Annotated in this window: 100 protein-coding genes and 6 pseudogenes (1 of these 106 cut by a window edge); 61 read left to right on the top strand and 45 right to left on the bottom strand. The window is 70.3% G+C overall.

What is annotated here, in order from left to right; all coding sequences use genetic code 11:
• A protein-coding gene (locus ACFY9I_RS18780) for a cation diffusion facilitator family transporter (RefSeq protein WP_391002911.1) crosses the window boundary here: on the bottom strand, positions 1-944 show its 5' portion. The gene continues 82 nt to the left of window position 1, outside the view; only the first 944 of its 1,026 coding nucleotides appear in the window; it begins with the start codon at positions 942-944; its stop codon lies off the left edge, out of view.
• 133 nt (positions 945-1,077) lie between these two features.
• Here ACFY9I_RS18780 and ACFY9I_RS18775 point away from each other — a divergent pair, with 133 nt between their 5' ends.
• Positions 1,078-2,094, top strand: a complete 1,017-nt coding sequence (locus ACFY9I_RS18775) for a glutathione S-transferase C-terminal domain-containing protein (RefSeq protein WP_391002909.1) — start codon at positions 1,078-1,080, stop codon at positions 2,092-2,094.
• Between the two features lie 65 nt (positions 2,095-2,159).
• Positions 2,160-2,456 (top strand): DUF4235 domain-containing protein, encoded by a 297-nt coding sequence (locus tag ACFY9I_RS18770; protein ID WP_391003190.1) that lies wholly within the window; start codon positions 2,160-2,162, stop codon positions 2,454-2,456.
• Between the two features lie 86 nt (positions 2,457-2,542).
• Here the strand turns inward: ACFY9I_RS18770 and ACFY9I_RS18765 are convergent, their stop codons facing one another.
• Both ACFY9I_RS18765 and ACFY9I_RS18760 read right to left on the bottom strand, forming a co-directional pair.
• On the bottom strand, positions 2,543-2,935 hold the full coding sequence (locus ACFY9I_RS18765) for a VOC family protein (protein WP_391002907.1): 393 nt from the start codon (positions 2,933-2,935) through the stop codon (positions 2,543-2,545).
• A 73-nt stretch (positions 2,936-3,008) separates the two neighbouring features.
• Entirely contained in the window at positions 3,009-3,485 is a 477-nt protein-coding gene (locus ACFY9I_RS18760; protein ID WP_391002905.1) for a GNAT family N-acetyltransferase, read from the bottom strand.
• Between the two features lie 155 nt (positions 3,486-3,640).
• On the opposite strand from ACFY9I_RS18760, the gene ACFY9I_RS18755 reads away from it, so the two are divergent.
• Positions 3,641-4,003, top strand: coding sequence for a DUF1304 family protein (locus ACFY9I_RS18755; RefSeq protein ID WP_391002903.1), 363 nt, complete (start codon positions 3,641-3,643; stop codon positions 4,001-4,003).
• Positions 4,000-4,608: a TetR family transcriptional regulator gene (locus ACFY9I_RS18750; RefSeq protein ID WP_391002901.1), complete on the top strand. Its 609-nt coding sequence runs from the start codon at positions 4,000-4,002 to the stop codon at positions 4,606-4,608. The genes ACFY9I_RS18755 and ACFY9I_RS18750 overlap by 4 nt, the downstream gene beginning before the upstream one ends.
• A gap of 179 nt (positions 4,609-4,787) precedes the next feature.
• Here the strand turns inward: ACFY9I_RS18750 and ACFY9I_RS18745 are convergent, their stop codons facing one another.
• The gene (locus tag ACFY9I_RS18745) at positions 4,788-5,897 is read right to left on the bottom strand and encodes a zinc-binding dehydrogenase (RefSeq protein ID WP_391002899.1); all 1,110 of its coding nucleotides are present in this window, start codon (positions 5,895-5,897) and stop codon (positions 4,788-4,790) included.
• Between the two features lie 75 nt (positions 5,898-5,972).
• The gene (locus ACFY9I_RS18740; protein ID WP_391002897.1) at positions 5,973-7,430 is read right to left on the bottom strand and encodes an aldehyde dehydrogenase family protein; all 1,458 of its coding nucleotides are present in this window, start codon (positions 7,428-7,430) and stop codon (positions 5,973-5,975) included.
• 116 nt (positions 7,431-7,546) lie between these two features.
• On the opposite strand from ACFY9I_RS18740, the gene ACFY9I_RS18735 reads away from it, so the two are divergent.
• From ACFY9I_RS18735 to ACFY9I_RS18720, 4 genes are all read left to right on the top strand, one after another.
• Positions 7,547-7,975: a MarR family transcriptional regulator gene (locus ACFY9I_RS18735; protein WP_391002895.1), complete on the top strand. Its 429-nt coding sequence runs from the start codon at positions 7,547-7,549 to the stop codon at positions 7,973-7,975.
• A 171-nt stretch (positions 7,976-8,146) separates the two neighbouring features.
• A complete protein-coding gene (locus ACFY9I_RS18730) occupies positions 8,147-8,530 on the top strand; it encodes an anti-sigma factor antagonist (RefSeq protein WP_391002893.1) in 384 nt (127 codons plus the stop codon).
• Positions 8,531-8,819: 289 nt separating this feature from the next.
• On the top strand, positions 8,820-9,476 hold the full coding sequence (locus ACFY9I_RS18725; protein WP_391002891.1) for a DUF4230 domain-containing protein: 657 nt from the start codon (positions 8,820-8,822) through the stop codon (positions 9,474-9,476).
• A gap of 294 nt (positions 9,477-9,770) precedes the next feature.
• Positions 9,771-10,412 (top strand): VanZ family protein, encoded by a 642-nt coding sequence (locus ACFY9I_RS18720; RefSeq protein WP_391002889.1) that lies wholly within the window; start codon positions 9,771-9,773, stop codon positions 10,410-10,412.
• On the opposite strand, the gene ACFY9I_RS18715 is transcribed toward ACFY9I_RS18720, so the two are convergent.
• Positions 10,393-10,629: a hypothetical protein gene (locus ACFY9I_RS18715; protein ID WP_391002888.1), complete on the bottom strand. Its 237-nt coding sequence runs from the start codon at positions 10,627-10,629 to the stop codon at positions 10,393-10,395. The two genes, ACFY9I_RS18720 and ACFY9I_RS18715, sit on opposite strands and share 20 nt — an antisense overlap.
• A gap of 157 nt (positions 10,630-10,786) precedes the next feature.
• Here ACFY9I_RS18715 and ACFY9I_RS18710 point away from each other — a divergent pair, with 157 nt between their 5' ends.
• The 3 genes from ACFY9I_RS18710 (at position 10,787) to ACFY9I_RS18700 (ending at position 14,030) form a co-directional block, all read left to right on the top strand.
• Positions 10,787-11,824: a PHP domain-containing protein gene (locus ACFY9I_RS18710; RefSeq protein WP_391002886.1), complete on the top strand. Its 1,038-nt coding sequence runs from the start codon at positions 10,787-10,789 to the stop codon at positions 11,822-11,824.
• 125 nt (positions 11,825-11,949) lie between these two features.
• Entirely contained in the window at positions 11,950-12,615 is a 666-nt protein-coding gene (locus ACFY9I_RS18705; protein ID WP_391002884.1) for an HAD-IA family hydrolase, read from the top strand.
• Positions 12,616-13,001: 386 nt separating this feature from the next.
• Positions 13,002-14,030, top strand: coding sequence for an NAD-dependent epimerase/dehydratase family protein (locus tag ACFY9I_RS18700; RefSeq protein ID WP_391002882.1), 1,029 nt, complete (start codon positions 13,002-13,004; stop codon positions 14,028-14,030).
• A gap of 175 nt (positions 14,031-14,205) precedes the next feature.
• On the opposite strand, the gene ACFY9I_RS18695 is transcribed toward ACFY9I_RS18700, so the two are convergent.
• Complete coding sequence (locus tag ACFY9I_RS18695) at positions 14,206-14,475, bottom strand: hypothetical protein (RefSeq protein WP_391002880.1); 270 nt, start codon at positions 14,473-14,475, stop codon at positions 14,206-14,208.
• 142 nt (positions 14,476-14,617) lie between these two features.
• Positions 14,618-15,592, bottom strand: a complete 975-nt coding sequence (locus tag ACFY9I_RS18690; RefSeq protein ID WP_391002878.1) for a phosphotransferase — start codon at positions 15,590-15,592, stop codon at positions 14,618-14,620.
• Positions 15,593-15,976: 384 nt separating this feature from the next.
• Between ACFY9I_RS18690 and ACFY9I_RS18685 the strand changes: the two genes are divergently transcribed.
• On the top strand, positions 15,977-16,471 hold the full coding sequence (locus ACFY9I_RS18685) for an FBP domain-containing protein (protein WP_391002877.1): 495 nt from the start codon (positions 15,977-15,979) through the stop codon (positions 16,469-16,471).
• Here the strand turns inward: ACFY9I_RS18685 and ACFY9I_RS18680 are convergent.
• The gene (locus ACFY9I_RS18680) at positions 16,462-17,862 is read right to left on the bottom strand and encodes an erythromycin esterase family protein (RefSeq protein WP_391002875.1); all 1,401 of its coding nucleotides are present in this window, start codon (positions 17,860-17,862) and stop codon (positions 16,462-16,464) included. The two genes, ACFY9I_RS18685 and ACFY9I_RS18680, sit on opposite strands and share 10 nt — an antisense overlap.
• A 194-nt stretch (positions 17,863-18,056) precedes the next feature.
• On the opposite strand from ACFY9I_RS18680, the gene ACFY9I_RS18675 reads away from it, so the two are divergent.
• From ACFY9I_RS18675 to ACFY9I_RS18665, 3 genes are all read left to right on the top strand, one after another.
• Positions 18,057-19,313: an aromatic acid exporter family protein gene (locus ACFY9I_RS18675; RefSeq protein WP_391002873.1), complete on the top strand. Its 1,257-nt coding sequence runs from the start codon at positions 18,057-18,059 to the stop codon at positions 19,311-19,313.
• A gap of 35 nt (positions 19,314-19,348) precedes the next feature.
• Positions 19,349-20,503, top strand: a complete 1,155-nt coding sequence (locus ACFY9I_RS18670; protein WP_391002872.1) for a hypothetical protein — start codon at positions 19,349-19,351, stop codon at positions 20,501-20,503.
• Positions 20,504-20,702: 199 nt separating this feature from the next.
• The gene (locus ACFY9I_RS18665) at positions 20,703-21,962 is read left to right on the top strand and encodes a beta-propeller fold lactonase family protein (RefSeq protein WP_391002870.1); all 1,260 of its coding nucleotides are present in this window, start codon (positions 20,703-20,705) and stop codon (positions 21,960-21,962) included.
• Here ACFY9I_RS18665 and ACFY9I_RS18660 read toward each other — a convergent pair.
• Both ACFY9I_RS18660 and ACFY9I_RS18655 read right to left on the bottom strand, forming a co-directional pair.
• On the bottom strand, positions 21,930-22,655 hold the full coding sequence (locus ACFY9I_RS18660; RefSeq protein ID WP_391002868.1) for a DUF2470 domain-containing protein: 726 nt from the start codon (positions 22,653-22,655) through the stop codon (positions 21,930-21,932). The two genes, ACFY9I_RS18665 and ACFY9I_RS18660, sit on opposite strands and share 33 nt — an antisense overlap.
• An 82-nt stretch (positions 22,656-22,737) precedes the next feature.
• Positions 22,738-23,346 carry a TetR family transcriptional regulator gene (locus ACFY9I_RS18655; RefSeq protein WP_391002867.1) on the bottom strand — a complete coding sequence of 203 codons (609 nt, stop codon included), beginning with the start codon at positions 23,344-23,346 and terminating at the stop codon, positions 22,738-22,740.
• 108 nt (positions 23,347-23,454) lie between these two features.
• On the opposite strand from ACFY9I_RS18655, the gene ACFY9I_RS18650 reads away from it, so the two are divergent.
• A complete protein-coding gene (locus tag ACFY9I_RS18650; RefSeq protein ID WP_391002865.1) occupies positions 23,455-25,014 on the top strand; it encodes a cytochrome P450 in 1,560 nt (519 codons plus the stop codon).
• On the opposite strand, the gene ACFY9I_RS18645 is transcribed toward ACFY9I_RS18650, so the two are convergent.
• The 10 genes from ACFY9I_RS18645 to ACFY9I_RS18600 all read right to left on the bottom strand — a co-directional run bounded on the left by ACFY9I_RS18645 (position 24,982) and on the right by ACFY9I_RS18600 (position 35,951).
• Entirely contained in the window at positions 24,982-25,812 is an 831-nt protein-coding gene (locus tag ACFY9I_RS18645; protein ID WP_391002863.1) for a pentapeptide repeat-containing protein, read from the bottom strand. The two genes, ACFY9I_RS18650 and ACFY9I_RS18645, sit on opposite strands and share 33 nt — an antisense overlap.
• Positions 25,813-25,865: 53 nt before the next feature.
• Positions 25,866-26,621 (bottom strand): PIG-L family deacetylase, encoded by a 756-nt coding sequence (locus ACFY9I_RS18640; RefSeq protein ID WP_391002861.1) that lies wholly within the window; start codon positions 26,619-26,621, stop codon positions 25,866-25,868.
• A 54-nt stretch (positions 26,622-26,675) separates the two neighbouring features.
• On the bottom strand, positions 26,676-27,977 hold the full coding sequence (locus ACFY9I_RS18635) for an alpha/beta fold hydrolase (protein WP_391002859.1): 1,302 nt from the start codon (positions 27,975-27,977) through the stop codon (positions 26,676-26,678).
• Between the two features lie 236 nt (positions 27,978-28,213).
• Entirely contained in the window at positions 28,214-29,239 is a 1,026-nt protein-coding gene (locus ACFY9I_RS18630; RefSeq protein ID WP_391002857.1) for a substrate-binding domain-containing protein, read from the bottom strand.
• A gap of 110 nt (positions 29,240-29,349) precedes the next feature.
• A complete protein-coding gene (locus ACFY9I_RS18625) occupies positions 29,350-30,774 on the bottom strand; it encodes a BNR-4 repeat-containing protein (protein WP_391002855.1) in 1,425 nt (474 codons plus the stop codon).
• 84 nt (positions 30,775-30,858) lie between these two features.
• The gene (locus ACFY9I_RS18620; RefSeq protein WP_391002853.1) at positions 30,859-31,179 is read right to left on the bottom strand and encodes an L-rhamnose mutarotase; all 321 of its coding nucleotides are present in this window, start codon (positions 31,177-31,179) and stop codon (positions 30,859-30,861) included.
• 60 nt (positions 31,180-31,239) lie between these two features.
• A complete protein-coding gene (rhaS, locus tag ACFY9I_RS18615) occupies positions 31,240-32,322 on the bottom strand; it encodes a rhamnose ABC transporter substrate-binding protein (protein WP_391002851.1) in 1,083 nt (360 codons plus the stop codon).
• 68 nt (positions 32,323-32,390) lie between these two features.
• Positions 32,391-33,404, bottom strand: a complete 1,014-nt coding sequence (locus ACFY9I_RS18610) for an ABC transporter permease (RefSeq protein WP_391002849.1) — start codon at positions 33,402-33,404, stop codon at positions 32,391-32,393.
• The gene (locus ACFY9I_RS18605) at positions 33,397-34,437 is read right to left on the bottom strand and encodes an ABC transporter permease (RefSeq protein ID WP_391002847.1); all 1,041 of its coding nucleotides are present in this window, start codon (positions 34,435-34,437) and stop codon (positions 33,397-33,399) included. Before ACFY9I_RS18605 ends, ACFY9I_RS18610 begins: the two co-directional genes overlap by 8 nt.
• Positions 34,434-35,951 (bottom strand): ATP-binding cassette domain-containing protein, encoded by a 1,518-nt coding sequence (locus ACFY9I_RS18600; protein WP_391002845.1) that lies wholly within the window; start codon positions 35,949-35,951, stop codon positions 34,434-34,436. The genes ACFY9I_RS18605 and ACFY9I_RS18600 overlap by 4 nt, the downstream gene beginning before the upstream one ends.
• 257 nt (positions 35,952-36,208) lie before the next feature.
• Here ACFY9I_RS18600 and rhaI point away from each other — a divergent pair, with 257 nt between their 5' ends.
• The 7 genes from rhaI to ACFY9I_RS18565 all read left to right on the top strand — a co-directional run bounded on the left by rhaI (position 36,209) and on the right by ACFY9I_RS18565 (position 45,562).
• Positions 36,209-37,369 (top strand): L-rhamnose isomerase, encoded by a 1,161-nt coding sequence (gene rhaI / locus ACFY9I_RS18595; RefSeq protein ID WP_391002843.1) that lies wholly within the window; start codon positions 36,209-36,211, stop codon positions 37,367-37,369.
• 213 nt (positions 37,370-37,582) lie between these two features.
• The gene (locus ACFY9I_RS18590; RefSeq protein ID WP_391002841.1) at positions 37,583-39,622 is read left to right on the top strand and encodes a bifunctional aldolase/short-chain dehydrogenase; all 2,040 of its coding nucleotides are present in this window, start codon (positions 37,583-37,585) and stop codon (positions 39,620-39,622) included.
• Positions 39,619-41,079, top strand: coding sequence for an FGGY-family carbohydrate kinase (locus ACFY9I_RS18585; RefSeq protein WP_391002839.1), 1,461 nt, complete (start codon positions 39,619-39,621; stop codon positions 41,077-41,079). Before ACFY9I_RS18590 ends, ACFY9I_RS18585 begins: the two co-directional genes overlap by 4 nt.
• A gap of 290 nt (positions 41,080-41,369) precedes the next feature.
• A complete protein-coding gene (locus ACFY9I_RS18580; RefSeq protein WP_391002837.1) occupies positions 41,370-42,125 on the top strand; it encodes a heterodisulfide reductase-related iron-sulfur binding cluster in 756 nt (251 codons plus the stop codon).
• Between the two features lie 43 nt (positions 42,126-42,168).
• A complete protein-coding gene (locus tag ACFY9I_RS18575) occupies positions 42,169-43,707 on the top strand; it encodes a LutB/LldF family L-lactate oxidation iron-sulfur protein (RefSeq protein WP_391002835.1) in 1,539 nt (512 codons plus the stop codon).
• Positions 43,704-44,360 (top strand): LUD domain-containing protein, encoded by a 657-nt coding sequence (locus ACFY9I_RS18570; RefSeq protein WP_391002833.1) that lies wholly within the window; start codon positions 43,704-43,706, stop codon positions 44,358-44,360. Before ACFY9I_RS18575 ends, ACFY9I_RS18570 begins: the two co-directional genes overlap by 4 nt.
• Before the next feature lie 407 nt (positions 44,361-44,767).
• Positions 44,768-45,562 (top strand): SAM-dependent methyltransferase, encoded by a 795-nt coding sequence (locus ACFY9I_RS18565; RefSeq protein WP_391002832.1) that lies wholly within the window; start codon positions 44,768-44,770, stop codon positions 45,560-45,562.
• Positions 45,563-45,624: 62 nt separating this feature from the next.
• Here the strand turns inward: ACFY9I_RS18565 and ACFY9I_RS18560 are convergent, their stop codons facing one another.
• Entirely contained in the window at positions 45,625-46,410 is a 786-nt protein-coding gene (locus tag ACFY9I_RS18560; protein ID WP_391002830.1) for a UdgX family uracil-DNA binding protein, read from the bottom strand.
• A gap of 373 nt (positions 46,411-46,783) precedes the next feature.
• On the opposite strand from ACFY9I_RS18560, the gene ACFY9I_RS18555 reads away from it, so the two are divergent.
• Positions 46,784-47,227, top strand: coding sequence for a transcriptional repressor (locus tag ACFY9I_RS18555; protein WP_391002828.1), 444 nt, complete (start codon positions 46,784-46,786; stop codon positions 47,225-47,227).
• A 21-nt stretch (positions 47,228-47,248) separates the two neighbouring features.
• Positions 47,249-49,465, top strand: coding sequence for a catalase/peroxidase HPI (katG, locus tag ACFY9I_RS18550; protein WP_391002826.1), 2,217 nt, complete (start codon positions 47,249-47,251; stop codon positions 49,463-49,465).
• A gap of 294 nt (positions 49,466-49,759) precedes the next feature.
• Here katG (ACFY9I_RS18550) and ACFY9I_RS18545 read toward each other — a convergent pair whose 3' ends face one another.
• A complete protein-coding gene (locus ACFY9I_RS18545; RefSeq protein ID WP_391002824.1) occupies positions 49,760-50,557 on the bottom strand; it encodes an SDR family NAD(P)-dependent oxidoreductase in 798 nt (265 codons plus the stop codon).
• Positions 50,558-50,624: 67 nt separating this feature from the next.
• Positions 50,625-51,392 carry an IclR family transcriptional regulator C-terminal domain-containing protein gene (locus ACFY9I_RS18540; RefSeq protein ID WP_391002822.1) on the bottom strand — a complete coding sequence of 256 codons (768 nt, stop codon included), beginning with the start codon at positions 51,390-51,392 and terminating at the stop codon, positions 50,625-50,627.
• Between the two features lie 121 nt (positions 51,393-51,513).
• Here ACFY9I_RS18540 and ACFY9I_RS18535 point away from each other — a divergent pair, with 121 nt between their 5' ends.
• The 3 genes from ACFY9I_RS18535 to ACFY9I_RS18525 all read left to right on the top strand — a co-directional run bounded on the left by ACFY9I_RS18535 (position 51,514) and on the right by ACFY9I_RS18525 (position 54,271).
• A complete protein-coding gene (locus ACFY9I_RS18535; protein ID WP_391002820.1) occupies positions 51,514-52,287 on the top strand; it encodes an SDR family oxidoreductase in 774 nt (257 codons plus the stop codon).
• A gap of 56 nt (positions 52,288-52,343) precedes the next feature.
• The gene (locus tag ACFY9I_RS18530) at positions 52,344-53,381 is read left to right on the top strand and encodes an alcohol dehydrogenase catalytic domain-containing protein (protein WP_391002818.1); all 1,038 of its coding nucleotides are present in this window, start codon (positions 52,344-52,346) and stop codon (positions 53,379-53,381) included.
• A gap of 191 nt (positions 53,382-53,572) precedes the next feature.
• Entirely contained in the window at positions 53,573-54,271 is a 699-nt protein-coding gene (locus ACFY9I_RS18525; RefSeq protein WP_391002816.1) for a DUF6215 domain-containing protein, read from the top strand.
• A gap of 278 nt (positions 54,272-54,549) precedes the next feature.
• Here ACFY9I_RS18525 and ACFY9I_RS18520 read toward each other — a convergent pair whose 3' ends face one another.
• The 3 genes from ACFY9I_RS18520 to ACFY9I_RS18510 form a co-directional block, all read right to left on the bottom strand.
• Positions 54,550-54,750 carry a DUF1737 domain-containing protein gene (locus tag ACFY9I_RS18520; RefSeq protein ID WP_391002814.1) on the bottom strand — a complete coding sequence of 67 codons (201 nt, stop codon included), beginning with the start codon at positions 54,748-54,750 and terminating at the stop codon, positions 54,550-54,552.
• A gap of 90 nt (positions 54,751-54,840) precedes the next feature.
• The gene (locus ACFY9I_RS18515) at positions 54,841-56,016 is read right to left on the bottom strand and encodes an FAD-dependent monooxygenase (RefSeq protein WP_391002812.1); all 1,176 of its coding nucleotides are present in this window, start codon (positions 56,014-56,016) and stop codon (positions 54,841-54,843) included.
• A 121-nt stretch (positions 56,017-56,137) separates the two neighbouring features.
• Positions 56,138-57,004 (bottom strand): GyrI-like domain-containing protein, encoded by an 867-nt coding sequence (locus tag ACFY9I_RS18510; protein ID WP_391003188.1) that lies wholly within the window; start codon positions 57,002-57,004, stop codon positions 56,138-56,140.
• A gap of 101 nt (positions 57,005-57,105) precedes the next feature.
• On the opposite strand from ACFY9I_RS18510, the pseudogene ACFY9I_RS18505 reads away from it, so the two are divergent.
• A pseudogene (locus ACFY9I_RS18505) lies at positions 57,106-57,210 on the top strand (sugar phosphate isomerase/epimerase); the annotation flags it as partial.
• Between the two features lie 53 nt (positions 57,211-57,263).
• Here ACFY9I_RS18505 and ACFY9I_RS18500 read toward each other — a convergent pair.
• Positions 57,264-58,562: a cytochrome P450 gene (locus ACFY9I_RS18500; protein ID WP_391002810.1), complete on the bottom strand. Its 1,299-nt coding sequence runs from the start codon at positions 58,560-58,562 to the stop codon at positions 57,264-57,266.
• 20 nt (positions 58,563-58,582) lie between these two features.
• Entirely contained in the window at positions 58,583-59,938 is a 1,356-nt protein-coding gene (locus ACFY9I_RS18495; RefSeq protein WP_391002808.1) for a glutamine synthetase family protein, read from the bottom strand.
• 252 nt (positions 59,939-60,190) lie between these two features.
• Here ACFY9I_RS18495 and ACFY9I_RS18490 point away from each other — a divergent pair, with 252 nt between their 5' ends.
• The 10 genes from ACFY9I_RS18490 (at position 60,191) to ACFY9I_RS18445 (ending at position 70,669) form a co-directional block, all read left to right on the top strand.
• The gene (locus ACFY9I_RS18490) at positions 60,191-60,379 is read left to right on the top strand and encodes a ferredoxin (protein ID WP_005484148.1); all 189 of its coding nucleotides are present in this window, start codon (positions 60,191-60,193) and stop codon (positions 60,377-60,379) included.
• A gap of 4 nt (positions 60,380-60,383) precedes the next feature.
• Positions 60,384-61,574: an FAD-dependent oxidoreductase gene (locus ACFY9I_RS18485; protein ID WP_391002806.1), complete on the top strand. Its 1,191-nt coding sequence runs from the start codon at positions 60,384-60,386 to the stop codon at positions 61,572-61,574.
• Between the two features lie 14 nt (positions 61,575-61,588).
• Positions 61,589-62,401: an acetoacetate decarboxylase family protein gene (locus tag ACFY9I_RS18480; RefSeq protein WP_391002804.1), complete on the top strand. Its 813-nt coding sequence runs from the start codon at positions 61,589-61,591 to the stop codon at positions 62,399-62,401.
• 98 nt (positions 62,402-62,499) lie between these two features.
• Positions 62,500-63,960, top strand: coding sequence for an aldehyde dehydrogenase family protein (locus tag ACFY9I_RS18475; RefSeq protein WP_391002802.1), 1,461 nt, complete (start codon positions 62,500-62,502; stop codon positions 63,958-63,960).
• Entirely contained in the window at positions 63,953-64,906 is a 954-nt protein-coding gene (locus ACFY9I_RS18470) for a 3,4-dihydroxyphenylacetate 2,3-dioxygenase (protein WP_391002800.1), read from the top strand. Before ACFY9I_RS18475 ends, ACFY9I_RS18470 begins: the two co-directional genes overlap by 8 nt.
• A gap of 10 nt (positions 64,907-64,916) precedes the next feature.
• The gene (locus ACFY9I_RS18465) at positions 64,917-65,762 is read left to right on the top strand and encodes a fumarylacetoacetate hydrolase family protein (RefSeq protein ID WP_391002798.1); all 846 of its coding nucleotides are present in this window, start codon (positions 64,917-64,919) and stop codon (positions 65,760-65,762) included.
• Positions 65,763-65,799: 37 nt separating this feature from the next.
• Positions 65,800-66,417 (top strand): TetR family transcriptional regulator, encoded by a 618-nt coding sequence (locus tag ACFY9I_RS18460; RefSeq protein WP_391002796.1) that lies wholly within the window; start codon positions 65,800-65,802, stop codon positions 66,415-66,417.
• 318 nt (positions 66,418-66,735) lie between these two features.
• Complete coding sequence (locus tag ACFY9I_RS18455; protein WP_391002794.1) at positions 66,736-68,190, top strand: amino acid permease; 1,455 nt, start codon at positions 66,736-66,738, stop codon at positions 68,188-68,190.
• Positions 68,191-68,456: 266 nt separating this feature from the next.
• Positions 68,457-69,947: an aldehyde dehydrogenase family protein gene (locus ACFY9I_RS18450; RefSeq protein ID WP_391002790.1), complete on the top strand. Its 1,491-nt coding sequence runs from the start codon at positions 68,457-68,459 to the stop codon at positions 69,945-69,947.
• A complete protein-coding gene (locus tag ACFY9I_RS18445) occupies positions 69,944-70,669 on the top strand; it encodes a gamma-glutamyl-gamma-aminobutyrate hydrolase family protein (RefSeq protein WP_391002788.1) in 726 nt (241 codons plus the stop codon). Before ACFY9I_RS18450 ends, ACFY9I_RS18445 begins: the two co-directional genes overlap by 4 nt.
• 445 nt (positions 70,670-71,114) lie before the next feature.
• Here the strand turns inward: ACFY9I_RS18445 and ACFY9I_RS18440 are convergent, their stop codons facing one another.
• Entirely contained in the window at positions 71,115-72,674 is a 1,560-nt protein-coding gene (locus ACFY9I_RS18440; protein WP_391002786.1) for an MFS transporter, read from the bottom strand.
• A 250-nt stretch (positions 72,675-72,924) separates the two neighbouring features.
• Here ACFY9I_RS18440 and ACFY9I_RS18435 point away from each other — a divergent pair, with 250 nt between their 5' ends.
• Positions 72,925-74,925 (top strand): SMI1/KNR4 family protein, encoded by a 2,001-nt coding sequence (locus tag ACFY9I_RS18435; protein ID WP_391002784.1) that lies wholly within the window; start codon positions 72,925-72,927, stop codon positions 74,923-74,925.
• A gap of 340 nt (positions 74,926-75,265) precedes the next feature.
• Here ACFY9I_RS18435 and ACFY9I_RS18430 read toward each other — a convergent pair whose 3' ends face one another.
• Positions 75,266-76,027, bottom strand: a complete 762-nt coding sequence (locus ACFY9I_RS18430) for a ZIP family metal transporter (protein ID WP_391002782.1) — start codon at positions 76,025-76,027, stop codon at positions 75,266-75,268.
• Between the two features lie 245 nt (positions 76,028-76,272).
• Between ACFY9I_RS18430 and katG (ACFY9I_RS18425) the strand changes: the two genes are divergently transcribed.
• Positions 76,273-78,462, top strand: a complete 2,190-nt coding sequence (gene katG / locus ACFY9I_RS18425) for a catalase/peroxidase HPI (protein WP_391002780.1) — start codon at positions 76,273-76,275, stop codon at positions 78,460-78,462.
• Between the two features lie 157 nt (positions 78,463-78,619).
• Here the strand turns inward: katG (ACFY9I_RS18425) and ACFY9I_RS18420 are convergent, their stop codons facing one another.
• Complete coding sequence (locus ACFY9I_RS18420; RefSeq protein ID WP_391002778.1) at positions 78,620-79,012, bottom strand: VOC family protein; 393 nt, start codon at positions 79,010-79,012, stop codon at positions 78,620-78,622.
• 462 nt (positions 79,013-79,474) lie between these two features.
• On the opposite strand from ACFY9I_RS18420, the gene ACFY9I_RS18415 reads away from it, so the two are divergent.
• Entirely contained in the window at positions 79,475-80,347 is an 873-nt protein-coding gene (locus ACFY9I_RS18415) for a hypothetical protein (RefSeq protein WP_391002776.1), read from the top strand.
• An 89-nt stretch (positions 80,348-80,436) separates the two neighbouring features.
• Positions 80,437-80,682 (top strand): annotated as a pseudogene (locus ACFY9I_RS18410) (transposase family protein); the annotation flags it as partial.
• Between the two features lie 185 nt (positions 80,683-80,867).
• Here the strand turns inward: ACFY9I_RS18410 and ACFY9I_RS18405 are convergent.
• The gene (locus ACFY9I_RS18405; protein ID WP_391002774.1) at positions 80,868-83,567 is read right to left on the bottom strand and encodes an RICIN domain-containing protein; all 2,700 of its coding nucleotides are present in this window, start codon (positions 83,565-83,567) and stop codon (positions 80,868-80,870) included.
• A gap of 731 nt (positions 83,568-84,298) precedes the next feature.
• Positions 84,299-85,333, bottom strand: coding sequence for a substrate-binding domain-containing protein (locus tag ACFY9I_RS18400; protein ID WP_391002772.1), 1,035 nt, complete (start codon positions 85,331-85,333; stop codon positions 84,299-84,301).
• A gap of 618 nt (positions 85,334-85,951) precedes the next feature.
• Between ACFY9I_RS18400 and ACFY9I_RS18395 the strand changes: the two genes are divergently transcribed.
• On the top strand, positions 85,952-86,971 hold the full coding sequence (locus tag ACFY9I_RS18395; protein ID WP_391003186.1) for a substrate-binding domain-containing protein: 1,020 nt from the start codon (positions 85,952-85,954) through the stop codon (positions 86,969-86,971).
• 68 nt (positions 86,972-87,039) lie between these two features.
• A complete protein-coding gene (locus ACFY9I_RS18390; RefSeq protein WP_391002770.1) occupies positions 87,040-87,414 on the top strand; it encodes a DUF317 domain-containing protein in 375 nt (124 codons plus the stop codon).
• Positions 87,415-87,599: 185 nt separating this feature from the next.
• Here the strand turns inward: ACFY9I_RS18390 and ACFY9I_RS18385 are convergent, their stop codons facing one another.
• On the bottom strand, positions 87,600-88,526 hold the full coding sequence (locus ACFY9I_RS18385; protein WP_391002768.1) for a DUF1295 domain-containing protein: 927 nt from the start codon (positions 88,524-88,526) through the stop codon (positions 87,600-87,602).
• Positions 88,527-88,597: 71 nt separating this feature from the next.
• On the opposite strand from ACFY9I_RS18385, the gene ACFY9I_RS18380 reads away from it, so the two are divergent.
• Entirely contained in the window at positions 88,598-89,161 is a 564-nt protein-coding gene (locus tag ACFY9I_RS18380) for a QsdR family transcriptional regulator (protein WP_391002766.1), read from the top strand.
• Positions 89,162-89,549: 388 nt separating this feature from the next.
• On the opposite strand, the gene ACFY9I_RS18375 is transcribed toward ACFY9I_RS18380, so the two are convergent.
• A complete protein-coding gene (locus ACFY9I_RS18375; RefSeq protein ID WP_391002764.1) occupies positions 89,550-90,485 on the bottom strand; it encodes a LysR family transcriptional regulator in 936 nt (311 codons plus the stop codon).
• A gap of 145 nt (positions 90,486-90,630) precedes the next feature.
• On the opposite strand from ACFY9I_RS18375, the gene ACFY9I_RS18370 reads away from it, so the two are divergent.
• The 9 genes from ACFY9I_RS18370 to glpK all read left to right on the top strand — a co-directional run bounded on the left by ACFY9I_RS18370 (position 90,631) and on the right by glpK (position 100,761).
• On the top strand, positions 90,631-91,620 hold the full coding sequence (locus tag ACFY9I_RS18370; RefSeq protein ID WP_391003184.1) for a fumarylacetoacetate hydrolase family protein: 990 nt from the start codon (positions 90,631-90,633) through the stop codon (positions 91,618-91,620).
• On the top strand, positions 91,617-92,597 hold the full coding sequence (locus ACFY9I_RS18365) for a cyclase family protein (protein WP_391002762.1): 981 nt from the start codon (positions 91,617-91,619) through the stop codon (positions 92,595-92,597). Before ACFY9I_RS18370 ends, ACFY9I_RS18365 begins: the two co-directional genes overlap by 4 nt.
• 111 nt (positions 92,598-92,708) lie before the next feature.
• Complete coding sequence (locus tag ACFY9I_RS18360; RefSeq protein ID WP_391002760.1) at positions 92,709-93,848, top strand: FAD-dependent monooxygenase; 1,140 nt, start codon at positions 92,709-92,711, stop codon at positions 93,846-93,848.
• The gene (locus tag ACFY9I_RS18355) at positions 93,845-94,891 is read left to right on the top strand and encodes an amidohydrolase family protein (protein WP_391002758.1); all 1,047 of its coding nucleotides are present in this window, start codon (positions 93,845-93,847) and stop codon (positions 94,889-94,891) included. The genes ACFY9I_RS18360 and ACFY9I_RS18355 overlap by 4 nt, the downstream gene beginning before the upstream one ends.
• Before the next feature lie 10 nt (positions 94,892-94,901).
• Positions 94,902-95,840, top strand: coding sequence for a VOC family protein (locus ACFY9I_RS18350; protein ID WP_391002756.1), 939 nt, complete (start codon positions 94,902-94,904; stop codon positions 95,838-95,840).
• Positions 95,841-95,933: 93 nt separating this feature from the next.
• The gene (locus tag ACFY9I_RS18345) at positions 95,934-96,899 is read left to right on the top strand and encodes a fumarylacetoacetate hydrolase family protein (RefSeq protein ID WP_391002755.1); all 966 of its coding nucleotides are present in this window, start codon (positions 95,934-95,936) and stop codon (positions 96,897-96,899) included.
• Between the two features lie 108 nt (positions 96,900-97,007).
• Positions 97,008-97,787, top strand: a complete 780-nt coding sequence (locus ACFY9I_RS18340; RefSeq protein WP_391003182.1) for a hypothetical protein — start codon at positions 97,008-97,010, stop codon at positions 97,785-97,787.
• A gap of 351 nt (positions 97,788-98,138) precedes the next feature.
• Complete coding sequence (locus ACFY9I_RS18335) at positions 98,139-99,029, top strand: MIP family channel protein (protein ID WP_391002753.1); 891 nt, start codon at positions 98,139-98,141, stop codon at positions 99,027-99,029.
• Between the two features lie 214 nt (positions 99,030-99,243).
• Positions 99,244-100,761: a glycerol kinase GlpK gene (glpK, locus tag ACFY9I_RS18330; RefSeq protein WP_391002751.1), complete on the top strand. Its 1,518-nt coding sequence runs from the start codon at positions 99,244-99,246 to the stop codon at positions 100,759-100,761.
• A gap of 191 nt (positions 100,762-100,952) precedes the next feature.
• On the opposite strand, the gene ACFY9I_RS18325 is transcribed toward glpK, so the two are convergent.
• Positions 100,953-101,144, bottom strand: a complete 192-nt coding sequence (locus tag ACFY9I_RS18325) for a hypothetical protein (protein WP_391002749.1) — start codon at positions 101,142-101,144, stop codon at positions 100,953-100,955.
• A gap of 158 nt (positions 101,145-101,302) precedes the next feature.
• Here ACFY9I_RS18325 and ACFY9I_RS18320 point away from each other — a divergent pair, with 158 nt between their 5' ends.
• A complete protein-coding gene (locus ACFY9I_RS18320) occupies positions 101,303-102,436 on the top strand; it encodes an alcohol dehydrogenase catalytic domain-containing protein (RefSeq protein ID WP_391002747.1) in 1,134 nt (377 codons plus the stop codon).
• A 175-nt stretch (positions 102,437-102,611) separates the two neighbouring features.
• Here ACFY9I_RS18320 and ACFY9I_RS18315 read toward each other — a convergent pair.
• The 3 genes and pseudogenes from ACFY9I_RS18315 to ACFY9I_RS18305 all read right to left on the bottom strand — a co-directional run.
• Positions 102,612-102,938 (bottom strand): annotated as a pseudogene (locus tag ACFY9I_RS18315) (DUF488 family protein); the annotation flags it as partial.
• 201 nt (positions 102,939-103,139) lie between these two features.
• A pseudogene (locus ACFY9I_RS18310) lies at positions 103,140-103,268 on the bottom strand (universal stress protein); the annotation flags it as partial.
• 196 nt (positions 103,269-103,464) lie between these two features.
• Positions 103,465-104,499, bottom strand: a complete 1,035-nt coding sequence (locus ACFY9I_RS18305; RefSeq protein WP_391002745.1) for a substrate-binding domain-containing protein — start codon at positions 104,497-104,499, stop codon at positions 103,465-103,467.
• 180 nt (positions 104,500-104,679) lie between these two features.
• Between ACFY9I_RS18305 and ACFY9I_RS18300 the strand changes: the two genes are divergently transcribed.
• From ACFY9I_RS18300 to ACFY9I_RS18285, 4 genes and pseudogenes are all read left to right on the top strand, one after another.
• A complete protein-coding gene (locus ACFY9I_RS18300) occupies positions 104,680-105,462 on the top strand; it encodes a TIM barrel protein (protein WP_391002743.1) in 783 nt (260 codons plus the stop codon).
• A 120-nt stretch (positions 105,463-105,582) separates the two neighbouring features.
• Positions 105,583-106,601: pseudogene (locus ACFY9I_RS18295) on the top strand (sugar ABC transporter substrate-binding protein).
• A gap of 95 nt (positions 106,602-106,696) precedes the next feature.
• Positions 106,697-107,716, top strand: a complete 1,020-nt coding sequence (locus ACFY9I_RS18290; protein ID WP_391002741.1) for a Gfo/Idh/MocA family oxidoreductase — start codon at positions 106,697-106,699, stop codon at positions 107,714-107,716.
• Between the two features lie 74 nt (positions 107,717-107,790).
• Entirely contained in the window at positions 107,791-108,753 is a 963-nt protein-coding gene (locus ACFY9I_RS18285) for a TIM barrel protein (protein ID WP_391002739.1), read from the top strand.
• Positions 108,754-108,866: 113 nt separating this feature from the next.
• On the opposite strand, the pseudogene ACFY9I_RS18280 reads toward ACFY9I_RS18285, so the two are convergent.
• The 5 genes and pseudogenes from ACFY9I_RS18280 to ACFY9I_RS18260 form a co-directional block, all read right to left on the bottom strand.
• A pseudogene (locus ACFY9I_RS18280) lies at positions 108,867-109,318 on the bottom strand (dihydrofolate reductase family protein); the annotation flags it as partial.
• 256 nt (positions 109,319-109,574) lie between these two features.
• Positions 109,575-110,519 carry a formyltetrahydrofolate deformylase gene (purU, locus tag ACFY9I_RS18275; protein ID WP_391002737.1) on the bottom strand — a complete coding sequence of 315 codons (945 nt, stop codon included), beginning with the start codon at positions 110,517-110,519 and terminating at the stop codon, positions 109,575-109,577.
• 62 nt (positions 110,520-110,581) lie between these two features.
• Positions 110,582-110,815 carry a hypothetical protein gene (locus ACFY9I_RS18270; protein ID WP_391002735.1) on the bottom strand — a complete coding sequence of 78 codons (234 nt, stop codon included), beginning with the start codon at positions 110,813-110,815 and terminating at the stop codon, positions 110,582-110,584.
• A gap of 336 nt (positions 110,816-111,151) precedes the next feature.
• Entirely contained in the window at positions 111,152-111,382 is a 231-nt protein-coding gene (locus tag ACFY9I_RS18265) for a hypothetical protein (RefSeq protein WP_391002733.1), read from the bottom strand.
• Between the two features lie 826 nt (positions 111,383-112,208).
• The gene (locus ACFY9I_RS18260) at positions 112,209-113,177 is read right to left on the bottom strand and encodes an alpha/beta hydrolase fold domain-containing protein (protein ID WP_391002731.1); all 969 of its coding nucleotides are present in this window, start codon (positions 113,175-113,177) and stop codon (positions 112,209-112,211) included.
• 465 nt (positions 113,178-113,642) lie between these two features.
• On the opposite strand from ACFY9I_RS18260, the gene ACFY9I_RS18255 reads away from it, so the two are divergent.
• Positions 113,643-113,794: HTH domain-containing protein (locus ACFY9I_RS18255; RefSeq protein WP_391003180.1), on the top strand; the 152-nt coding region annotated here is incomplete at its 3' end.

The raw sequence follows: 113,794 nt of genomic DNA, 5'->3' as shown, positions 1-113,794 counted from the left end.
ACGTCGAGGAAGATCTGGTCGGCCTCGGGGACGACATGGGCGATGGACCGCTTGATGCGTACGGCGACCTCCTCGACGCGTTCGCTGTCGAGGCCGGGGACCAGATCGACGCGGGCCGCCACCAGGGTGGAGTCCAGGCCCAGTTGCATGGTGAGCAGGGCCTCGACGCTGTCGATCTCGGGCTGGGCCTCCAGCAGGGCACGTATCCTCCGGCTGGGTTCGGGGTCGGCCGCCACCCCGATGAGCTGCTCTCGGGCGTCCCGGCCGAGCCGGTAGGCGACGTACACGAGCAGCGCCCCGATGGCGAACGACGCGGAGGCCTCCCAGATCACCTGGCCGGTCACCATGTGCAGGGCCATTCCGCCGATCGCGAGGGTCACACCGAGCACGGCCGTGCCGTCCTCGGCGACGACCGTGCGCAGGGCCGGGTCCCGCAGACCCCCGACGCGGCCGCCCTGCCCGCGCACCTGGTGCAGGGCACGCAGCAGTGACGCCCCCTCGGAGAGGAGGGCGACTCCGAGGACGGCGATACCGGCCACATAGCCGTCGTAGGACTCCTCGCTCGGTGTCGTCAGCGCGTGCATCGCCTGGTAGAACGAGAAGCAGCCGCCCATCACGAAGATGCCGACGGCGGCCAGCAGGGACCAGAAGAAGCGCTCCTTGCCGTAGCCGAAGGGATGCCGGCTGTCGGCGGGGCGGCGGCTGCGGCGCAGCGCGGCGAGGAGGAAGACCTCGTTCATGCTGTCGGCGACCGAGTGTGCTGCCTCCGACAGGAGGGCGGGCGATCCGGCGACGAGTCCGCCGACCGCCTTGGCCACGGCGATCACGAGGTTGGCGCCGAGGGCGACGAGGACGGTGATCCGGGTCCTGCGGTCCGTCCGGGCCTTGCCCTCCTCATCGGTCCCCGGCCCTTCGAGGACCGCCCCGCCCCGGTCGTCCGTCATCTCCGTGTCCTCCCCTGTCCGCGTCACGTTCGCCGACTGCCCCGACCGGTCGCGCTCACACCGTGGGGGTCGCGGAAATCGGGGAACTCACATCAGGGCACGGGTATCCGGACAGACCGGAAGGACGGACGGCATGAGTGTCGGCGAAGGCAACGAGTCGTACGGGAGGAAGCCGTTCAAGCGGTCCGCGAGCCACTTCTCGGACCGGATCACGGCCGACGGCCGGGACGGCTGGCCCGTGGAGGCGGGCCGCTACCGGCTCGTCGTCAGCCGGGCCTGTCCCTGGGCGAGCCGGGCGGTGATCTCACGGCGGCTGCTGGGCCTTGAGGACGCCCTGCCGATGGCGATCGCCGACCCGATCCAGGACGACCGCAGCTGGCGGTTCACCCTGGACCCGGACGGCCGGGACCCCGTGCTGGGCATCCGGTTCCTGAAGGAGGCGTACGAGGCACGGGAGAGCGAGTTCCCCGGCGGGGTCAGCGTCCCGGCGATCGTGGACGTGCCGAGCGGCGAGCTGGTCACCAACGACTACCAGCGGATCACCCTCGATCTCGCCACCGAGTGGACGGACCTGCACCGCCAGGACGCGCCCGACCTGTATCCGGCGGCCCTCCGCGACGAGATCGACACGGTGATGGAGGAGGTCTATCAGGACGTCAACAACGGGGTCTACCGGGCGGGCTTCGCCACGGGGCAGGAGGAGTACGAGGAGGCCTGCGCCGGGGTGTTCCGGCGGCTGGAGGCGCTGTCGGAGCGGCTGGCGCGGCAGCGTTATCTCGTCGGGGAGACGATCACCGAGGCGGACATCCGGCTCTTCACCACGTTGGTGCGTTTCGACCCCGTCTACCACGGTCACTTCAAGTGCAACCGCTGGAAGCTGGCGGAGGACCCGGTGCTGTGGGCGTACGCCCGTGACCTGTTCCAGACTCCTGGATTCGGTGACACCGTCGACTTCGACCACATCAAGCGGCACTACTACCAGGTGCACTCGGGCATCAACCCGACCGGTGTGGTGCCGCTCGGGCCCGATCTGGCCGGATGGCTCACGCCGCACGGCCGTGAGGATCTGGGCGGCAGCCCGTTCGGCGACGGTACGGCGCCGGGGCCGGTACCCGCCGCCGAGCGAGTAGCCCCGCGGGGCCGCCCCTGAGCGGCGCCACCCGGTTGACGACAGCGGGTCGACGACAGCACGACATGAAGAACGAGGAGAACCAGATGTCCAAGAAGAAGAAGCTGCCCCTCGCCTACCAGCCGCTCGGATTCGCCCTGGGCTGGGCGGGCGGTGCGCTGGCCTCACTCGCGTTCCGCAAGACCTGGAAGATGATCACTCATGAGGACGACGCGCCCGACGCGCTGGACCGGGACCGCGGCTGGGGCGAGGTCCTGCTCGCGGCGGCCGTCCAGGGCGCGATCTTCGCGGTGGTACGCAGCGCGGTGGACCGCACCGGCGCGAAGGCCATCGAGCGGTCCACCGGGGTGTGGCCGGCCGCGGAGAAGGGAGGCCGGGACTGATGTACGGGGCCTGTCCGCCGGCTCCGGTCGGAGCGGGCGGACAGGCCCCGGCCGTCGCCCCGGCCGTCGCTCGTACCGGGGGTGCCTCACCCCTGTTTGGGCGCCGTCGGGTGTTCACGACGCAGGGTGAAGGAGTGGCCGGCCGGATCGGAGTAGCCACGCTCCTCGAACGGGCCCGACGGCTCCTTGGTGTCCAGCGGGCGCCCGCCGAGGGAGACTATGCGGCGCTCGGCCTCGTCCAGGTCGTCGACGTAGAAGTCCAGGTGGGCCTGGAGGGAGTTCTCGGGGCGGGGCCAGCTCGGCGGGGTGGCGTTGACGTCCCGGCGGAACGCCATACGGGCGCCGCAGGCACCCTCGATCTCGACGCGGTTGGCCGTGGCGTCCGTCTCCTCCGCGTCGAGCAGTTCCTTGTAGAACACCGCGAGTTTCTCCGGCTCGGCGCAGTCCAGCACCACGAGGCCCGCCTGTACCAGTGCCATGTCTCCTCCGTACGGGGTACCGGGCGCGGAGGACGGTCCGCCGCCACCCATACGCTCCCCGGGTACCCCACGGTCACAGGTTCAGCCGCAGCGTGAGGGCCTGTGGCCGGAAGGACTCCCGCTCGTAGAACCGGATGCCTTCCGTGTTGGCCGCCGAGGCGGTCACCTCCGCGTGCGCCGCGCCCTGCTCCCTCGCCCACTCCAGGAACGTGTCGACCAGTCGGGCGCCGACCCGGGCGCGGCGGAGCCGTGGTTGGACGTACAGCGCCAGGAGGGTGGCCGACGCCACGGGCCGCATGGCGGAGGGGCCGGACATCGATCCCGACAGATGCCCCACCACCTCGTCCTCGCACAGCGCGGCGAGCAGCAGCCGGCCGGGGTCGAGGAGGGCCGCCGCGAACGCCTCGGGTCCGTGCAGGCGCGGCCAGTCCACGTTCAGACTCGCGTCGCGGGGGCCGCCGTCCTCGGCGAACAGCCGGGCGCTGGAGTCGACGATGCCGGGCACGTCCTCGGCACGGGCACGCCGCACGATCACCTCTTGCTCACTCATGGACGGGAACCTAGCGGCAGGGTCCGACAGCGCGGCGGAAACGACCCAGGAGCCCAGGAGGGGGCCGATAGCTTCCTGGACAATCGTCCAGATATAGTGGACACCTGTCCAAGAAATCCTTGGCCGCATCGAGTGTGTGACGGAGACTGCAGACGATGGGGATACTGGCGAACGTGCTGGTGGCGCTGGTGGCGGCGCTGCACTTCTACATCCTGGTGATGGAGATGTTCCTGTGGCAGAAGAAGCAGGGAATGGGCTTCCACGGGTTCGACACGGAGATGGCGCGGCGCACGGCCCCGATGGCCGCCAACCAGGGGCTGTACAACGGTTTCCTCGCGGCCGGGCTGGTGTGGGGCCTGATCGCGGGCGACCCGACCGGATACCGCGTGCAGATCTTCTTCCTCGGCTGCGTGATCGTCGCGGGTGTGTACGGCGCGGCCACCGCCAACCGCCGCATCCTCGTCGCCCAGGCGCTCCCCGGTGCCCTCGCCCTGGCCGCCGTCCTCGTCGCCGGATGAACCCGGAGGCCCCCCGGCCCACCGAGGATTCCCGGACCGGGGCAGACCTCCGAGTCACCGAGGACCCCCGAGCCGCCCGCACCAGGGCCAAGCTGCGGAAGGCCCTGCTGGAGGAGTGCGCCGGGCATCCGCTGCACGAGGTCAGCGTGGCCGCGCTGGTCCGGCGGGCCGGGGTCGGCCGGGCCACGTTCTACGTGCACTACCCGGACCTGGAAGCGCTGGCCGTCGACGCCTGCGCCGATGTCGTACGAGAGGCCGTGGAGGCACTGCACGCCTGGCGGGGCCGCCCTGACCCGGTGCGGGCGCCGGCGGCGCTGCCGGAGTTCTTCGCCGGTCTCGCCCCGCACGCGGGTCTGTACCGCACCCTGCTGGCGCCTGGTGGCGGTGGACCGCTGGGCCGGGTCCTGCACCGGGACCTGCGCGCCTACAGCCTGCGCGAACGCGAGCTGGCGGGGGCCGCGGACGCCCCGTTGGTGGCCTCCGCCGTGGCGGCCACCTTCGCGGGGGTCCTGGCGGACTGGCTGCACGGCCTCCTCGACGGCACCCCGCAGGAGATCGCCGACCAGGCATGGCAGCTACTGGTGGCGCTCCACCGCAGCCGGTGAGCACGCCCGAGCGCCGACCGCCCCGGCCCGGGCCGCCGCCGGCCGGGGCTTCCTCTGATGGCGCCATGACGGACCGACGGCCCTGTGGGTGACCTGGTGTCCAGGTCACCCACAGGGCCGGGGTCACGCGGGGAGGACGTGACCCGGCGGGAGATGGCTCCTCGGGACGTCGGCCGCGGTCAGAAGGTGAGCACGGGCTTGATGCTCCTGCCGCCGCTCATGTCGGCGACCGCCTGGTCGATGTCCTCGAACTTGTAGCGGCTGATCAGCCGGTCGAGCGGCAGCTTGCCCTCTTTGACCAGTTGCACGAGGACGGGGATGGCGGTCTGGATCTCGTTGTCGCCGAGGGTGAGACCGACGACGCGCTTGCCGCCGAGCATGCCGTTGACGTCGAGGGAGACCTCGGTGCCGAACGGTGGGGCGCCGACGATGACGAGGGTGCCGCGGGCGGCGAGGGCGTCGACGCCCTTGCGGAGCACGAAGACGCTGCCCGTGGTCTCGACCGCACCGTTGGCACCTCGGCCGCCGGTGATCTCCATGATCGCCTCGGTGATGTCGGCGGCCTCGCTCGCGTTCACCGTGTGCGTGGCGCCCAGTTCCTTGGCCAGTTCCAGACGCTCACCGACCTTGTCCACCGCGATGACCGTGGTCGCCGGGGTGAGGGCCGCCGCCATCACGGCGGAGAGGCCGACTGCTCCGGCGCCGAGCACGACGAGGCTGCTGCCGGCTCGCGGCTCCAGTACGTTCCACACCGCGCCGACACCGGTCTGGACGCCACAGCCGAGCGGGGCGATGGAGTCCAGCGGTACGTCCGGGTCGACCTTGACGAGTCCGCGCTCGTCGACCAGGGCGCGCTCGGCGAAGGAGGACTGGCCGAAGAAGTGGCCGCCGAGGTCCTGGCCGTCGCGGCTGATGGTGCTGGTGCCGTCGGCGCGGCGTCCGCCGAGCAGGTTCAGCGGGAGCCAGGTGGCGCAGTACGCCGGGTGTCCGTCTCGGCAGTTGGGGCAGGCGCCGCAGGAGGTGAAGGACAGGACGACGTGGTCGCCCGGCGCGACGGAGGTGACCCCGGGGCCGACGGCCTCGACGACACCGGCGCCCTCGTGGCCCAGGACGCCGGGCAGGGGGAAGGGCAGCCCGCCGCTCGCGACCCCCAGGTCGGTGTGGCACAGCCCGGCCGCGACCATACGGACCAGGGCCTCGCCCTGCCCCGGCTCGTCGAGGACGACCTCGGAGAGGGTGAAGGGCGCGCCCCCGGACTCGACCACTGCGGCACGTGTGGTGGTGGACATGGTCATGCACTCCTTGTTCTGTCCGTGAGCCGGCGGAGCGGTCCGGCGGCTCACCGAGTGATTCCGGGCAGGCGCTCAGTCGAGCGAGACGACGACGGACTTGACCTTGGTGTAGGACTCCAGGGCCTCGGGGCCGTACTCGCGGCCGAAGCCGGAGGCCTTGACTCCGCCGAAGGGCACGGCGGGGTCGAGCATCGGCCAGTCGTTGACCCAGACGATGCCGGCCTGGAGCCTGTCGGCGACGCGGTGGGCGCGGGTGAGGTTGGTGGTCTGGATGCCGGAGGCCAGGCCGTAGGGCGTGGAGTTGGCCAGCTCGACGGCCTCGTCCTCGGAGTCGAAGGGCTGCACGGTGAGGACCGGCCCGAAGACCTCCTCCTGGACGACGCGGGAGTCGTTGGTGAGGTCGGCGATGACGGTGGGCTTGTAGTAATAGCCGCCGTTCAGGTCGAGGCGCTCGCCGCCGCAGACGATGCGACCTCCCTCCTTGCGGGCCAGCTCGACGTACTCCTCGACCTTTTTGAGGTGGCGCTCACCGGCCATCGGGCCGATGACGGTCTCGGGCTGCCGGGGGTCGCCGAGGGGCACCCCGGGTACGGCGTCGGCGAGGATGCCGACCACGGTCTCGTACACCGGGCGGGCGACCAGGAGGCGGGGGCCGCCCATGCAGAACTGGCCGGTGTTGAAGACGAAGCCCTTGATGATGGCGCCGATGGCCTTCTCGATGTCGGCGTCCTCGAAGACGAGGTGCGCCGCATTGCCGCCGAGCTCCATCGTGACCTGCTTCAGGCCCTCACCGGCGACGCTCGCCGCGTGGCGGCCGGTGGCGGTGGAACCGGTGAAGGCGATCTTGTCGACGCCGGGGTTGCGCAGCAGCGCCTCGCCCGCGACCGGGCCTGTGCCGGTGACGACGTTGTAGACGCCGTCGGGGACTCCGGCCTCCTTGAGGAGGTTCGCCATGTAGAGGGCGCTGAGCGGGGTCTCCTCGGCGGGCTTGTGCACGACCGTGTTGCCGGCGGCGAGCGCGGGGGCGATCTTGGAACCGGCCAGGATCAGCGGGAAGTTGAACGGGGTGATCGCACCGACCACACCGATCGGGCCGCGCTTGGTGTAGGCGAGGCGGTTGTTCGGGACGTCGCGCGAGGAGCCGTCCAGGGACCAGGCGAGGGAGGCGTAGTACTCGTAGTCGTTGGCCGCGTTCGTCACGTCGACGGCGTGGGCCAGGGTGATGGGTTTGCCGACGTCGCGGCTCTCCAGGGCCGCTATGTCGTCGGCGTTCTCCCGGATCAGCTCGGCCACGCGGTGCAGGATCCGGCCGCGCTCACGGCCGCTCAGTCCGGACCAGGCACCGCTGTCGAACGCCTCGCGCGCGGCGCGGACGGCGGCGTCGACGTCGGCGGCGCCCGCTTCCGCGACGGTCGTGACCACCTGACCCGTGGACGGGTCGATCACGTCGGCGCGTGCCCCGTCAGTCGCCTCGAGCCACTGCCCACCGATGAACAGCCGCCCGGGCCCGCTCTCGAAGGTGGTCGTCATTGCCCACTCCTCAGCCTTGATCGCCAAGTTCTCACACCAGTCTGAACCGACAGGATTCCTGTTGGTCCGCAGTTTCATCACAGACAGGTTTCCTGTCAATGCCTTACGCTGACCCCATGGTCGGCACCAAGGCACCCCCCTCCCTCCTCTACATGATCAAGCAGGTCGAGCTCGTTGTCCGTGCGCGCCTCGACGAGCTGGTGAAGCCGGCCGGGATCACGGCCCTGCAGTACACCTCCCTCACCGTGCTGGAGCGGCACGACGGACTGTCGGCCGCCCAGCTCGCCCGCGACTCGTTCGTCACAGCCCAGTCCATCGCGGATCTCGTACGAAGTCTCGAGAACCGTGGACTCGTACGCCGGGAGCGCAATCCGCGCAACCGGCGCGAGCTGCTGATCCTGCTGACCGACGAGGGGCGCGAGCTGCTCGCACGCCATGCGGAGCCGGTGCGTGACCTCGAGGAACGCATGATCCGGGACCTCACCGCGCACCAGGCGGACCAGTTCCGGCAGGCGCTGTCGAAGGCCTGGCACGCGCTGTCGTAGAAGGTGCGGCGAGGAGGTGCCGTGCGACTGCTCGGTAAAACTCCGGACGGATTGCCGGAGAAATCGAAGACATATGTCAATCGAACATGCTGAAATTCACTCTGACGGGGGTAACTTGCAGCGCGGGGACGGGAGTTGCCCCGACGGAGTCCGGTTGGAGGCGATGCCGTCGTGTCGAACGACCCCACACCGCCCGCGACCGGGTACCTGCGCGTCCGCACGGACCGTGGTCGCACCGTGCTCGAACTGCACGGCGAGATCGACATCGCGGCGGCGGTCGAGATCATTCCGCACCTCGACGCGGCGACGGGCCGCCCCGGCGCCCGGATCGTGATCGACCTGCGCCACGTCGAGTTCTTCGACTGCTCCGGCCTGCGCCTGCTCTACCGGGCCCGGCAGCGCGTCCTCGACCACGACGGCGAACTCCGCCTCGTCTGCACCCACCCGCTCACCCTGCGCGTCCTCAAGGTCACGGGCCTGGCCCGGCTCCTGCCACCGGCCCCGACCCTGGACGCGGCCCTGGCCCGCCCCGAGGCCACGTCCGGGACGTCTTGACCCCGCCTCAGCCACGCATGCCGTCCTCGCTCGGGTATTGCAGGACGGCCCCGGACGACCACGCGCAGCTCGGCGGCGACGAGGCACTGGACGGGCTCACGCCCTCCGTCCCGGGCGACAACGTCGCCGCGCGGCTTCATGCCCCTGGTCACTCGGCGTACGTCTATTCGATACGGCGCCCGGGACGGCCCGCGCCCCTGACCTACGGCGAAGTGTGGACAAACTCCAACTCGGCGTTCCGCCAACGTGTTTGGGGGCATTCGTTGAAATAGGAAGGAGGTCCGTCGACATGACGACGTCCATCAAGCGTACGCGCGTGCCCGGCTGGGCCAAGCTGCTCACCGCCGTGGTCATCCTCATCGTGGTGCTGCTGGCCGCGCTGCGGCTGCTGGTCTTCGGGGGGCTGGACGACGTGTTCGGCACCGAGGAGCACGACCGCTCGGGGCCCACACTCCTGAAGTCCATCCAGGACATGAGCCGTTACGACGCCGCATCGGGCAACTTCCAGGTGGTCGTCGACCTGGAGAAGGACGCCAAGTACCTGCCGGACGCGATCCGCGGCACCCGCACGCTGTACGTCGGCGCGGGCACCGTCGACGCCTATGTCGACCTCGGCAAGGTCGGCGAGAAAGACGTGAAGGTCGACGAGGACCGCACCTCGGCCACCATCAACCTCCCGCACGCCCGGCTCGGCACGCCCGCCCTCGACACCGAGCACTCCTACGCCGTCTCCAAGCAGCGCGGTCTCCTCGACCGCCTCGGTGACCTCTTCTCCGACAACCCCAACGGCGAACAGGCCGTGCAACGCCTCGCCGTGAAGCACATCGGCGACGCCGCCGAGGAGAGCAAGCTCACCGACCGCGCCGAGGCGAACACCACCGACATGCTCGAAGGGCTGCTGCACTCCCTCGGCTTCAAGGAGGTGAAGGTGACGTACGGGCCCTGACCGGACTCCGGTGCCCTCCCCGGCCCGGGGAGGGCACGTCGATTCGGGGAGGGCGCGTCGTACGTCGGCTCCGCCGCCTCCGTATGTCCGCGCCCTCCCGCGCCCTCCTGCTCCCGAGCGCCTGCCCGGCGCCCCTCGAACGGGAGCGGACCCTGTCGGTCCCCACCGGAGTGCCCAGCGAGGGCGGCGGGAAACCCGTCGCACGCCGTGACCGAGTCCGCACGAGCGGGCATCGAAGGCAGCTTCGGGGGTAACCACCTTGTGGCGATAGGAAGTTGAAACCGGGAGGGTTGCATGGCCCGCACCACGTCGCGTTCCCGCACCACGTCGCGTTTCCGTTCCACGAGCTCCGGTCGCCCCTCACCGGCGGCCTCGCGCGACCGGCGGCCGCTCGCGTGGCCCCTGCGGCTGCTGGTGATGGCGCTGGCCTTCGTGGCCATGGTGGCGTTCGGCGCGGTGCTGGCCGGGCTCACCCTCCAGCCGTCCCCCGCGTCGGAGACCCTCACCCACAGCAACCTCCGCCCCGGCAGCTCGCTGGAGCTCTACTGGCACCACCCCGACCCGCGCGACGCGCTCAAACAGGTCGGGGGAAACGTCCTGCTGGGCGTGCCCTTCGGCATCCTGCTGCCGGTGCTGGCGCCCGGCGCGCGCAGACTGCTGCGCGTGCCCGCCCTGACCGCGTTGGTGATGCTGCTGGTCGAGCTGGTGCAGGGCGCGGTCGTCACCGGACGCGCCTTCGACATCGACGACGTCATCCTGAACACGGCGGGCGCGCTGCTGGGCTATCTGCTCCTGGGCCGCAGGCTCGGGCGGGCGGTGCACGCCCGAGCCCCGCGCAGGCCCGACAAGGCACCGGCCCAGCCGAAGGCGCCGCGCGGCGGCTGGACCCGCCGCCTGCGCGGAACCCGCAAGAGGGCTAGCGCAACGTCCAGGTGAGCTTGTCGCCACCCACCCAGCGGACCTGGTCGGGGTCGTCGAGGTCATGGACGACGACCCCGTACGCCGCAGCGGCCTGCAGCACGTCCGTCAGCGTCTTGGCCTCGCCGACCACCTGTCCGTCGATCTCCACGATCCGGAACGGCGGCGTACCCGGCTGCACCCCGAGCACCATGACCCGGGGATGGGAAATGTAGGGGCTCGCGATTTCGGTCATGCCTCGAGCGTAGAGCGGGTTGCGGCGGTCGGTGACCGGGTGAGGTCCGGCGAGGTTGTGCCGGGCGGGTCGGTGCGTCCCGCGCGCCCGTGATCGTGAAGCCGCCGTGCGGGTACCCGCGTGCTGGGTGAGGCTGGAGGCAGGAGCTGGAGGTGCCATGGATCCCGTCGAGGCCCTGGACCGGATCGCTTTCCTGCTGGAGCGGGACCGGGCCCCCACCTATCGCGTACGCGCGTTCCGTACGGCCGCCGCCGTGCTCGGCGCGCTGCCCGCGGACGAGGTGGCCGAGCGGGCCGACGGCGGCTCCCTGGAGTCGTTGCAGGGGGTCGGGCCGAAGACCGCGCAGGTGGTGCGGGAGGCGCTGGCCGGACAGGTGCCGGGCTATCTGCGGAAGCTGGAGCAGGAGGGCGAGGCACCGCTCCCGGATGGTGGCGAACGGCTGATGGAGCTGATCAAGGGCGACTGCCATGTGCATTCGGACTGGTCGGACGGGGGCAGTCCGATCGAGGAGATGGGCCGGACCGCCGCGCGCCTCGGTCACGAGTGGACGGCGCTGACCGACCACTCGCCCCGGCTGACGGTCGCCCGCGGGCTGTCCCCCGAGCGGCTGCGGGAGCAGCTCGACGTGGTGGCCGCGCTGAACGAGACATGGGCGCCGTTCCGGCTGCTCACCGGGATCGAGTGCGACATCCTCGACGACGGTTCGCTGGACCAGGAGCCCGAACTGCTGGACCGGCTCGATGTCGTGGTCGTGTCCGTGCACTCCAAGCTGCGCATGGACGCTCGCGCGATGACCCGTCGGATGGTCGCCGCCGTGCGCGACCCGCACTCGGATGTGCTGGGGCACTGCACGGGGCGGCTGGTCACCGGGAGGGGGCGGCCGGAGTCGGAGTTCGACGCGGACGCGGTGTTCGCGGCGTGCGCGGAGACCGGGACGGCAGTGGAGATCAACTCCCGGCCGGAACGCCTCGATCCGCCTCGGCGGTTGCTGCGGCGGGCGGTGGAGGCCGGGGTGCTGTTCTCGGTCGACACGGACGCGCACGCGCCGGGGCAGCTCACATGGCAGGTGCACGGGTGTGCTCGGGCGGAGGAGTGCGGGGTGCCGGCCGAGCGGGTGGTGACCACGTGGAGGGTGGAGGAGGTGTTGGGGTGGGCTCGGGACCGGGAGATTCCACAGGGCGTGCCGAGTGCCTAGGAGCTCGTCGGGTCCCGTCGGTTCGGCGGGTGCCGGCCCGTCGTGCCCACGCGGCGGAGCCGCGCATCGATGGCGTGCCGTGGTCCCCGGGCCGCGGTTGTCGAAGTTTCCAGGAAGGGTGAGCCATGGGTAGGGCGGCTGTTTTCGATGTCGACGGGACGCTTGTCGATACCAACCATCTGCATGTGGTCACCTGGTGGGAGGCGTTCCGGCAGGCCGGGCATCGGGTGGCCATGCATGACATCCACCGGGCGGTGGGGTTGCCGTCCGGTGATCTGGTCACGCACCTGCTGGGCGGGAAGCGGGATCCGGAGGAGAAGGACGCGCTCAGCGCGGCGCACAAGGCGCTCTACGGGACGTACTTCGACCGGCTCCCCGCCCTGCCGGAGGCGGGACGGCTGTTGCGGCGGCTCGACGGGCAGGGGTGGAACGTGGTGCTGGCGACCTCGGCGGGCGGCGCGGAGCTGACGGCGTTGCGGCGGGCGATCGGGGCCGATGACGCGATCATGGCGACGACGAGCGCCGACGACGTGGCCGCGGGGAAGCCTGCGCCGGATCCGGTCGAACAGGCCTTGGAGCTGGCGGGGGCACCGGCCGAGCGGTCGGTGTTCGTCGGGGACACGGTGTGGGACATGCGGGCGGGTGCCCGTGCGGGGGTGCGCTGCGTGGCGGTGCTCTGCGGCGGCATTCCCCGGCTCGAACTGGAGGCGGCCGGCGCGGAGGCGGTGTTCCGGAATCCGGCCCATCTACTGGCCGCGCTGGAGGAGAGCCCGCTGGGCCGGGAGGAATGACCTGGTGACGACCCCTGTGGGCGACCTCTGACGACGTGACGCAGATCACCGGCTATGTCGGGATACGGAAGGAACACACGTCGATAGCTTCCCGTTGAGTCAGGCGTGGGTGCGGATGGGACAGTGTCCCCGGGCCTCACTTTTTGCCCGCAGGGACGATCGTTCGGCTGAAGCCCTGTGGAGCCTTTCGCCGAGAGGCGACCGCCATCCGCGCCCACCCACAGACCGCCCCGACCGTGATTCCCCCGTCCCGGTCGGGGCTTCCCCTTTTCCCGCCCTACCCGTCCTACCCGTCCTTCCCGCCTGCGCGCGGCTGCGTGCACCCACACGGTCCGGGTACTCGTCGTCGCCTCCGCAGGAATCGAAGCACGCGAGAGGAGTCAGCGGTGAACAGAGAATCCGGCGGCAGGATCGTGGTCACTGGGGCCACCGGCAATGTGGGGACGAGTCTGGTGCGGCTGCTCGCGGAGGACGCGCAGGTCGACCGGATACGGGGCGTGGCCCGTCGGGTTCCCGACTGGGCGCCCGCCAAGACGGACTGGTCACCCGTGGACGTGGGGTCCGAGGAAGCCGACCTGGTCAAGGAGTTCGAGGGGGCCGACGCGGTCGTCCATCTCGCCTGGGCGTTCCAGCCGACGCACGACCCCACCGTGACCTGGCGGACCAATGTGCTGGGCAGCCTGCGGGTCTTCGAGGCGGTGGCGGCGGCGAAGGTCCCGACGCTGGTGCACGCCTCGTCGGTGGGCGCCTACTCACCGGGGCCGAAGGACCGCTCCGTCGACGAGTCCTGGCCGACGCACGGCTGGCCGGACGCCGCGTACTGCCGGGAGAAGGCGTATCTTGAGCGTGCCCTGGACTCCTTCGAGTACGAGCATCCCGGAGTCCGGGTGGTGCGGATGCGGCCCGCCTTCCTGTTCAAGCGGGAGTCGGCGAGCGAGCAGCGGCGTATCTTCGGCGGCCGTTTCCTGCCTGGGCCGCTGGCCCGGCCCGAGCTGCTGCCCTTCCTGCCCGACGTACCCGGGCTGAAGGTGCAGACGCTGCACACCGACGACGCGGCCCAGGCCTACCGGCTGGCCCTGCACGGCGATGCCCGCGGTGCCTTCAACCTTGCGGCCGAGCCTCCCGTGGACGCCGCGCTGCTCAGCGAGATGATGGGTTCCCGTCCGGTGCGGCTGCCCCGGGTCGCGGCCCGGTCCGCCGTCGCCGCAGCCTGGAACCTGCGGCTGCTGCCCGCCTCCCCGCACCTCTTCGACGCCGTACTGCGGCTGCCGCTGATGGACTGCACCAAGGCCCGCGACGAGCTGCGCTGGCGGCCCGAGCGCACGGCGGTGGAGGTACTGGAGGAGTTCCTGGAGGGGCTGCGGCAGGGGGCCGGGGCGGAGACCGAGCCGCTGCGCGGGCGGAAGGTGGGCTGAGGCCCTCACGTGACCCCTCACATGGGCTGTGAGCACGCGGCCGACGTGACGGCGCCTCCCCGGGTCCCACCGGGGAGGCGCCGAGTCATCGGGGACTGCTGCCTTGCGCTGCGGAGTCCTGGACGGCTGCGAGAGTCCTGGACGGCTGCGGAGTCCTGGGCGAGGGAACGCCAGGTCAGCCGGACGGCTCGTCGGGGACGGGTTGCTCGGGGTTGGCCGCGGCCGACTTCGGCGCACCCTGCCGACCGGTGCCGGCCTCGTCCGTGTCGGGCACGTCCTCGGCATCGGCGGTGTCGGTGGCCGCGTCCTCGTGCTCCTCGTCGTGGGTGGCGCGCGTTGGTGCCACCTCCCACGGGTCCTCGCTCTCGTCCGCCTGCTGGTCGGGCAGGTCCCTGGGTACGGGGTCACCGTGCTCGCCGGGACCCTCCAGGCGGTGATCGGTCACGGCGTGCTCCTTCCTGTCGTGCACCGGCGCGCGGGTACCTCGCTCTGATCCAGTCAAACCATCTGATCGACTCAGACCATCTGATCGACGCAGACCATCCGATCGAGTCGAACCAGGTGATCCGAGCACCGGGTGCGTCCCGTCAGGAAAGGTCGTCCAGCTCGTCCAGGGCCGCGTTCAGGCGGGGCGCCACGGCTTCCCGCCGCCATGCGACGTGTCCGTCGTCCATGGCGCGCGGCACCACCTCGACCAGCATGATCAGATAGAGGTAGCTCCGGTACAGGGCATAGCGCCGACGCGTCGACGGCGTGAACTCGATCTCCCCGCCTGCTTCTCGATACCCCGTCAGGAAGTCGTCGTCCTGGCGGATGTCCCCCAGCAGCGCCAGTGAGACGAAGTCCGCCACCGGGTCGCCCCAGAACATGCGCTCGCCGTCGATCAGGCCGCCGATCCTCGAAGGCTCGCCGTGCTCCACGAGGATGTTGCCCTGCCACAGGTCGAAGTGGACCAGGCGGGGCACGGTCACCTCGTCCAGGGCGTCGTACGCGGCCTTCGCCGTGCGGGCCACCTCGTCCACGGGGCGGGGCAGCCAGGCCCGGAAGCGGCGGGCGTCGTCGAGGACGCCGTCGTAGAGGGTGGCGAAGGCGGTACGCCAGTCGCCGGCGAGAGGGCCGAAGACACCTGAGGGGTAGCCGAAGCCGGGGCCGGTCACCCGGTGGAGCCGGGCCACCAGTCCGCCCAACTCCCGGCGCAGTGGGGCCTCTCGGGAGGGTTCCAGACCGTCCCATCCGCCGCCGGGGCAGTAGGTGAGCAGGATGTGGCGGCCGGCCGGCGCGGTCTCGTCGAGGGCGACTCCGACCACCCGTGGCGCGGGCACGCCGACGGTCTCGGCGGCCCGGCAGAACTCCGCCTCACCGCCGAGGAGTTCGCTCTCATGGGTCAGGCCGGGGGTGGAGGGCACCGGGGGAACCTTGAGGACCAGCCGGGTGCCGTCGGTGAGGCGGAGCTCCTCGACCGTGTTGTAGGTCCCGCCGCCGAGCGACAGCCGCTCGGCGAGACTCTCGGGCGGCAGCCCGGCAGCGGCGAGTACCAGCCGCGCCCTCTCCCAGTCGTCCATTCCGCTCCCCCTCGCCACAGACAGCCGTGTGGGCCCACTCTGTCAGGTGGCCTTCACGCCTGACACCCCTCCCTGCCCAGTGACCGGGCGGGATGATCCGAGCGGCGGTACGTCCGGGCGGCCGCCCACCCGCGCCGCCCACCCGCGCCGCCCACCCGCGCCGCTCATCGCATGGGCGGCACCGCAGTCCCGCGCAGCGCCCCGTAGGGCGGAGCCGTCGAGGTTCCCGCCCACTCGCCCAGAGTCGTGGCGGGTTCAACGTCGCCGGGCGGAATCCATTGGCCCCCTTCCGAAACGACGAGTACCTTAGGAGAAAACCTAGTGGCCCTAGGTTGCAGCCCTGGGGCACAGACCACCCCTCATTCGCTGACCGGAGGACCCAGCGTGAAGTCGCTCACCGAGCAGGACATCCGTCACTCGTTCGTCAACTGCTCCAAGGGGGAGGCGAAGCGGATCTCGATACCGCGTGATCTGGAGCGACGGCCTTGGGAGGACCTGGATTTCCTCGGGTGGCGGGATCCGGGCGCGCCCGACCGGAGTTATCTCGTGGCCGAGCGCGAGGGTCGGCTCGTCGGGGTCACGCTGCGGTTCCCCTCCGCGCAGCGCGGGTTTCTGCATCGCAGCATGTGCTCGTTGTGCCTGACGACGCACCGGGGCAGCGGGGTGTCGTTGATGACGGCCCGCAAGGCGGGCGCGGCCGGGCGCGAGGGCAACTCGGTGGGGGTCTACATGTGTGCGGACCTGGCGTGTTCCCTCTACGTCCGCGGCAAGAAGGCCCTCGACATGGGGAGCCGATTCGAGGAGAGCCTCACCACTGAGGAGCAGATCGCCCGGACGGTGGGCAATCTGTCCGCGTTCCTCGACGGGCTCTACCGCTGAGGGGCGTCACCGGCCGTTTCCCGGCCCCGTAGCCGCGCCGCCTCGACGTCGTGGAGATGGACCAGGACGTCGTAGTGCTCGGCGAGCGCGATGTCGTACGGGCCGTCGGGGTAGGACGTGCCGATGCCGCGCGTCGTCCGGGCCTGGCACAGCCACTCGTGGGCGGGTGATCCGACGGAGCGCAGGTCGAGGACGTAGTCCCGGGGGCGGGCCCGGTCGAGGGTCCACTCGTTGCTGCCCGGCCCCGCCGGGCCCAGCGTCCAGCGGTAGATGGCCGTCTCGTCCTGGTCGGTGGCCATGAACGAGCCGTGGTCGAAGGAGAGGCCCACACTGACGTACCCCTTGCCGAGGGCGTCGCGCAGGAACGCGCCCATCACCTTCGGATACCACTGGGGCTGCTCCGCCCGATAGCCGACGTGGTTGTTGTGGGCCGACACGAGCACCTTGGTGCCGGTGCGCTCCCGCCACTCCAGGGTGTTGGTGGCCATCGCCTGGCTGCGGTAGAGCATCGCGGCCGTGACCTGTGCGGGATCCTTCTCGTCGAAGGCGTACTGCCGAGCCGTCCGGTCGATGGCCGTCGCCTGCCGTACAGCCATGTCGTGCGCGTCCCTGTCGCCGTCCGGCGGCAACCGCCGGACCAGTTCCAGTGCCTCGCCGGTGCGGGCCGCCATCTCCTCGCGCTCGGCGTACGGCTTGCTCATGTACTGCTCGATGTACGTCCCGGTGGCCACTGTGGGCCGCAGTCCCCGGTAGAGCTCGGCCAGGCGGGCGCTCAGTTCGGGACGCGTGGCGGCCACATGGTCCCCTACGGCGTCGTACACCTCGGGCCCGGTCCAGGCGATGTCGTTGCCCAGGAACCGGACGGGGTCGTCAGGATGCCGGATGTTGTACGCCCGCATCCACCGGACGAGCCTCAGGTAGTCGGTGTTGTTCCACCACAGATAGGTGTTCTGGAACTCGTCGCGCATGATGCGCTTCGGGTCGCCCTTGCCGTGCACGACGTAGTCGTCGAGGAGCACACCGGTGCTCCAGGGTGCCTCCAGGGCGAAGGTACGGAAGCCCTTCTCCTCGACGAGACGGCGGAAGACGCGGTGCTTCAGGGCGAAGAAGTCGTGGGAGCCGTGCGTGGCCTCGCCGAGGCCTACGACACGCGCGTCGCCGATCATGTGGTCGAGCGGGCGCAGATCGCGGGTGTCGCCGCCCGCTTCCACCGTGCGCAGGGGGTGCGCCGCACGGTCGAGGGCGGCCACGACGGGGTCTGCGGGGGCGGGGCCCACCGCCGGCACGGTGGGGCTGTCGGCCGGCGACGCGGCGACGGCCGGTGTGCCGGCCGCCACGACGCCGAGACAGAGGAGCAGAGTCAGCGCGCTCGCGGTTCGATGCCCGTACATGGTCCTTCGATGCCCATACATGATCCAAGGCTCGCGCCCGGAGCGGTCGCACACCATCCGGTGGACCACCGGCTCCCCGGTGGGGTGAACCCCGTGGTCGAGATGGGGGAGCCCCCACCTCCCGCGGTCTCTCCTGGACGATTAGGGTCCCCGCTCAGGAGTTCGGTGCGCCGATGGACGGGAACAGCGCAAGGATGCGAGACGTACGTGATGTGTGGACCCTGATCCGTAAGAGGGTCGCGAAGTGGCGGCAGGATCCGGTGATAGTGCAGTCGGTGCGGTCGGCGGCGGCCGCCACCGTGGCCTATGTGGTGGCGTTGCAGCTCAGTTCGGAGGCGGCGCCCCTGACGGCTCCGCTCACCGCGCTGCTCGTCGTGCAGGTCACCCTCTACTCCACACTCACCACGGGCATTCGCCGTGTGAACTCCGTGGTCGCCGGTGTCGTCATCGCCATCGGGTTCAGTGTCCTGGTGGGCCTCACCTGGTGGAGCCTCGCGCTGCTGATCCTGGCCTCGCTCGCGGTCGGGCACCTGGTGCGGGTCAGCGAGTTCGTGCCCGAGGTGGCGATCAGCGCGATGCTGGTGCTCGGGGTGACCAGGGTCGGGGACACGGCGTGGGCGCGCGTCCTGGAGACGCTGATCGGCGCTGTCGTCGGACTCGCGTTCAACTTCCTGCTCGCTCCCCCGGTGTGGGTGGAGGCGGCCGGCGAGTCCATCGAGGACCTGGCCCGGCGGATGCGACGGCTGCTGATCCGGGTCGGTGAGGAGGCCGCGGACAACACCCCGCCGGAGGCCGCGGCGGCCCGCCTCCACGAGGCCCGGGAGCTCGACTTCGACATCGTCGAGGTGGACGCCGCCCTCAAGCAGGCCGAGGACAGCCTGAAGCTCAACCCGCGCGTGCGGGAAGGGCTGCTGCACCGGGTCGTGTTGCGCACCGGCCTCGACACCCTGGAGATCTGCACGGTGGTCCTGCGGGTGCTGGCCCGTACCCTGACCGACCTCGCCCGGGAACGGGAGCCCAGCCCGCTGTTCTCGCCCCAGGTGGGAGCCGCCATCGAACGGCTGCTGGCCGAGATCGGTGACGCCGTGGTCAGCTTCGCGGTGCTGGTCACCACCGACGTCAGCCGCAGCGCCGAGTCCGCGGAGGCCAGGCTCGCCGCCGAGCTGTCCTCGGCCACCGCGACCCGCGACAAGCTCGCCCAGTTGCTCCTCGAAGAGGTCCAGCGCGATCCGCGTGAGTGGCAGCTGCACGGTGCGGTGCTGACGGAGGTCAACCGCATGCTGGACGAGCTGGACACCGAGCACCGCTCCCAGCGGCTCCTGGAGGAACTCGACCGCTGCACCCGCGAACAGCGCGAGCGCTCCCCCCGGCTCACGCGCCTGCGCGAGCGCGTACGCATCCCGCGCCCCCTGCGGCGGAACCGGTCCCGGCTCGCCGGACGTAATAGGTGACAAGGCACGACGCGACGGCGAGGGGAGCGTACGGAATGACCGAAGGCGCCGTACGGATCGACGGGACCACACTGCATCTGCCGGGCGGTGTCCAGGTGCGCTTCAAGCGCACCCTGCGCCTGCCGGAGACAGGAACGCACCAACTCCCGCCCGGTCTGGGCGACTTCCCGATCCGCCGGGTGGAGGACCACCCGCACACCGCCCCGTCGGAGATGCGGGCGCGCGGCGGCGTGATGCTCCCCGTGTATCTGCGCGAGGCGATGTGGCTGCACTTCGGCGGTACCACGGAACCGGCCGCGCTGCAGGTCGGCGTGGGCAAGGTGTGCGCGGTCTCGGGCAAGCCGTGGAGTGGCACGCTCGCCCGTGATCCGCAGAACTACGTGGTGCTGCCGAAGCAGCCGTGGCTCGACGGCATCAACTCCGGCAAGGGCACGGTCCGGCAGTTCGTGGCCGTCCCGCTCGGGCTCGGTGCCACGGTCGAGGGCCAGGTCACCGGCGAGGAGGTGTTCGGCGGGGTTCAGCTTCAGTCCTTCCCGCTCAACGACGAGCAGCTCGCCGTGTGGCGGGAGGAGGAGCGGCTGCGGGACGAGCGGGAGAGGAGCCGCCCGATCGGCGGGTACGGCGGGTACGGCGGCACCGGACCGGTCCCGATGCCGCCGGGCGCCGCCCCGATGCCGCCCCCGTACACGGGCGCCCCCATGCCTCCGCCGCCGGGCGGCGGGCCGACGCCGCCAGGTGCCGCGTACCCCATGGCGGCGCCGGCCGCGGCCCCCGTGCGGAGCACTCCCGCGGCTCCGCCCCGGGCGCCCGCCGCGATGGGCCTCGGCGTCGGCGGCTCCATGCGGCAGGAGGTCTACAAGGACACCTGGCCGCACGGCAGTTGGGCCGAGCAGCCGGGCGGCCGGATCTTCGTGCACCTGGTCACCCCGCCCGAGTGGCGCCGTATCACCGGGGAGGCCCCGCCCCCGTCGCCCGTGGACCGCGCGGCCTACACCCGGGCCGGGCTGCCCTGGTTCGACTACTACGACCAGGAGGCCGACGATCTCGACCCGGCCGACGCCCTCGGCGCGGTGAAACCGGTCGGCGACTGGCTCGGTGACGACCTCGACCCGTGGCAGCATCCCGCCCCCGGACAGGTCAAACCCCTGGGCGACGCGCCGGGAAGGCCGATCCAGGACGGGGACTGGTAGAGGGGAGCGGCAGGACACAGCACCTTTCCCGGAGGCGGACCCGGGCGTTTCCCGGTCGTGTACCCGGCGCTTCCCGGTGGTGGCCCCCTCGGCGGCGGACGTCGCATGGCGCGTGACGTCCGCCGCCGCGCTTTGCGCCGAGGCGCTCCCACCCGTCAAGGTGGTGGCGGCCGAGACGAGCGAGACCCGAGGTGCGCGCATGACGAGTGGGGCGGTAGGCGACCGAGACGGTTGGAGCAGGCGCCACGTCCTGGGTCTGCTGGCGGGGACGGCCGGGCCGGCTGCCCTGGCCGGTTGCGCGGGCTCCGAGGGGACGGCCGGGGCCTCCTCGTCCTCGCCCGCGCCGAACGCCCCGACGGCTCCCTCGGCGGAGGCGGAGGCCGGCACCGGCACCGCGTCGGAGACCGCCTCCCCCTCCCCCGTGCCCACCGGACCCCAGCCGCTCTACCTCGGCACCTACACCTCGGCCGAGGGCGGCGGCACGGGCATCGGCGTCGCGACGTACGACGCGCGGAGCGGCGGTATCGCCGGCAGGGGGACGATCAGCGGGGTCGGCGATCCGTCGTATCTCGCCGTGCATCCGGACGGCCGGACCCTGTACGCCGTGAACGAGCGCACACAGGGCGGGGTGACCGCCGTACGGCTGTCGGACCGGAAGGTCCTCGGCACCCGGAGCACCGGCGGCGAGGCCCCCTGCCATCTCTCGGTGCACCCGAGCGGGCGATGGCTGCTGAGCGCCAACTACGGCACGGGCAGCGTCGCCGTGCACCCGGTGGAGGACTCCGGCGCGCTGGGCGAGCGCACGGACCTGGTCGTGCACCGCGATCCGGCGCCGGGACCCGGCCAGGACGGACCGCACGCGCACCAGATCATGACCAGTCCCGACGGCGGTCATGTCCTCGCCGTCGACCTGGGCACCGACTCGGTGTACACCTACCGTCTGGACGCGTCCCGGGGCACGCTCACCGAGGTGTCCCGGGCGCGCACCCGGTCGGGCGCGGGTCCCCGGCACCTCACCTTCCATCCCGAGGGGCGGTACGCCTATCTCGCCAACGAGGTCGACAACACGGTCGTGGTGTGCGGCTACGACCCCGCCGACGGTCGGCTCACCCCGGGAGAACCGCAGTCCACGGGCACGGGGCCGGGCACGAACTACCCGGCGCAGATGGTCGTGACGCCGAACGGCTCGTACGCGTATCTGGCCAACCGGGGCCACGACAGCCTGACGCGCTACGCGGTCGAGGCCGGGGGTGCCCGGCTGAAGCTCCTCGACACCGTGCCGGTCGGCGGGGACTTCCCGCGTCAGATCGCGCTCTCGCCGGACGGCGTGCTGCTGTTCGCGGCGCTTCAGCGGTCGAGCGCGGTCAGTGTCTTCCAGGTCGACCAGGAGAACGGCGAACTGCGGCGGGTGGGCGCGCCGTTCGCCTCACCCGTCGCCGTCTGCGCGCTGCCGCTGTAGGGCGCGGGGGCAGGAGGCCGCGCTCGCCTGGGAGAGCAGGACGTGCATGCGCTCGGTGAGCTGCGCCAGGTCGTCGGCCGGCTGGTGGAACGTCAGGCGTACGTCGCCGTTGCCACGGGCCCGCTCGATGCGCAGGGTGAGGCCGTGCCGGTCGACGGCGAGCGGCTGGACGCGCACGGCACCGTGCAGGCTGTCGCGGGGGACCAGCCGGGTCAGGCGCTCGACGGCGTCGGGGTGCGCGTCGGCGAGGTGGGTCAGCAGCCGTGACTCGGCCGTGGCGAGCGGGTCCGGCCGGGCGGCGGCGAAGTCGTCGAGGTCGACCACGACCGCGCCGGACGGTTCGCGCAGCACGATCCGGGTGGGCCGGAACGCCAGGTCACCGTCATTGCGCGCGAACCAGCCGGCAAGCCACAGCCGTGCCCGGATACGGTTGCGCACGGGAACGGGCGCCACATCGGCGAACTCCAGCACGGCGGACGGCTCGCCGCGCGGTGCGCAGATCGCGGCGGCGACGAGCGTACTGTCCTCCGGGACGCACAGGATCACCCGGCCGTCCTCGGTGACGCTGTGCGCGCCGACGAACTCCTCGCGGCCGCCCTCGGCGGTCACCGCGCAGGACCACGCCGCCGCGAGCACCGAGCGGGCACGTTCCGCCGCGGCGGGCGCGGCCGTCCAGGTGTGACGGTCACCCATCCCAAACCTCCCTTAGGTAAGCCTTGCCTAACCTATCGAAGATCGGGGCGTACGCCAACCACCGTCCGCCACCGCGTGGACCTCAGGGGGCGAGCACGCCGAACAGGGCCCGCACACACAGGTCCCGCACCTGCTCCCGCGACAACTCCGAACCCCTCAGCCACTCCAGACAGACGGCCGTCGTGAACGACAGCCACCCGCGCACGGCGAGTCGCATCTCCGGCCGACCGTCGAGCGCCGCCGCGAACTCGGCGTCCGACGCCAGCGCCGCCAGGATCTGCGCCTCCTGCGCGGCCAGCGCGCGCTGGTAGACCTTGCGCACGGCCTGGTCGCCGGTGGCGTCCGCACGGTGGAAGGCCCGGAAGCCATGGGCGTGTTCCTCCACATGGGCGAGGAACACGTCGAGCCCGTTGGCGAGCCGCTCGCGCGCCGAGCGGCCGGGCGCCGGGGTCATCCTCCGCAGCATCCGCTCGCTCTCACGCTCCACGACGGCCGCGAAGAAGTCCCGTTTGTTCGGGAAGTAGTGGTAAAGCAGCCCCCGCGAGACACCGGCGATCTCGGCCACCTGCTCGATCCACACATCGTCGTACGGACTCTCCGCGAACAGCCGGGCCCCGACCGCGAGAAGCTGCTCCCGCCGCTCCTCGGTGCTGAGCCGCCTACGCGGGCGCTCCCCCTGCTGGGCTGCCATGCCGTCACTTTACTTGACGTGAGTTCAACAGCGGGCCGAGACTGGTCCCGTTATTGAACCCGAGTACAACGACTTCAGGGCCGCGTGGCGCGCGAGGGAGATGTGGTCATGACACCGACGACGGGGACCACGACCACCAGGGGTTTCCGCAGCGCCGAGCTGGGCTGGCCCGAGCTGCGCCGCATACCGCACCCGTCGTACCGGCTCCCTCTCGTCGGTGACGCACTCGGCCGGAACATCCGTACGCCGATCCAGGAGTCCCTGCGTCTCGGGCGGCGCCTCGGGCCGATCTTCCGGCGGAAGGCGTTCGGCAAGGAGATCGTGTTCGTCGGAGGCGCGGGGCTCGCGGCCGAGATGGCGGACGAGTCCCGGTTCGCCAAGCACGTGGGGCTGGGCGTCGCCAATCTGCGCCCGGTGGCCGGGGACGGGCTCTTCACCGCGTACAACCACGAGCCCAACTGGCAGCTCGCGCACGACGTCCTGGCCCCGGGTTTCAGCCGGGAGGCCATGGCCGGCTACCACCCGATGATGCTCGACGTCGCCGAGCGGCTGATGGACCACTGGGACCGGGCGGGCGACACGGTCGACGTGCCCGGCGACATGACCAAGCTGACACTGGAGACAATCGCCCGGACGGGGTTCGGCCACGACTTCGGTTCGTTCGAGCGCACCCGGCCCCACCCCTTCGTCGCCGCGATGGTCGGCACCCTGACGTTCGCCCAGCAACGCAATCTGGTCCCCGACCCGCTGGCGCCGCTGCTGCTGCGGGGTGCCGTCCGGCGCAACCGGGCGGACACGGCCTTACTCAACGAGACGGTCGACGCGGTGGTACGGACGCGTCGGTCGTCCGACGGTGGTGGCGGTGACGGCGGTCGTGCCGCTGACGGCGACCTGCTCGACCGCATGCTGGAGACCGCGCACCCGGAGACCGGGGAGCGGTTGTCCGCCGAGAACGTCCGACGTCAGGTCATCACCTTCCTGATCGCGGGACACGAGACGACCTCGGGGGCGCTCTCCTTCGCCCTCCACTACCTCGCCCAGCAGCCGGACCTGGCGGCGCGCGCCCGCGCCGAGGTGGACCGGGTGTGGGGTGACACCGCGCGGCCCGGCTACGAGCAGGTGGCGAAGCTGCGGTATGTGCGCCGGGTGCTGGACGAGGCGCTGCGGCTGTGGCCGACGGCACCGGCCTTCTCCCGGGAGGCCCGGGAGGACACCGTGCTGGGCGGGGTCCATCCGATGCGGCGGGGCGCGTGGGCGCTGGTGCTGACCGCGATGCTGCACCGGGACCCGGAGGTCTGGGGCGTGGACACCGAGCGGTTCGACCCGGACCGCTTCGACGCGGGGGCCGTACGGGCCCGGCCCCCGCACACGTTCAAACCGTTCGGCACGGGGGCGCGGGCCTGTATCGGACGCCAGTTCGCCCTGCATGAGGCCGTCTTGGTGCTGGGGCTGCTGCTGCGCCGCTACGAGCTGCGGCCGGAGCCGGAGTACCGGCTGCGGGTGGCCGAGCGGCTGACACTGATGCCGGAAGGCCTGCGGCTCGGCGTCGAGCGGCGAACCGGCGCCAGGGCAGCCGCCGTGGAGCCCCAGCGGCTTACGTCGTCGCGCTCCTTGCCTCCCTCGCCCCCGTCGCCGTCAGGCTGTCCAGTGAGCGGGGCGGGTGACTGACCCCGGCAGGCGGGTCCCGGCGCTGCCGCGTGCCGCGTCGAGCTGGGGCTGGGTGAGGAAGAAGGCGCCGGTCAGGTCCGCGTCGGTGAGGTCGGTGTCGCGGAGGTCGGCGCCTATGAGGTCCGCGCCGCGCAGATCGGCGCCGGTCAGGTCGGCGGCGATGAGGTAGGCGCCCCGGAGGTTGGCCTTCCGCAGGTCTGCGCCCTTGAGCCGGGCGCCCATGAGGTCGGCTCCCTTCCGGTTCTTTCCGCGTCCGGCGCCGGCCCGCATGAGGTCGCTGACCCTCAGCAGCAGTTCGTTGACGCGTTGCCGGTGGGCGGCGACATCCAGCTCCCCCAGTTCCTCGGCCGTCCGCCCGGTCAGCCGCTCGGTCTCGTCGAGAGCCCGGCGCAGGTCCGCGTGCACCGGGCGGGCGGCGGGGAGCGTCAGCGCCTCGGTCAGGTACCAGAGGAGCTCGTGGAGTTGACGTACGACCGGGAACACCTCGAACATCCGGCGGGCGTGGTCGCGTCCGCCCGTACGCCAACTCTCGCCCCCGAAGGTGACCTGCGAGACCTTCTGTCCGGCGCCGAAGCAGTCGTAGACCGTGCAGCCGTTGAAGCCCTCGCCCCTGAGCCGGGTGTGGATCCCGCACCGGAAGTCGTCCCCGAGGTTGCCGCACGCCTTGCCGGCGGGCTTGTCGACGGCGAAGTCGGCGGACGCGGCGAAGGGCAGGGCGACGCAGCACAGACCGAAGCAGTTGCCGCAGTCCCCGCGCAGGTCGAGCAGGGCGAGGGCCTCACCGGATCGTTGTTCCATACGGTCCACTTTAACGAGAGCTCACCGACGGGTTCTCGGGCGCTCAACCGCTCTCAGCGGGCGAACACCTCGAAGGCCACGGCCGGCACTCCGCCGAAGCGCTCTCCCGCGGTGCGCGTGTAGCCGGTCAGGAACTCACGGACGTACGTCTCGGGGTCCTCCTTCGTCAGCACCTCCAGATACGTGCGGTGTTCGAGGAGGGAGGCGATGGCGCGGTCGAGGCCGGGGGTGGCGTCGGCGGCATGAGTGGGGGCGGAGGAACCGGCCACGGCGACCCAGCGGACACCGTCCCAGGGTTCGAGGCCCTGCTCGATGAGTTCCGGGAAGATCCAGCGGTTACCGGCGTCTCCCGCCGCGTCGAGGGTGGCGCGGCCCACGGCCACGTGGTCGGGGGTGTTCCACGCGACCCCGCCCCAGGTGTCGCGGTGGTTGAGGGTGATGACCAGTTCGGGGCGGTGCCGACGGATGGCGGCGGCGATGTCCCGGCGCAGGGCCGGGCCGTACTCGATCACACCGTCCCCATGGTCGAGGAACTCGACCTCCGAGACCCCCACGACGGCCGCGCTCGCCCGCTGCTCGCGCTCGCGCAGCGGGCCGCACTCGGCCGGCGGCAGGGTGTCGATACCGGCCTCGCCGCGGGTCGCCAGGACGTACGCGACCTCGCGGCCCGCGTCGGTCCAGGCGGCGATCGCCGCCGAGCAGCCGTATTCGAGGTCGTCCGGGTGGGCCACGACGGCCAGGGCGCGCCGCCAGTCGTCGGGCATGGGCTTGAGCTGGTCCGGGTGGTCCTTCTGGAGCTCCTCGGTCATGCACGCACAGTAGCCCGAGGCACCGACGCCCGGACCCGGTTCACACGCCGTCGCTCACTCCTCGTCGCGGGTCAGCGCCAGCAGCCGGTCCAGGACCCTCGGTCCCCCGGCCTGTACGCCGTCGTGCTCGAACTCGTCAGTGACCCAGGTGCGCAGGCCCCGGACGGCACGGGCCGTGCGGAGGGAGTGAGCGGTGTCGACGTACATGTCGTCGTGGTAGATCGCGGCGGCGACCGGCACCTCGTTGGCGGCGAGGCGCTTGGGGTCGTACAGCGGGGCCCAGTCGGTGCGGGCCGCCAACTCCTCGGCCGTGTCGCGCAGGGGACGCAGGGCCGGGTCGACGTCGAAGGTCCAGGGGTGGACGGACTCGCCGGTGAAGAGGACCGGGCCGTCGCCGGTGAGCGTCTTGGCGGCGTCGAACTGCGGGAACTCGGCGCGGACCCGCTCGGCGGACCAGGCGGTGGGGCGCTCGCCCTGGCCGTAGCAGGCCTCGTGGACGAGGGCGTAGAGCGGGTGCCCGGCGAAGGAGAGCAGGCCCTGGACCTGCTCCTGGAAGGCGTCGGAGAGGGCGGGGCCCTGCGGGGTGCGCACGAAGGCGTCCTCCAGCAGGTGGTGCAGCCGGTGGCTGCCGTCGCCGCGGCCGAGGATGATGCCCAGGGACTGGAAGGCCTCGACGGTGAGCCGGTAGCCGCCGGGCAGGACGGGCTCGTGCTGCAGCAGGTGCTCGGCGATCCGACGGGCCCGTTCGACGTCCTGGGGATAGCGGGCGTAGTGGGCGGCGACCTTGCGTTCGACGCGGGGGTAGGCGGCGCGGTAGACGTCGTCCGCGTGGCCGTCCAGGGTCGGCAGACCGCCGGTGATGACGGCGGTGCTCAGGCCCTCGGGTGCGATCGAGAGGTAGGTGACCGCACAGAAGCCTCCGAAGCTCTGCCCGAGGACGGCCCACGGGGCGCCGCCGGTGACCTCGGGGCGGATGGCCTCGCAGTCGCGGACGATGGAGTCGGCGCGGAAGTGGGCGAGGTAGTCGGCCTGTTCACGGGCGCCGCCGCGCAGCGGGAGGGTCTGGCGGTTGGCGGGCGTGGAGGCGCCGGTACCGCGCTGGTCCAGGAGCAGCACCCGGTATTCCTGCAGGGCCCGCTCCAGCCAGGCCTCACGGCCGACGAACCGGTTCGCCCCGAAGCCGGGCCCGCCCTGCAGATAGACCAGCCAGGGCAGTTCGGCGTCCGCCTTGTCGCTCGCGACGACCTCGCGCGCGTAGAGCTCGATCCGCTCCCCCGCCGGGTCGCCGTGGTCGAGGGGGACGGTGAAGCGGTGGTCGGTGAGGACCACACCGGGCTGTCGGTAGCTGACGGTCAACGGGGCTCCCTGAGCGGACGGATACAGGCCGTGGCCCAGTCCAGCACAGTTTTCTTCGCCCCCGCCGCCCTTACCCGTTCCCATCCCCAGGGATGGTGCCCCTTGACCCCCAGGCACGGGTCCGTGGGGCTTCTCGCGCAGTTCCGCGCGCCCCTGATGGGGGCGCGCGGAACTGCGCGAACGGGGTCCGGGGCGGAGCCCCGGGGGACGGGAAGGGGCGGCGGGGGCGAGAAAACTCAGCGGGCTGAGAGGCTGCTGCGGCGTACTACCAACTCTGGTTGGAGGACGACCCGGCGGTGCTCGTGCGGAGCGGGCGCCGTCTCGGCCTCGGTCTCCTCCAGGAGGAGCTCGGCGGCGAGGGCACCCATGGTGACGGCGGGCTGCCGTACGGAGGTGAGGGGGACGGCGGCCGCGGCGGCGAACTCGATGTCGTCGTAGCCGACGATGGCGAGGTCGTCGGGGACGCTCACACCCGCCGCGTACATGGCCTGGAGCACGCCGAGGGCGAGGAGGTCGTTGGCGCAGAAGACGGCGGTCGGGCGGTCGGCGAGGCCGAGGAGGCGGGCGCCCGCGTCCCGGCCGGCGGCCACGTCGAGGCGCTCGGTGGGCAGTTCGCGCAGTGCCTCGGGACCGAGTCCTGCCTCCCGCAGGGCGTTGAGGGCGCCCGTACGGCGGTCGCGGACCTGGTTGAGGCCCGCCGGTCCGCTGACGTACGCGATGGTGCGATGGCCGGCGTCGACCAGATGCCGTACGGCGAGCGCGCCGCCGGCGACGTCGTCGACGGAGACCGAGCACTCGGTGGTGCCCTCCGCGACCCGGTCGACGAGGACGAAGGGAATGCCGTGGCGGCGGAACGCCTCGATGTTGCGGCCGGTGGCGTCGGCGGGGGTGAGCAGCACGCCGCGCACCCGCTGTTCGGCGAAGAGCGAGAGGTACTCGGACTCCTCGCCCGCGCTCTGCGCGCTGTTGCAGACCATCACGCCGAGTCCGGCGTCGCGCGCGGCCCGTTCGGCACCGCGCGCGACGTCGACGAAGAAGGGGTTGCCCATGTCGAGCACGAGCAGCCCCATGATGCGGCTCCGCCCGGCCCTCAACTGGCGCGCCGACTCGCTGCGGACATAGCCGAGACGGTCTATCGCGGCCTGTACCCGGGCCCGGGTCCCGGAGGCCACCGAGTCCGGCCGGTTGATGACGTTGGAGACCGTGCCGACGGAGACTCCGGCGGCAGCGGCGACGTCCTTGATACCCACCGACTGGGCCATGGGGCGGGGACCTCCAGGAAGGTGCGGAGCGGCGGGCATGCGTTCACATTACCTTCGGGTCACCACAGGAATGACCCGGTACGGTACGGGAACGCCCCTTCGCGCGGGGATCAGGCGGGCAGGGCGAAGTCGATGACGCGGAGCGCCGACGGTGTCGTGCCGCTGGACTTCACCTGGTACATCACGGACAGGACGTTGTCCTGGGCGATCCGGCTCTCGTCGAACACGACCTCGCCGAAGGCGTTGAGCCCGGAGCCGTCGAACAGGATCTTCCAGTCGGTGTGCCCGGAGGCCGCGGTGGCTCCGGCGATCCGGCCGAACGGGAAGATCGCGTAGGCGTTGTTGTACTTGTCCATGACCAGCTTGGTGCGCTGGCTGGAGTTCAGGGGAACCGGTATCTCGGTCTTCGCCCAGGCTCCGGAGGCGCTCTTGCGGACGAGGAAGGCGCGGCCGTTGGCGGTGCGGTTGGCGACGTAGTTCGTGGTGCACTGGCCGAAGCGGCCGGGGACGTAGCTGATGATGGCGTGCGGTCGGCCGGCGGAGTCGGTCCACTGGCTCTCCTGGTTCATCAGGGAGTGGTCCGGGTTGAGCGCGTCCACGACGAGGCCGGCGTCGGTGACGGAGACCCTGTCGGAACCGCCGGTGGTGCCGACGACGGTGCCCGCGTTGTTGCGCCAGGTGCGTCCGCGGTCGTCCGAGTAGACGTAGCCGGTGTCGTGGTTGGTGATGCCGCCGCCGTTGCACATCACGGCGCCGTTCTGCTCGCGCCAGGTGAACATGGCGTGCAGGCGCCCGTTGCGGTCGTAGTCGATGCCGTGCAGGTACATGTTGCGGGCCGTCGAGGAGCCGTGCTCGCTGGTGTACGTGCCGGTGGAGGACGTCCACTCGCCGAGGTTGGTCCAGGAGGTGCCGTTGTACTCGGCGAGCGCGTTGCGGCCGTTGCCGGAGATGCCGGCGCGGTAGCTCAGCTGGAGCTTGCCGTCGGGCATCGAGATGAACTGCGGGTAGGTGAACTGCGAGGTGAGGGCGAGTCCGTCGAGGGTGGACTGGGGAGCGCCGAAGCGGCTCGTGGTCCAGCTCAGGCCCGCCGGGTTGTCCATGAGCCCGGCGACCGACTTGACGTAGGTGAAGCCGTCGCTGTGGGAGTCCATGTTGAGGTGGAGACGGCCGTCGACCTTGGAGACACCCATGGAGATGACGTTGTGGGAGTCGTTGTAGCGCAGGGTGTGGCCGACCTTGACGGTGGACCAGGTGCCGGAGCCGAGGACGCGGCGGCCGACGACGGCGTTGCGGTCGGCGGTGTACCAGACGGCGTACTGGTAGCCCTTGTAGGTCAGCAGGGCGTTCTTCTGGAACGAGTTGTTGTTGACCAGTCCGTCGTAGGAGACGAAGTAGATGGCCTGGCCGTCGAGCAGGGTGTTGCCGGTCTGGGTGACCGAGGGGCCGGGGTCGGCGGCACGGGCGGTGGCGGCGCCGAGGGCGGGGGTCACGACGGCACCGGCGAGTGCGGCGCCGAGCAGCGTACGTCTCTTCATCTCGGGGACTCCGTTGTCGAACGAGGTGGGAATGCGGGAGGGGGTCTGGCGACGGGGATGCGTAACACGGGTTCGGGCACGGGTTCAGGCGAGGTGGAAGACCTCGGTGAGGGGCTTCATGGCCTCGTCGGGCCGGGCGCCGTCGAGGGACTCGAAGAACGGCGCCATCTCCTTCTGCCAGCGGGCGTTGACCTCGGCGGCCTCCATGCCGGCCAGCGCTGCCTGGAAGTCCTCGGTCTCCAGGTAGCCGACGAGGAGGCCGTCGTCACGCAGGAAGAGGGAGTAGTTGTGCCAGCCGGTGGCCGAGAGAGCTTCGAGCATCTCCGGCCACACGGCGGCGTGCCGCTCGCGGTACTCGTCGATCCGGTCCTTACGGACCTTGAGCAGGAAACAGACGCGCTGCATGAGGTACCGCTCCTGGGTGAGGGGGGTGGCTTCGACTGGTTCTCGACGATCGGAAGACGATCAGAAGTCGAACTGGTCGATGTTCTCCTTGTTGAACACGGTGGGCTTGCCGAGGCTGATGACGCCGTCCTTGCCGATGGTGTACTCGCCCATGTCACCGGCGGTGAAGGTCTCGCCCTCCTTGCCGGTGATCTGGCCGGAGACCAGCGCCACCGAGGTACGGGCGGCCAGCTCGCCGAGCTTCGCCGGGTCCCACAGCTCGAACGCCTCGACGGTGCCGTTCTTGACGTACTTGCGCATGTCGTTGGGGGTACCGAGGCCGGTCAGCATGACCTTGCCCTTGTACTTGGAGCCCGACAGGTACTGGGCGGCGGCCTTGATGCCGACCGTGGTCGGGGAGATGATCCCCTTCAGGTTCGGGTACTCCTGCAGCAGGCCCTGGGTCTGCTGGAAGGACTTCTGGGCGTCGTCGTCACCGTAGGCGACCTTGACGAGCTTGATGTCCTTGTACTTGGGGTCCTGGAGTTCGTCCTTCATGAAGTCGATCCAGGTGTTCTGGTTGGTCGCGGTCTGCGCGGCCGAGAGGATCGCGATCTCGCCCTTGTAGTCGATCTGCTCGGCGAGCAGCTGGACCTCGGTGCGGCCCAGGTCCTCGGCGCTGGCCTGCGAGACGAAGGCGTTGCGGCACTCGGGCTTGGTGTCGGAGTCGTAGGTGACGACCTTGATGTCGTTGCTCATGGCCTGCTTGAGCGCGGTGCACAGGGCGCCCGGGTCCTGCGCGGAGACGGCCATGGCGTCGACCTGCTGCTGGGTGAGCGTGTTGACGTACGAGACCTGGCCGGAGGTGTCCGTGGCGCTGGACGGGCCGACCTCCTTGTAGCTGGAGCCCAGCTCCTTCAGGGCAGCCTCGCCGCCCTTGTCCGCGGAGGTGAAGTACGGGTTGTTGACCTGCTTGGGCAGGAAGCCGACGGTCAGGCCCTTCTTCAGCTCGGCGTTCGGGTCGGCCTTGCCGGTCGCGGCGGCCGAGGCGCCCTCGCTCTTGACGTCCTCCTTGGTGGTGCCGCCGCAGGCGGTGGCGGCGAGGGCGAAGGAGGTGACGGCGGCCAGTGCCGCACAGGAGCGACGGAGGGTTGCCTTGCGCATGAGGGTTCCTTTGATACGGAGGGACTTGCGGGTCGGGTTCAAGGGTTCGGCGGTGGGGGCCCGGCCGTTCACGGGGCTGGAGTGGGCGCCTTGGTGACCGGCGCTGAGACCGCTCTGCGGCCGGCCCTGGCGACGGAGATCTGGCGTGCGACCCGGGGGCCGAGCACGGAGAGGACGAGCAGGACGCCGGTGACGACGATCTGCGACTGGGCGGAGACGTCCTGGAGGCTCATGACGTTCTGCAGGGTGCCGAGCAGGAACACTCCGGCGATCGCGCCGCCGAGGGTGCCCTTGCCGCCGTCGAAGTCGATGCCACCGAGCAACACGGCGGCGATGACGGAGAGTTCGAGCCCGGTCGCATTGTCGTAGCGGGCGCTGGCGTAGTGCAGGGCCCAGAAGATCCCGGTGAGGGAGGCCATCAGGCCGGTCACCGTGAAGAGGATCAGCTTCTGGCGCTTGACGCGGATGCCGGTGAAGCGTGCGGCCTCCTCGCTGGCGCCGATCGCGAACAGGGAGCGTCCGAACGGGGTGGCGTGCAGGGCGATCACGGCGATGACGAGCAGGAGCAGGAAGGGGATGAAGGCCTGCGGGACGAAGGAGTCCCCTATACGGCCGGCCGCGAAGTCCAGGTACTGCGCGGGGAAGTCGGTGACCGCGTCGGAGCCGAGCACGATCTGTGCGATGCCCCGGTACGCGGCGAGGGTACCGATGGTGACGGCGAGGGAGGACAGTCCGAGCCTGGTGACCAGCAGACCGTTGATCAGTCCGCAGACCACGCCGAGCAGCAGACAGATCGGGATGATCGCCTCGATGGTCATGCCCTGGTTCCACAGGGCGCCCATCACCGCGCCGGACAGTCCGGCGGTGGAGGCGACCGACAGATCGATCTCGCCGGAGACCACGAGGAGGGTCATCGGGAGGGCGATCAGCGCGATCGGCAGGGTGTTGCCGACGAGGAAGGACAGATTGAGCGCGTTGCCGAAGCCGTCGACGGTGGTGAAGGACAGCAGGAGCACGACGATCAGGAGGGAGCCGACAACCGTGTCCCAGCGGATCGCACGCGACAGGGTGGAGTCAGCCATGGCGGGCGTTCCTCTTCTTCAGGGCGGTCGCCACCCGCAGCGCGACCACACGGTCCACGGCGATGGCGAGGATGAGCAGGATGCCGTTGATCGCGAGCACCCAGACCGAACTGACGCCGAGGGCGGGCAGGACGCTGTTGATGGAGGTCAGCAGCAGGGCGCCGAGCGCCGCGCCGTAGACGCTGCCGGATCCGCCGGTGAAGACGACACCGCCGACCACGACCGCGCTGACGACGGTGAGTTCGTAACCGTTGCCGGTGCTTGAGTCGACGTTGCCGAAGCGGGCCAGGTACAGCGCTCCGGCGAGGCCGGCGAGGGCGCCGCAGAAGGTGTAGGCGACCAGGATCCGCTTGCGGACCGGGATGCCGGCGAGGCGGGCGGCCTCCGGGTTGGAGCCGAGCGCGTACAGCTCGCGGCCGCTGCCGAAGTGCTTCAGGTAGTACGCCGTCGCCACCAGCACCGCCAGGGCGATCAGCGCCAGGTACGGCACCGCGGAGATACCGCCGGAGCCGAAGTCGACGAACCCGTCGGGCAGGTCGGCCGCGGTGATCTGGCGGGAGCCGACCCAGATCGAGTCGATGCCGCGGATGATGTACAGCGTGCCGAGGGTGACGACGAGGGCGGGGACCTGGCCGAGGCTGACGAGCAGGCCGTTCAGCAGACCGAAGCCGATGCCCATCAGGACCGCGAGGAGCACGGCCACGACCGCGTTGCCGCCGCCCTGGAGATACGTACCGGCGGCGAAGGCGCTGATGCCGAGGGTGGAGCCGACCGACAGGTCGACGTTCCGGGTGATGACGACCAGTGACTGACCCACGGCTACCAGCACGAGGATGGTCGCGTTGAGCAGCAGGTCCTTGATGCCCTGCTCGGTGAGGAACTCGCTGTTGCCCAGCTGGGTGACGGCGATCATCACCAGGAAGACGACCAGGATGGCGAGTTCACGCATCTTGAAGACGCGGTCCACGAGCCGGGTGCCGCTGGACTTGGGCACCTCGGCGACGGGGGTGTTCTGAGGGGTGGTCACCGTCATGCGGCGGCCCTCCCGGTGGCTGCGGCCATCACGGATTCCTCGGTGGCTTCGGAGCGAGGGATCTCGGCGGTGAGCCGACCCTCGTGCATCACGAGCACGCGGTCGGCCATGCCGAGGATCTCGGGCAGGTCGGAGGAGATCATCAGCACGGCCACGCCGTCGGCGGCGAGCTGGCTGAGGAGGCGGTGCACCTCGGCCTTGGTCCCGACGTCGATGCCTCGGGTGGGCTCGTCGACGATCAGCACCTTCGGGCCGGTGGCGAGCCACTTGGCGAGGACGACCTTCTGCTGGTTGCCGCCGGACAGGGTCGAGACGGCGTCGGCGATCCGGGCGTACTTCACCTGGAGCTTGACCGCCCAGTCGAGGGAGCGGCTGCGCTCGGCGCCCCGGTCCACCAGGCCCGCCTTGACGGTCGTACGGAGTCCGGTGAGGCCGATGTTGCGCTCGATGGACATGTCCATCACCAGGCCCTGGGCCCGGCGGTCCTCGGGGACCAGGGCGAGTCCGGCGGCCATGGCGGTGGAGGGGGCGCCGTTGGTGAGCGGCCTGCCGTCGACGTCGACCTCGCCCGCGTCCCAGCTGTCGATGCCGAAGACGGCCCGTGCCACCTCCGTACGGCCGGCCCCGACGAGGCCGGCCAGGCCGACGATCTCGCCGCGGCGGACGTCGAAGGAGACATCGGTGAAGACGCCCTCGCGCGTCAACCGGCGGACGCTGAGCGCCACTTCGCCCGGCTCGACCTCCTGCTTGGGGTACAGCTCGTCCAGGTCGCGGCCGACCATGCGGCGGACCAGGTCGTCCTCGGTCATGCCGTCGACCGGTTCGCTGGAGATCCAGGCGCCGTCGCGCAGGGTGGTGACCCGCTGGCAGATCTGGAAGATCTCCTCCAGGCGGTGGGAGATGAAGAGGACGGCCGAGCCCTGCTCGCGCAGGGTGCGCACGACGCCGAAGAGCCGGGCCACCTCGCTGCCGGTGAGGGCCGCCGTCGGCTCGTCCATGATCAGGACGCGGGCGTCGAAGGAGAGCGCCTTGGCGATCTCCACGATCTGCTGGTCGGCGATGGACAGGCCGCGTGCCGGGCGGTCGGGGTCGAGTTCGACACCGAGCCGCTGCATCAGCGCCAGGGTCGCCGCGTGGGTGGCCTTGTGGTCGATGCGGCCGAGGGCGCGCCGGGGCCGGCGGCCCATGAAGATGTTCTCGGCGATCGAGAGATCGGGGAAGAGCGTGGGCTCCTGGTAGATCACGGCGATGCCCGCGTCCCGGGCGTCGGCCGGGCCGTGGAAGACCGTGGGCTCACCGTCGAGGAGCACCTGACCGGAGTCCGGTCGGTGCACCCCGGCGAGGCTCTTGATCAAGGTCGACTTGCCCGCGCCGTTCTCACCGGCGAGTGCGTGCACTTCGCCCGGGAACAGTTCGAGGGACACGTCTCGCAGGGCGCGTACGGCGCCGAAGGACTTGGAGATGCCCTGCAGAGCGAGAACGGGGGCCGGACCCTTGTCGGACCGGTGGGTCATGGGGGCTCCTCGACGACGGCCGGTGGCCAGCGGAAAGCTGCCTCACTGCGTCGTGAAAGGTTTCAACTTGGTTGCCGGGACGTTAGGCACCACACGCAGGTCACGTCAATGGGTCCCGGTCGAAATTTTTTCGATACGAGAGGTCACAACCAGGTCACGGACAGCAGGGTTGACCTGTGGGGTTGACAGTCCGGCGAGTCGCTCATAGTTTCCCGTTCTGAATCGTTTCAGACATCAAAGCCGGTAGGAGCCCTGACGTGACCGAGCTCGCCGCGGTGAAGGCCGCCCTCAAGACACAGGCCGTCGAGACGCCGTCATGGGCGTACGGAAACTCCGGAACCCGCTTCAAGGTCTTCGCCCAAGAGGGAGTTCCGCGCAACCCCTGGGAGAAGCTGGACGACGCCGGCAAGGTCCACGAGTTCACCGGCGTTGCCCCGACCGTGGCGCTGCACATCCCCTGGGACAAGGTGGACGACTACGCGGCGCTCGCCAAGCACGCGCAGGAGCGGGGCGTGGAGCTGGGCGCCATCAACTCCAACACCTTCCAGGACGACGACTACAAACTGGGCAGCATCTGCCATCCGGACGCGGCGATCCGCCGCAAGGCCGTCGACCACTTGTTGGAGTGCGTCGACATCATGGACGCAACCGGGTCGCGGGACCTGAAGCTGTGGTTCGCGGACGGTACGAACTATCCCGGCCAGGACGACATCCGTGAGCGGCAGGACCGGCTGGCCGAGGGCCTCGCCGAGGTCTACGAGCGGCTCGGGGACGACCAGCGGATGCTGCTGGAGTACAAGTTCTTCGAGCCGGCGTTCTACACGACCGATGTGCCGGACTGGGGCACCGCCTACGCCCACTGTCTGAAGCTCGGCCCGAAGGCGCAGGTCGTGGTCGACACCGGCCACCACGCGCCGGGGACGAACATCGAGTTCATCGTGGCGACGCTGCTGCGGGAGGGCAAGCTCGGGGCGTTCGACTTCAACTCGCGCTTCTACGCGGACGACGACCTCATGGTCGGGGCCGCCGACCCGTTCCAGCTCTTCCGGATCATGTACGAGGTGGTGCGCGGGGGTGGGTTCACTCCCGAGGTCGCGTTCATGCTCGACCAGTGCCACAACATCGAGGCGAAGATCCCGGCGATCATCCGGTCGGTGATGAATGTGCAGGAGGCCACGGCCAAAGCGCTGCTGGTTGACCGGGAGGCCCTTGCCGCTGCTCAGCGGGACGGGGATGTGCTCGAGGCGAACGCGGTGGTGATGGACGCGTACAACACGGATGTGCGGCCGTTGCTGCGGGAGGTGCGGGAGGAGATGGGGTTGGACCCCGAGCCGCTGAAGGCGTACCGCGCGTCCGGCTGGGCTTCGAAGATCGTCGCGGAGCGGGTCGGAGGAGAGCAGGCCGGTTGGGGCGCGTGACCGCTGCGCTGGGCTGAAGCCGATCTCGTCTGCCGGTTGACCGCCGGCTGCAGGCTGCGGGCCGGTTCGTGGCTGGTCGCGCCCACGCGGCGGTAGCCGCCAACGGACAGAGCCCCGCGCCCCTGAAGGGGCGCCGCAGTCCCCCTCGTGATGGAAGGGGCGCTGTATCCCCTCCCCCTCTTACTTACACGTCACCGTAAGGATTGATCGCACATGGCAACCCATCCCGAAGCCGCCGCTCTGCTGGCTCGTTCTCGTCGGCTCGGTGCCGATCCGCGGAACACCAACTACGCCGGTGGCAACGCGTCCGCCAAGGGCACCGACACCGATCCCGTCACCGGGGGTGATGTGGAGCTGATGTGGGTGAAGGGGTCCGGGGGCGACCTGAACACGTTGACCGAGGCCGGGCTGGCCGTGCTGCGGCTGGACCGGATGCGGGCGCTCGTCGACGTGTACCCGGGGGTGGAGCGCGAGGACGAGATGGTGGCCGCGTTCGACTACTGCCTGCACGGAAAGGGCGGTGCGGCGCCGTCGATCGACACCGCCATGCACGGGCTGGTCGATGCCGCGCACGTGGATCATCTGCACCCCGACTCCGGGATCGCGCTCGCCTGTGCGGCCGACGGGGAGAAGCTGACCGCCGAGTGTTTCGGGGACAGCGTGGTGTGGGTGCCGTGGCGACGGCCCGGGTTCCAGCTCGGGCTGGACATCGCCGCCGTGAAGCGGGAGAACCCGCAGGCCATCGGCTGTGTACTCGGCGGGCACGGGATCACCGCCTGGGGCGACACCGCCGAGGAGTGCGAGAAGAACTCGCTGCACATCATTCGTACGGCTGAGCGGTTCCTCGCCGAGCAGGGGAAGGCCGAGCCGTTCGGGCCCCTCCTCGAGGGATACACGGCGCCGGAGGGCGCGGAGCGCCGGGAGCGGGCGGCCGCGTTGGCGCCGTACGTGCGGGCCCTCGCCTCCCAGGACAAGCCGCAGGTCGGGCACTTCACCGACTCGGAGGTCGTGCTCGACTTCCTGGCGCGTGCCGAGCACCCGCGGCTCGCCGCCCTGGGAACCTCCTGCCCCGACCACTTCCTGCGTACGAAGGTCCGGCCGCTGGTGCTGGATCTTCCGCCGACCGCCGGCCTCGACGCGGCGATCGCCCGGCTGAAGGAGCTGCACGCCGAGTACCGCGAGGAGTACGCCGCCTACTACCAGCGGCACGCCGAGCCCGACTCGCCCGCCATGCGCGGCGCCGACCCGGCGATCGTGCTGATCCCGGGTGTGGGCATGTTCAGCTTCGGCAAGGACAAGCAGACCGCTCGGGTGGCGGGCGAGTTCTACGTCAACGCGATCAACGTGATGCGCGGCGCCGAGGCGGTGTCGACGTACGCGCCGATCGAGGAGTCGGAGAAGTTCCGCATCGAGTACTGGGCGCTGGAGGAGGCCAAGCTCCAGCGGATGCCGAAGCCGAAGCCGCTGGCGACGCGGGTCGCGCTCGTCACGGGTGCGGGGAGCGGGATCGGCAAGGCCATCGCGCACCGGCTGGTGGCCGAGGGGGCCTGTGTCGTCGTCGCCGATCTGAACGCCGAGAACGCCGTCGCCGTCGCCGAGGAGCTGGGCGGGGCCGACAAGGCCGTCGCCGTGACCGTCGACGTGACGGACGAGGGGCAGATCGGGGAGGCCTTCAAGGCCGCCGCGCTCGCCTTCGGCGGTGTCGATCTCGTCGTCAACAACGCGGGCATCTCCATCTCCAAGCCGCTGCTGGAGACGTCGGCGAAGGACTGGGATCTGCAGCACGACATCATGGCCCGTGGGTCGTTCCTGGTGTCGCGTGAGGCGGCCCGGGTCATGATCGCGCAGGGCCTGGGCGGCGACATCGTCTACATCGCCTCGAAGAACGCCGTCTTCGCCGGCCCCAACAACATCGCCTACTCCGCCACCAAGGCCGACCAGGCCCACCAGGTGCGGCTGCTGGCCGCCGAGCTGGGTGAGCACGGCATCCGCGTCAACGGGGTCAACCCCGACGGCGTGGTGCGGGGCTCCGGGATCTTCGCGGCGGGCTGGGGCGCCCAGCGCGCGGCGACCTACGGGATCGAGGAGGAGAAGCTGGGCGAGTTCTACGCCCAGCGGACCATCCTCAAGCGTGAGGTGCTGCCGGAGCACGTGGCCAACGCGGTGTTCGCGCTGACCGGCGGGGAGCTGACGCACACCACCGGTCTGCACGTCCCGGTCGACGCCGGCGTGGCCGCCGCCTTCCTCCGATGAGCACGAACGGGAGCGGGTCCGTGAAGTCGTACGCGGCGGTCGACCTCGGTGCGTCCAGCGGGCGTGTCATGGTCGGCCGTGCGGGGCGGGACTCGCTGGAGCTGATCGAGGCCCACCGGTTCCCGAACCGGCCGGTGCGGACGCCCGAGGGGCTGCGCTGGGGCGTCCTGTCGCTGTACGCGGGGGTGCTCGACGGGCTGAAGGCGGCCGGGCAGGTCGACTCCGTCGGCATCGACAGCTGGGCCGTCGACTACGGGCTGCTCGACGGTGACGGCGCCCTCCTGGGCAACCCGGTGCACTACCGGGACGCCCGCACCGAGGGTGTCGCGGAGAAGGTGTGGGCCACCGTGCCCGCCGCCGAGCTGTACGCGGCGACCGGGTTGCAGTACGCGCCCTTCAACACGCTGTACCAACTGGTCGCCGCCCGGTCGTCCGCCCAACTGGCTTACGCGAAACGGCTGTTGCTCATTCCCGATCTGCTGGCGTACTGGCTGACGGGAGAGATGGGTACCGAGCTGACGAACGCCTCCACGACGCAGCTGATCGACCCCCGGACCCGTGACTGGTCGCAGGACGTCGCGGACCGGCTGGGCATCGATCTCGGCCTGTTCGCACCGCTGCGGCAGCCCGGTGACCCGGCGGGCCTGCTGCGACCGGAGGTGCTGGAGGCCACGGGGCTCTCCGGCCCGGTTCCGGTGACGACGGTCGGGTCGCACGACACCGCTTCGGCGGTGTCGGCGGTCCCGGCCACCGGTGAGCGGTTCGCGTACATCTGTACGGGCACCTGGTCGCTGGCCGGCCTGGAGCTGGAGGCGCCGGTGCTGACCGAGGCGAGCCGGACGGCCAACTTCACCAATGAGCTGGGGCTCGACGGCACGGTCCGTTACCTCCGGAACATCATGGGTCTGTGGCTGCTCCAGGAGTGCGTACGGGAGTGGGGGGACCCCGATCTCGGTGAACTGCTGCGTGCCGCCGCGACGGTGCCCGCGCTGCGGTCGGTCGTGGACGCCGGGGACTCGGTGTTCCTCGCGCCCGGCCGGATGCCGGAGCGGATCGCCGGGGCGTGCCGGGATTCGGGGCAGCCCGTGCCCGGGACGCCCGCCGAGGTCACCCGCTGCATTCTCGACTCCCTCGCCCTCGCCCACCGGCGGGCCGTCACCGAGGCCCAGGCGCTGGCCGACCATCCCGTGGACGTCGTCCACATCGTCGGCGGCGGCACCCGCAACGCCCTGCTCTGCCAGCTCACCGCCGACGCCTGCGGACTGCCGGTGGTGGCCGGGCCGGCGGAGGCGGCGGCCTTGGGCAACGTCCTCGTCCAGGCCCGCACCCACGGTCTGGTGGGCGACCGGGCCTCGATGCGGGGCCTCCTCGCCCGCACCCAGCCACTGGTGCGGTACGAGCCGCAGGGCGACCCGGCGGCCTGGCGCGCGGCGGAAAGCCGGCTCACCGCACGGTGAACGAGGCCGGCCCCCGCGCCCATCGGTCGGCGGGACACGCCCCGCCGTGGATCGACGACGGTGCCGCCCTCGTCGTCGACCGGCGCGGGGGCTGTCCCCACCGTCGACCGGCGCGGGTTTCCCTGTCCGCCCATCGACGCGCGGGGCTGCCGTGCCGTGATCGGCGAGGGGGTTCCGTGCCTGATCGGCGCGCGGTTCCATGGCCGTAGTCGACGCGGGGGGCCTCTCGCCCTCCGCCCACTCCGCGTCGTACCCTGCACTCATCCGATGACCTATCCCAAGGAGCCGCGATGCGTGTCGCTCTGTTCCTGACCTGTGTCAACGACACGCTCTATCCGGACACCGGCCGCGCAGTGGTGAAACTGCTGACCAGGCTGGGTGTCGACGTCGACTTCCCGATGGGCCAGACCTGCTGCGGGCAGGCGCACTACAACACCGGATACCGCAGGGAGGCCGAGCCACTGGCCCGCCAGTTCTCCGATGTATTCCGCGAGTACGAGGCGATTGTGACGCCGTCCGGTTCCTGCGGGGCGATGGTGCGGGAGCTGTATCCCCGGATGGGCGAGAGGGCACGGACGGAGGGGCGCGGGGACACGCTCGCGCGGACCCTGGCACCGGTCGTGCCGAAGACGTACGAGCTGACGGAGTTCCTGGTGGACGTATTGGGGGTGACGGACGTCGGCGCGTACTACCCGCACAAGGTGACCTACCACCCGACGTGCCACGGGCTGCGTGGCCTCGGCCTCGGCGAGCGGCCCCGGCGGCTGCTCCAGGCCGTGAAGGGCCTGGAGCTGGTGGAACTGCCCGGCGCCGAGGAGTGCTGCGGCTTCGGCGGCACGTTCGCCCTGAAGAACTCCGATGTCTCGGCGGCGATGGGCGCTGACAAGGTGCGCAACGCCGAGTCGACGGGTGCCGAGGTGCTGTGCGCCGCCGACAACTCCTGCCTGATGCACATCGGCGGCACGATGACCCGGTTGCGGACGGCCCTGCGGCCCGTCCACATCGCGGAGATCCTGGCGAGCACGGAAGAGGAGCCGCCGGCATGAGCCGTCGTACGGACAGGACTGTCACGAGGGTCGGGGGGCGCGCATGAGCGGGACGTTCGTCGGGATGCCGGCGTTTCCCAAGGCCGCGCACGAGGCCGTGCACGACACGACGCTGCGCCGGAACCTCCGGCACGCCACCCACACCATCCGCGCCAAACGCGCGAACGCGGTCGCGGAGGTCTCCGACTGGGCCGCGCTGCGCGAGGCCGGCAAGCAGATCAAAGACCACACGCTCCGTCATCTGGACCGGTACCTGGTGCAGTTGGAGGAGTCCGTGACCGCTGCGGGCGGCACGGTCCACTGGGCCGCCGACGCGGACGAGGCCAACCGGATCGTGACGTACCTCGTCAAGGCGACCGGTGAGACGGAGGTCGTGAAGGTCAAGTCGATGGCGACGCAGGAGATCGGGCTGAACGAGGCGCTGGAGGCCGAGGGGATCCACGCCTACGAGACCGATCTCGCCGAACTGATCGTGCAGTTGGGCAAGGACCGGCCGTCGCACATCCTCGTCCCCGCGATCCACCGCAACCGGGGCGAGATCCGGGACATCTTCGCCCGGGAGATGAGCGAGTGGGGCCGCCCGGCCCCCGAGGGGCTGTCCGACACGCCGGCCGAGCTGGCGGAGGCCGCGCGGCTGCATCTGCGGGAGAAGTTCCTGCGTGCCAAGGTCGGCGTCTCCGGCGCCAACTTCATGGTCGCCGACACCGGAACCCTGGTCGTCGTGGAGTCCGAGGGCAACGGCCGGATGTGCCTCACCCTGCCGGAGACCCTGATCTCGGTCGTCGGTATCGAGAAGATCGTGCCGACCTGGCAGGACCTGGAGGTCTTCCTGCAGACCCTCCCCCGCTCCTCGACGGCCGAGCGGATGAACCCGTACACCTCCACCTGGACCGGCACCACGGACGAGGACGGGCCGAGCACCTTCCATCTCGTCCTCATCGACAACGGCCGCACCGACACGCTGGCCGACGAGGTAGGCCGTCAGGCCCTTCGCTGCATCCGCTGCTCGGCGTGTCTCAACGTCTGCCCGGTGTACGAGCGGGCGGGCGGCCACGCGTACGGCTCGGTGTACCCGGGCCCGATCGGCGCCATCCTCAGTCCGCAGCTCCGGGGCACGGCCAGCGAGATCGACTCCTCACTGCCGTACGCCTCGTCGCTGTGCGGTGCCTGCTACGAGGTGTGCCCGGTGGCCATCGACATCCCGGAGGTGCTGGTGCATCTGCGGGAGCGGGTCGTGCAGGGCGGTCCCGCGACGGAGAAGGGCCGCAAGGTCGTGCTCAAGCCCGCGAAGGGGCACGCCGCCGAGCGGGCGGCGATGCGCGCGGCACGCTGGGCGCTCGGCCGGCCCGGCGCGTTGCGCACCGGGCAGCGGCTCGCGTCCCGCACCCGCCGCCTCCATCCCCGTACGCTGCCCGGCCCAGGCAAGGCGTGGAGCGCAAGTCGCGACCTTCCCACGCTGCCGGCCGAGCCGTTCCGGGACTGGTGGCAGCGGACGAACGGCGGACGCACGGACAGCGGACGCACCGATGGCGGACGCACCGATGGCGGACGCACCGATGGCGGAAAGGACAGCGGCAAGTGAGCAGCAGGGATCTCATCCTGGGCCGGGTGCGGCGCGCGCTCGCCGACGTACGACGGGACGACAGGCCGTACGACCAGGCGGTTGACCGGGAATACCTCCGTGAACACGGCGGGCGGAGCGCCGCGGAGACGGTGGATCTGCTGGCCGAGAACCTGGCGGACTACCGGGCGATCGTGCACCGCACGGATGACGACGGGCTCGCCGGCCTCGTCGCCGGACTCCTGCGCGCTCACGGTTCGAAGACGGTGCTCGTGCCGCCGGGGCTGGAGGCGGCGTGGCTGGCGGGTGCGGCCGACGTGACCCGTGTACCGGACCGTGCGGAGAGCACCGCGCACGAGCTGGACGAGGTCCACAGTGTCGTCACCGCCTGCGCCCTCGCCGTCGCCGAGACCGGCACCATCGTCCTCGACGGCTCCCCCGACCAGGGCCGCCGCCGGATCACCCTCGTGCCGGACCACCACATCTGCGTCGTACGCGTACCGGAACAGGTCGTCTCCTCGGTGCCGCAGGCCCTCGAACGGCTCGACCCGACCCGCCCGTTGACCTGGATCTCCGGCCCGTCCGCCACCAGCGACATCGAGCTGGACCGGGTGGAGGGCGTGCACGGCCCGCGCACGCTGGAGGTGGTGCTGGTGACGGGGAGCGTGGACTGAACAGCGCCGGGGGGGGGGGGGGGGGGGGGGGGGGGGGGGGGGGGGGGGGGCGGGCGGGCGGCGGGGCGCGGGGGGGGGCGCGCCGCCCCGGCGGGCCCCCCGCGCGCCCCGCCCCCCCCCCCCCCCCCCCCCCCCCCCCCCCCCCCCCCCCCCCCCCCCGCCCCCGCCCCCCCCCCCCCCCCCCCCCCCCCCCCCCGGGCGCCGGACCGGTAGTCGGACGGCGCCCGTAGCCGTCCGAGCGCATCCGTACGGTCCCGTTCGTCCGGGAATCGTCGTCCCACCACGGCGGAGGCGAGGTCGGCCGGTTCTCGGCGGTGGACGGTCGCCCCGGAGGCGTTCCTCGATCACCCACGTGGCGATCTTGTTAGGTTGAGTGGCGACTGCACACATCAACACGGGGATTTCTCATGCCACTTGACCGTCCGATGATCAACAGCGACGTGCCGCACTCCGCCCGGATCTGGAACTACTGGCTCGGCGGCAAGGACTGCTACGAGATCGACCGGCAGGTCGGTGACGAGATACGCCGGATGAACCCCCAGATCGTCGACATCGCACGCACCCAGAGGGCGTTCCTGCGCCGCACGGTCACTCATCTGACCCAGGAGGTGGGCTTACGCCAGTTCCTCGACATCGGCACCGGGCTGCCCACGGTCGACAACACGCACGAGGTGGCCCAACGCCTGGCCGTCGACGCGCGGGTCGTCTACGTCGACCACGACCCGACCGTCCTCGCCCACGCCCACGCGCTGCTCACCAGTACGCCCGAGGGGGCCACCGCTTTCATCGACGCCGACCTGCGCGCACCGGACACCATCCTCGAACGCGCCGCCGTCACCCTGGACCTCACCCGCCCCGTCGGCCTCGTGCTGCTCGGCATCACCGCCCATGTGCCCGACGAGAGCGTGTACGGCGTGGTCGCCCGGCTTCTCGACGCCCTGCCCTCCGGCAGCCATCTGGTGCTGGGCGACAGCACGGAGGTGTACCGGCCGGAAGCGATGCGGGCGATGGTCGAGCACTGGAACGAGGCGAGCGACAACCCGCGTGTCAACCGCTCGCCGGAGCAGCTCACCCGCTTTTTCGACGGCCTGGAGATGCTGGAGCCGGGACTCGTGTCCGTGGCCCGGTGGCGGGCGGAGCGGACCGGCTCCGCCGAGCCGTGGGAGGTGGACTGCTTCGGCGGGGTGGCGCGCAAGCCGTAGCCTCAGCGCGGCGTAGTCACCCCGGAGAACCGTGGACGTCCGTGGGCGCGTGCACCCGGCCGTCACGGCACAGTCTTGGCCAAAGCTTCGGCGGCCACCCTCAGATCCGACACCAGCCCCGCGTAGGCGCCCTCGCGGTCGTCGGCGCGGAGCACGGCCGAGGGGTGGAGCGTGGCGACCGCGTAGGGACGGTCGTCCGCCGCCGCGGTCCTCGGTCCGTCAGGGGGCAGGGGCAGCAGGGCGCCGCGGTCCTTGGTGACCCGGAAGGAGTTGCCGAGCAGCGCCTTGGCCGCGGTCGCGCCGAGGGCCACCACGACCTCGGGACGCACCAGACGCAGCTCGGCGCGCAGCCACGGGTGGCAGGCCGCGACCTCGCGCAGGTCGGGCGCCTTGTGGATGCGGCGTTTTCCGCCGCCCTGGGGCCGGGTGAACTTGAAGTGCTTGACGGCGTTGGTCACATAGGCCGTGTCCATGTCGATCCCGGCCTCATCCAGCGCCCGCCGCAGCAGCCGACCGGCGGGGCCGACGAAGGGCTCGCCCTGGCGGTCCTCCTGATCGCCCGGCTGTTCACCGACCAGAAGGATCCGCGCGGACTCGTTCCCCTTGCCGAAGACCGTCTGGGTGGCGTCCTCGTGAAGGGGGCAGCCACGGCAGTCGGCCGCTGCCCGGCGGTGGGCGGCGAGACCGCCACTGCTCGGCAGATACGGCTCGGCGTCGTAGCCCTGGGGGCCTCGGTCGACGGCTTCGGCCGGGCGACCACGCTTCGTGGGGCCGGCGCCTTCAGCGGTTCGAGCGCGCTCGGCCTTGCGGGTACGCCTGGTGGTGCGCGCGTGCTCGGTGGGGGCCATCCGAGGCCACCTCCTTCACCGGGAGGATGCCGGAGCGGTGCGCCGGGCAGCCGGCTCGGAACACGTTCCCGGGTACCCGCTCCGTTCCGGATGCACCCTGGATCCGCCGGTTCGGGCCACCCTCCGACACCGCGACCGTCGTCCTGTTCCTCCCCGGGCCATGGCGGCGCGCCGGGCGGTGCGCCGGGCGGCGCGGTCGGCCTTTTCGCCCGGAGAAGCCGCGCCCCGGGCGTGCTCGCCCCGTGACCAGGCACGCCTGACCTCGTTGGCGCGAACGAGTCGCCGTGCGGTCACGGACGTGTCGGAGAGGTCAGCAAACTTGGGCTCTTCGTTTTCTTGAACTATTCGTGTTTATGGCGGTAGGTTGTTCGCCATGACCGCGTCCCAGCCCCCGAACACCGCCGATGAGCTGCGTGGTGCCGGCCTGCGGGTGACGGCCGCGCGCGTCGCGCTGCTGGACACCGTCCGGCACGGCGACCATCTCGGCGTCGAAGCGATCGCCTCGGGCGTACGCGATCGTGTCGGCCATATCTCCCTCCAAGCCGTGTACGAGGCGCTGAACGCGCTCGCCGACGCCGGCCTCGTACGCCGTATCGAACCCCCCGGCAGTCCGGCCCTGTACGAGGGTCGTGTCGGGGACAACCACCACCACCTCGTGTGCCGCTCGTGCGGTGCTGTGGTCGACGTCGACTGCGCGGTCGGGCATGCCCCGTGCCTGACCGCCTCCGACGACCAGGGCTTCGCGATCGACGAGGCCGAGGTCATCTACTGGGGCCTGTGCCCCGCGTGTTCCGAAGTCAGCAGTTCAGCACTGTGATCCACCCCCGGAAGGACTCTCATGACTGAGAACCACGACGCGATCGTCACGGACGCGAAGCCCGAGGAGACGGGAGGCTGCCCGGTCGCCCACGGGCGCGCCGCGCACCCGACCCAGGGCGGCGGGAACCGTCAGTGGTGGCCGGAACGGCTCAACCTGAAGATCCTCGCCAAGGACCCCGTCGTGGCGAACCCGCTCGGTGAGAAGTTCGACTACGCCGAGGCGTTCAACAACCTCGACCTCGCGGCGGTGAAGCAGGACATCGCCGAGGTGCTGACCACCTCGCAGGACTGGTGGCCGGCCGACTTCGGCAACTACGGCCCGCTGATGATCCGCATGGCCTGGCACAGCGCCGGTACGTACCGCATCAGCGACGGCCGTGGTGGCGGCGGTCGCGGTCAGCAGCGCTTCGCGCCGCTGAACAGCTGGCCGGACAACGGCAACCTCGACAAGGCCCGCCGTCTGCTGTGGCCGGTCAAGAAGAAGTACGGCCAGTCCATCTCCTGGGCCGACCTCATGATCCTCACCGGTAACGTCGCCCTGGAGCAGATGGGCTTCGAGACCTTCGGCTTCGGCGGCGGCCGTGCCGACGTCTGGGAGGCCGACGAGGACGTCTACTGGGGTCCCGAGACCACCTGGCTCGACGACCAGCGCTACACCGGCGACCGCGAGCTGGAGAACCCGCTCGGCGCCGTCCAGATGGGCCTCATCTACGTCAACCCGGAGGGCCCGAACGGCAACCCGGACCCGCTCGCCGCGGCCCGCGACATCCGCGAGACCTTCCGTCGTATGGCGATGAACGACGAGGAGACCGTCGCCCTCATCGCCGGTGGCCACACCTTCGGCAAGACCCACGGCGCCGGCCCGGCCGACGCGGTGGGCAACGACCCCGAGGCCGCCTCCATGGAGGAGCAGGGCCTCGGCTGGAAGTCCACCCACGGCACCGGCAAGGGCGGCGACGCCATCACCTCCGGTCTGGAGGTCACCTGGACCGCCACGCCGACCCAGTGGAGCAACGGGTTCTTCAAGAACCTCTTCGAGTACGAGTACGAGCTGACGGAGTCCCCGGCCGGCGCCAAGCAGTGGGTGGCCAAGGACGCCGAGGCGATCATCCCCGACGCGCACGACCCGTCGAAGAAGCGCCTCCCCACGATGCTCACCACCGACCTGTCGCTCCGCTACGACCCGATCTACGCGGAGATCTCGCGCCGCTTCTACGAGAACCCGGACCAGTTCGCGGACGCCTTCGCCCGCGCCTGGTTCAAGCTGACCCACCGTGACATGGGCCCGAAGTCGCTGTACCTCGGCCCGGAGGTCCCGGCGGAGACGCTGATCTGGCAGGACCCGCTGCCGCAGGCCGAGGGCGAGGCCATCGACGCCGCCGACATCGCGGCGCTCAAGGCCAAGCTGCTCGCCTCCGGTCTGACCGTCTCCCAGCTCGTGTCCACCGCGTGGGCGTCGGCCTCCACCTTCCGCGCCAGTGACAAGCGGGGCGGCGCCAACGGCGCCCGTATCCGTCTGGAGCCGCAGCGCGGCTGGGAGGTCAACAACCCGGACGAGCTGCGTCACGTCCTGAGCGTCCTGGAGGGCGTCCAGGCCGAGTTCAACGCCGGCGCCAGGAAGGTCTCCCTGGCCGACCTGATCGTCCTCGGCGGTGCCGCCGCGGTCGAGAAGGCCGCCAAGGACGCCGGCCACGACGTCGAGGTGCCCTTCACCCCGGGCCGCGTGGACGCGACCGAGCAGCACACGGACGTGGAGTCCTTCGCCGCGCTGGAGCCGACGGCCGACGGGTTCCGCAACTACCTGGGCAAGGGCAACCGCCTCCCCGCCGAGTACCTGCTGCTCGACAAGGCGAACCTGCTCTCGCTGAGCGCCCCCGAGATGACGGTCCTCGTCGGTGGTCTGCGTGTCCTGGGCGCCAACCACGCCCAGTCCGCGCACGGCGTCTTCACCGACACCCCGGGCGTGCTCACCAACGACTTCTTCGTCAACCTGCTCGACCTGGGCACGACCTGGAAGTCCACGTCCGCCGACCAGACCCTCTTCGAGGGCCGTGACGCGGACTCCGGCGAGGTCAAGTGGACCGGCACCCGTGCCGACCTCGTCTTCGGCTCCAACTCCGAGCTCCGTGCCCTCGCCGAGGTCTACGCGAGCGACGACGCGAAGGAGAAGTTCGTGAAGGACTTCGTCGCGGCCTGGGCCAAGGTCTCCGACCTGGACCGCTTCGACCTGGTCTGATCGTCTCGATCACGGCGTCCGGGTCGGCCCCTCGTGGGCCGGCCCGGACGTTTTCGCGTTGAATGCCCTGCTCCACGAGATCGTCCGGCTGGGTCACATCGACCGGGACTTCATCGAGGCCCGCACCGTCGGCCACGAGGAGCTGACCGGGCAGGTCGGCGCCTGCACACCCGAGTGGGCCGCGGGTGTCTGTGACGTTCCGGCGGCCCGGATCACCGAGGCCGCGGTCACCGCCCCGGGCGGCGAACGAGGTCACCCTCACCGCCTGGGACCCCGCCTCGAAACAGCCGCTGTTCAAGACGGCCGCCGCGGCCCTGGCGCCGGCCGTCCCCCGGACCACCCCGACGACGTGGGAGCGATGACGAGCTCCTCGACGACCGTGCGAGGCGGGAGCGTGGCGCACAGCAGTACGGCCCGGGCCACGTCCTTGGGCCGCACCATGGCGGCGCGCCGCTCCTCGCTCGGCGGTTGCGGGCGGCTGTCCAGGACCGGGGTGTCGACCTCGCCGGGCAGGATGCAGGTGGCGCGGACCAGGTCGTCCCCGAAGGTGTTGCGCAGATAGGTCATGAAGGAGCGCACGCCCGCCTTGGCCGCGCCGTACGGGGCTCCGCCGAGGGAGGTGGGCCGTATCGCGGCGAGCGAGGAGATCGTTATGATCGAGCCTCCGCCGCGTTCCACCATGTCCGGCAGGACAGCCCGGGTGAGCAGATAGACCCCGGTGAGGTTGACGCCGAGGACGGCGTTCCACTCGTCCTCACCGAGCCGGCGGACATCGCCCTCGTGGCCGGCACCGCCCGCGTTGTTGACGAGGATGTCCACGGGGCCGGCGACCTCCCGGGTCCGCTCGACCAACTCCCGTACGTCGTCGGCCTTGTCCACATGGGCGGGGTGGACGACCGCTCTGCCCCCGGCGCCCTCGACCACGGCGGCGACCTCGGCCAGGAGGTGCGGCCTGCGTCCGACGAGGACCACCGTCGCGCCCTCCTCGGCGAGCATCAGCGCCGTCGCCCGGCCGATGCCGGTTCCGGCTCCGGTGACGAGGGCGGTCCTGCCGTCGAGCAGTCCTGTCCGCCTTCCCTCCGGGTTTCCCATCTCCGTCCGCCTCTCAGCCGTAACTCACCCGCAGCGCTGGGTAGTTCACCGTGAAGGCGGAGCGGGGTCAACGGGCGGGCAGCCGCACGCCCAACTCGGCCGCCGCGGACCGCAGCAGCGGGACCATGGCCACGAGATCGTCCATGGTCCGGCGGAACGCGGGAGCGGCGGTGGAGAGGGCGGCGAAGACCGTGCCGTCGGGCCGCAGGATCGGGACCGCCACGGCGCGCAGGCCGGGGTGGTGCTCCTCGTCGGCGGTGGCGTAACCGAGTTCGGCGGCGCGGGCGACCTGGGCGCGCAGGACGTCGCGGTCGGTAATGCTGTTCGGTCCGTGCGGAGTGAGTTCGACCCAATCCAGGAGGTCGGCGCGTACGTCGCCGGGGGCGAAGGCCATGAGGATCTTGCCCATCGAGGTGCAGTGCAGCGGGCCGTGGCGGCCCGGGTCGCTGCGGACACCGACCGGGAGGGGACCGTCCACATAGTGCACGTACAGATGGCGGGTGCCGTCGAGGACGGACATCAGGGTGGCCTCCTCGGTCTGCCGCGTCACGCGCTGCATCACGGGGAGGGCGGTGCCGGCGAATCCGTACACCTGGCCCGCCTGCTGGCCGAGCCGGAAGAGTTGGAGACCCGGTTTGTAGCGCTTGCCGTCGGGCTCGAACTCCACAAGGCCCTCGCGGCAGAGGGAGTTGACCAGCCGGTGGGCCGTACTGACGGCGACGCCGCTGGCGCGGGCCAGTTCGGACAGGGTGATGCCGTGCGGGTGTTCGCCGACCAGGACGAGCAGCCGGATCGCCCGTCCGACCACATCCGTGGGTACCTCGCTGCCGCTCACAGCGGCAAATTACCACTGGGTGGAAAACCCTCCCACGGTTGACATCGGCTACCCGCCGCACCGACCATGGATTTCCATTGAGCAGATACCTTTCCCATTCAGTGGGAAAATGGGGGCCTAGATGACAAGCCATCCCCTTTTCGACGTCACCGGAAAGGTCGCCCTGGTCACCGGGTCCAGCCGGGGTATCGGCCGGGCGCTGGCGGCGGGGCTGCTGGAGGCCGGCTGCACGGTGGTGCTCAACGGGCGGGACGCCGTCGCCCTGGAGCGCACCCGCGAGGAGCTGGCCGGGACGTTCGGCGAGGCGGTGCTCACGGAGGCCTTCGACGTCACCGACTCCGCCGCGGTGGCCGCCGCCGTCGCCCGGATCGAGGACCGGACCGGACCGATCGACATCCTGGTCAACAACACCGGTGCCCAACACCGAGCCCCTTTCGCCGACTTCACCGACGAGGACTTCCGCGGTCTGCTCGACACCAACCTCACCAGCGCCTTCCTCGTGGGCCGTGAGGTCGCCCGCCGTATGGTGCCCCGGGGCCACGGAAAGATCGTCAACATCTGTTCGCTGCAGAGCGAGGCGGTACGCCCGGGTATCGCGCCCTACGCGGCGACCAAGGGCGGACTGAAGATGCTCACCAAGGGCATGTGCGCCGACCTCGGACCGCACGGCATCCAGGTCAACGGCATCGGACCGGGCTACTTCGAGACTGAGCTGACCTCGGCCCTGGTCGCGGACGAGGAGTTCAGCGCGTGGGTGCGGGGGCGGACCCCGGCCGGCCGCTGGGGCAAGGTCGAGGACCTGGTCGGCACCCTGCTCTTCCTCTCCTCCTCCGCCTCGGACTTCGTCAACGGGCAACTGCTGTACGTCGACGGCGGCATGCTGTCCGTGCTGTGACCGGGCCGGTCCCCCACCCGGCCCTCCCGGGCCGCCCAACAACTTACGGAGTCCCCATGCACGCGTGCGTTGTCCACGGAGCCGGCGATCTCCGCGTCGAGGAGCGGCCCTACGCCGGTCCGGCGCCCGGTGAGGTCGCGGTGGCCGTCGCGCTCGGCGGGATCTGCGGTAGCGATCTGCACTACTACCACCGGGGCCGAGTCGGTGATTTCGCCGTGAGCGAGCCGATGGTGCTCGGCCATGAGGTGGTCGGCCATGTCGCGGCCCTCGGGCCCGGGGTGGAGGGGCCCGCCGCTCCGGCGGTGGGCACGGCCGTCGCGGTCCACCCCGCCACGCCCTGCGGGGTCTGCCCGGAGTGCGCCCACGACCGGCGCAACGTCTGCGCCCACACCCGTTATCTGGGCAGCGCCGCCCACACCCCGCACGTCCAGGGCGGTTTCGCCCAGCTCATCACCGTCCCCGCAGGCCAGATCCGGGCGCTGCCGCCAGGGCTGAGCCTGCGCCGGGCCGTGCTCGCCGAGCCGCTGTCCGTGGCGTTGCACGCGGTGCGCCGGGCGGGCGAGGTGCGGGGCAAGCGCGTGCTGGTGACCGGGGCCGGCCCGATCGGCTGCCTGGTCGTCGCGGCGCTGCGGCACGGCGGCGCCGCCGAGATCGTGGTCAGCGACCTGCACGACGAACCGCTGCGGATCGCCGGCGAGATGGGCGCCACCGCCACCGTGCGGGCGGACCGGCCGGGCGATCCCGCCTGGGCCCGTGTCTTCGACATCGCCGTGGAGGCGTCCGGGGCACCGGCGGGACTGCGCGCCTGCGTGGAGCGGGCGCGACGCGGCGGCACCGTGGTCATGCTCGGGCTGCTGCCGCCCGGCGAGATCGGGCTGTTGGGCAATGTCGCGGTCACCCGTGAGCTCGAACTGCGCGGGTCCTTCCGCTTCGACACCGAGTTCGACGAGGCCCTGTCCCTGCTGGCCCAGGACCTGCACGTCGACCCGGTGGTGACCCACACCTTCCCCCTGGAGCGGGCCGTCGTCGCGTTCGACACCGCTCAGGACCGCACCGTCGCCTCCAAGGTGCTGCTGAACCTGTCCGAGCGGTAGAGAGCGGGGCGTTCCAATCACGCCTCGGCCTCACGATGTCCACCCCGCCTCGGCTTCGCGATGTCCACCCCGCCTCGGCCTCGCGGTTCCATTCCGCCCGCGAATCCCATTTCCCCTCGAAAACACGAGCAGTTAGGCTCCACCAGCGCACGGGGGGCGTGTGCACATCAAAGCGCGGCAAGGTGGGGGAGATGACCGACGCATTGGCCGATTCCAGAGAGGGCGGCAGCACGGGGGCCCAGGTGTTCGCGGCGGTCGCGGCGGTCGGGGCGCTCGTGGGGGGAATGTGGTACCTGCCGGACATCCTGGATCAGACGCCTTCCACCCTGGGGCCAGCCGCCTGCTCGTCCTCGGACGACGCCTCGCCGGCGCCACGGGGCAAGGTCTCCGGTGCCCGGTTGTGCACCGCGCTCAACCGTCCCGACCTGCCGAAGCTCCTCGGCACGCCCACCGAGCAGGCGGTGTCCGCGTCGGGCAGCGAAAGGGAGTCCACCTGGGCCGGCGGCACCAAGACCGTCACCCCTGAGGCGACCGTCGAGCTGCAGACCTACAGCGTGGAACTCTCGGCGTCCCACGACGACCTGCCCGTCGCCGAGATGGCCGAGTACCTGGACCACACCGCCCAGACCAAGACGGTCCTGGGGCACCCGGCGGTCCTCTACTCGGGCCGGACCATCTCCATTTCGTTCCGGCTCGACGGCAGCGACGCCAACTCCGGCCCCGGCGGTGTCGCCCGACGCCTGCTGGTCGCCGGCGACCCGAAGGACAACGGCGACACCTACGAGCTCGTCATCTGGCGCCAGGACGCCCTGACACCCGACGACCAGGCGTTGTTCCGTGTCGCCGAGAAGGTACTGCCGACGCTCCCGGGCTGGAGGTCCGCCGGCTGACGGGTGGGCGACGAGACTCGGCCGGCCGGGACGGGCGACGCGGTGCGTACGGCGATGCCGAAGGCCCCGATCGCGACCGAGCCCCGTCGCGCCGAGCCCCGTCGCGACCGAGGCGGCGCCGCGTCCGGGTGGGCCGCCCTCGAGAGCGCGTCCTCACGGCAAGCGGCCGCGGAGGTTCGATGTCGGTGTTCGGGGTCTTCCGCGCGGGTGTCCGGGGCTGGCGGCACGGAGGGGAAACCAGCAGTAGTGCCGCACGTCACGCCTGAACACGAACACCGCTACGCACCGGGGTTCGATGCCCCCGTCGGCCAGACCAGCGCCTGCGCGACGATGACGCTCTCACCGTTGAAGGTGACGGCGGGGCCTTCGTGCAGCTCGTAGCCGAGGTCCAACGCTTCGCTCACCCGCCGGCAGAACGTGGAGTCGTCCGGGCCGGTCAGAACTCGGTAGAGCGGTAATCCGTCAGGTGGTGTGCTCATGGGAAGCATGATCCCAGACCGTGGTGAACACGGCGCCCGCTCACGGGGTTCCGCTCCTCGATCCGACGGGTCGGCACTGAGCCCCGTCCATCACGACGCCTGCTCGTCGGAATCGTCCTCCCCCCACGCAGCCGCGTGGGGGCCGAACCCGTTCTCGGCCGCCTGGGCGGCCAGGCGGGCGTCGCGTGCCCGCGCCTCCGGGCCGTCCGGCAGGTGATAGTCCGCACCCGCCCGCGCGGAGCCGGCCTGCACCTTCGTGACGGCGGCAAGCCGTCGGCGCACGTACCGGCCGAGGGCGTCGGGTACTCCGGCCGGGTCCACCTCCCGCAGACAGTCGCCGAGCACGGCCGCGTCGACGAACGCCTGTGCCGCGCCCTGGGCCTGGAACGGCACCATCGCGTGAGCGCTGTCGCCCAGCAGGGTCACCCGCCCCACGTTCCACCGGGTGAGCGGTGCCCTGGTGTGGATGCCGTAGCGGAGTACCGTCCCCGTTCGTTCGAGGACGCCGAGCACGCGGGGGTCCCAGCCGTCGAAGGCGCGCAGTTGCTCCTCCGGCTCCGCCCGAGCGGTCCACGACTCCCGTGCCGTCTCCGCCCCGACGACACCCACGACGTTGAGCAGTTCGCCGCGACGCACCCAGTAGTGCACGAAGTGCCGTCCGGGTCCGAGCCAGAGCGCGTACTCGGGCAGGTCCAGGTCGGCCACCTCGTCAGCCCGCACCAGCGCCCGGTAGGCGACGGTTCCGGAGAACAGGGCCTCGTCCGCGCCGAACATCCAGCGGCGGGCCGCCGACCGTATCCCGTCGGCGGCGACGACCAGGTCCGCCTCCAGACACTCACCGCCGGCCGTCGTCACCCGCGCGGACTCCTCGTCCTGCTCGATGCCCACGACGAGGGTGTTCAGCCGCACCGACCCGGGCGGCACCGCGCCGGCGAGCACCTGGTGCAGATCGGCCCGGTGGACCTGGAGGTACGGCGCCCCGAACGCGTCCTCGACCTCGCGGCCCAGCGCGTAACGGCAGATCTCGTTCCCGTCGGACCAGGTACGAAAGCTCAGCCGGGAGGGGTGCCCGGCCTGTGCGGCGACCTCGTCCAGCAGGCCCAGTCGGCGCAGCACACGGGTGGCGTTGGGCGCCAGCTGGATGCCCGCGCCGATCTCGGTGAACCGGGGGGCCTGTTCGACGAGGGTCACCTCGCACCCCGCTCGCCGCAGACTCAGCGTCGCGGCCAGTCCCCCGATACCCGCCCCCACGACGATCGCCCTCATGCCCCCACCTCAGGTCGATGTCTTCACGCTACCGGCCGACACCGACCTGAGGCAGACACGCGACGAGGTGCAGTCGCCGCGCGATGTGGTCCGTCAGCTCGGAGCGGCATGGTCCGATGGCTCAGAGAGGGGTGCGCTCCACCGGGATCCACAGTTCGGCGTCCGCCGTCGTCGCGTCCTGCGACAGCCGCGTCCGCAGGATCTCGGGCCCCGGGCGGCTCCGATACGGGTTGGACGGGAACCACTGGGTGAACACGTCCCGCCACAGATACTGGAGCGCCTGCGGGAACGGCCCGGAGTTCTCGAAGACGGCCCAGGTGCCGGCCGGGACGGTGAGCTCGTCCATGCCCTCGGGGACGGCCGCGCGGGTCACCGCGCCGTGGTAGTAGTCGAGTTCGGTCCCCTCGGCCCGGCTCTCGTCGAGATTGTCGCTGACGGAGACGATCCCCTGCGGCTCCTGGTCGGACAGGCTCTCGATCCGCCGCAGGGTCTCCTGCCCGAGGCCCCGGATGAAGTCGGCGATCGCCGGGTTCATCCCCTCGTGCACGAGGGGGACGCGGGCCTTCCTCCCGACCACACGGAATTCTTCCTTCTCCACGACCCGATAGTGCATGCTGCTGCTCCCTTCGACGACGAGACGGAAGGACATCCGGGGCTGGGAGCGCAGACCGGCACCGGTGCGCCGCGCCTGTGAGGGCCCGACGCCGTGCATGGCGCGGAACGCCCGCGCGAACGCCTCCCCCGAGCCGTAGCCGTAACGCACGGCGATCTCCAGCAGCGTCCGCTCGTCCACCAGCACCTCGGCGCCGGCGACGGTCAGCCGCCGGCGCCGGACGTACTCCGACAGCGGCATGCCCGCCAGTGCGGAGAAGAGCCGCCGCAGGTGGTACTCCGACGTCACCGCGATCCGCGCCAGGTCGGCCACCTCGATCGGCTGATCGAGGTGGCGCTCGATGTGCTCCATGGCCTGGTTGAGCCGCTCCAGCACCCCGGTCTCCTTCCTTTCGATCACCACGTTAGGAAGAGGCCACCTTGCAGCACCCGACATCCTGTGCCCGCTCCGGTCGGGTCGGCCGAGCCGCCGACCGGCCTTTCGACGGTGTGGCCACCGCCTGTGTCTTCGCGTGGGAGGAGCGGGCGAAGGAGTCGTCCGCGTTCATGCTGGACCGCATCACCGAGGAACTCGCGCGCTGACGGAGTGGCTCGGGCACCGGCAGGCATCTCCCCCACCGGTGCCCGAGGGCGTGTCAGGCCAGGGTCACTTCGACCGGCAGTTTCTTGATGCCGTTGACGAAGTTGGAGCGTACGCGCGGGACGTCGCCGACGAGGCGGATGTCGGCGAGGCGCGGGATCAGTTCCTCGAACATGATGCGGATCTCGGTGCGGGCCAGCAGGTTACCGAGGCACAGGTGCGGGCTGCCTTTGCCGAAGGTGACGTGGTCGTTGTCGGCGCGGGCGACGTCGAGGTCGTAGGGGTTGGCGAAGACCTCCTCGTCGCGGTTGCCGGAGGCGTACCACATGACGACCTTGTCGCCCTCCTTGATCTGCTTGCCGCCGAGTTCGACGTCACGGGTGGCGGTGCGGCGGAAGTGGTAGACGGGGGACGCCCAGCGCAGGAACTCCTCGGTCGCCACGGGGATCAGGGAGGGGTCCTCCTGGAGGCGGGCGAGTTGCTCGGGGTGTTGGAGCAGGGCCAGCATCGAGTGGGTGATGGTGTGCCGGGTGGTCTCGTTGCCGGCGACGACCAGCAGCAGGAAGTAGTTGTCGAAGTCCTGTTCCGAGAGCGGGACGCCGTCGCGCGGGGTGGTGTTGACGAGCTTGGAGACCAGGTCGGTGCCGTCGCCGCCGCGCCGCTGCCGGGCCAGTTCGCGGCCGTACTCGAAGACTTCGAGGGAGGCGGGTGAGCGGAAGGGCAGGTGCCGGTACTGCTCGCTCTCCGCGCTGTGCAGCAGGACGTCGGCGTAGTCGGGGTCGGTGTTGCCGATGATGCGGTTGCCCCAGTCGATGAGCCGCTGGTTGTCCTGCGGGGGTACGTCCAGGAGGCGGGCGAGGACGTTGATGGGGAAGTCGGCGGAGACGTCGGCGACGAAGTCGAAGGTGCCCTTGGCGAGGGCCGTGTCGAGGGTGGTGGCGGTCAGGCCGCGCAGGAAGTCCGTGTAGCTGTTGATGACGCTCGCGCCGAACTGGCGCTGGATCACGCTGCGCAGGGCGCGGTGGCGGACGCCGTCCAGTTCCAGGATGGAGGCGCGTTTCTTGATCTGGTCCTCGTCGACCTCTTCGAGGTTGACGAACTTCGTCGAGGTGAAGGTCTCGGCGTCGCGGTCGACGCGGGCGATGTCGGCGTGCCGGGTGACCGCCCAGAAGCCGGAGTTGGGGGCCCCCTCCGGCTGCCAGTGCACCGGGTCCTGGTGGCGCAGGGTGTGGAACATGCGCCAGGGGGTGATGCCGTCGGTGAAGTTGTCGAGGTCGGCGAGGTCCACGGCGTCGAGCGGCAGGGGCTCCTGGACGGCTTCGCGCAGGGAGGCAAGGTGGGCGGAGGTGGTCATGGTGGTGGGTCTCCCGGGCGTCACAGGTGGTAGGCGTACTCGGTGAACTCCCAGTCGGTGACGTGCCGTTGGAAGCGTTCGACCTCGTCGCGCTTGTAGCTGAGGTACGAGGTGGTGAAGTCCTTGCCGAGGATTTCGGTGAGGGCGGTGTCCGCCTCCAGCGCGTCGAGGGCGGCGGACAGGCTCGTCGGGAGCACGGCCGCCCTGGCGGTGTCGTAGCCGTAGCCCTCCAGCGGGGCGGGCGGCTCCTGGCCCGCCCGGATGCCGAGCAGTGCGGCGGCGATCGTGCCCGCGATCAGCAGATAGGGGTTGGCGCTGGCGTCGCCGAGCCGTAGTTCGAGGCGGGCGCCGGAGCCGCGCTCGGGCGGTATGCGGACCATGGCGCTGCGGTTGTCCAGCCCCCAGTCGATCAGCCAGGGCGCGAGGGTGTCGGGGCCGAAGCGTTTGTAGGAGTTGATCGTGGGGTTGGCGAGGGCGGCGAGGGCCGGGGCGTGGGCGAGGACGCCGGCGATGGCGTGGCGGGCGGTGTCGGACAGGCCGTGCCGGCCCGAGGGGTCGTCGAAGGCGTTGTCTCCCCGCTCGTCGTCGCAGGAGAGATGGAGGTGGAAGCCCGAGCCGCCCGCGTCGTTGAAGGGCTTGGCCATGAAGGTGGCGAGTCTGCCCTCCTTGCGGGCGAGTTCCTTGACGGCGGCCTTGAAACGGAAGGAACGGTCGGCGGCCGACAGTGCCTCCGAGTGCGTCAGGTTGATCTCGAACTGGCCGCCGTCGAACTCGTGGTTGCCGTTGGTGACGCCGACGCGCAGGTCACGGAGGTGGCGCAGGGTGCGCAGCAAGTGGTTGTCGGGGTCGGCGCGCAGACCGGCCGTGTAGACGGCACCGGCGGCGCCGGAGTAGCGCTTCCAGCGGCTGGGGGACGCCGGGTCCTCGTCGCACAGGAAGTACTCGAGTTCGGGGCCGACCACCGGGCGCAGTCCCTGCTCGGCACAGCGGGCGAGCACCGAGCGGAGCAGGTCGCGGGGCGATTCGGGGGCGGGTGCCCCGGTGGCCGGGTCGAGGGTCTCGCCGAGGCAGGTGGCGACCCCCGGCTCCCAGGGGAGGGCGACCAGGGTGTCGAGGTCCGGGCGCACGGTGATGTCGGGCAGGCCGGCGTCCAGGCCGCCGGGCACCGGGACGACGTCCCCCTGCGGGGAGGTGTGGTAGACCGCCCGGCAGAAGGCCAGCCCGTGCTCGCACGCCGTCGGCAGGTGGTCGACCAGGACGTCCCGGGCACGGTCGGTGCCGATGAGATCGGGATAGGTCACCCGGACCACGTCGACGCCCTCGGCGGCCAGTCGCTCCTGGTAGTGCCCGACGGCCGGTGTTTCAGATGCGCTCACCGTTGTCTCCTCGGCGGCTGGTGTGAGGCGTCCCCTGAGGACAGGACAGCACCTCAACCCTGTTGTTTGATGCCAAACGATATGAACGGCTCCCGCGGCCCGCAAGAGGCCGGAGTCAAAAATTATCCACCTGGACAGCTATTGACCAGGGGGTGACGGCTTCCTATGTTGTTTGAAGCCAAACGAGCTTCTTTCTCGCATCCATCTCTTCCCACCCCGCCCGACGCCCCTCACTCCACAGGAGGACCGGCCATGAAGGTCGTCGTCGACATGAACAAGTGCCAGGACCACGGTCAGTGTGTCTTCGCCGCCCCCGACGTCTTCCAGCTCGACGAGAACGGGCGTCTGGCCTACGTCAGCGACCCCGACGACGCGCTGCTCGACGAGGTCGAGGAAGCCGCCGACGTCTGTCCGCTCCAGGCCATCCGGATCGAGGGCTGACCCCATGACCGGACGCGTGGTCGTCGCCGGCGCCTCCATGGCCGGCCTGCGCGCCGCCGAGCAACTGCGCGCGGCCGGCTGGACCGGGGCGCTCACCCTCGTCGGCGACGAGCCCCACATGCCCTACAACCGGCCCCCGCTCTCCAAGGAGGTGCTGGCCGGCAAGTCGTCCTTCGAGTCGCTGGCCTTCCGGCCCCGCGCGAGCGTGGCCGACGTGGAATGGCGGCTCAGCACGAAGGTCGTCGCCTCGCGCCTCGCCGAGCGGACCGTCGTACTCGACGACGGGTCGGAGCTGTCGTACGACGGCCTGGTCGTCGCCACCGGAATGCGGCCCCGGCGGCTGGGCTGCCCCGGCCCGCTCGCCGGCCGGCACACCGTCCGCACCCTCGCCGACGCGCGGGGCCTGCGGGAGGAGCTGACGCGGTCCGGTGTCCGGGTGGTCGTGGTCGGCGCCGGTTTCATCGGCTGCGAGGTGGCCGCCACCGCCGTGGGCCTCGGTGTCGCCTCGGTGACCGTCGTCGATCCGCTGCCGCTGCCCATGGTCGGCCCGCTCGGGGAACTCCTCGGGAAGGCGTTGCTGCGACGCCACGAGGAGCGCGGGGTGCGCTTCGCGCTCGGCGCGGGTGTCGCCGGGTTCGAGGGCGAGGACCGGGTCACGGGCGTCGTGCTCGACGACGGGACCGTCCTGCCCGCCGACGTGGTCGTGGAGTGCGTCGGTTCGCTCGCGAACACCGAGTGGCTCGACGGCAACGGCCTCGACCTGACCGACGGGGTGCTCACCGACGCGCACCTACGGGCCGGCGGCCGGCCGGACGTGGTCGCGGTGGGTGATGTCGCCCGTTTCCCCAACGCCCGCTACGACGCCGTACCCCGCCGGGTCGAGCACTGGTGCATCCCCACGGACACCGCCAAGCACGCGGCGAAGGTCCTCACGGGCGCCGAGCCGGCGCCCTTCGCCCCACTGCCCACCTTCTGGAGCGACCAGCACGACTTCCGCCTCCAGTCCTTCGGCGCGCCCGTGCTCGGCAGGGACGACGTACGCGTCCTGGACGGCGATCCGGCCGGGGACGTCCTGGTCGGCTACCACCACGCCGGCCGGCTGGTCGGTGTCGTGGCGCTCGGCGGCCCCGCCACCGCCGCCACAGCGGCCGGCCACCGCGCCGAACTGCTCAAGCAGCCCGCCCTCACCGCGTAAGGAACCGCCTGCTCATGACCAGTGTCCGTGGATACTTCCACCCCAAGACGGCGAGCGGTGCCTCGTCGCTGATCCCGTCCCCGCCGTGGCACTACTCCGGTGACCTGCTCACCGTCGAGTACCGCACGGATCCCGCACGGGTGCGTGAACTGCTCCCGGAGCCCTTGGAGTTGGCTGACGAGGACCCCGGCGCGGTGGCCCTGATCTGGGCCGACTGGCAGTCCTGCTCGGCCTCGGGGGCGGAGCTGCTCGACCCGGTGCTCTCCCAGTACAAGGAGGCCTTCGCGGTCGTCCGCTGCCAGTACAAGGGGCGGACGTACTCGCGGTGCGTCTACATCTGGGTCGACAAGGACTTCGCAATCGCCCGCGGGCTGCACCAGGGGTATCCGAAGAAGCTCGGGTCGATCCATCAGACGCGTCCGCATCCGTACGGGCCCGCTCCCCGGATCGAGGCGGGTTCCCGGTTCGGGGCGACGCTCGCGGCCGCTGACCGGAGGTTGGCGCAGGCGGTGGTGACGTTGCGGGAGCCGTCGGAGACCAACGGGTTCGTGAACGCGCACCCCATGGCTCACCATCGCTGGCTTCCCTCGATCGAGAAGGGGAAGGGGCTGGCGCTGGACGAGCTGATCGAGACGGGGGCGGCGGCCTTCGAGGCCGGGCAGCCATGGGTCGGTGAGGCGTCGTTGGAGTTGTTCGAGGCGCCCACGGAGGAGTTGGCCCGGTTGTCGGTCGAGGAGCCGATCGCCGCGTACTACCGGCAGGTAGGGGTCGTCTGGGACGGCGGGCGCTTGTTGGAGTCGGGGTTGTCGGGAGCGGCTGCCGAGTAAGGCCGTCGTCGAAGCGCGGGTCGTCGTGGGCTGGTCGCGAGTTCCCCGCGCCCCTGGGTGGGTTGGTCTGGCTCTTCTCTGAAAAGGAATCCCTTTCTATGGCTCACAACATCACCGTCGCCGGAGTCTCCGTCGACACCCGGCACTGGATCGGTGGCCAACGCGTCGCCTCCACCGGCACCTTCACCGACGCCTCCCCCATTGACGGCCGGGTTCTCGGCGAGATCTCGCGCGGCGGGTCCGCCGAGGTCGAGGCCGCCGTCGCCGCCGCCCGGGAGGCCTTTCCCTCCTGGGCGGCCACCTCCCGCGCCGAACGCGCCCGCATCCTCCACGCCATCGCCGACGGCGTGGAGAAGCGGCTCGAAGAGCTGGCCATCGTCGAAACCAACGACAACGGCGCTCTGCTGCGCTCCCACCGCCGGGGTGTGATGCCCCGGGTCGCGCACAACTTCCGGTTCTTCGCCGACTGGTTGCTGACACTGGAGCACGAGGCCTTCGAGACCCGTGGGCACGGCAACCGGGTGAGCTGGGACCCCGCGGGCCCGTCCGTGCTGATCACGCCGTGGAACGCGCCGCTGATGCTGGCCACCTGGAAGGTCGCACCGGCGCTGGCGGCCGGGAACACGGTGATCCTGAAGCCCGCCGAGTGGACGCCACTGACCGCGTCGCTGCTGGCGGACATCGCCGACGAGGCGGGACTGCCGCCCGGGGTGCTGAACGTCGTGCAGGGGTACGGGTCGGAGATCGGCGACGCGCTCACCTCGCACCCGGACGTGCGCCGGATCAGCTTCACCGGATCGGTGCCCACGGCCCAGCGGATCGCCGCGTCGGCGGCGCCGAACCTCACCCCGCTCAGCCTCGAACTCGGCGGCAAGTCACCGCTGTTGGTGTTCGCCGACGCCGATCTGGATCTGGCCGTGGATCTCGCGGTGGAGCAGTACGACAACGCCGGGCAGGTGTGTCTCGCGGCGACCCGGTTCCTGGTCGAGGAGTCGGTCGCCGAGGAGTTCACGCGGCGGTTCGTCGAGCGGGCGGGCGCGCTCGTGCAGGGGGACCCGCGCGACGAGGCCACCGACATCGGGCCCAACATCCACCCCCGGCAACTGGAGAAGATCGACGGGTTCGTGCGACGGGCGGTCGCGGCCGGGGCCCGCGCGGTCATCGGCGGGCACCGGAGGGACGGCCAGTACTACGCGCCGACCCTGCTCACCGATGTCGCGCAGGACTCCGAGATCGTCCAGGAAGAGGTCTTCGGGCCGGTTCTGACCCTGCAGACCTTCGGCACCGAGGACGAAGCGATCCGCCTCGCCAACGACACCCGCTTCGGGCTCGCCGCCACCCTCGCCACCGGTGACCCCGAGCGTGCCGAGAGGGTCACCGAGCGGCTCGTCGCGGGCACCGTCTGGGTCAACTGCTTCTTCGTACGCGATCTGCGGGCCCCCTTCGGCGGCTCCCGGCACTCCGGGGTCGGCCGCGAGGGCGGCACCTGGAGCTTCGACTTCTACTGCGACCTCAAGAACACCGTCACCGCACCGGGAGGGTGGAAGTCCCATGGGTGAGATCGTCGGGGCGGGGCTCCTCGCCCATGTCCCCACCATCGTCCTGCCGGAGGCCGACCGGCGTGAACTCAACGAGGGCAAGGAGATCACCCTCGTCACCGGCCTCCGCCAACTCCGTGAAGACGTCTTCGAGCGCGACGGAGCCGACGACTACGACACGGTCGTCGTCCTCGACTCGCACTGGGCGACGACGGTCGAGTTCGTCGTCACGGCGCAGACGCGCCGCGCCGGGCTCTTCACCTCCGAGGAGTTGCCGCGCGGGATGTGCCGGATGCCGTACGACTTCCCCGGCGATCCCGAACTCGCCCGGAACATCGAGAGTTTCGCGGACAAGCACGGCACCTGGATCACCGCGATCGAAGACGAGTACCTGCCGATCTACTACGCCACCATCAACCTCTGGAAGTACCTCGGCGAGGGTCTGCCCGACAAGCGGTGGGTGACCATCGGCGTGTGCCAGACCGGTGACATGGAGGACCACCTGCGGCTGGGGCGCGCGCTCGCCGACGGTATCGCCGCCACACCGGGGCGGCGGGTGCTGCTGATCGCCTCAGGCGCGCTGTCGCACACCTTCTGGCCGCTGCGTGAACTACGCGACCACGAGGCCAGCGATCCGGCGCACATCTTCACGCCGGAGGCCCGCGCGGCCGACCAGGAGCGGATCGCCTGGTTCAAGGAGGGCCGGCACGACAAGGTCCTCGACACGATGGAGGACTTCTGGAAGTACAAGCCGGAGGCCAAGTTCTTCCACTATCTGATGATGGCCGGCGCCCTCGGCGAGCAGGCGTGTGTCGCGAAGGCCCGCCAGTACGGCGAGTACGAGAACTCCATCGGCACCGGACAGGTCCATCTGTGGTTCGACCGCCCGTCCGACGGCTGGACCGGCGACGCCGGTACCCGCACACCCTCGACCATCGCCCCGCGCGACCCCGACACCGGCTCCTAGGAGACCCGCCATGCCCGAGTACCGCCGCATCCTGCTGGACGGGGCCGCCGTCCAGGTCACCGTCGACGGTGACGAACTGGTCGCCGGCGACGGCCGCCGCGTCAAGATCGACGAGGCCCGTCACCTGCCGCCGGCCGTGCCGTCCAAGGTGATCGCCGTCCACCTCAACCACCGCAGCCGGGTCGACGAGTTCCAGATCGAACTGCCCGAGACCCCGACCTACTTCCACAAGCCGACCTCCTCCCTCAACTCCCACCAGGGCGCCATCGTCCGCCCGGAGGGCTGCAAGTGGCTCAACTACGAGGGCGAGGTCGCCATCGTCATCGGGAGGACCGCGCGCAACATCTCCCCGGCCGAGGCGGGCGAGTACATCGCCGGCTACACGATCGCCAACGACTACGGGCTGCACGACTTCCGTGACACCGACGCCGGTTCGATGCTCCGGGTGAAGGGCTCCGACACCCTCTGCCCGCTCGGTCCGGGTCTGGTCACCGACTGGGACTTCCACGGCAAGCGGCTGCGGACGTATGTCAACGGCGAGGTCGTCCAGGACGGTTCGACGGACGAGATGAAGTGGGACATGCACTATCTCGTCGCCGACATCGCCCGCACCATCACGCTGTACCCGGGCGACGTCCTGCTCTCCGGCACCCCGGCCAACTCCCGGCCCGTACAGCCCGGTGACGTCGTCGAGGTGGAGGTGGAGGGCCTCGGCCGGCTCACCAACCACATCGTCACCGGCCCCACCCCCGTGCGCGACGACGTGGGCGCCCAGCCCACCGAGTCGGAGGAGGTGCTGTCCACGGCACTCGGCGGCGACTGGGAGTTCCGGGGCGTCCGCCCGCCCAAGAGGTGACGTCCTGGTGCGAAGGCGGGCAGGTAGGGTCACCGGCATGACCGACTCCGTCGACGCCGCCTCCCAGAGCCGGCGGCCGCGCAAGCGCCTGCAGTACGGCGAGGGCCGCGAGGCCCTGCTCAACGCCGCCGTACGCGTGGTGGCGCGGGGCGGCTTGCGCAGGCTCACCTATCGGGCCGTCGCGGAGGAGGCGGGGGTCACCCATGGGCTGGTCGTGCACCACTTCGGTTCGCGCGACGCCCTGATCGAGGAGGCCCTCGCCCACACCATCCGCACCTCGCTGAGCACGAGTTCCCTCGAACCGGGCACCGGCAGGGTCTCGGACTTCTCCACCGGGCTGTCCGAGATGGTCACCGCGGACCCGGACACCCAGGCGTTCCAGTACGAGCTGCTGTTGGAGTCCCGCCGCCGGCCGGAGCTGCTGCCGCAGATCCGTGAGCTGTACGACGAGTACTTCGACGCAGCCCAGCGCGAGCTGGGCCGTATGCTCCCGGCCGGCGCGGACAGGGCGCTGACCCGGCTGGTCTTCGCCGCGCTCGACGGGCTGGTGCTGCACCAGCTCGTCCTCGGTGAGCCCGAGGTCACGGAGGCCGCACTGGAGGAGCTGCGCTCCTTGCTGAGGCTTCTCCACGCCGACGGCGACATCCCGGGGTAACGCCCGACCCGAGTGCTTCCAGGCCCCGGACGCCCGGTGTCCAGGGCTTCGGCCGTGGTGCGCCCACGGGCATCCACCCCTCGCCTCACACCGGGCGGAAAACTCCGCCCACCCCCTTGCCAAACGGATAGTTCAAGCCCACCATGAGGCAACTCGTTTGGGTCGAAACGAAGCGCTCTCCCGGGTTCCTCCGCTCTCCCCTCCTCCGTCCTCCCTCCCCCTCTCCCCGCCCATCGCCCTCCCCTTCTCGTTTCTCCCTCCTCCCTCCCCTGCTCCCTCCCCTCATCCATCCCTTCCCGTCCCCGACAGGTGATCCGAGTGGACAGTCAGACGGCGGTCGCCCCGCACAGCACCCAAGATCCATCCACCGCAGGCAGGCTCAAGCCCGACTCCCTGGGCGTCCTGGGCATCCTCTTCTTCGTCCTTTCCGCCCAGGCACCACTGACCGGCATCGCCGGCGCCGTTCCCATCGCCGTCGTCATCGGCAACGGGGCCGGCGCCCCCGCCGCGTATCTCGCCGCCGGCCTCGTGGTCCTGCTGTTCTCCATCGGCTTCGTCGCCATGGGCCGGCACGTCGTGGACGCCGGCGCCTTCTACACCTACATCGGCAAGGGGCTGGGCCGCTCGGCCGGCTCCGGCAGCGCGGGCGTCGCGCTCTTCGCCTACTGCGCGATCCAGGCCGCCATGTACGGGCTGTACGGCGCGACGGTGAGCGGTCTGGTCGAGCACTACGGAGACGTGCGCATCGCGTGGTGGATCTGGGCCCTGGTGACCATGGTCGTCGTCCAGGTCCTCGGCGCCGCCGGCATCGAGATGGGCGCCAAGGTCCTGGCCGTGTTCGTGCTGGCGGAGTTCAGCATCCTGATCGCCTTCGCCCTGGTGACCTTCTTCAAGGGCGGCGGCCCGGAAGGGCTCGGCTTCACCGACAGCTTCTCACCGGACGCGGCGCTCCAGGGGGCTCCGGGAGTGGCGCTGATGTTCGCCGTGGCGTCGATGTTCGGCTTCGAGGCGACCGCGATCTACGGCGAGGAGGCGCGGGAGCCCAGAAAGACCGTGCCGCGCGCCACCTATCTGTCGGTCGGGGTGGTCACCTGCTTCTTCGCCTTCACCTCCTGGATGCTGGTCTCCGCACACGGGGCGTCCCGGGCGACGGCGGAAGCGGGCAAGGCGCTGGAGAGCGGCGATGCCGCGTCCTGGGTCTTCGCTCCCATCGCCGCGCAGTTCGGCGCGTGGACCGGCGATGTGCTGCCCGTCCTGCTGGCCACCTCACTGTTTGCGGGCATCCTCGCGTTCCACAACTCCGCCAACCGCTACCTGTTCTCCCTGGGCCGCGAAGGTCTGCTGCCGCGGGGCCTGACCACACTCAACCGGCGCCACTCCCCCTGGGCGGCCGGCATCGTCCAGACGGTGATCGCGGCGGCCCTGGTCCTGCCGTTCGCGCTGCTCGGCAAGGACCCGGTGCTGACGCTCTTCTCCTGGTTCAGCGGAGTCGCCGTGCTGGCGATCATGCTGCTCTACTTCCTGACCTCGGTCTCCGTGGTCGTCTTCTTCCGCCGCTCCCGTGCCGACACACGTCCCTGGAACACGCTGATCGCCCCGGTCCTGGGCGCGCTCGGCATCGCCTGGGCGATCTGGCTGATCATCGAGAACTTCACCACCCTCATCGGCGGCGACGCGACCACCGCGATGTGGCTCCAACTCACGGTTCCGGTGGTGCTGGTCCTGGGGCTGGTCGTGGCACTGCTGACCCGGCGCCGCGGTGTCACGGACTGACCTCGACGTTCCGCCCACCGCCGACGGCGACACCGCTCGCCGCGCCCCCGCCGACGGCGGCGCCTCCCCCGGGTGCCGCCGTCGGCCCACGCACTCCCATCGACCCACGCACTCCCATCGATCCGTGCCCTCCCATCGCCCGTGTCCTCCCATCGACCTGGGCCCTCCCGTCAACCCGTGACCTCCCATCGATTCGCCCCCTCCCCCCATCACCCCTTGTCCTCCCATCGATTCGCCGCTCGGGAAGACCAGAAAGAGGAGAGCTGATGCCGGCCCTCGCCCACCACGACCTGCCGCGTCGCGCCAAGGAGCTGGACCTGCCCACCGTGCACCACATCGACGGGGTGGACGAGCCGGGCGGCGGTGCCGCGTTCGCGGTCGTCTCACCCCGTGACGGTCAGGTGCTCGTCGAGGTGGCCGACGCCCGGGCCGCCGAGGTCGACCTTGCCGTGGCCGCCGCCCGCCGGGCCTTCGACTCCGGCCCCTGGCCCCGCCTGGCGCCCGCCGAACGCGGCCGGATCCTGCTGCGGATCGCCGAACTGCTCGAAGAGCGGCGCCAGGAGCTGGCCCTGACCATCACCCTGGAGATGGGTAAGCCGTTCACGGAGGCGTACGACATCGAGCTGCGTGCCGCGATCAACACGTTCCGCTGGTACGGGCAACTCGCCGACAAACTCACCGACGAGTCGCCGCACACCGCGCCGGACGCGCTCGCCCTGGTCACCCGCGAGCCGGCCGGTGTCGTCGGCGCGGTCGTGCCGTGGAACTTCCCGCTGACCCTGGCGAGTTGGAAGGTCGCCCCGGCTCTGGCGGCCGGCTGCACCGTGGTGCTGAAGCCGTCGGAGAACTCCCCGCTGTCCGCCCTGTCGCTCGGCCGGATCGCCACCGAGGCCGGGCTGCCGCCGGGTGTGCTCAACGTCGTGACCGGTGACGGGCCGGTGGCCGGGCGGGCGATCGGACTGCACCCCGATGTGGACGTCCTGGCGTTCACCGGGTCCACGGCGGTCGGCCGCCACTTCCTGCGCTACGCCGCAGACTCCAATCTCAAGCGCGTCTGGCTGGAGCTGGGCGGCAAGTCGCCGAACATCATCCTTCCCGACGCCCCCGACCTGGAGAAGGCCGCCGCCACCGCCGCCTGGGGCATCTTCTTCAACCAGGGCGAGATGTGCACGGCCCCCTCCCGGCTCCTGGTGCACTCCTCCGTCGCCGAACGCGTCACCGAGGCGATCGTCGCCCGTGCCCGGGAGCTGCGCGTCGGCGACCCCCTGGACCCGGCCACCGAGATGGGGGCGCTGGTCGGCGAGGGCCACCTCGAACGCGTCCTCGGGCATGTCTCCACGGGCCTCCACGAGGGTGCCCGGCTACGGACCGGCGGCGAGCGCACACTGGCCGACACGGGCGGCAGCTATCTGCGGCCGACCGTCTTCGACGGGGTGGCCCCCGGTATGCGGCTGGCCCGGGAGGAGATCTTCGGCCCCGTCCTGTCCGTGCTCACCTTCAACGACCTCGACGAGGCGGTACGGCTCGCCAACGCCACCGAGTACGGGCTGGCCGCCGGGCTGTGGACCTCCGACCTGTCCACCGCGCACAAGGTCTCACGGGCGCTCAGGGCGGGAACGGTCTGGATCAACTGCTACGAGGAGGGCGACCTGACCGTCCCCTTCGGGGGCATGAAGCAGTCCGGCAACGGTCGCGACAAGTCCGCCCACGCCCTGGAGAAGTACACCGAACTCAAGACCACGTGGATCCAGCTGTGACAACGCCCGTGCGACCGCTGATCGCCGTCCCCGCCCGCTTCTCCGCCACGGCCTCCGCGCTGCGGTACGCCGCCGAGGTCACCGCCCGTGCCCTGGTCGAGGCGGTGTGGCGGGCGGGCGGCGAGCCGGTGACGATCCACCCCGCCGCCGGAGACGTCGCGGCCCGCCTCGCCCGCTTCGACGGCGTCCTCCTCCCAGGCGGCGGAGACCTCGCCCCGCACCGCTACGGCGCCACCGACACCCACGCCAGCGTCTACGACGTGGACGACGTCCAGGACGCCTTCGACCTCGAAGTCGCCCGTGCCGCGCTGTCCTCGGGAATCCCCATGCTGGCGATCTGCCGCGGCCTCCAGGTCGTCGACGTCGCCCTCGGCGGCACCCTGGAGCAGGACATGGGCGGCCCCGACCGGGCACACCGGCACATCGTCCACCCGGTGGCGATCCGTCGGGGCACGCTGCTAGAGCAGGCCACCGGCGCCCAGAAGATGGAGGCCTCCTGTTACCACCACCAGCGGGTGGACCGCCTCGGCGCGGGCCTGGAGATCACCGCACGGGCCGCCGACGGCACCCCGGAAGGACTCGAACTCCCCGGAGCGGCCGGATGGTTCACCGCGGTCCAGTGGCACCCCGAGGACACCGCCCACCAGGACCCCGCACAGCAGGGCCTCTTCGACGCCCTCGTACGAGCGGCCCGGGAGACGGTCGGCGCGTCCCGCAGGTGATGTCGCGGAAGCGGTTCCCGACCAGCGGACCAACAGCACGATGCCGGAGCCGAGGCATCGTCCGTCGGCGGCGGGTCGAGGACGTGGGCGGCAACTCGCCGCCGACGAAGCCGGAGGAGAGGACGACCTGCTCGTACAGCGATTCGTTCGGCTGCAGCGAATCGGTAGGCGCCCTCGCGGTCGCGGTCGGTGTCTGCAGCCGAGTGCGCACGTCCGGCTCGTCGAGGACGACATCCCCGTCCACGGCGACCACGATGTGCTGGCCCTCGAAGCGTTCCTCCAGCGCGACGACCAGCTCCCGCACGGCTCCGCCTTCCTCCGTCGGCTCGCCCTCCGGGTCCGTCGCGGCCATACTCGCGCGCCCCGATGACGGCGGCAACCTGCGTCGCCGTCATCGGGCGGTGCCGCCGTCGGCCGCGGCCGAGTGACCCTCGGGGGGGCCGGGTCAGACACGGCCCCGGAGGTCAGGATCGGGGCGCGCGTCACCGTCGGTCGTACGGCCCGTGGCGGCAGTGGCGGATGCGTGGGCCGTTTCTTCGGAGGTGTCGAGGCTGGTACGCAGGACGACCGGCTTCAGCAGGACCGCCGCGACGATGCCGAGGGCGGCGACACAGGCGGCGATGGCGAAGATGTCCCCCGTGGCGGACCCGTAGGCGACGCTCGCGCTCTGGTGGTCCTGTGTCATGCGCTCGGTGACCTGACGGTTCAGCACGGCGCCGAGCACGGTGACGCCGCACGTGCCACCCAGGGAGCGGAAGAAGGTGACCGTGGAACTGGCCGAGCCGATGTCCCGCAGCGGGACGGAGTTCTGCACGACGAGGATGAAGTTCTGGAGGGTCATTCCGATGCCGGCGCCGACGCACAGCATGGCGACGCCCATGAACGTCAGCGAGGTCGTGTGACTGACGGTCCCCAGGCCGGCGAACCCGACCGTGAGCAGGACGGTTCCGGTGAGCAGGAACGGCTTCAGCTTCCCCGTCCTGCTGAGGAGCCGGCCCGCGAGCACGGAGGAGACCAGCAGACCGCCCATCATCGGGATGGTCAGCACGCCCGCCCGGGTGGCCGAGTGACCGCGGCTGGTCTGGAAGTACTGGCTGAGATAGACCGAGGCCGAGAACATGGCCGTACCGGCGGCGAGACTTCCGAGGATGGCGAGCACGGTCGTGCGCTGTTTGACGATGTGCAGCGGCACAATGGGCTCGGTCGCGCGTGTCTCGACCCACAGGGCGACGGACAGCAGGCCCGCCGCCCCTCCGACCATGGCCGCCGTCTGCCAGGACGCCCAGGCGAAGGACCCACCGACGAACGAGACCCAGATGAGCAGCACGCTGACGCCCGAGGTGATCAGGCTCGCACCCAGGTAGTCGATCTTGACGTTGTCACGCCGGACGAACGGCAGGCGCAGCGTCCGCTGGAGCAGGACCAGCGCGGCGACGGCGACCGGGACGCTGATGAGGAAGCACCATCGCCAGCCCAGCCACGAGGTGTCCACGAGGAGGCCGCCGAGCAGCGGACCACCGATGGTCGACAGGGCGGTGACGCCGCTGAGGTAACCTCCGTACCTGCCTCGTTCGCGCGGTGGGATCATCGCCGCGATGGCGATCTGGACCAGGGCCTGGACGCCGCCCACGCCCACCCCCTGGACGGCGCGCGCGGCGATGAGCTGCCCCGGAGACTGGCTCAGTCCCGCCGCCACCGACCCCAGGACGAACACGGCGACGGCGGTCCGCACGAGCGTCTTCTTGCTGAACAGGTCGGACAGCTTCCCCCAGATCGGGGTGGTGGCGGTCGCGGTCAGCAGGGTCGCGGTGACGATCCAGGTGTACTGCGTCGGCGAGCCGTCCAGCGCATGGACCATCTTGGGCAGCGCGTTGGAGACGACGGTGCTGCTGAGCGTCGACACGAAGAGCGCGATGAGCAGGCCGCTGAGGGCCACCAGGACCTGCCGTCGAGCCTCGGGCGGCGGGTCCTCGGTGCCGGTGTCGTTCACTGCGGCTGTGCTCATCGCGCGGGCTCCAGGGACGGTCGGAGAGGAGAGGACGGACTGCGCCCGGACCGGCGACGGTCCGTGCCCACACGATCACGGTGCGGACTCCTCGCCCTCTCTGCAACAGGGAGATCCCCCTGTCCCGGGATCCGGCGATCGGGCGGAACAGCGCGGGGACGGCCCGGCAGGACGTCGGTCGGTGGCAGAGCCCGGCCACCGGAACCTGATCCCCGGCTCGATGTCAGTGGTGGGTGGCAGCATCGGTCGTATGACGGACACCACGGCATTCGACTGGCGATCGTTCCTGCTCAGGTGGAGCGGGGAGTGGGCGGATTCCCTGCCGGAGGACGAGCCGCAGAGCGAGGGCGACGAGGCCGCGCAACGGGCGCGGTGGCTGGGCTTCCCGCCCGCGTCCGAGGAGCGGATCGCAGCCATGGAGGATCGGCTGGGCCGACGGATGCCTCCGTCGTACCGGGAGTTCCTCAAGGTCAGCGACGGGTGGCGCAACGCGGGCGGCTTCGTGTGGCTGTTGGCGGGAACCGAGGGCGCGCGCTGGCACAACGACGCGTCAGGGCTCGCGGACATCTTCGAGGAGTACCTGGACGAGGACGCCGGGCCCGAGGAGCGGCGGGAGGTGGACGTCTGGCGGCGCGGACTGCAGATCGACGTCGAGTCGGACGGCACCCATGTCCTCCTCCATCCCGGGGACGTGGACGAGGACGGTGAGTGGGCCGTGTACACCTGGGCGAGCTGGCGTGCCGCGCCACCCGAGCGGCACGCCGACTTCCTCACGTTCATGCGGGACATGCACCGGGAGTTCCACAGCCTGCGGTCGCACCCGGGCGACGGGGAGCCGGTGTTCGCCAACGACACCACACGAGAGTTGGACGCCCTGGTGGAGGCAACCCGGCGGGAGGCACTGCGCGGTGACTGGGAAAAGGCCCACAAGGCACTGGACGAGGCCAAGGGGTACGGCAGGCCACGGGCCGCGGGCCTGAGCGACCAGATACGCCGTCTGCTCGGAGAGACCCACATGGTGTACTTCGACGGACTGGCGACGGACCCTCGGTACGCAGCCGAGCTGCTGCCACCGCTGGTCGCCGAGCACGCGGCACGCTCCCGCCGGGACGATTCCACTCTGAGGTTCCATCTCCGGGGCGCCGACCAGGATTCGATGTCGCTGGCCCGAGCGACGCTGGAGCGGGTGCGCAACGGCACGTACCGGTACACGGCCGCCGGACCGTTCGGTGAAGCGGTCGAGCGGGCGCGGGAGTCGGCGCGGTGGGGAGACACCGACGGGGCATGGCGGACGCTGATGGATGCCCTGCCCCAGTGGGAGCCGCTGGGACCGTACCAACTGGCGCCGCTGGGGTGGGTGGCCGACCCCGTCCTCGGACCGCTGCTGACCCCGGAGCGGGGTCGTGAGCTGTTGTCCACTCCACGGGCCGGGGAGACGGGTGAGGCACCGAGGCCGACGGCCGCGCTCGACCCGGGCGACCTGGCGTGGCTCGCGGAGCCGGACCCGGGCAACAACCGCACGTCCTACCGGTTCGTCCTGGTGGAGGGGGTGGAGCCGGAAAACCTGCCCGGGCGTCTCGCAGACGGTGGCGGGAAGGGGGCCGGAGGCGGGGACGGGGCCTGGGCCGGGGGCAGGGACGACGGCGTACTGAACGAACCCATGACCCACTGGGAAGCGCGCCACCGTTCGCTGCAGAACCGGATGGAGTTCCCGTCCTACGACGACAGGGCTCTCATGGCGGTCGGCCGGGCGGGCACCGGTTGGAGCTTCGCCTTCGACAGCGATCCCGCCCCGTTCGACCAGCGGCGCTTCCTCTCCCCGGCCGTGGCCGCCAGCGCCGGCACCCGTGCGGTGGTGGTGTGGAACGGCCTGCGGGCAGAGCACCGTGAGCCCTTCTTCCACCTTTCGGTTGCGCGAGACGGTACCGAGCAGTACGCGTTCACCTACGTGGACGGCGAGATCCGGCGGAGCGGGGAGATACCGCAGACGCTGGATCCGGGCCCGCTCTTCGGCACCCCGCAGGACGGGGCGGACCAGGAACGGTCGCTGCTGGAAGCGGTGACCGGGGAGTTCGGCGTGCGCCTGCCGCGTCATGCCCTGGTGCACGGTCGACTGCACACCTTCACCACGCGTTCCTGGACGCGTCCGCCGGGGGACGGCGAGACGTACTCGGTGAGCCGATGGGAGTGGGTACGGGAGCGTCCGGCGGACAGCCGACGGACCGGAGACGACGGGGCGGGGAGAAGCTAGTGCCGAATGCGCGTGTGGCGGCAGAGGTCGGCGTGACGGTCTCGACGGTGAGGAAGTGGCGCGGGAAGTTCGCCGCTGAGCGGCTGGCCGGGCTTGAAGAGGCCGCCCGAACGGCCGACCGAAGGCTGACCTGGTCCTGAGCGAGGCTGAGCGGGATCAGCTCACCCGGTGGGCGAGGCGGGCGAAGACCGCCCAGTACCTGGTGTTGCGCACGGTGAGCGTCGACGGCAGGCTGCCTCGACCTGCCGGTTCAGGACGTCGAGGGGGACGCCGGGGTCGGAGCCGAAGCACCGACTCCCGGGGCGCGCAGCACGCATCCCGTACCCCGGGCTGCCCCTGATCAGGTGTGGGACAACGCGAAGGAGACCAGGAAACCGCTGACCGTGACCAGTCCGATCGCCAGGTGGGCTTCCTCGAACGCCTCGGGGATCATCGTGTCGGCGATCATGGCCAGGATGGCGCCGGCTGCCACGGCGGTCACGGCGGCGACCACAGCCGGTGAGAAGCTACCGACCACGGTGTAGCCGAGCACCGCGGAGACGGTGCTCGCGCCGGCGATCGCTCCCCAGACGCCGAAGACGTAGCCCTTGGTGCGGCCGGCCTTCTTCATCCCGGCCGAGCTGGACAGTCCCTCGGGGACGTTGCTGATGAACACCGCCGCCACCGTGACGAGGCTGACGGCCCCGCCGTCCAACAGGCTGACGCCGATCACCGCCGACTCGGGTACACCGTCCAGCAGCGCCCCCAACGCCAGGGCCAGCCCCGAGCCGCTGTGCGCCTCCTCGGACGGCTGGGCCTGACCGGCATGAAGACCGGATCGCTTGCGATGGCGCGCACCACGGCGGATCAGCCACACATTGCCGAGTGTGTAGGCCCCTGCCCCGGCCAGCGTTCCCACGGCCGCGGGGCCCAGACCACCTTCGTCATAGGCCTCCTCGACCAACTCGAAGGAGACAGCCGACAGCAACACCCCGGCGCCGAAGGCCATCACCAGTGCGATGACCTTCTGCGGCACCCGCAGCCCGTAGCCGAACACCGCCCCCAACAGCAGCGCCGAGCCTGCCAGCAATCCCCAACCACCTGCCTGCACCACCTCGGACATGGTGCACCGACTACCCGCGCGGGCCACGATGACTCCAGCCGGCGCCGGCGTGACGCCGACAGCCGCCCGCGGCAACTCGGAAGTGGACTTCTGGGCGGAAAAGAAGCCTCCGGTCGCACGTTCGTCATGCGCGGGTGCCCTGCGTGTTTCGTAGCGGTGCCGTCTGCGGTGCGCGACCATACGGACGCCGACTTCACATTCATCGGCATGGTGCGTGGAATCACCGAGACAGAAAGTAGGACGACGTGTCCGGCAGCGAAAGCGAAAACCCGGCAATCGCCTCCCCGACCCCCACGCCGACTCGGCCCAGGACGAACCGGGACTGGTGGCCGAATCAACTGGACCTGCAAATTCTTCACCAACACTCGTCCCGCTCCAATCCGATGGACGAGGACTTCGACTACCCACGCGAGTTCGCCACCCTCGACCTCGACACACTGAAGCAGGACGTCATCGACGTGATGACCACGTCGAAGGACTGGTGGCCTGCCGACTACGGCCACTACGGGCCGCTCTTCATCCGCATGAGCTGGCACGCAGCGGGCACCTACCGTGTCGCCGACGGCCGGGGCGGCGGCGGCAGGGGCGCTCAGCGCTTCGCCCCCCTCAACAGTTGGCCGGACAACGCGAGCCTCGACAAGGCGCGCCGTTTGCTGTGGCCGGTCAAACAGAAGTACGGACAGAAAATCTCCTGGGCCGACCTTCTGGTTTTCGCCGGTAACTGTGCCATGGAATCCATGGGGTTCAAGACGTTCGGGTTCGGATTCGGCCGAGAGGACATCTGGGAACCCGAGGAAATCTTCTGGGGGCCCGAGGACATCTGGCTCGGAGATGAGCGTTACAGCGGCGACAGGGAACTCGCCGCTCCCTTCGGCGCCGTGCAGATGGGACTCATCTACGTCAATCCGGAAGGACCCAACGGCAACCCGGACCCGATGGCCGCCGCCCGGGACATTCGCGAGACGTTCGGGCGCATGGCGATGAACGACGAGGAGACGGTCGCGCTCATCGTCGGCGGCCACACGTTCGGCAAGTGTCACGGTGCGGTCGATCCCGCGCACATCGGCCCGGAACCCGAGGCCGCACCCGTCGAGCAGCAGGGTCTCGGCTGGCGCAACACGTACGGCAGCGGCAAGGGCGCCGACGCGCTCACCAGTGGGCTCGAAGGCGCGTGGACCTCCGCGCCGACCCGTTGGGACAACGGGTACCTGGACAACCTGTTCGGGTACGAATGGGAGCTGACGACCAGCCCCGCCGGTGCCAAGCAGTGGACTCCCGTGGATCCTTCGGCCAAGGGCACGGTGCCCGACGCCCATGATCCGTCGAGGAGGCACGCTCCCATGATGCTGACGACGGACCTCGCGCTGAGGCTGGATCCGATCTACGGCCCGATCTCGAAGGGCTTCCACGAGAACCCGGACCGTCTCGCCGAAGCCTTCGCCAAGGCCTGGTACAAGCTGTTGCACCGCGACATGGGCCCCGTGACGCGCTACCTCGGCCCGTGGGTTCCCGAGCCGCAGGTATGGCAGGACCCCGTCCCCGAGGTCGATCACCCACTCGTGGTGGACGAGGACATCGCCGCTCTCAAGAGCACGATCCTCGCCTCGGGACTGTCCGTCTCCCAACTGGTCACGACCGCTTGGGCGTCCGCGGCGAGCTTCCGCGGCACCGACAAGCGCGGCGGGGCCAACGGGGCACGGATCCGGCTCGCGCCGCAACGGGACTGGGAGGTCAACCACCTGCCTGAGGTGGCCGAAGTGCTGCAGCAGCTGGAACGGATCCGGCAGGACTTCAACCACTCACATGCCGGCGGCGCCAGGGTCTCGCTCGCCGACCTGATCGTCCTGGGCGGGTGCGCGGCCGTCGAGCAGGCCGCGAAGAACGCCGGTCACGACATCACGGTCCCGTTCGCACCGGGGCGCACCGACGCCTCGCAGGAACAGACCGACGCGGAGTCGTTCGCCATGCTCGAACCCAGGGCCGACGGGTTCAGGAACTACCTCCGGGCGGGAGAGAAGCTGTCGCCGGAGACACTCCTGCTGGACCGCGCCAACCTGTTGACGCTGACCGCTCCCGAGATGACCGTGCTGATCGGCGGCATGCGGATCCTGGACACCGGTTACAAGCGATCCCCGCACGGCGTCTTCACCCACCGGCCGGAGACATTGACCAACGACTTCTTCGTCAACCTGCTCGACATGAGCACGGAGTGGAAGGCGTCGGCCTCGGACGAGAACGTGTTCGAGGGCCGGGACAGCGCCACGGGCGAACTCAGGTGGACCGCCACCGCGGTCGACCTCGTCTTCGGCGCACACTCCCAGCTCCGGGCCGTGTCGGAGGTCTACGCGGCCAAGGACGCGGGGCACAAGTTCGTGCGTGACTTCGTGTCCGCCTGGGACAAGGTGATGAACCTCGATCGGTTCGACCTCTCCTGACCGATGTCCGGGCCGGGGCAGTGACGCTGATCGCTCGCAGCTCCCCCGGCGCTTCCACGGGGGGGCACGCGCACCTCACCCACAGCACGCGTGCCCGTCGACCCGGGCGCCGGCCGGAGAGCGCGATATCCGGGCGATCTCCGACCAGCCCCGGTCGTCAGTTCTCCTGGAGCACGGAGAGCACGTTCCCGGCGGGGTCGGTGAACCACGCGATCGCCGCAGGCCCGCCGTCACCGCCCCGGACGATGCCCCTCTCGTCGTGCTCGAATCCGGGATAGCGCTCAAGGGTCACGCCGTGGCCCTCCAGTTCGTCGACGGCGGCCTCGATGTCGTCCACGGGGAAGTTGAGGATCGTGAACGTCGCGGGCGTGTGCGTCTCCTTCGGGTAGACGAAGACCCGCGCGCCGCTGCCGAGGGTGAGGGTCAGCATCCGCATGTCCCCCTCCCCGGTCTCCTCCGCCTGGAGACCTAGAGTCTCACCGTAGAACCGGTGGGCCTCGCCCAGGTCGTCGACCGCGAAGCCACTGAACGCCTGCGACTGTCCGAACATGCCGTGTGTCTCCTTCACGCGTGAGCCGTCCCGAGATCTCAGGGCACACCACACGCACCACGGCGAACGGCACGCCACGCGGTCGACGCCCGGATGGTCGCGCGCCCTTCACCCCACAAAGCGGTGGCCGACCGCCGCCTGAGCTCCTCCGACAGCCGGTCGGGAACGCCCTTCCTTACGCAACACGAGTGAATCAGCCGACTTTGCCGCTCGGTGCTGATGCGGGTTTCGTACGGTCTGTGTACGGATCCGGCGGCCGTGGGGGACGGCCCTGACGGCGGGCACCGTTCGAAGGGGCACCTGCATGGTGAGATTGGGGAAGTCGCCGGACGTGCTGGGGGTCCGGACGAACCGCTGGTGTGGGCAGGGCGCCGGCGCCCGGGGCGCGTTCGATGTGGCTCGTCTCGGCGAAACGGTGCCGGCCGTCCCTGGTGACGGGCGGGCAGGAGTGCGGCGGTGCGGATGATGTGGTCTCTCGGACCGTCCGTCGGCTGCCTGGTGTTGACCCTGTCCCTGCTGCTCCGTGTCTGGGGCGCGCGGGGGCGGGTGCGGACGCGTCTGCTGTTGGTGGCCGGTTCTGCCGCCGCCGGGGGTGTCTATCGGATCTCCCTCGCCGGGCTGTCGGCTCGACCGGAGTCGGCAACGGATGCACAGGGGTTGGCCGGTTCGGCGGTCGTCGCCGGAGTGACGATCACGGTGGGGCTGGGAATGGCCGGTCTGGTGATGGCGGCCGATGCCGGCACAGGTTGGCGGGCGTGGCTGCGGCGCGTGCTTGATGGGGCTGTCATGGCCGGGGCCGGGTTCATGGTGGGATGGGTGCTGCTGGGCAGGGCCGGTGAGGGCTGGCGGCCGGAGACGGGAATGCTCGGCGTGCTGTGGACCTCGGAAGTCGTGTCCCTCGGTTTTCTGCTCGCCCTGCGACGTCTCGTGCGGGGCGACCAGCAGGCCACGGTGTGGGCGGCGATCGTCGGAGTGTTCCTGATACTGATCGGCGACACCCTGCGTCTGCTGATGGTCGGTGCGCAGGGCACTGAGGCGATGTCATCCCCGTTGGCCGACGTCTGTGGCACCGCGGGACTGCTGACCGTCGCTGTCGGGCCTTGGGTGCCCGGCGGGGCGAGCGTCCTGTGCGCTGGTCGGCCGACGCTGCGATCGGGGATGGAAGGCGCCGCGGCGTTCGTGCCCCTGACCGTCTGCACGGTCACGGCGCTGGGATACACGCTGGCGCCTCTTGCCGCCGATCCGGTACCACTGTTGGTCGGCGCGATGGCGCTGCTGGGCCTCTGGGCACGCCAGACCTGCCTTCCGAGCGAGAACACGGGCAAGGACGACTGAGATCCGTTCACCGCAGTCGTGCTCATGGCCGGTGACCGACTCCTTCCGTGGACAGCCACCGTGCTCGGCAAGGGCGCTCACGGCGATACCGACCTGGTCGTCCCGTATGCCACATCGGAGCCGGTCCGTGGGTGACGACGCCTCTGAGACAGCCACCGGGCGGCGACCTCACACCGACCCGGCGGACCGTCAACCGCGCGCTGTCCGCTGCACGCGCACCGGTCGAGCACGGAGTCGCCCGCCCGAAGTCCTGGCGGATCTTCCGCAAGGCCCGATGCAGCCCGAATCGAATGTCGCCGATCTCCGCCGCCGTTCTCACCCTGGAGCGGCACCGCCGGCAGAGTTCTGTGAATCTGGAAGCGGTGAGTGACCTGTACGCCTCGCAGCCGCTTGACCAGGGCCTCGTGTCGTCGTTGAACGTAGAGGTCGCCCTGGTTGAACGTAGAGATCGCCCTGGCGGACCTGGCCAACGGCAACGCATTTCTGCCGGGCCGATGCGGCCCGGCAGAATGCGCCTCTTTCAGGTGGTCAGCGTACTGACGCTCCACTGCTGGTTCTGCCCGGAGCCGCAGCTGTACTGGATGAGCTGGGCGCCATCGGCGGCCGAAGCGCTGGTCACGTCAGCGCACTTGCCCGAATGCCGGGCCACGAGCTGGGCGTAACCGCTGCCGGCATCGCGCAGCTGCCACTGCTGGTTCTGCCCGTTGCCGCAGTCGGACTGGACGAGCTGGGCGCCGTTGGCGGTGGAAGCGCCGGTCACACCGGCGCACTTGCCCGAATGCCGGGCCACGAGCTGGACGTAACCGCTGCCGGCATCGCGCAGCTGCCACTGCTGGTTCTGCCCGTTGCCGCAGCTGTACTGGATGAGCTGGGCGCCATCGGCGGCCGAAGCGCTGGTCACGTCGGCGCACTTGTCCGAATGCCGGGCCACGAGCCTGCGGTGGCTGTCGTTGCCGAAGCCGGCACCGCGCCGGACCCGCACGTCGTCGACGTGCACCGACCCGCGCTCGCCGCCGTTCGCGTACCACGCGACCTTCGCGATCCCCGGCATCGAGGTGCGGAACGCGGCGTCGCTCAGCGCGCGCCGGCCGTCGATGTCCAGGTCGAATCGCTGGTTGACCGTGTCGACGGTGAGCGTGACCCGATACCACCGACCGGAGGCGTACGTACCGATGACACGGTTCGTGCTTCCCTCGTACGCGCGGATCTCGCCGCGCGCGAACGCGACGCTGACGGCTGGTGCGCCGCTGGAGTTGTACACGTAGGGCAGTCCGAACCAGCCCGCCTGCGTGTCATTGCGCATCACCTGCGCCTCGATCGTCACCACGCCCTGCAGCGGGGTGCCGAAGACCCGGGCGAGGTTGGTCCCGTCGGTGCCGCCGCCCTCGATCGTGCGGCTCAGCCGGACGCTCTTGTCGTTGGCGGAAGGCGTCTCCGCCACGGCGACCTGGTTGTTGGTCGAGACGACCTGCCATCCGTTCGTACCGTCGGCGAGCGCGCCGGTCGCCTGACCGTCGAACGAGTCCGTGAACGCGATGTCCGTCGCCCCGCGCTCGAAGGCGCCGATGTCCGGACCGCTTCCGGGCGGTACCGGCGTCCCGGTGAAGTCGAGGCCGCCGTTGCCGGTGACGGCGGCACCGGCGTCGACGAACACCGATCCGGCCTGGAGCGCGAAGTTCGCCGCCGTGCCGAGTTTCGGGCCGTTCTCGTCGCCGTAGGGCCCCGCGACGGCGGCGTTCAGGAACTGCGGAGCGCCGACCACGGCGTTCACGTCGGACGCGGGCCGAGTGGTCAGGTTGGACGAGTACCCGTTGTTGTTGTAGACGATGCTCGACTGCTGCCTGAACTCGGGTGCGGAATGTCCCGAGATGAACAGGTTGTTGGTGAACGTCGCCCTGCCGGAGACACCGCCGGACACCATGGTGGACGAATCGGTGTTGGCGAAGATGTTGTTGTATATCTGCGCCACCGTGCCGCTCTGCTGCGACATGTGGATGTTCCAGCGTTTGCTGCCGGTGATGACGTTGTAGCGGAGCACCACGCTGCCGAACTTGTACGTGGAGTTGCACGCGCAGAGCAGGATGCCGTCGCCGTTGTCGTGGAGGTAGTTGTACTGGAACACCTGGTTGGTGGTGCCGATGTCGGGGTCCATGCCGTTCTGGTCGGCACCACCCGACGAGAGGCGGGTGCCCATGATCTCGTTGTACTGGACGGTGACGCTGTCGGCCATGTAGGTCTCGACGCCGGAGACGCCGACCCGGTCGATCACATTGCCTTCGACGAGTCCGCCCCGGACGTTGGTGAGGTAGACGCCGTTGCAGCCGTAGGAGGTGTTCTCCTGCGTGATGTAGTTGCCGCGGATCGTGACGTTGGTGTGCGGGGTGAAGTTGGAGTCGCCGGCCGTGGCGCGCCTGCCCCAGCCCGTCGCGACGGCACCGGGTGCGTCACCGACGTACTGCTTCACGACTATGCCGCCGAACGAGGTGTTCTTGATGGTGGAGTTCTCCACCGTGATGCCGTCGAGCACTGTGGGGGCGCCGGGCGCGGCGATGTCCTGGACGCCGGTGAGGAAGGCGATGCCGCCGGTGTTCTTCGAGCGGTCCCAGCCCTGTACGAAGGTGATGCCCGGCTTGTTGCCGGTACTGCTGCCGCCGATCCACTTGACCTCGCCGGTGACGTCGTGCACGTCGACCGAATCGATCACGAAGTGGCGCAGGGTCTGGCCGTTGTCGCCGTGCACGCCGATGCCGCGGAAGTCGCCTAGCTTCGAACCGTCTGTCGTCCCCGTGGGTACCGTGTTCGACACGTCGAGGTTGCGGATCTCCCAGTACTGCTGGTTGTGCAACCGCACCGCGTCGCCGACGGTGCCCTCGCCGGCGATCTTCGGCTTGGCGCCCGCCCCGTAGCTGTCGATGCTGATCGGGGAGCCGTCGACACCGGACCCCTTCGGCCACAGCTGCCCGGTCCAGCTGTCACCGGACTCGAAGCGGATGGTGTCGCCGGGCTGGAACGTCGTCGAGTTCACCTTGCTCAGCGAGCGCCAGGGAGCGCTGGTGCTGGTCCCGGAGTTGCTGTCGCTCCCGGTCTCGCTCACGTAGTACGTGCTGCCCGCGGCGTGGGCCCGCTGCGCGGGGATGAGCACGATCGAGGCGAGCACGACGGCCAGCGCGCACAGCGCGGCGGCGGTCGCCCTCGGCACAAGTCTTCGGTAGGTGGTCATGGTCCTCTTCTTGTCGTGTGCGGTCGTGCGGTACCGGCTCCTGGAGTGGCGCCGTCGCGGGTGTGGGCCGGGCTCGCCCTCTTGGAGGCCGGGCTCGGGCGGCGGATCCGGTAGCGGACGGCCGTCCGTGAGCCCGAGGGCGAACGCCTCCGTGTCATCGCAGCCCGGCGACCGGATCAGGTGCGGGTCGACGCGCCCCGGTGCAGGCGGCGCCACGACCGGAACGGGGGCGAGGGAGGACGGACCCGCACCGGGCCGGCGGGAGGTCGAAGGCGGTTGTGTCGTCACGTTCGGACAGCACGTCGTCGGCGCTGCCGAACCGCCGCCAAGGTGTGCTGAGGATCCTCATGCTCCCCTCGAGGCGTGCGCTGGGAAAACGTATTCCGCGCAGTGTGTCCAGAGATGATCGAGCCGTCAAGGTTTCCAGCCGGACGAACCTCTCGGCGTCGTGAGAGGTGATGGCCGCCGCCGGCCTGCCGGAAGACGAACGAGAGGCCGGCGGGCCCCCTCCACACTGACCGCACCGCGCACTACGCCCTCGCCGGCAGGCACGCGCACGGATCAGCGCGTCGGGCTGCCCTCCCGTACGCCGTCCTGACGCGGGAGACGGCGCCGCGCTCGGGCGGCGTCCGGCCCGGCTCCGGACGACACCCCCGCTGCTCGCCGCACGGTGGCAGGGGCCTGCCCCGCCGCGCCGCACGAACCGGCCGGTTGGCCACAGCAGGGGCAGGTCAGGGGACGTGGACCGCCGTGCTGTCGCGCACCACGAGCTGCCCGCGCATCATCAGGCGTGAGGCTTGCGCACGAGCCGCGACCGCGAGGCGGACCGCCTCCGCGCCTGCCTCCGCCAGCGGCAACGACACGGTCGTCAGCCGCGGTGTCACGTCGGTCGCGAGCTCGATGTCGTCGAAACCGGTCACCGAGACGTCCGCCGGCACCGACACCCCCGCGGCCCGGAAGGCGGACATCGCGCCGATGGCGATGGTGTCGTTGGCGGCCAGGACCGCGTGCGGTGGCTCGAGCCCTCGGGCGACCAGCCGCCGGGCCGCGTCGAATCCCCCTTGGCGGCTCACCGCACCGTGCGAGATGTGGATGTGCCGTTCCTCGAGGCCGGCGTCGCGCAGCCCGGCCACCAGACCCGCCGTGCGGGCGGCGACGTTCCCGCGCCCGCGGACGCCGGCGAGGATGGTCACGTGCCGGTGCCCCGACTCGGCGATGTGGGTGGCCAATTCCTTCGCGGAGCCATGGTTGTCGAAGCCGATGGCGGCGAACGGCATGTCGGTGTCACCTACGATCACCACCCGGCCGCCGTCGCGTTCGTAGCCGAGCAGTTCGTCGAGCAGGCGCCCGCCCAGGGCGTTCGCGTCCAGGCGGCTGGAGGTCAGGATGAGCGCCCGCGGCCGGAGCGCACGCTGCAGCCGGACGGTTTCGAACTGGCGCTCGGCGGTGCCGTGGGTCGACGAGACGGTCACGAAGGCCCCGGCGTCGCGCGCCTGCCGTTCCATCGCCGCGACGACCATCCCCATTGACGGGGTCGTGAGGTCGTCGGCGACCACCGCGATCGAGTCGCTCGCGCGCCGCATCGCCCGGGCCGCGGCGTCCGCGGTGTAGCGCAACGCGGCCGCGGCGGTGAGGACCCGCTGCTCGTACTCGGGCGCGACCGTCCGGGAACTGCCGCCCAGGACTCGTGACGCGGTCGTGACCGACACTCCGGCGGCCGCCGCCACGTCGCGCAGGGTGACGGTCGGTCTGGCTGGATGGGGCATGGTCGTTCCCTCCCGCGCCATGAGAACGCCGCCGACGAGCCACAGCGGCCCGCACGGGCCGCTGAGCCTCAGCAGCCCTCACCAGCCGCAGCCGACGCCACCCGAGGATATCCGTGGTCGGCCGCCGACGGAATTCGGACCGTACAGGTGACGCGGTGGCGTGCGGCTCGGCTCCACGGTGGACACGAACACGCCCCGGCTTCGGCGGGACGCTTCCTCGCGGAGTGCCGTGTCGGCGTCGCCGCGGCCCTGGCAGCGGCGCCTGCCGCACCGCCGGAACGCCGTCGCGTCGGCACTGGGGCGTAGCTCAGGCACGCGGGGCCGAGGCCGAACGCCGTGTCGCGTCCCGACAGGCACTTCCTTCTGTCGGCGGTCTCTGAACCTGGACCCCTTCGGGCCCGACGCCGTGTCATGGCCCATGGGCGCCGGACCTCAGAGGGGAAACGCCCTGCGCCACGGGTGAGCGGGTCTGGCGCGCATCAGTCCCTCGTCACCCCACCGCCTTCAAGGCGCTGTGCGTCCCCGTGCACAATGTGCGGCATGGAAGATGGTCCGGCAGCATCTCCGCCACGGCGCGGGGCGGCCGTATCCGGGGAGCGCCAGGCAACCTTGCGTGATGTGGCCCGGGCCGCGGGCGTCTCGCAGGCGACGGCGTCGCGCGTGCTCAACGGCAGCATCCGCAACGTCCGGCAGGGGAACGCCGCCCGTGTGCTCGCCGCAGCCGCGGAACTGGGCTACGCGCCGCACCTGTCCGCCCAGGCGATCGCGCGGGGGTCGACGAACACCGTCGCTCTGGTCGTCAGCGGTGTCGACGACCCGTACTTCTCCTCCATCGCGGCAGGTGTGACGCAGGCGGCGGAGGCGGCCGGACTCATTGTGACCATGGCGGTCGCGGGCCGCTCCCCCGAGCGGGAACTCCAGATCGTCAGGACGCTGCGCGGTATGCGGCCCCGCGCCATCATCCTGACCGGCAGCCGCATCGACGGCAGCGACACCCGCGACGCACTCGTCGAGGAGTTCGACGCCTACCGGGATGCCGGCGGCAGCGTGGTCCTGATAAGCCAGCACGATCTGCCGTTCCGCACCGTCAGCATCGACAACCACGGCGGGGCGCGGCAGCTTGCCCGCGCTCTGGCAGGCCTCGGCTACCGACGGTTCGCGGTGGTGTGCGCGGGCGGGGGGCTCAGGACATCCCGTGACCGGTGCGGTGGATTCATGGACGGCCTGCGCGAGTTCGACATCGATATCGACGAACAACGCGTGGTGGAAGCCGAGTTCAGCCGCCGAGGCGGGTGTGTGGCCGCCCGTGAGCTGGTCCGCCGGGGCCTGGACGGCACGGAACTCGTCTTCGCCGTCAGCGACGTCATGGCGATCGGTGCGATGACGGCATTCCGCGACGCCGGACTGGTCCCCGGCCAGGACGTCGCCGTCGCCGGCTTCGACGACATCGGCCCAGCGGTGGACGTCGTCCCGGAGCTGACCACCGTGACCGTACCTCTGCGGCAGCTCGGGCTCCGCGCGATGGAGCTCGCGCTGTCCGACGACGACGCCTCGCGGATCGTGCAGGTCTCCACGAGCGTTGTCCTACGGAGCAGCACACGGCGTCTGCCACGGCCGCGGGCCGACGGCCGAGGCTGAGATCCGCGGCAGCCACCCGCGGCCGTGGACGCCTCCACGGCGACGCCGTACGCCCCGGACCCGCACCCGTGACCGACACCGAACGCCGGATCGCCGCCGCGGTCACCTCACTCGGGCCTCCAGAGGCTGGCGAACCCGATCAGCCCATCCACGACGAACCGCCCGTCCCTCACACGGAGACCGTTCCCGTCTACGCCGCCGATCCTGGCAACCATGACGCTGTCCTCGACGAGTTCGTCGCCGAGAAGAGCGACTGGGAGAAGTGGCGGACCTTCTCCGACGACACCACCCACGTCATCCACGAGTCACAGACCCTGCGCATCCAGCTCCTGCACGAAGCCGACCCCCGCGAGGACGCCTGGACCATCGCCGCCTATGAGACACCCGTCTCCGACCGGATGTGGCACCTCACCCTGACGGCAACACCCCAGCCGGACTCCTGAACCGCAGTGCAGGGGGCGGTCGAGAATCGCTGTGGGCGGAACACCCTCACCGAGGACCCCCGCTCGCCGGAGGTCTGGATCGAGGGCCGGTGGCTCACCGGGCGAGACCGCGAGGACGCCGGCGCCGGGCACACGGTGCCCCTGCCCGCCGCTCTGCCTCGTCACCGATGGGGCAGTCGGAATGCTTACTGATGAGTGGTCCGTCGGGGCCCGGGAAAGAACCGGTTGGTGACGCGCTGATAGCGGATGTATCCGGGGCGTCGCTGCCGGCTGAAATGCTCGGCGGGAACGGCGCCGGTGTAGTGCACGAGCATGTGGTAGGTGGTCCAGGAGATCCAGGCCAGGGCGAGGGCCGTGAGCAGGCCGAAGACGATGTGATGGTGTGGCCAGCGGTCGATCAGCACGGGCAGCGACAGCAGGATGAGACTGCTCCACTGCATCCACTGACCGAAGTAGTTGGGGTGGCGGCTGTAGCGCCACAGCCCGATGTCACAGGTGTGGCGCGCACCGTCCCGTCGGGTGCGGTCGGCGAAACGGGCCTTCTGCAGATCCGCCACCGATTCGAAGACCCAGAACACCGCCCACAGCGCGATCGCCACGACACTCACGACATCGAGGCCGGCCGGGCGCACGGTGGCGAGCGCGGCCGGGACCGCGAGCACCGCGATGTTGGCGCCGCACTGGACCATGATCTCGACCTGGAGCGACACCTTCTCGTTGCGGAACCCGTCTCGCTCCCAGCGGCGCCGCTGGTACTGGTACCGCGGCAACTCGCCGGGCAACCGCTTGAACACCATGAACCGCAGCGCCCAGGCGCCCATACGCATGCCCATCAGCAGGTAGATCGCCGCAGTCGCGAGAGCCGCAGGCGAATCCAGGCCGCCGAACACCAGGACCTGCACCCCGATCAGGGCCAGGCCCCACGGCCAGGCCACATCCACGTAGGACATGAACCCGGTGCGGTGGGCCGGCAGACACGCACCCAGGACGAAGACGGCCAGTTGCACAAGCAGGTTGCAGACCATGAACCCGGTGAGGTCGCCCTGAAGCGCAAGGGCCGCGAACATCACGACATAGATCGCGAACGGCATTGTCCGCTTCACTGTGGCCACGGCAACTCCCCCCGAAAGTGAGACACTGATACATGTGTGTCTCATGGATTGAGTGAGACACTAGGACGGTGATGTCTCAAACGCAAGAGGTTCCGCCTCCGCTGCCCCCGGCCGAGCCGGTGCTGCGCGCTGCGGTCGCGATGTTCCTGCGGGACGGCTGGATCGACGCACGAGCGCTGGCTGCCGAGGCCGGCATCGGCCGCGCCACCCTGTATCGGCGTTACGGCGACCGCGACCGCCTGATCGGCGAGGCGATCTGGGCGATCGCCACAACCGAGTTCGCCCAGATCTACCCCCGGAGCCGGGGGCAAGGCGCCGACAAGGTCGCCGACCTCGTTCACGCCATGCTGACCACCAGCGCACAACTGCCGGCCATGCGTCGGTTCGTCGCCGAACACCCCGACACCGCACTACGGGTGATGACCTCGCGTGACGGCGTCATCCAAGACCGCATAGTCGAAACCGTCAGCCGTCTCATCCAGTCCGAGATCGGCGAACCCGACGACATCGACGCCCCGACCCTCGCCTACGCCGTCGTCCGGGTCGCCGAGTCCTTCTATTACCGCGAGCTCCTCACCGGGCAGCCCACCGACATCAGCGCCGCCACCACCATCATCCGCAGACTCCTGCGCTGACCGGCCGACCTGACGCTCGACCACGTGTGCGCTGTCGAGGCCAGACCGGATACGGACGGACCGGAAGTGCAGCCGGAGCGCGCGGCCGATGCCGCCGTCTGCGGGCTCGGCGGCAGGACCACGAAGCCATGGGCCGTCCTCTCCTCCCGTTGCCCGTGTCCACAGGGGCTCTATGACGTTCGGCTCTGGCCCGTATCGGTTGACCTTGCTGGAGCAGATCGCCGCGGCCTGCCCCCGGCGATGACCGCACTCGCCGATCTCATAGGCGGCTTCGCCGCCCTGCTGAAACCGGGCGAGGACAACGACGTGAAACTCACCGGGTGGATCACGGCCGCCCATGCCGTTGACTTATCGGTGACTTTTGCAGACGCAGGGCATAGCCCCACCCTCATTTCGGCGGACCGGAGAGCGTAGGCCGACCGGCCTCCATCGTCTCGGCGACCCGAGCCATCGTCTCCCGCAGCCACATGTGCGCCGCGTCGTGCGTGTGGACCGGATGCCACCACAAGGCCTGCTGGATCGGCACGGCGTCATAGGGCGGTTCCATGATGCGGACGGGTGCGAGTCCGTCCAGCTCATCGGCGAGACGCCTTTGAAGGAGAGCCACCCGGCGGGTGCCTACGACCAGAAGTGGCATCAGCTGGAAACCGTCGACGGAGACCGCCACGCGCGGCTCGATGCCGAGCATGGCAATCTGACGGGCGGCGGGGGCATCGTAGGCTCGTTGGTACGTCACCCACGGCAGTCGGGCCAAGTCGTCGAGGGTGAGCTGCTCGCCGACCTCCGGGTTGTCATCCGCGACGAGGAAGACCCAGCTGTCCTGGTAGAGCTCGACCGTGGGGAAGCCGCGAATGATGCCGTGGGGCAGCAGTAGTCCGTCCACGGTGCTGAGCAGCGACCCGGTGCTGTCGATGATTTCGTTCGGCACCTGTTTGAACCTCAGCCGTATGCCTGGTGCCTCGGCTTGGACGGTGCGGGCGAGTTCGGTGCCGAAGACGGCAACCGCATAGTCCGAGGCGATCAGCGTGAACTCATGTTCCTCGCGGGAGGGGTTGAATTCCGCCTGACTGGCGAAAACGCGCTCCAGCAGGTCGCATGCGGTGGTGGTCCGGTCGAGGAGGGCCTGCCCGAGGGCGGTCAGTTCGTACCCTCCGCCCACCCGGGCGAGGAGGTCGTCGTCGAAGTGGCGGCGCAGCCGGGCCAGGGCCGCGCTCATCGCGGGTTGACTGAGACCGATGCGCTGGCCGGCCCTGGTGACGTTGCGCTCCTGCAGGAGGGCGCGCAGGGCGACGACGAGGTTGAGGTCCAGGCTGGCCAGGTTCACGAAGCATCCCAGTTCCGGAGCCAGCACCTTCGGTATTCGCCGGCTGGATTCTTATATACAGGTAATCGATTTCCCTGATTGCAATCTACGGGCCAGATTAGTGGGCACCGCAATCGGGAGGAAAATCTCCGTGACATCCGCAGCCATGTCGGCACTCTTCACCCCCTTCTCCGGACCGTTCGCCATCGGCACTCTTTCGGCACCGGGCGAGACCAGGTTCCCGGGCCTCGTGGCCCCGGACGGCCAGGTACTCGACCTGCGTACGGCATTGGGTGAACCCGCGCTGACCACGCTCGCACTCATGGAGCGCTGGGACGAGCTGCTGCCGCGGCTGCACATCCTCGCCGGGGACCCGGAGCGCGACTGGCGGCCGCTGGCCGAGATGACGGCGCACGCGCCCGTCGAGCCGCGGCAGATCTTCCAGTCGGGCGCCAACTACCGGCAGCACGTGATCGACCTGGCGGTCGCACACCGCGCCCCGGCCGCCCCGGGCACCGTCGAGGAGGCCCGCGCCGAGGTCGCGGCGGTCATGGACAAGCGGGCCGCCGAGGACCTCCCGTACGTCTTCATCGGCCTGCCGACCACGATCAGCGGTCCCTACGACGACGTGGTGCTGCCCGCCTGGGCCGAGAAGCCCGACTGGGAGCTGGAACTGGCCGCGGTGATCTCCCGTCCCGCCTCCCGGGTCACCGTGGACGAGGCGCTGGAGTACGTCGCGGGCTACACCATCGCCAACGACCTGACCGACCGCGCGACCGTCTTCCGCCGGGACATGCCCCCGATCGGCACCGACTGGCTGCGCAGCAAGAACGCCCCCGGCTTCACCCCGCTCGGTCCGTGGATCGTCCCGGCCGGCTCCATCGCCGACCCCTCCGACCTGCAGGTCACCCTGAAACTCAACGGCGAGACCATGCAGGACGAGTCCACCAGCGACATGATCTTCGGCGTCGCACGGTTGGTCTCGTACATCTCCCAGACGGCCCGACTACTTCCCGGCGACCTGGTTCTGACCGGCAGCCCGGCCGGCAACGGCATCCATTGGGGCCGGCTGCTGCGCGACGGCGACGTGATGGACGGCTCGGTCACCGGGCTCGGCGCCCAGCGCACCCGCTGTGTCGCGGAGGAGGCCCGATGAGCGCCGACCGAATCGACGGTATCGACCGTACGGATCCCGAGGTGGCGATCGCCGAGGCCGCGAGGGCGTACTCGAACTGGGGCCGCTGGGGCGAGGACGACGTGCTCGGCACTCTCAACTTCCTCGACGAGGCCAAGCGTCGCGAGGGCGCAGCCCTGGTCCGCGACGGCGTCAGCTTCTCCTTGTCACAGAGCTTCGACATGGACGGCCCGCAGAAAGGCTGGCGGCGGCGTACCAACCCGGTGCACACGATGCTCGCCACCGGCACCGACGCCGCTCTGGGCGGCCAGGGCTTCCCGCACGGTTTCGGTGGCGCCGACGACGTGATCGCCATGCCCTTGCAGTGCTCCACCCAATGGGATGGGCTCGGGCACATCTTCGATCACGGCAAGGCGTGGAACGGCCGCCCGGCGGAGAAGGTCGTCACCTCCGAAGGCGATCTGGTCACCGGTATCGAGCACATGGCTTCGCACGTCGCCGGGCGAGGCGTCCTCCTCGATGTGGGCCTGATCATCGGTCAGGACGGCGAACTTCCCGACGGCTTCGCCATCACCGAGGAGCACCTGACCTCGACCGCTGCCTCGCACGGTGTGACCGTCGGTCGTGGCGACCTCGTCCTCGTGCGCACCGGGCGGCTGGCCCGCGCCCGTCACGAAGGCTGGGGCGACTACGCGGGCGGGCCGGCGCCGGGGTTGAGCTTCAGTACGGCCGGCTGGCTGCACCGGAGCGAGATCGCCGGGATCGCCACCGACACCTGGGGTTTCGAGGTGCGGCCCAACGAGTTCGACCACGCCTTCCAGCCGCTGCACCAGGTCGCCATCCCTCACATCGGCCTGCTCATCGGGGAGATGTGGGACCTCGACGCCCTCGCCGCACATTGCGCCGCCGACGGCCGGTACGAGTTCTGGCTCACCGCCGCGCCCCTGCCCATCACCGGTTCCGTCGGCTCACCGGTGAATCCCATCGCCGTCAAGTAACGCCCCTGGACGGCCGGGCGAGCCGCGCCCGGACGGCTACGCCCTCGCCCGCCCGGCCCGCAACACCCCTCTGCCGCTCGAAGTCGCGCGGCACCATCTCAGGGAGAACTCATGAACGATTCCCGTCCCCGCACCGTCCTCGTCATAGGCGGCGGCGCGTCCGGCAACGCCGTGACCGTGCTGCTGCGGCGGGCGGGCATCGCCGTGGAACTGATCGAGGCCAAAGCCGACTGGAACGTGCTCGGCTCCGGCATCACCCTCCAGGGCAACGCGCTGCGCGTGCTGCGCGAAGTGGGCGTGTGGGACAAGGTCCGGGCGAGCGGCTACGCCGTCGACGCCGTCGGCCTGGCCGCGCCCGACGGAACCGTGTTCCACGTCCAGCAGGACATCCGCACCGGAGGGGAGGACCTGCCCCCGATCTTCGGCATGCAGCGGCCCCGGCTCCAGGAGATTCTGTGCGAGGCCGTTCGCGAGAGCGGCGCGGCGATACGCCTTGGCACCACCGCCGAGGAACTGGTCCAGGACGCGTCCGGCGTCACCGCCCGGTTCAGCGACGGCACCGAGAGCCGCTACGACCTTGTCATCGCCGCCGACGGCGTCGGCTCCCGCACGCGCGCGATGATCGGCATCAGCGACAAGCCCGAACCGACCGGCATGGCCATCTGGCGCGTCCCCGCGCCCCGCCCCGAGAGCGTGAAGCGCAAGGACCTGTCCTACGGCGGACCGTGCTACATCGCCGGCTACTGCCCCACCAGCAAGAACACTCTCTACGCCTACCTCGTCGAGGCCAACCGCGACCGCGCCTCCATCGACCCGGCCTCGTACGCGGACGAGATGCGGCGGCTGGCCGCGCCCTACGGAGGTGCCTGGCCGGAGATCGCGGCGAGCATCACCGACCCCGCCAAGGTCAACTACACCCGGTTCGAGCGGCTGCTCGTCGAGGGCTCCTGGCACCGCGGCCGGGTCGTCCTGATCGGTGACGCGGCCCATGTCTGTCCTCCCACGCTCGCCCAGGGCGCGGCCATGTCGCTGGAGGACGCCTCCGTACTGGCCGAGATGCTGAGCGAGGAGCAGGACTGGAGTTCCCTCGACTCCGTGCTGACCGGCTTCTACGAACGCCGGATCGGCCGTGTCCGCATGGTGGTCGAGGCATCCGTGCAACTCGGTCAGTGGCAGATGGACGGCGCCCGTGACGCCGACGCACCCGGTCTGATGGCCCGCACGATGTCCGTCCTGAAGGAGACCCCGTGAACTCCGTGAACGACGGGAGTCCCGCGAGTCCCGGGAGTCCCCGGAACGGCGCACCCACGGTCGACGTCCACGCGCACGTCCTGCTCCCTCAGGTCGAGGACGCCGTCGCCGGACACCCCGGGCTGACCGCGGCCCGCGATCTCGACGCCCGCCGCAACGGCCCCGAGGCCATCGCCGTCAGCGGCCCGATGTTCCGGGACCGCTTCCCGAAACTGACCGACGTCAAGGCCCGGCTCGCCGCGATGGACGCCTCCGGGGTCGACGTCCAGCTGGTCTCACCGTCTCCGTCGCACTACCACTACTGGGCCGACGAGGACCTGGCCCGTACGGTGTGGGAACTGGCCAACGAGGGCACCGCCGCGCACATCGCCCAGGCCCCGCAGCGGCTGCACGGCCTCGGCCTCGTCCCCCTCCAGCACCCGGACCTCGCCGTCGAAGCCCTCGAACACGCCCTCGGCCTGGGCCTGCGCGGTGTCGAGATCTCCAGCCACGCCCCGGGACACGAACTGTCGGACCCCGCGTACGAACCGTTCTGGACACGGGCCGAGGAAACCGGCGCGATCCTCTTCCTGCACCCCTTCGGCTGCACGCTCGACGAGCGCCTCAACCGCTGGTACCTGTCCAACACCGTCGGCCAGCCGACCGAGAACGCCGTCGCCCTGTCCCATCTGATCTTCTCCGGCGTCCTGGACCGGCACCCGGGGTTGCGCATCGTCGCCGCCCACGGCGGCGGCTATCTGCCCACCCACATCGGCCGCTCCGACCACGCCTGGCTCGCCCGCACCGACACCCGCGGCTGCGCGCACCCGCCCAGCAGCTACCTCAAGCAGCTGTACTTCGACTCCCTTGTCCACGACCCGGACGTCCTGCGCGAGCTGATCCGCGTGGCCGGCCCCGACCGGGTGCTGCTCGGCTCCGACTTCCCCTTCGACATGGGCACCGACGACCCGCTCGGCGCTCTGCGCGACGTCACCGACCTGCCCGACCCCCACTTCCACGCCGTACGCGGCGGCAACGCGGCAGCACTGCTGCATCTCACCTGAGGAACCCGACATGACCAACCGTCTGCTCACCCACCTGCGGCACGTCGACCTCGCCGTGCCCGACTACGACAAGCAACTCGACTTCTACGCCGGCGTCTGGGGTCTGACCAAGGTCGCCGAGGACTCCGGCATCTCCTTCCTGGCCGCCGAGGGCTCCCCCGAGCAGTACATCGTCCGGCTCCGCAAGGCCGAGGAGAAGCGCCTCGACCTCATCTCCTACGGCGCGGCGAACCCCGCCGACGTGGACACACTCGCCGAGCGACTCCTCGCGGGTGGAGTGCGGTTGATCTCCCAGCCGGGCAAGGTCGACACCCCCGGCGGCGGCTACGGCTTCCGCTTCTTCGACATCGACGGCCGCACCATCGAGGTCTCGGCCGACGTCGAGGCGCGCCGGCACCGTCGTATCGAGGAGAAGGAGTCCATCCCCGTCCGTCTCTCGCACGTCGTCCTGAACTCCCCCGACATCAACGCCACCCGCGCCTGGTACGAGCAGCACCTCGACTTCCGGCTGTCCGACACGATGACCTTGCCGCACATGGGCGACGTCATGCACTTCATGCGGATCAGCAACCAGCACCACTCCATGGCCATCGCCAGCGGTCCGTACGCCTCCCTGCAGCACCTCTCCTTCGAGATGCGCGGCATCGACGAGTACATGCGCGGCTCCGGCCGCGTGATGCGCTCCGGCGCCCGCAAGATCTGGGGCCCGGGGCGGCACATGGCGGGCGACAACACCTTCACGTACTTCCTCGACCCGCACGGCAACACCGTCGAGTACACCACCGAGCTCGAAAAGCTGGACGAGGACACCTGGCACCCGCACATCTACGACCTGACGAAGCCCGAGAACGCCGACCAGTGGGGCACGTCCAACCCGATGAACGAGATGGTCGCCAAGGAGATGATCAACGACGTCGACCGCGGCGTCTTCGTCGCTCCGCCGGTCTGACCCCTTGACCCCGGGGGCTCGGCGCACTCCCCGGCCTTGCCATGCCGCCGGGCCCCCGGTCTGTGTCAACCCTCCCAGCTCCCTAGGAATGCCATGCGTTTCGCCACGTACGAGCAGCACGGCCGCAGCCGTCTCGCCACCGTCGAGGACGACGGCACCCTCTGCCCCTGCCCCGGCGCGGGAACGCTTCTCGACCTGATCCAGGCCGGTCCCGAGGCACTGCGCGAGGCGGGCAACGCAAGCCTGGACGTGCCGCGCGGCCCGCACGTCTCCCAGGTGCGACTGCTGCCGCCGCTTCAACCGCCGTCCGTACGCGACTTCATCACGTTCGAGGAGCACGTCGAGGGCGTACGGCGAAACATCGACGGAATCTCGGGCGCCCCGGACGCCTGGTACGACGCGCCCACCTTCTACTTCACCAACCCCTACGCGGTCATCGGCGCTCACGAGGACGTCCCCGTGCCGCCCGGCAGCCAGGCAATGGACTTCGAACTCGAAGTCGCCGCGGTCATCGGCCGCGAAGGTCGGGACCTCACCCCCGAGCAGGCCCGCGACCACATCATCGGCTACACCGTCTACAACGACTGGTCAGCACGCGACCTCCAGTCCCGCGAGATGCAGGTCAGCCTCGGCCCCTGCAAGGGCAAGGACACCGCCACCACCCTCGGCCCCTACCTCGTCACCGCGGACGAGCTGGAGCCCTACCGCGACAGCGACGGCTTCCTGCGCCTGGCGCTGACCGCCGAGATCAACGGCGAGGTCGTCGGCAAGGACCTGCTGTCCAACATGAGCTGGACCTTCGAGGACATGACCGCCTACGCCTCCCGCGGCACCTGGGTCCGCCCCGGCGACGTACTCGGCTCCGGCACCTGCGGCAACGGCGGCTGCCTCGCCGAACTCTGGGGCGTGCGCGGCCGCCAGGACCCGCCGCCGCTCAAGCCCGGCGACACCGTCACCCTCACCGTCGAGGGCATCGGCACCGTCTCCAACACCGTGGTACCCGGTGCCGAACCGGTGGCCGTCCCTCGCGCCCGTACGCGCCCGCGAACGCGCCCGTGAACCGCACGGCGTAGAGCAGGCCGGCCGCCAAGGTCGTCGTCACCGGGACCGCGCGAGGCAGGGCACGGGGGAGGCTCCGGCCCGGGCGGGAGCGACCGTGGCGGCCACCTGCTCGGCGTCAATGCCGTCCTGGCCGAGTCGTTCGAGCGTATCCACCGCTCCAACCTGATCGGGATGGGCGTCCTGCCGCTGCAGTTCGGCCCCGGCGACAACGCCCGCGCCCTGGGCCTGACCGGTGAGGAGACCTACACCGCCCACGGGCTGGCCGAACTGCCCCGCGAGGTCACCGTCGAAGCGACAGGTGCAGGCGACCACCACGCTGTTCACCGCACGCGTGCGCCTGGACAGCCTGCACTGCGCCACACGCGCACTGGAGGAGGCGGGCTCGACATCGGCCCCTGCGAGTCGGAGGCGTGCTGCGCCCGCGAGGTGCCCATCGCCAAGAACAAAGGCTCGTCGAAGCGGCAGGTGAACTGCTCGATCAGCCCCGCTCCGTTTGCCCTCGATCGTGCGGGTGCTCAATGTGAGGGCGGTGGGCTGGTGAGAGGAGTGACCATGACAGCCCTGGCGGCTTCGCGATCCGTGGCCGGTGCCTGTCTGGCGGCGGCTGCCCTTGCCGTGGCCCGGGCCGGATGCGGTGGCGACGATGACTTCTGCCTGCCTGACTGGATACGCCAGGCCGGCGGAAAGAAGCACCGTGGCGCCGGCCTGCTGTCCGCGGAGGGAATCGGCGGAAGCACCGCACCCGACGTCGTCACGATCCGCACCGAGTACCCCTACCAGACCCTCAAAGCGGCCCCCCAAGGACGCCCAGCTCGCGGCGTTCTCCCTCTGGATCGCCTACGTTTGTTCAGCCAGTCAATTGACGAGAACCCGCTGGCGGCTTGAAAAGCAGCTCCAATTCATCGAGTACGCGATCAAAGAGTTCAGGTGTTTCTGGCAGTCGGCTCATACGGGGCTGGCCAGCGGAGGGGGACGGATCGCTTGGCCGTCTTGATGAGCCGGCCGGACCTCATACGGCGGCCAAGGGGGTAGCCGTGCGAGCCGCCCCGAACTCTCTGTATGTGGCCTGTCCGGCGACTGCTGCACGGCTGTCAGGAAATGCCGCGGCTCCGTGGATTGCTCCAAAGAGGGGAAAATCACGGATGCCACCGGCACGTTCATCCCGATGCGCTTCCCATCGCCGACGTTTCGGGTAGGCACTGGACAGTTCTGTTGCATCCGAGTCAAGGAGAGTCGATGGCTGAGCGCACTGTTCGTCGGCGGCGCGGTTATCGAGAAGGGCTCGGCGGTGAGATGGTTGCCGAGTTCCTGGGAACGTTCGTCCTGCTTCTGTTGGGTATCGGATCGGTGGCTGTCGCAGTCGTCGGTCTGCCGGGATCAGGTCGGCAAGCCGTCGACTTCGGGCCCGCCAACTGGCTCATCATCGCGTGGGGATGGGGCCTCGCCGTTGTTTTCGGCGTGTATGTGGCAGGAGGCGTCAGCGGCGCCCATCTCAATCCCGCGGTGACCCTTGGCTTCGCAGTTCGACGGGATTTCCCCTGGCGGAAGGTCCTGCCCTACTGGCTGGCGCAGGTTTTGGGCGCCTTCGTCGGCGCCGCGCTCGTCTACGCGACCTACAGGTGGGCCATCGACGCGGCCATCACAAAGTCAGGTGTCCCGAGAGACGAATCGTTGGCGACATACTCGATCTTCGCCACATTCCCCGCCGAATACTTCGGAGACTCGTGGTGGGGTCCCCTGCTCGACCAGATCGTGGGGACCGGAATCCTGCTTCTGTTGATCTGCGCTCTCATCGACACCCGCAATACGGCTCCACTGGCTAACCTCCATCCGTTCATCATCGGACTGGTGGTCGTCGCGATCGGCTTGACCTTCGGCACCAACGCCGGCTATGCGATCAACCCCGCACGAGACTTCGGCCCCCGCTTGTTCACCTACTTCGAAGGCTGGGGCTCTCTTGCCCTCCCCGGTACGTTCGAGTGGTTCAGTGGCTACTGGTGGATCCCGATCGTGGGACCGCTCATCGGCGGAGTCGTCGGTGTCGGCGTGTACGACCTGCTCATTACGCCACTGATCAAGGCCCGGAGCGGGGAGCCCGAAGAAGGTCCCGCCACCGAGCAGCCCTAGAACACAGCAGCAGGCTCCGTCCGGCGCCCGGCAGCGGCGGCATATGCCGCAGGGGCAACGCCGACGCGCCGCTCCGCGCCTCGGCTTCCGGACGGCCATCCAGCAGACGTACACGCCATGCCCAATTGCGTTCGGGACGGGCGACAGCAAGCACCGCCCGCCCTGAAATGCACCCAAAGCTCAACCACACAGACCATGGAAAGAGGCGACAGCGATGCCTGAATTCGTCGGCGCGGTGGACCAGGGGACCACCAGCACCCGCTTCATGATCTTCGATCACGCAGGCAACGAGGTGGCCAAGCACCAACTCGAGCACCATCAGATCCTGCCGCAGTCCGGTTGGGTCGAGCACGACCCGGTGGAGATCTGGGAGCGCACCAACACGGTGATTCAGAACGCCCTGCGAAGCGGAGGGCTCTCCGCCACCGACCTCGATTCGATCGGCATCACCAACCAGCGCGAGACGACCGTCGTCTGGGACCCCCGCACCGGCCGCCCCTACTACAACGCCATCGTCTGGCAGGACACACGCACCGACAGTATCGCCGCAGCCCTCGAACGCGACGGCCATGGCGAGACCATCCGCCACAAGGCAGGCCTGCCACCGGCCACTTACTTCTCCGCAGGCAAGATCAAGTGGCTGTTGGAGAACGTGGACGGACTACGCGAGGCCGCCGAAGCGGGCCACGCTCTCTTCGGCAACACGGACGCCTGGGTGCTGTGGAACCTCACCGGCGGCCCCAACGGCGGAGTGCACGCCACCGACGTCACCAACGCCAGCCGCACCATGCTGATGAACCTGGAAACCCTGGACTGGGACGACGAACTCCTGGGAATCTTCGACATCCCACGCGCGATGCTGCCGTCCATCCACCCCTCGTCCGATCCTGAGGCGTTCGGCCGGGCCCGCACGTCCCGGCCGTTGAACGCCGCCGTCCCGATCGCCGGTGTCCTCGGCGACCAACACGCGGCGACCGTCGGTCAGGTCTGCTTCTCCCCCGGCGAAGCCAAGAACACCTACGGCACCGGCAACTTCCTGGTCCTCAACACCGGCACGGAACTGGTGCGTTCGCAGCACGGTCTACTGACCACAGTGGCCTACCAGTTCGCCGGCAGCCCCGCCGTCTACGCGCTGGAGGGGTCCATCGCCGTCACCGGCGCAGCCGTGCAATGGCTGCGTGACCAGCTCAAGGTGATCAGGACCGCCGCGGAGAGCGAACAACTGGCCCGCTCGGTGGACGACAACGGCGGCATGTACTTCGTCCCGGCTTTCTCCGGCCTGTTCGCCCCGTACTGGCGCTCCGACGCCCGTGGCGCCATGGTCGGCCTTGCCCGCTACAACACCAATGCGCACATCGCCCGGGCCACACTGGAAGCCATCTGCTACCAGAGCCGCGACGTGGTCGACGCCATGGAGCAGGACTCCGGCGTGCACTTGGACGTCCTCAAGGTTGACGGCGGTGTGACCGCGAACGATCTGTGCATGCAGATCCAGGCGGACGTCCTGGGCGTGCCCGTCAGTCGGCCGGTGGTCGCTGAAACAACTGCGCTGGGCGCCGCCTACGCGGCCGGCCTCGCCACCGGCTTCTGGCGCGATACCGACGAACTACGCTCACACTGGCAGGAGTCGAAGCGCTGGAGCCCGGCGTGGAGCGAGGAGCAACGCCAGGACGGCTACGAGGGTTGGAGACGTGCCGTGGAACGCACCCTGGACTGGGTCAAGGTCACCTGACGACCGGCGCCCGCCTGCTTTGGGCATCCTCTGCCACAGACAAGGAGCAGCACCTCATCGACTTCGCGCCGGACCGCCTCGAAGCTATGGAAACGACCACCTGTTGCCATCGCCGATCCAGGAACGCGAAATGTGCATCCCGGGTCCGACACGGTGCGCCTCGCCGGCCAGGGGCTTGGGCGGCGCAGAGGTCATTGGTCGGCAATGTCCTCGCGGAGGCCGTCGGAGAATTCCCACCACGACAGTGGAAGCCAGTCACCGTTGACAAATGCATCGACAGTCGCCCCTCGACCACGGACAGTGACGGTCGTTCCTGGCGGATAGATGGTGCCGGACAGACCTGGCACGGGGACGAGCAGGGTTCCCAGTCGTTGCGCTGGCACTTCTCGCCTCCTTTCCCCTTCTCACTGCGGCACGGAGCAGTCCGAGATTACTGACTTGCCCGTTCGAGTAGGCCGGAGAAGCATGAGAGATGGGTCACGCGGCGAAATCGGGTGGGAGCGTGGCCGGACAGGTACATCATCGAGCGGAGGTGACTGTCGTGAAGGCCGTCGTTTACAAGGGGCCGTTCACCGTTGCGGTCGAAGATGTTGAAAAGCCCAGCATCCAGCATCCAAACGATGTGATCGTACGGGTCAGCTCCACCGCGATATGTGGCTCTGATCTGCACATGTATGAGGGTCGCACCTCTGCCGAGCCGGGTATCGTCTTCGGCCACGAGAACATGGGAATCATCGAGGAACTGGGCCAGGGCGTGACCACGCTCAAGGAAGGCGACCGTGTGGTCATGCCCTTCAATGTCGCCTGCGGGTTCTGTACGAACTGCGTCGAGGGATTCACGGGATACTGCACCACCGTCAATCCCGGTTTCGCGGGCGGCGCTTACGGCTATGTAGCCATGGGACCGTGGAAGGGCGGCCAGGCGGAATACCTGCGCGTTCCCTACGCTGACTTCAACTGCCTGAAGCTGCCTCAGGGAGATCAGCACGAGAGCGACTTCATTCTGCTCGCCGACATCTTTCCCACTGGCTACCACGGTTGTGAACTCGCACAGGTCCGCCCTGGCGAGAGCGTCGCGGTGTACGGGGCAGGGCCGGTAGGGCTCATGGCCGCCTACTCGGCCCTGCTGCGCGGTGCGAGGAAGGTGTTCGTCGTGGACCGGGTCCCCGAGCGGCTGCAGAAGGCCGAGGAGATCGGAGCGGTTCCGATCAACTTCGCGGATGGAGACCCGGTCGAGCAGATCAAGGAGCAGACCGAGGGCCTGGGCACGGACAAGGGCGTGGACGCCGTCGGCTACCAGGCGATGTCGCACGGCACCGGTCAGGAAGAGCCGGCAACCGTTCTGAACTCGCTCGTCGGCACCGTCAGGCCTACCGGAGCGCTGGGCGTGCCCGGGCTCTATGTCCCGGCCGACCCAGGGGGCCCGGACGAGCAAGCCAAACAAGGCATGCTTCTCGTTTCGATCGGCAAGCTCTTCGAGAAGGGCCTGCGGATGGGTACGGGTCAGTGCAATGTGAAGCGCTACAACCGGCACCTGAGAGACATGATCATCGAGGGCAGGGCGAAGCCGAGCTTCGTCGTCTCCCACGAACTGCCGCTGGACCAGGCATCGTCGGCCTACGACAAGTTCGACAAACGGATCGAGGGCTTCACGAAGGTGATACTGCACCCCTAGCCCAACGGATCAGGGGCGGGCGGAGCGTCTCGTACCTGACCGTTCACCGGCGCCGATCTGCCATGTGAATCCAGCCCGCGGGTGGCTGCTGGGGCACGGAAGAACTGCCCTCTGTCGGCGGTTACTTCCCTGGCGTCGGCGCTGTCGAAGCGCGCGCGGTGGCCCAGGTCAGCCGTCATTGGAGCGCCGAGCCGGCGTCGTCGTACACGAGAAGGCGGTCATTGCGAAGGCGCACGCCTGGCGTCGGGTGGTGCCCTGTGAGGCGTCCACCGTGCATGAGGTGGTGGACGGGCATTCCGCGGGACAGAACGGCGAAGTCGGCGATCAGGCGCCGGTGGCACCGCCACCACACCGCTTCGCTGCGCATCACCGCGGCGCGTTCCTGACCCGCTTGGTGGGTGAGGGCGTCCATGGCGGTGACGAACTCCGAACTGCGGGTGTGAGCGGCGTAGCCGCGGAAGGACGCGTCGCGCCAGACCGTGTCGAGCGAGTCCGGTGCCGGTGAAACGAGAGGCGTAGGCCCGACTGTTGGCGAGGTACTGCTCGGTGACGGACATCCTCTGCTGCCTTTCCCGGTGATCTTGGGGCGGATGGGCCGATGTCCGGCTGAGCACACCCACACGAACGGCGAGGAAGGCCGATCCGGTACCGGCCCACGGCTGGCGCCGCGACAGCCTGCGCGGGAACCACTTCCCTGTTCACGTCAGCGGTTGTCGGCGGAGGTGCGGACCACAGCCACCGGACAGTGCGCATGGTGCAGCATGGCCTGGCTCACCGAGCCCAGCAGGAGTCCGGTGAAGCCGCCGCGCCCTCGTGCACCGACCACCAGCAGTGGGCCGTGCTGCCGGCACCGATCAGCGCCTTCGGTGACCGGTGATCTCCCCGCAAAGATCACCGTGATGAGCTGCGCGAGCAACCCAACGGCCCATCACACCAGCACTGTTGACCTGTACGAATCACGATGAAACTTCCTCATGGGGTCGCGGTGGAACTTCGACCAGATCGGGCCGGGACTGGAGCAGCTCGGGTCAGGTGCGGCAAGGTGCCCTGGTGGTGCTTCGTATGACGAGGTGTGGTGTGACGACGACTTCTCGTTCGTCGTCCGTCGCCCCACCCTCCACCCTGGCGACGACCCGGCTCACGGCCCGGCGCGCCAGCTGGCGGGCTTCTTGCCCGACCGTGGTGAGTTGGACGTGGGCGAGGCGGGCGAGGTGGCTGTCGTCGAAGCCGACGACCGAGATCTCGTCGGGCACCGGGATCTGTGCACGCAGGAAGGTGTCGAGGACGCCGATGGCGCAGTGGTCGTTGAAGGCGAGGACGGCGGTGGGGCGGAAGGAGTCGGTGACGAGTGTCCGGGCGGCTGCCGCGCCGTGGTCCTCGGTCAGCCCGCCCGGCACGAGGCGGACGCGGTTGGTAAGGCCATGGTGCTTCATGGCCGACTTGTAGCCGCGGCGCCGGTCGGCCGCGCCCGGCGCCCTGCCCCCGTCGATGTGGACGATGTCGCGGTGGCCCAGTGCCACGAGGTGGTCGACCGCCTGGCGGGCCCCCTCGTCGTCGGCCGCGCGGACGACGTCGACGCCCTCGGCGAGCGGACGCAGCCGGCGGGCCACGGAGACGACGGGAAGCTGCGCCGCGAGTTCCGCCAACCGGGCCGCCGGGGCATGGGGGCTGAGCAGGATCAGCGCCTCGCAGCGGTCGGCGAGCAGCGTCTCCACCGCCTCCTGTTCGCTGCGGCTCGCGGCGACGGCGCTGAGCGCGATCTGATAGCCGGCCGCCCCCGCCGCCGCGTAGAGCGCCTCAACCATGTCGACGTGGAAGGGCTGTCTCAGGTCGAACTGCACTCCCACCAGGTACGAGCGGCTGCTGCGCAAAAGGCGGGCCCTGCTGTCCGGCCGGTAGCCGATCTCCTGCGCGGCCCGCAGCACCCGCTCGCTACTTGCCGCGCTGGGCCCCTTGGCACCGCGCATGACCATGGAAGCAAGCGGCACGGAGACACCTGCCCGCGCCGCGAGGTCGCTGAGCGTCGGCCGCTTTCCGTCCGGGACGGCAGAGCGCGATGGCACCGTCGGCCTTCCTGATCGAGGGTCTTCTCCGAGTGATCGTAGACCGAGCCAAGCAGGACACGCACTGGTCAACGTTGTTACAACGTTATAAATCAAATGTCCGCACAAACCCTTGACAGGTGACCCGGCGCCTGGCGTACTGCTCCTGTTCTCTTAGAACGTTATAAGTCTGGAGCTGCGATGTACACGTTGGCGGTCTGTGCCGAGATGGTCTACCGCGACCTGCCGGCCGAGGAGCGGGCCCGGCGCATCCACGAGTCCGGCTTCCAGGTGGAGATCTGGGACTGGACCCGGCACGACCTGAACGCACTGGCCCGGACCCCCGCCGAGTTCTCCTCGATGACCGGCTACATTCGCGGCACTTTGACCGACCCGGATGGCGCAGCCGAACTCCTGCGCACAGCCGAGGAATCGATCAAGGCCGCCGAGCATCTCGGCTGCCCCCGGCTCAACCTGCACGGCACCGGCCTGGACGGCGAGGGCCTGCCCGTGGTCCCGGTGACCGGCGAGGCCACCGGCGAGATGTGGATCACCGCCCACCGCACGCTTACCCGCCTGGCCGAACTGGGTGAGAGCGCGGGCGTCACCTTCACCTTGGAGAACCTCAACACCGCCGTCGACCACCCCGGCGTCCCGTTCGCGCGGGCCGACGACACCCTCGCCTTGGTTGCGGCAGTTGATCGGCCCGGTCTGCGGATGAATCTGGACCTGTACCACGCCCAGATCGGCGAGGGAAACCTCATCGAGTTGATCCGCCGCGCGCACGGCGTCGGCCTGATCGGAGAGATCCAGGTCGCCGACGTGCCCGGCCGCTGCGAACCCGGCACCGGAGAGATCAACTATCCGGCCGTCGCCCGCGCCCTTACCGACCTCGGCTACGACGGCACGGTCGCCCTGGAGGCATGGCCCTCCGGCGACAGCCACACCGCCATGGAGCGGTTCCGCGCCGCGTTCACTCTCTGATCCCCACCCCGAGCCGCACAGCCGGCCACACAGTAGCTCCCCGTCCGACCCGCAACGGGATGTGTGGCGTCCCGCCGGTGGATCTCCCCTTCCCGCAAGTCAGCACAGTGAGGTGCCGAAATGAACCGCTCGCTTCCCTCCCGCTCCCGCAGATTCACCATCCTGGTGGCCATGGCCGCCAGTACGGTCCTGGCACTCGCCGGCTGCTCCAGCAACTCGGGCGGCAAGAAGTCGGAAGAGGGCGCCGGTGGCGTCTCTGGCGGCAAGGCCACCACGCCCCGCATGACCATCGCGATGATCACCCACGCCGTCCCCGGTGACACGTTCTGGGACACCATCCGCAAGGGCGCCCAGGCCGCAGCCGCGAAGGACAACATCAAGCTGATCTACTCCTCCGACCCGAACGGAGGCAACCAGGCCAACCTGGTGCAGAACGCGATCGACCAGAAGGTCGACGGCATCGCCGTCACCCTCGCCAAGCCCGACGCCATGAAGGACACCGTGGCCAAGGCTGTGCAGGCCGGTATACCCGTGGTCGGCTTCAACTCCGGTGTGGACGACTGGAAGAAGCAGGGCCTGCTCGAGTACTTCGGCCAGGACGAGACCGTCGCGGGCGAGGCGGTCGGCAAGAAGATAGTTCCCTCGGTGCCAAGAAGGTCGCCTGTGTCATTCAGGAACAGGGCCAGGTCGCCCTCGAGGCACGCTGCGCCGGCGTGAAGAAGGGCTTCTCGGGCACGACGGAAAACCTGTTCGTCAACGGCGCCGACATGCCGTCCGTGAAGTCGACCATCACCGCCAAGCTCAAGCAGGACCCCTCCATCGACTACGTCGTCACCCTCGCCGCCCCGGTCGCGCTGACCGCCACGCAGGGCGTGTCCGACAGCGGCAGCAAGGCCAAGGTCGCCACCTTCGACCTCAACAAGGAACTCGTGAAGGCGATCCAGGGCGGCAGCATCGAGTTCGCCGTCGACCAGCAGCCTTATCTGCAGGGCTACCTGGCGGTCGACTCCCTCTGGCTCTACAAGAACAACGGCAACTACAGCGGCGGTGGCGTGGCGCCCGTGCTGACCGGCCCGGCCTTCGTCGACAAGTCCAATGTCGCCGCCGTCGCCACGTTCGCGGCCAAGGGAACACGGTGACGCGTACGACCCGGGTCACGGCCGGACCCGTGTGGGTTCGGCCGGCCCTCTGCTGACCGTCACCGCCATCGCCGACCCTCAAGTCAAGGAACCACATGACCTACCGCACCTCCCTCGGAGTCGCCGTGATCGGCGCCGGCCGCATGGGAGCCGACCACGTACGCCGGATCAGCGAGGTGACCAGCGGCGCCCATGCGGCCGCCGTCGTCGACGTCGACATCGATCGCGCCAAGACGGTCGCCGCCGACGTCGAAGGATGCGCGGCCTACGGCGACGTCGCCGAAGCGATGGCCTCACCCGACGTTGACGCGGTGCTGCTGGCCTCCCCGGGCGTCGCCCACGAGGCGGCACTGCTCACCGCGTTCGAGCACGACCTGCCCGTCCTGTGCGAGAAGCCCCTCACCCCCGACGCCGCCTCCGCCCTGCGCGTGCTGGAGGCCGAGCAGCGGCTCGGGCGCCGCCGGGTGCAGGTGGGCTTCATGCGCCGTTACGACCACGAGTACATCAAGCTCAAAGCGCTGCTGGACAGCGGGGAACTGGGCCGGCCGCTGATGCTGCACAACCGGCACCGCAACCCGTCCTGTCCGCCGGACTTCACCAGCGCCATGCTCATCAACGACTCCGTGACCCACGAGATGGACATCACCCGCTGGCTGCTCGGCCAGGAGATCACGTCCGTCACGGTGCTGCGGCCGCGGCCCTCCGGCAACGCGCCCGAAGGACTGGCCGATCCGCAGTTCGTCGTCTTCGAAACCGACGGCGGCGCCCTGGTCGACGTCGAGATCTACGTCAACGCCCGCTACGGCTACCAGGTCCAGGCCGAGGCGGTGTGCGAACACGGCACCGCCCGCATCGGAGACCGGCAAGACATGCTCGTCAGCACCGGCGGACGCTGGGGCGGCACGGTCACCCCCGGCTTCGTCGAGCGGTTCGAGGAAGCGTACGACCGCGAGGTCCAGGCATGGGTCGACGCCACCCGGCGCGGCGAGGTCACCGGCCCCAGCGCCTGGGACGGCTACGCCGTGGCCGCGGTCTGCGAGGCGGGCATCCGCGCCCAGACCGAGGGCCGCCGCGTCGAGGTGGAACTCGCCGACCGCCCAGCCCTCTACATCTGACCCCTACCGCCAGCACACCGAACCAGCGGGGAACGCCCCCTCCCCGCCCGACCACACCGCAGACGGGACGCACCATGAAAATCGGTCTGAACACCGACAGCGTCGGACAGCTCACGCTCGACGAGACCCTGGACCTGGCTGCCGAACTCGGTCTGGACCATGTGGAGTTCGCCACCGGCGCCTGGTCCACCGCCCCGCACATCGACATCGACCGGCTTCTCGACAGCGACGGCGCGCGCCGCGAACTGCTGGCCAAGGTCGCCGACCGAGGGCTCACGATCAGCGCCCTCACCTGCTCAGGCAACCCCCTGCACCCCGGGCCCAGCGGCCGCGAGCACGACCAGGTCGCGCGCAGGACGATCGCTCTCGCCCCGCTCCTCGGCGTCGACCGCGTGGTGATGATGTCCGGGCTGCCGGGCGGGCCGGGCGACGCCAACCCCAACTGGATCACGGTCTCCTGGCCGCCGGAGACCACACAGATCCTCGACTGGCAATGGAGCGAGGTCGTACTCCCGTACTGGCGAGACCTCGTCGCCCACTCCCGTGACCAGGGCGTACCCAAGCTCGCTCTGGAGATGCACGCCCACCAGGCGGTCTACAACGTCCCCACCCTCCTGCGCCTGCGCGAGGAGGTCGGGCCCGTGGTCGGTGCCAACTTCGACCCCAGCCACCTGATGTGGATGGGTGCGGACCCGCTGGTCGCCATCGAGACCCTGGGCGAGGCGATCTACCACGTGCACGCCAAGGACACCCGGCTGGAACCCTCCCGCCAGGCCCTGACCAGCAGGCTGGAGACCCTCCCGGTCATGGCCGCCAAGGACCGCTCCTGGAACTACGTCACCCTCGGCTACGGCCACGACGACGCGTTCTGGCGCGCTTTCTGCCTCGCCCTGCGCCGAGCCGGCTACGACGACGTCCTGAGCATCGAGCACGAGGACGTTCTTGTGGCCCCCGTCGAGGGCGTCACCAAAACCGTCGACCTCCTAGGTCGCGTCATCCTGCGCGAACCCAGCTCCTACAAGCCCCAGGAGATCTGAGCCGTCCGAAGCCGCAGGGACACGAGGTCCGCGCTGCTGGGCCCACCAGCCCGAGGCCGACCGGGACGAGCGGGACGACCGGGACGACCGGCTGGCCAATCAGGTGTTGCTGCTCAGCGCCTCGTCTCGTACCTGGTCAAGATGACGCGGCCGGGAAACGTCCGCGTCTCCACCAGGTTCAGGTTCACCCAGTTGTCCAGCGCGGTGAAGAACGGCGTGCCACCGCCCACCAGGACCGGCGCGGTGGGCAGCACGTACTCGTCAATCAGCCCGGCCCGCGTGGCCGCCCCGGCGAGCGTCGCGCCGCCGAAGTCCATCGGGCCGCCGTCCTCGGCCTTGAGCCGGGCGATCTCGGCGACCGCGTCGCCGGTGACCAGGCGGGTGTTCCAGTCGACCTTGTCGATCGTCGAGGAGAACACCACCTTCGACATGTCCCGCCAGCGGCGCGTGAACTCGATCTCCGCCGGGTGGCGTTGGGCTGCTGGTCACCGGTCGGCCAGTGGGGGCTCATCGTCTGCCACAGCTTGCGCCCGTACAGCGACAGGTCGGTCGCCTGCAACTGGTCGGACCTCCGCTCCGCCTTCGACAGCAGCCCGAGCAGATAGACGCGGGCACTCGCCCTCGGTTCAACTCTGCCGAAACGTCCCGCGATCCGGGCCATGGCCTGGTCGGACATCGCTCGCCAGCGGGCGGGGTCTACGCTATGGCCAGCGGCCACCGCACGATCTTCGTTTGTCCACACACCAACCGATGATCACGCGGTGGCCGTACCCGTTCCCGGCCGGGTACGGCCGCAAGATCGCGAAACCAGACTGGAGTAATCAGAAGACGATGGTGGAGTTGCCGTGGACGGCGAGCCGGTCCTCCAGGTGGGCGCGCACGGCGCGCGAGAGAACGGCGCGCTCGACATCGGCGCCAAGGCGTACGAGGTCGGCGGTGGTGTGCCGGTGGTCGACCCGGACGACGTCCTGGTCGATGATCGGGCCCTCGTCCAGGTCGGCGGTGACGTAGTGGGCGGTCGCACCGACCAGCTTCACGCCGCGGTCCTTGGCCTTCTGGTACGGGCCGGCCCCGATGAAGGCGGGCAGGAAGCTGTGGTGGATGTTGATCAGCGGACAGCCGACCGCTTCGAGGAAGGAGGGCGTGATGATCTGCATGTACCGCGCCAGCACGACGAGGTCGACGTTGCCGCGCAGCAGGTCGAGGATGCGGCTCTCGGCCTCGGCTCGGTTGTCCCGGGTGGCGGGGACGTGGATGTAAGGCACCCCGAAGGGCCGGACCTCGTCGGCGAGGTCGGGGTGGTTGGAGACGACCATGACCACATTCATGTCCAGTTGGCCGCGACGGTGACGCCAGAGCAGGTCGAGTACGCAGTGGTCGGTCTTGGACACCATGATGGCCACCCGTTTGGGCCGGGTGGCCTCGGTGAGGCGGTGAGTCATGCCCCAGTGCTGAGCGACGCCGGTTTCGAATGCACGGTCCAATTCGTCCCGGGCCGCGGACAGGCCGGGCAGGTGGAACCCGGTGCGCTGGAAGAAGGTGCCGCCGACCGCAGTTGTCGAGAACTGGTCCAGGCTCGTGATGTTCGCACCGGCCTCGGCGAGGAACGTGCTCACTGCCGAGACCACGCCCGGCCGGTCGGGGCACTGGATCAGCAGACGCCCGTGGTCGGCTCGGTCCTCGGGGATCCCGCCCTCACGCGAAGTGCTCCCCGTGGACGTGGTGGGCGCGGACGTGGTGGGCGCGGACGCGGTGGGCGCGGACATGGCGACTCCGGTTTCATGGGCGGGGTGGTTACGCGCCGGCGCGGTGCTGGTCGCGGCGCCGGTCATGTCAGGTCCGAGAGAAGAAGCCGGCGCCACGCCTCGGTCGGCGCGAGATCGTTGAAGGTGAAGACGTGGAACCCGGCGACGGCGTCGGCCTCCCCGAGATGGGGCGCGAGCCCCGAGAGCAAGGCGTCCGGCCGATAGCCGCCGGGGAGGAAGAAGCGCCGGAGCAGGGTCTGCTGCTTCTTCAGGAACTTCGCCGACTCCCCGAGGCCCAGTCCGCCGGCGACGCGCAACAGCTTCTGCCGGTGGACGGCAGCGGGGAGGCCGACGTGGACCGGCAGGCTGATGTCGTAGGCGCGAACCCGGTGGATCCACGCTGCGTGGCGGGATTGGTCCGCAGCATCGCCGGCGCGCCCCCGCTGCGGTCGATGCGCTGCTGCAGGGTCTCGAGGTGTGGTTGGTCGGTCACGGGGTGCCTCCTGGGTGGGTGGTGGTCGGCGGGGCGCCGGGGTCGCTGCGACGAGATGTCGGGCCGTGCGTCGCGCTGGAGCGCGCGGAGAGGGCACCGCCCGGGCCTCATATGCTCGGGGCGAGCCCGATGACGGGTCGCCGGCCGCCGAGGTCCTCGTTCACGCAACGGTTGCGCTGAGGGCTCGGGCGGGGCTGCGGGCGCACCTGCTCGCTGGCGCCGGAACACCGAAAAGCCGCATCCCGTGCTCGGCGCGGGCGGCCGTCGGGGCGGCCCAGAGCCGGCACCGGCAGTAGTCGATCGTGACCAGCTGGCTGCGGTCGAAGGCCAGGTCGCGCAGAGCCTCGCCGGGGGCTTCCTCTTCGACCAGCACCGAGATCGGACCCTGCATGTGAAAGAGGAACGTCTCCGCCGAGGCGACTACGTCCTCGACGGCCCGGTCCCCGTTGCCAAGCTGCCAAGCGTCCGGCCGGTGCCGCCTCCTTGGCAGGCGTAGCTGTCGCCCCCGGTCCGGTTGGGAGGCACAGGGGCGCCATCGAATACCACCATCGTCGTCTTCTCCTGGGGCGGTTGCCGTCCGGCTCTCGGCCGGTCGACAGGAGGTGGGGTGGGTCTGCGGCGACGAGCCGGGCTTTCAGTGCCTCTCGTCCCGCCGACATCGTTGATGTTGATAGTGACAACAGCCGCACCGATGCGGAATGGTCGAACTGGTATGCCACCAATCCACAGCACGGATGGCGCGCGACCGACCTCCTCCTGCTGGGTCGCCGACCGGACCACCACGCACTGGACCGGGTCCCAGCCTCGGTCCATGTGCGCCCACGAGGCGCTGGTGCGCCGCGAGGCGCGGTGAACGGCGAGGCGCGGTGAACGGCGAGGTCGCCGGGCTCAGCCAACCCGCGACGAGTGCGGCGCGGGCCCGGGTGCGGCGGCGGGTTCGGTGAGGCCTGCTCGTCCGCGTCGGCCACGCCTACGCGCTCACGCCGTTCGCCGCCACGCTGCTGGTCTGGCTGGAAACCGCCACTCGGTCGCTCGATCAACTCGGGCCGGCCTGCTCTTCCTTGCTCGTCAAGGAGCAGGTGCCACCCTGCCCTTCGTCACCACCTGCAGTGGGCACGCCCCGCTCCACTACACGCCCCGGCGCGAGATGCGCCGACTCGGCATCGCCCCCTTTCATCGACGTCACCCGCGAAACTTCCTCACCGTGCCATCGGCTGCTACCGCGTCGAGCGCGCGCGCAGTCCTCGCCGGAGGCCGTCCAGCACGTCGGAGACCATCGCCTGGCTGATGGCCGTGCCCGGGAGCCCCACGGAGCCGTGGAACGTCCCCGGGTAGAGGTGGAGCTCCGTGGTGACCCCCGCCTGTACCAACCGCTGCGCGTAGCTCATCCCTTCGTCCCGCAGGGGGTCGAACTCGCAGACGTAGACGAACGCCGGCGGCAGTCCCGAGAGGTCCGCGGCCCGGGCCGGGGCCGCATAGGCGGGGACGTCGGGGCCTCCGCGGCGGCCCTCGCCGCCCAGGTAGTGGCTCCAGCAGATCTCGGCGATGGGGCGGTTCCACACCGGGGTGTCGGTGAAGGCCCGCATCGACGGTGTCTCCAGCCGGTCGTCCAGCATCGGAACACCCAGGTACTGCATGCGGAGCGCCGGACCGCCGCGGGCCCGGGTCAGCAGGGCCACTGCCGTGGCGAGCCCGCCGCCCGCGCTGTCGCCGCCGATGGCCAGCCGGGCCGGGTCGATGCCCAGCTCCGCCGCGTGCCCGGCCGCCCAGACCAGTGCGGCGTAGGAATCCTCCAGTCCGGCGGGGAAGGGATGCTCGGGTGCGAGCCGGTAGTCCACCGAGACCACCACCGCGCCGACCTGGTCGGCGATCCGCAGCAGGTCGGAGTGGCAGAAGTCCGGACTGCCGAGCACATAGCCGCCGCCGTGCAGGTACACCAGGCCGGGCAGGCCACTGCCCGCCGCTTCGGCGCCGACCGGGGTGTAGATCCGGACCGGGACCTGTGATGCGCCCTCGGGCCCCGGAACAAGAGCGGAGCGGACGTCGACCGGCCGGGCCGGCTCGTACACGGGCAGGTTCGCCGTCATCACCTTCTCGGCCGCACGGGCGGCGGCGATGTCGGTGAACGGCAGATCGTTGATCATCGGGACCCAGGGGGCCAGCTCGGGATCGAAAGCGTAGGACATGGTGCTCTGCTCCTCGGAAGGATCTCGCTCGCGCGATCTTCGTGACGGCAGACAGCATTCCGCGCCATACGTGCCAGCCAGCGTCAGGATTAACGCGGTAGTTGCAAAAAGACGGCCGGTCGCATTTCCGTCCCGAGTGTCAGGACGGCCGCGTGGAGCAGAGTGCGGTGACGTCGTCGGCCGGGGGTTCGGTGATCACGCGACCGTCGGCGTCGGCCGCAGTAGCCGCCGATGGCCCGGGAATTGCCCGCGGCTTTCGGGACGTACGACGGCCGACCCGGAGAGCCGGCCGGTGGCGGCGAAGGCGGCCCAGCGCGCCGACGAGGGTGTCGCGGGCGGTGAGGAGAGGAGAGGAGTGCGTCTGCCTTGGCATGAGCGCGCCTGTCCAGGGTGCGAGGTCAGTGGGGTGGCAGTGAGCGTTCCTCCCATCCGTGACACCCGGCGTCAGGATTTACGCTCACTTTCGTGAAAGCCGACCGCCTGCTGTCCATCCTGCTGCTCCTGCAGACGCGCGAACGGATTTCCCACGTCGAACTCGCCGAGCACCTGGAGGTCTCCGTCCGCACCGTCTACCGCGATGTCGAAGCGCTGTCCGCCGCCGGGGTCCCGGTGTGGAC

Source organism: Streptomyces sp. NPDC012510, assembly GCF_042955065.1.
Lineage (GTDB): Bacteria > Actinomycetota > Actinomycetes > Streptomycetales > Streptomycetaceae > Streptomyces.
Note: the sequence above shows the minus strand (reverse complement) of the source record. Positions and strands in the feature narration are given on the sequence as shown.

Bases quoted from the DNA above. Each gene is read 5' to 3' on its own strand.
- ACFY9I_RS18775 (WP_391002909.1), top strand. From the start codon at position 1,078: ATGAGTGTCGGCGAAGGCAACGAGTCGTACGGGAGGAAGCCGTTCAAG.
- ACFY9I_RS18770 (WP_391003190.1), top strand. From the start codon at position 2,160: ATGTCCAAGAAGAAGAAGCTGCCCCTCGCCTACCAGCCGCTCGGATTC.
- ACFY9I_RS18765 (WP_391002907.1), bottom strand. From the start codon at position 2,935: ATGGCACTGGTACAGGCGGGCCTCGTGGTGCTGGACTGCGCCGAGCCG.
- ACFY9I_RS18760 (WP_391002905.1), bottom strand. From the start codon at position 3,485: ATGAGTGAGCAAGAGGTGATCGTGCGGCGTGCCCGTGCCGAGGACGTG.
- ACFY9I_RS18755 (WP_391002903.1), top strand. From the start codon at position 3,641: ATGGGGATACTGGCGAACGTGCTGGTGGCGCTGGTGGCGGCGCTGCAC.
- ACFY9I_RS18750 (WP_391002901.1), top strand. From the start codon at position 4,000: ATGAACCCGGAGGCCCCCCGGCCCACCGAGGATTCCCGGACCGGGGCA.
- ACFY9I_RS18745 (WP_391002899.1), bottom strand. From the start codon at position 5,897: ATGTCCACCACCACACGTGCCGCAGTGGTCGAGTCCGGGGGCGCGCCC.
- ACFY9I_RS18740 (WP_391002897.1), bottom strand. From the start codon at position 7,430: ATGACGACCACCTTCGAGAGCGGGCCCGGGCGGCTGTTCATCGGTGGG.
- ACFY9I_RS18735 (WP_391002895.1), top strand. From the start codon at position 7,547: ATGGTCGGCACCAAGGCACCCCCCTCCCTCCTCTACATGATCAAGCAG.
- ACFY9I_RS18725 (WP_391002891.1), top strand. From the start codon at position 8,820: ATGACGACGTCCATCAAGCGTACGCGCGTGCCCGGCTGGGCCAAGCTG.
- ACFY9I_RS18720 (WP_391002889.1), top strand. From the start codon at position 9,771: ATGGCCCGCACCACGTCGCGTTCCCGCACCACGTCGCGTTTCCGTTCC.
- ACFY9I_RS18715 (WP_391002888.1), bottom strand. From the start codon at position 10,629: ATGACCGAAATCGCGAGCCCCTACATTTCCCATCCCCGGGTCATGGTG.
- ACFY9I_RS18710 (WP_391002886.1), top strand. From the start codon at position 10,787: ATGGATCCCGTCGAGGCCCTGGACCGGATCGCTTTCCTGCTGGAGCGG.
- ACFY9I_RS18705 (WP_391002884.1), top strand. From the start codon at position 11,950: ATGGGTAGGGCGGCTGTTTTCGATGTCGACGGGACGCTTGTCGATACC.
- ACFY9I_RS18690 (WP_391002878.1), bottom strand. From the start codon at position 15,592: ATGGACGACTGGGAGAGGGCGCGGCTGGTACTCGCCGCTGCCGGGCTG.
- ACFY9I_RS18680 (WP_391002875.1), bottom strand. From the start codon at position 17,862: ATGTACGGGCATCGAACCGCGAGCGCGCTGACTCTGCTCCTCTGTCTC.
- ACFY9I_RS18675 (WP_391002873.1), top strand. From the start codon at position 18,057: ATGCGAGACGTACGTGATGTGTGGACCCTGATCCGTAAGAGGGTCGCG.
- ACFY9I_RS18670 (WP_391002872.1), top strand. From the start codon at position 19,349: ATGACCGAAGGCGCCGTACGGATCGACGGGACCACACTGCATCTGCCG.
- ACFY9I_RS18665 (WP_391002870.1), top strand. From the start codon at position 20,703: ATGACGAGTGGGGCGGTAGGCGACCGAGACGGTTGGAGCAGGCGCCAC.
- ACFY9I_RS18660 (WP_391002868.1), bottom strand. From the start codon at position 22,655: ATGGGTGACCGTCACACCTGGACGGCCGCGCCCGCCGCGGCGGAACGT.
- ACFY9I_RS18655 (WP_391002867.1), bottom strand. From the start codon at position 23,346: ATGGCAGCCCAGCAGGGGGAGCGCCCGCGTAGGCGGCTCAGCACCGAG.
- ACFY9I_RS18650 (WP_391002865.1), top strand. From the start codon at position 23,455: ATGACACCGACGACGGGGACCACGACCACCAGGGGTTTCCGCAGCGCC.
- ACFY9I_RS18645 (WP_391002863.1), bottom strand. From the start codon at position 25,812: ATGGAACAACGATCCGGTGAGGCCCTCGCCCTGCTCGACCTGCGCGGG.
- ACFY9I_RS18640 (WP_391002861.1), bottom strand. From the start codon at position 26,621: ATGACCGAGGAGCTCCAGAAGGACCACCCGGACCAGCTCAAGCCCATG.
- ACFY9I_RS18630 (WP_391002857.1), bottom strand. From the start codon at position 29,239: ATGGCCCAGTCGGTGGGTATCAAGGACGTCGCCGCTGCCGCCGGAGTC.
- ACFY9I_RS18625 (WP_391002855.1), bottom strand. From the start codon at position 30,774: ATGAAGAGACGTACGCTGCTCGGCGCCGCACTCGCCGGTGCCGTCGTG.
- ACFY9I_RS18620 (WP_391002853.1), bottom strand. From the start codon at position 31,179: ATGCAGCGCGTCTGTTTCCTGCTCAAGGTCCGTAAGGACCGGATCGAC.
- rhaS (WP_391002851.1), bottom strand. From the start codon at position 32,322: ATGCGCAAGGCAACCCTCCGTCGCTCCTGTGCGGCACTGGCCGCCGTC.
- ACFY9I_RS18610 (WP_391002849.1), bottom strand. From the start codon at position 33,404: ATGGCTGACTCCACCCTGTCGCGTGCGATCCGCTGGGACACGGTTGTC.
- ACFY9I_RS18605 (WP_391002847.1), bottom strand. From the start codon at position 34,437: ATGACGGTGACCACCCCTCAGAACACCCCCGTCGCCGAGGTGCCCAAG.
- ACFY9I_RS18600 (WP_391002845.1), bottom strand. From the start codon at position 35,951: ATGACCCACCGGTCCGACAAGGGTCCGGCCCCCGTTCTCGCTCTGCAG.
- ACFY9I_RS18590 (WP_391002841.1), top strand. From the start codon at position 37,583: ATGGCAACCCATCCCGAAGCCGCCGCTCTGCTGGCTCGTTCTCGTCGG.
- ACFY9I_RS18585 (WP_391002839.1), top strand. From the start codon at position 39,619: ATGAGCACGAACGGGAGCGGGTCCGTGAAGTCGTACGCGGCGGTCGAC.
- ACFY9I_RS18580 (WP_391002837.1), top strand. From the start codon at position 41,370: ATGCGTGTCGCTCTGTTCCTGACCTGTGTCAACGACACGCTCTATCCG.
- ACFY9I_RS18575 (WP_391002835.1), top strand. From the start codon at position 42,169: ATGAGCGGGACGTTCGTCGGGATGCCGGCGTTTCCCAAGGCCGCGCAC.
- ACFY9I_RS18565 (WP_391002832.1), top strand. From the start codon at position 44,768: ATGCCACTTGACCGTCCGATGATCAACAGCGACGTGCCGCACTCCGCC.
- ACFY9I_RS18560 (WP_391002830.1), bottom strand. From the start codon at position 46,410: ATGGCCCCCACCGAGCACGCGCGCACCACCAGGCGTACCCGCAAGGCC.
- ACFY9I_RS18555 (WP_391002828.1), top strand. From the start codon at position 46,784: ATGACCGCGTCCCAGCCCCCGAACACCGCCGATGAGCTGCGTGGTGCC.
- katG (WP_391002826.1), top strand. From the start codon at position 47,249: ATGACTGAGAACCACGACGCGATCGTCACGGACGCGAAGCCCGAGGAG.
- ACFY9I_RS18545 (WP_391002824.1), bottom strand. From the start codon at position 50,557: ATGGGAAACCCGGAGGGAAGGCGGACAGGACTGCTCGACGGCAGGACC.
- ACFY9I_RS18535 (WP_391002820.1), top strand. From the start codon at position 51,514: ATGACAAGCCATCCCCTTTTCGACGTCACCGGAAAGGTCGCCCTGGTC.
- ACFY9I_RS18530 (WP_391002818.1), top strand. From the start codon at position 52,344: ATGCACGCGTGCGTTGTCCACGGAGCCGGCGATCTCCGCGTCGAGGAG.
- ACFY9I_RS18525 (WP_391002816.1), top strand. From the start codon at position 53,573: ATGACCGACGCATTGGCCGATTCCAGAGAGGGCGGCAGCACGGGGGCC.
- ACFY9I_RS18520 (WP_391002814.1), bottom strand. From the start codon at position 54,750: ATGAGCACACCACCTGACGGATTACCGCTCTACCGAGTTCTGACCGGC.
- ACFY9I_RS18515 (WP_391002812.1), bottom strand. From the start codon at position 56,016: ATGAGGGCGATCGTCGTGGGGGCGGGTATCGGGGGACTGGCCGCGACG.
- ACFY9I_RS18500 (WP_391002810.1), bottom strand. From the start codon at position 58,562: ATGACCACCTCCGCCCACCTTGCCTCCCTGCGCGAAGCCGTCCAGGAG.
- ACFY9I_RS18490 (WP_005484148.1), top strand. From the start codon at position 60,191: ATGAAGGTCGTCGTCGACATGAACAAGTGCCAGGACCACGGTCAGTGT.
- ACFY9I_RS18485 (WP_391002806.1), top strand. From the start codon at position 60,384: ATGACCGGACGCGTGGTCGTCGCCGGCGCCTCCATGGCCGGCCTGCGC.
- ACFY9I_RS18480 (WP_391002804.1), top strand. From the start codon at position 61,589: ATGACCAGTGTCCGTGGATACTTCCACCCCAAGACGGCGAGCGGTGCC.
- ACFY9I_RS18475 (WP_391002802.1), top strand. From the start codon at position 62,500: ATGGCTCACAACATCACCGTCGCCGGAGTCTCCGTCGACACCCGGCAC.
- ACFY9I_RS18470 (WP_391002800.1), top strand. From the start codon at position 63,953: ATGGGTGAGATCGTCGGGGCGGGGCTCCTCGCCCATGTCCCCACCATC.
- ACFY9I_RS18465 (WP_391002798.1), top strand. From the start codon at position 64,917: ATGCCCGAGTACCGCCGCATCCTGCTGGACGGGGCCGCCGTCCAGGTC.
- ACFY9I_RS18460 (WP_391002796.1), top strand. From the start codon at position 65,800: ATGACCGACTCCGTCGACGCCGCCTCCCAGAGCCGGCGGCCGCGCAAG.
- ACFY9I_RS18450 (WP_391002790.1), top strand. From the start codon at position 68,457: ATGCCGGCCCTCGCCCACCACGACCTGCCGCGTCGCGCCAAGGAGCTG.
- ACFY9I_RS18440 (WP_391002786.1), bottom strand. From the start codon at position 72,674: ATGAGCACAGCCGCAGTGAACGACACCGGCACCGAGGACCCGCCGCCC.
- ACFY9I_RS18435 (WP_391002784.1), top strand. From the start codon at position 72,925: ATGACGGACACCACGGCATTCGACTGGCGATCGTTCCTGCTCAGGTGG.
- ACFY9I_RS18430 (WP_391002782.1), bottom strand. From the start codon at position 76,027: ATGTCCGAGGTGGTGCAGGCAGGTGGTTGGGGATTGCTGGCAGGCTCG.
- ACFY9I_RS18420 (WP_391002778.1), bottom strand. From the start codon at position 79,012: ATGTTCGGACAGTCGCAGGCGTTCAGTGGCTTCGCGGTCGACGACCTG.
- ACFY9I_RS18415 (WP_391002776.1), top strand. From the start codon at position 79,475: ATGATGTGGTCTCTCGGACCGTCCGTCGGCTGCCTGGTGTTGACCCTG.
- ACFY9I_RS18405 (WP_391002774.1), bottom strand. From the start codon at position 83,567: ATGACCACCTACCGAAGACTTGTGCCGAGGGCGACCGCCGCCGCGCTG.
- ACFY9I_RS18400 (WP_391002772.1), bottom strand. From the start codon at position 85,333: ATGCCCCATCCAGCCAGACCGACCGTCACCCTGCGCGACGTGGCGGCG.
- ACFY9I_RS18380 (WP_391002766.1), top strand. From the start codon at position 88,598: ATGTCTCAAACGCAAGAGGTTCCGCCTCCGCTGCCCCCGGCCGAGCCG.
- ACFY9I_RS18370 (WP_391003184.1), top strand. From the start codon at position 90,631: ATGTCGGCACTCTTCACCCCCTTCTCCGGACCGTTCGCCATCGGCACT.
- ACFY9I_RS18365 (WP_391002762.1), top strand. From the start codon at position 91,617: ATGAGCGCCGACCGAATCGACGGTATCGACCGTACGGATCCCGAGGTG.
- ACFY9I_RS18360 (WP_391002760.1), top strand. From the start codon at position 92,709: ATGAACGATTCCCGTCCCCGCACCGTCCTCGTCATAGGCGGCGGCGCG.
- ACFY9I_RS18350 (WP_391002756.1), top strand. From the start codon at position 94,902: ATGACCAACCGTCTGCTCACCCACCTGCGGCACGTCGACCTCGCCGTG.
- ACFY9I_RS18345 (WP_391002755.1), top strand. From the start codon at position 95,934: ATGCGTTTCGCCACGTACGAGCAGCACGGCCGCAGCCGTCTCGCCACC.
- ACFY9I_RS18335 (WP_391002753.1), top strand. From the start codon at position 98,139: ATGGCTGAGCGCACTGTTCGTCGGCGGCGCGGTTATCGAGAAGGGCTC.
- glpK (WP_391002751.1), top strand. From the start codon at position 99,244: ATGCCTGAATTCGTCGGCGCGGTGGACCAGGGGACCACCAGCACCCGC.
- ACFY9I_RS18300 (WP_391002743.1), top strand. From the start codon at position 104,680: ATGTACACGTTGGCGGTCTGTGCCGAGATGGTCTACCGCGACCTGCCG.
- ACFY9I_RS18290 (WP_391002741.1), top strand. From the start codon at position 106,697: ATGACCTACCGCACCTCCCTCGGAGTCGCCGTGATCGGCGCCGGCCGC.
- ACFY9I_RS18285 (WP_391002739.1), top strand. From the start codon at position 107,791: ATGAAAATCGGTCTGAACACCGACAGCGTCGGACAGCTCACGCTCGAC.
- purU (WP_391002737.1), bottom strand. From the start codon at position 110,519: ATGTCCGCGCCCACCGCGTCCGCGCCCACCACGTCCGCGCCCACCACG.
- ACFY9I_RS18265 (WP_391002733.1), bottom strand. From the start codon at position 111,382: ATGCAGGGTCCGATCTCGGTGCTGGTCGAAGAGGAAGCCCCCGGCGAG.
- ACFY9I_RS18260 (WP_391002731.1), bottom strand. From the start codon at position 113,177: ATGTCCTACGCTTTCGATCCCGAGCTGGCCCCCTGGGTCCCGATGATC.